The organism is Micromonospora sp. AP08, assembly GCF_008085935.1.
Taxonomy (GTDB): domain Bacteria; phylum Actinomycetota; class Actinomycetes; order Mycobacteriales; family Micromonosporaceae; genus Micromonospora; species Micromonospora chersina.
The window spans coordinates 1-112292 of the sequence record NZ_VSEZ01000009.1 but is presented as its reverse complement, the minus strand read 5'-3'; the positions used below and the strand labels follow the sequence as shown (position 1 = coordinate 112292).

Sequence of the window (112292 nt, the reverse complement as noted above, 5' to 3'; positions counted from 1 at the left end):
GGGTCGCGCCCGCCGGGTCGAACTCCGCCCAGACGCTCTGGCCCAGGCCGTCCCGCTCGACCCCCCAGCGGCTCGCCAGCCCGGAGATGATGTGCAGGCCGCGCCCGTCGGCGGCGTCCGGGGCGGCGATCCGCATCAGCGGGCCGGAGGCGCCGCCGCCGTCGGTGACGCGGAGCTGGACGGTCTGCCCACCGGCCGTCGGCCGCAGCCGCCAGGCCACCCGGACCACGCCCCCGGGCAGCGGGTCGGCGTGCCGCACGGCGTTGCCGACCAGCTCGGCGAGGACCGCGACCAGGTCGGCCAGCAGGGTCGGGGGTACGACGTCGGCCAGCTCGTCGGCGAGCCGGTGCCGGGCCAGGCGCGCGCCGGTGGCGTGGTGGGGCACCACCACGCACCACGATCGTTCGGCCGAACCCGTCGACACCGTCGTTCCTTCCCACCCCCGTGCGGGCCGGGTTCACCCCCGTGGCAGCCGCACCTCTGCGACGGTACCCCCACCGGCTCTCGGTCGGAGGGATACCCATCCATTCTGCTGTTCAACGATCTGCCGGACGAGATAGAGCCCCAGACCGGCCCCCGGGTAGCGCCGCCGGTCGCCGGACTCCCCCTGCCAGAACCGGTCGAACGCCCGCTCCACGTGCTCCGGCCGGATGCCGATGCCCCGGTCGGCGACCCGGAAGGAGACGGTCCGCTCGTTGGCCTCGGCGCAGACCTCGATCGGGGTGTCCGGCAGCGAGTACTTGCCGGCGTTGGTGCTCAGCTCGGTGAGCACGGTGGCCAGGCTGTGCCGGTCGCCGAGCGCCTTGGGCAGGTCGGCCGGCAGGTCGAGGACGATCCGGTGGCGGACGTCCGCCGGCAGGTCGGGCACCGCCGCCCGCAGCGCGTCGCCCAGGTCGAACGGGGCGGCCGGCTGGCCGCCGGGGCGGTTCTCGGTGGCGGCGGTGAGCAGCCGGTCGACCAGCCGGGCCAGCTCGTTGGCGCGCTGCCCGATGATCCGGGCGGCCTGCCGCCGGTCGTCGTCGCTGAGCGACTCCCAGTGGTCGGTGAGGGTGTCCGCGTACCCCTTGATCACGGTGACCGGGGTGCGCAGCTCGTGGCTGGTCACCGCCACGAAGAGGTCCCGGTCGTGGTCGCGCCGCTGCTGGTCGGTGATGTCGCGGAAGGTGACCACCCGCAGCGTGCCCGGCCCGGGCAGCTCGCCGGAGGTGATCCGCAGCCAGCGGCCGTCCGGCAGCCGGTGGTCGAGCACCTGCCCGGACGGGGGGAGCGGGAACGGCAGCGGCCGGCTCAGCGCCTCGCCGGCCGGCCGGCCGGTCACCTGGGCGGCTGCCGGGTTCCAGAGCCGGACGTGGTGGTCGCGGTCGACCACCGCCAGGCCGTCGGCGAGCGCGGCCACCACCGGGCCGTCGCCGTGCACCGGCAGGCCGGTCTGGTCGCCGTACATGTGGGCGATGCAGGCCGCCACGTAGCCCACCACGGCCCGCTGGGAGGCGTCCAGCGGCTCATCCCCCGGATAGAAGGCGTGCAGGCTGCCGACGGTCAGGCCGCCGATCTCGGCGCGCGCCAGGATCATCCGGCGCAGCCCGCGTGCGGTGAGCTCGTCGGCGATCGCGCCGGGGATCGCGTCGACCCCGACCTCGCGCACCGGCGGGCCGGAGAGCAGGCAGACGGTGGCCGGGTGGGTGGCCGGCAGCGGGCGGCCCGTGACGAAGTCGGCGCTGCCGGTCGCCGCGATCACCCGGCCGCCGGCGGGGGCGAACTCCACGAACACCAGGCCGGCCGCGCCGACGGCCGGCTCGACCTCGCGGAGCAGCCGGGTGAGCACGGCCAGCCCGGACTCACCCGAATTGATCATCTTGATCACGCTGGTGTGGCCGGCGATGAGGGCGGTGAAGTCGGTTCGCTCCGGCATGTCCCGAGTGTGCCGCGCCGCCCGTCCCGGGGACACCCCCGGCCGGGCTACCGCCCCCCCGGTCGGACCGGCCGGCCTCACCGGCCCAACCGGGCCAACGTCCGGGCGGGTCGGTCGGTGATCACCCCGTCCACCCCGGCGGTCAGCACCAGCTCCAGGTCCGCCGGCTCGTTCACGGTCCAGACGTAGACCTGGTTGCCGGCGGCCCGGAGCGCGGGGACGAGCTGCGGGCGGGCCCGGACCAGGCCGATCCCCGGCCCGGCGATCCGGGTGCCGAACGGCAGCCGGCCCAGCCGCAGCCAGCGCGGCAGCACCTCCAGCAGCAGCACCGTGGGCAGCGCCGGCGCCAGGTCGCGGATCCGGCGTACGGCCAGCGGGGAGAAGGACATCACGGTGACCCGGACCGGGTCGTCCGGGCCGGGCTCGGCCAGCCCGTACCGGCGCAGCACGGTGACCAGCCGGCGCTCGACGTCGCGGCCGTAGCGGGAGGGGTGCTTGGTCTCGATGAGCAGCCGGACCGGCCGCCCGGCGGCGAGCACCGCGTCGAGCAGCCGCTCCAGCGTGAGCAGCCGGGTGTGCGACTCGTCGAGCGGTTCGTCCCCGTCGCCCGCCGACCCGCCGGGGTGCCACGAGCCGAAGTCGAGCGCCTCCAGCTCGGCGAGCGTGCGCGCGCTGACCAGCCCGTGACCGTTGCTGGTCCGGTCCAGCCGGCGGTCGTGGACGCAGACCAGGTGCCCGTCGCGGGTCAGCCGGACGTCGCACTCCAGCCCGTCCGCACCCTCGTCGAGGGCGCGGAGGTAGGCGGCGAGCGTGTGCTCCGGCAGGTCGTGGGAGGCGCCGCGGTGCGCGAAGACCAGGGGGGTGGTCATGGCCGCGTCGCGCCTCAGGCGACCCGGCCCGGCTGCCCGTCGTCGGTGACCACGGGACGGCCGGCGGCGGCCCAGTCGCCCATCCCGCCCTCGACGTTGCGGACCTGGTCCCAGCCGTTGCGCATCAGGTACGCGACCACCTGCGCGGACCGCCCGCCCGAGCGGCAGATCACGGCCACCTCGCGGTCGTCCGGCACCTCGGCGATCCGGGCGGGCAGCTCGGTCATCGGCAGGTGGTGGGCGGTCGGCGCGTGGCCGGCGCCCCACTCGTCGTCCTCCCGGACGTCGAGGAGGTAGATGTCGTCGGGCACGGCCGACGCGGGCACGCTGGGAACCTGGGGTCCGAACACGGGTACCAAGCCTAGCGGCCCGGTCCGGTCAGAGCCGGTTGACCCAGCGGGGGTGGTCCCCGGCCCATTCCGGCATGCGCTTGCCGCGCAGCGCATCGAAGAGACCGCCGCCGCCGTTGTCGAGCACCACGTAGGAGACCTGGTCGATGGTCTGCGGGTAGGAGGGCACCTGGACCCCGTGCAGGGCGTCCGCGGGCAGCCCGCGCAGCGCGAGGAGCAGGTCCTCCAGGGGTACGCCGTTGCTGTCCAGGGTCAGCGCGCCGCCGACCGCCCGGAGCACCCGATCCAGCTTGACGGGGTCGCTGCGCAGGTGGGTCTCGCCGGCCTTGTCGAGCACCGCCCGGAGCATCTGCTGCTGGTGGCGCTGCCGGTCGTAGTCACCGTCGGGCAGGCCGTAGCGCTGCCGCACGTAGTCCAGCGTCCGGGCGCCGTTCATCTGCTGGCAGCCGGCGTCGAACAGGGTCTTCGTGTGGATCGACCGGACCGGGGTGTCGACGCACATCCGGATGCCGCCGAGCAGGTCGATGACCTGCTTGAAGCCGGAGAAGTCGACGAGCGCGGCGCCGTCGAAGCGCACCCCGGTGAGCCGGGTCAGGGTGGCGCTGAGCAGCCGGGCCCCGGCCTGGCCCCCGCCGCCGTGCTCGTACGCCGCGTTGACCTTGTCCTGGCCGCCGCCGAAGCCGGGCGCCGCCGGGATGGCGACCAGCAGGTCGCGCGGCACGGAGATCAGGTACGCCTGCCGCAGCCCGGCCGGCACGTGCACGATGAGGATGCTGTCCGAGCGCTGGTCCTCGGGGTTCGCGCCGGGCCGGTGGTCGGAGCCGATCAGCAGGTAGTTGAGCGGACCGGAGAGGTCGGTGCGCTTCTGCCGGGCGGACGCGTCGAGCAGTTGTTCCTTGGTGACCGTGCGGTCGTAGCGGTTGGTGAGCCAGTGCAGGCCGGCCACGCCGAGGGTGGCGAGCAGGAGCAGGGCGAGACCCGCGCCGAGCAGGAACCGGGACCAGCGGGCGGATCGGGTCCGCCCGCGTGCGTTCCGTGCTGGCCTGGACGTGACGTTCCCCCCGTAGCCGCGACATGAGACCCGCTCACGTCAGGCTACGGGGGGAACCGCCGGGCGGTGCCGCTTTCGCCGCGGCTACCGGCCGGTCACCAGGTCATTTGCGGGTGGACAGGACGCTCGGGTTCGACACCACGAAGTCCGCGAGCTTGTCCTTCTTCACCGCCTGGAACATCTCCATGGTCGTGTCGTTGAACTTCTCCCGGCCGTTGCCGGCGGTGCTGTAGGTGCCGCCGTTGGTCCGGAGGGTGACCAGGTCGTTCCCGCTGACGCCCTTGAGCGTGAAGATGAAGTCCGCGATCGGCACGCCGCCGGTGTCCAGGATGAAGGCCTTGCCCGCCGCCTTGATCAACGCGTTCAGCTTGATCGGGTTGGTCAGCATGCCCTTGTCGGTGGCCTTCTTCGCCATCGCCTTGATCAGCTGCTGCTGGTTCTGCTGGCGGTCGTAGTCGCTGTTCGGCAGGCCGTAGCGCTGGCGGGCGTAGTCGAGGGCCTCCCAGCCCTCCATCTCCTTGCAGCCCTTCTTGTGGAGCACCGGCTTGTAGGGCTTGCCGCTCTTCTTCGCGTCGGCGTTCCACATCGGCTTGCCCTCGACCATCGACATGTGGTGCGACGGCACCTCGTGGCTCACGCAGATCCGCACCGTGCCCAGGGCGTCGATCACGTTCTTGAAGCCGCCGAAGTTGATGATCGCGGCGCCGTCGAAGCTGATCCCGGTCATCGACTTGATCGTCTTGGCCATCAGCTGGGCGCCGCCCTCCCAGCCGCCACCGTTCTGCGCCCCGTGGAAGAAGGCGGCGTTGATCTTGTCGGTGCCGCCTCCGTAGCCGCTCTTCTCGAACGCCGGGATCTGCGCCTCGGTGTCCCGGGGGATGGAGATCAGGTAGGCCTGGTCGTGGCTGGCCGGGATGTGCAGGATGATGATCGTGTCCGAACGGACGTCGTCCGCGGCCCAGCGCTGCCGGGCGTCCACGCCGAGCAGCAGCATGTCGATCGGGCCGTCCAGGCTGTTGCCGCCCTCGGCGTCGCTCTTGCCCGCCTCACCGAGCAGGTTGCCCTGGTCGATGCTGTTGGTGGCCTGGCCGATCACCGCCTTGCTGCCGACGATCGCGAGGCCGCTGGTCATCATCAGGACGGCGCCGAAGATCACCGTGAGCTTGGCCCAGAGCGGGTCCTTGCGCTTGGTGCGCTTCTTCCCGCCGCCGGGGCCGCCGGGGCCGGGCTGCGTCGGGATGATCGGGGGAACCCGCCCGGGTGATCCGGGCTCCAGTGACTGAGGGCGACGGCTGGTCTGGACCGACATGCGTGCTCCAGCTCGGTGATCGGGGGCGGGACCACTGTACGTATCTGTTCCCGTTCTCGCGACCTCGTGCGAGGGCTAAGCCCGTCAATCTCGGCCAATGGCTCAGGGTTGTGGCCGAACGGCCAATTGAAATGATCCGGTCGGCGGTTGGCTCACTGTGGGACGAGCCTTGACCGCCGATCGGATGCGCCGCTATCGCGGGAGTGGCGTCAGCCGCCGCTCCCGTCGGTGTCCGTCTTCTGGTTGGCCTTCAGCCAGTCGGCCATGGTGTCCGCGGCGATGGCCTTGTACATCGCCAGCGCCTTCTCCCGGTCGGAGACCACCACCGACTGGCCGTCGATGGTCTGGCCGCCCAGGTTGGGGCTCGTGACGAAGGTCAGGTTCTCCCCACGCAGGCTCCGGAACTGCAGCGCCATGTCGCTCAACGAGAATCCCTGGTCGACCGTGACGGCGGCGGTGACCGCCTTGAGGAAATCGTTGAGCTTCCTGGGATTGGTCAATGTCCCGGTGCTGGCCGCCTTGTCCATGAGCGCCTTGAGGAACTCCTGCTGGTGACGCATCCGGGCGAAGTCGCCGTCCGGGAACTGCTTGCGCTGCCGGACCCAGTCCAGGGCCTCGGCGCCGTTCATGTGGTTCACGCCCTTGGTGAACGTCCGGTACGGCTTGTGGATCGAGGTGATGGTCCGCTCCACCTTGAGGTCCACGCCGCCCAGAGCGTCGGTGACCTCCTTGAAGCCGGCGAAGTCGATGGCCATCACGTGGTCGATCCGGACGTCGCTGAAGCACTCCACGGTCTTCACGGCGAGCGGCAGGCCACCGAAGGCGAAGGCGGCATTGATCTTGTTGCGGGAACCCGAGTCGCAGGACGCGCCGGCGTTCTCCGGGATCGGCACGTACAGGTCACGCGGAATGGAGACCAGGTAGGCGTGCTTGTGGTCGGCCGGGATGTGCATGACGATCAGCGTGTCCGCCCGCCACTTGCCGGCGGCGTCCACCTCGGCGTCGGGGTCCCGCGAGTCGCTGCCCACCAGCAGGATGTTCAACGCGCCCTCGACCTGCTTGGCCGGCCGGCCCCCGGTGATCTGGGAGAAGGGGTCGGTGCGGGCCAGGTCGCCGTTGAGGTTGCGGGCGTAGAGCCAGGCGCCGGCGCCGCCGAGCAGCGCCAGCACCAGCACGGCGACGCCGGCCACCAGGCCGATCCGTCCCCAGCGCGGACGGGGGCCGCGCCGGCCGGGACCGCCGGCGCCGCCACCCGGCCCGTCCGGGCCCGTCGGTCCACCCGGGCCGCCGGGCCCGCCGGAGCGCGGCTCCTCGTCGTACGAGGGGTACCAGCGGGCGTCGGTCGCGCGGGCACGCCCGCTGGTGCCCCGGCCGGAGCCGGGAACCTGGGCGCGGCCCGCGCTCCGGCTCAGGGGTGCGGGGAACGGGACGCCGGCAGACGAGGTCGCTGACATGTAACCGAGGGTAGGTCGGTCGAGCCACCCGTGCCCTGAGGCGCAGCCGGGTGTCAGCCTCCTCCCAGCGGGACTCAGTACCCTAGCCGGCCGCGGAAATACTCGATCGTGCGTCGGAGACCGTCTTCGGGCGCCACGGTGGGCTCGTATCCCAGCAGCTCACGGGCGAGGGTCAGATCGGGGCGGCGCATCTCCGGATCGTCGGCGGAGCGGGTGATGTAGCTCACCTCGGAGCTGCTTCCGGTGAGTGACACGATCGTCTCGGCCAGTTGCCGCATCGACATCTCGTGCTCGGTGCCGCAGTTGATCGGGCCGGTCTCGGTCGAGTCGAGCAGCAGCAGGATGCCCCGCACCAGGTCGTCGACGTAGCAGATGGACCGGGTCTGGTTGCCGGTGCCGTGCACGGTGATCGGCTCGCCGCGCAGCGCCTGGGAGATGAAGGTCGGGATGGCCCGGCCGTCGTCGGGCCGCATCCGCGGGCCGTAGGTGTTGAAGATCCGGACGATCGCGGTGTCGGTGCCCCGGCTGCGGTGGTAGGCCATGGTGGCCGCCTCCGAGAAGCGCTTCGCCTCGTCGTAGACGCTCCGGATGCCGATCGGGTTGACGTTGCCCCAGTACGTCTCGCGCTGCGGGTGCTCCTTCGGGTCCCCGTACGCCTCGGAGGTGGAGGCCATCAGGAACCGGGCGCCGTCGGCGGTGGCCCGCTCCAGCAGGTGCAGGGTGGCCACCGAGCCGACCCGCAGGATCTCCACCGGCAGCTTCTCGAAGTCGGTGGGGCTGGCCGGGGAGGCCATGTGCAGGATCGCGTCGAACCGCTCGGCCATCGCCGGGTGGTCGGTCGGCAGCCCCTCGGAGATGTCCGCCTCGACCAGCGAGAAGGTCGGCTTCTCGAGCAGGTGCGCGATGTTGTCCTTGGAGCCGGTGACGAAGTTGTCCAGCACCACGACCGTGCAGTCGCGCTCGATGAGCCGGTCGACCAGGTGCGACGGGACGAAGCCGGCGCCGCCGGTGACGAGGATGCGATGTCCGGAGCCGAAGCGGGGAGCGACCTTCATGCGGGCCAGCCTACTCAAACCGGTGGGCCGGAGCCGACGACGGCTCCGGCCCACCGGGGTGGGGGTGTGGTCAGTGCGCGCCCGCGCCGGTGAGCGAGCGCACCTCCAACTCGGCGTACTTCTCCTCGTCGTGCTCCTTCGACAGCAGCGTGCCGATCCAGCCGCAGAGGAAGCCGAACGGGATCGAGATGATGCCCGGGTTCGACAGCGGGAACCAGTGCCAGTCGTGGTCGGGGAACATGGCCGTCGGCGCCCCGGAGACGACCGGGGAGAAGAAGACCAGCACCACGGCGGCGAGCAGGCCGCCGTAGATGGCCCAGACCGCGCCGGAGGTGTTGAACCGCCGCCAGAACAGGCTGTAGAGGATCGCCGGCAGGTTGCCGGAGGCGGCGACCGCGAACGCGAGCGCCACCAGGAACGCCACGTTGAGCTTCTGCGCGAAGATCGACAGCACGATGGAGGCCAGGCCGATCACCAGGGCGGAGATCCGGGCGACGGTCACCTCCTGCCGCTCCGACGCCTGCCCGTTCTTCAGCACGTTGGCGTAGAAGTCGTGCGCCAGGCTCGACGACGACGCCAGGGTGAGCCCGGCGACCACCGCCAGGATCGTGGCGAAGGCCACCGCCGCGATGATCGCCAGCAGCGTCGCCCCGCCCAGGTTCCCGCCGAAGAAGTCCTTGCCGAGCGCCTCGGCGAGCTGCGGCGCGGCCGTGTTGCCGGCCTTGTCCTGCGCGGTGATCGCCTTGCCGCCGACCAGCGCCGCCGCGCCGAAGCCGAGGGCGAGGGTCAACAGGTAGAAGGTGCCGATGATCCCGATGGCCCAGAGCACGCTCTTCCGGGCCGCCTTCGCGGTCGGCACGGTGTAGAAGCGGATCAGGATGTGCGGCAGGCCGGCGGTGCCGAGCACCAGCGCGATACCCAGCGAGAGCAGGTCCATCTTGCTGTAGAAGGTCTTCAGCGCGTCGCCTTGTGTCTCGACGCCGTAGCGCAACCCGGGTTCGAGGAAGGCGGCTCCCTTGCCCGACGCGTCGGCCGCGTCGCCGAGCAGCGAGGACAGGTTGAACTTGTACTTGGCCAGCACCAGCAGGGTCATCACGATCGCGCCGGTCATCAGCAGGAACGCCTTGACGATCTGGACGTACGTGGTGCCCTTCATCCCGCCGACCGTGACGTAGATGATCATCAGGGCACCGACCAGGAAGATCGTCGCGGCCTTCGCGGTGTCGGCGTCCATGCCCAGGAACGTCGTGCCGGGCTTGATGCCGAGCAGCAGCGCGACCAGCGCGCCCGCACCGACCATCTGGGCCAGCAGGTAGAAGATCGACACCGTGATGGTGGAGACCGCGGCCGCGGTCCGGACCGGGCCCTGGCGCATCCGGAAGGCCAGCACGTCGGCCATCGTGTACCGGCCGGAGTTGCGCAGCAGTTCGGCGACGAGCAGCAGCGCCACCAGCCACGCGACCAGGAAGCCGATCGAGTAGAGGAAGCCGTCGTAGCCGTACAGGGCGATGATGCCGGCGATGCCCAGGAAGGACGCGGCCGACATGTAGTCGCCGCCGATCGCCATGCCGTTCTGGAAGCCGGAGAAGGACCGGCCACCCGCGTAGAAGTCGGTGGCGGTCTTGGTCTGCCGGCTGGCCCAGACGGTGATCGCCAGCGTGATAGCCACGAAGACCAGGAACAGCGTGATGGTCAGGTTCCGGGCCGTGGTGCCGCCCGCCTCAGCCGCGAGGACCGTGCTCATGGGTCACCTCCCCCATCTCGGCGCGGAGCCGGTCGGCGACCGGGTCGATCTTCCGGTCGGCGAACCGCGAGTAGAGCCAGGCGATGACGAACGTGGAGACGAACTGGAGCAGGCCGAAGACCAGGGCGACGTTGATGTTGCCGACCAGCTTCGTGCCCATGAAACCCCGCGCGTACGCGGAGAGGATGACGTAGAGCGCGTACCACAGGAAGAACGCGACGGTCATCGGGAAGACGAAGCCGCGCAGCGCGCGCCGCAACCCGGCGAACTCGTCCGACCGCTGGACGGCGAGGTACCGTTCCGCCGCCGACTCGGCGGGTGCGGACGCGGGTGTGTCCGTGGACATCTGTGGATCACCACCTTCGCAGGCGTGGGGAGTTTTCGCGCACGGTAGAGAGCGCGCTCCCCGCCGGGGAAGGCTCCGATCGGTGCCGGTCGACCGCTGCGCCGAACGGCGGTCCGGCTGCGCCGAGTGACCCAGGTCACTCCGCTCACCGGTCGGCGGTCAGTCGGTCAGCCCCCGGTAGCGGCCGCGGTAGTGCAGCAGCGGCGGGGTGTCCTCGGCCAGGTCGACCGCCTCGATGGTGGCCTCGACCAGCAGGCCCCAGCCGTACTCCCGGGTGGCGTCGAGGCGGCACCCGGCCCACCCGCCGGCGTCCGCGGGCACCGGCCCGTACGGCGTGTCGACCCAGGAGTCGAGGGCGAACAGGCCGCCCGGCGACGGGAAGAGGCCGGCGAACCGGTCAGCGAGCTGCCGGTGCTGCGGGCCGAGCGGCGCGACCGCGAACCGGCCCGCCTCCTCCACCGCCGCCCACAGGTCCGACTCCGGGTCGACCAGCCCGAGCAGCCGGTCCGGCTCCCCCTCGGCCACCAGGGTGGACGAGACGGTCAGCCCCGCCGGACCGGGCGCGGTCCAGAGCGTCACCGGAGCGGCCAGCCGGCCGCGCAGCCGGCGGACCGGCGAGCGCTGCCCGGCCGGCGCGGCGAACGGGTCGGTGTGGTGGATCTCGGCGCCCGGCTCATGATTCACGTGAAACATTGTGCCGCCCCGGCCCCGCGCCCAGCCCAGGAAGCGGCCCGGCCTCTTCCAGATCTTGGACGAATTGAGCCCCTCTGGGGGCCGTTTCCGTCCAAGATCTCGGCGGTCGTTCCCCATCAAGCGCCTCCCCGGATGAGGGTCGCCCCGGCCGGGGGATGGCCGGGGCGACCTGCCGCAGGACCGGCCGCCGGGTCGTCGCCTCCGCCAGCCGGGCCGCGTGTCTCCACCCTGGACTCCGCAGCGCGAGCAGGGGAGGATGCCAGGGCTTACTACCGAGCGCGACCACGTACTTACCGGGGACGTAAGGATGAACATCGAGGTATGGGTGCGGGCCCTGAAGGCCGCCCGGGCCGGGGCGGACGTGTCCCAGGAAGGGCTGGCGGCCGAGATCAGGTGGAGCCCGTCGACGGTCGCCGCCATCGAGACCGGGCGACGCCGGCCGACCATGGAGTTCGCCGTCGCCGCCGACCAGGCCCTCGGCACCGGCGGCCTCCTGGCCAGCCTGCTGACGGCGGGCGAGGAGAACAGCGGACCGGCCTGGTTCGAGTCGTGGCCCGGCCACGAGGAGCGGGCGATCCGGCTGTGTTATTTCGAGCCATGCCTGGTCCCTGGCCTTCTGCAAACCGAGGAGTATGCCCGCGCGGTCGCCTCGGCGGGTGGCCTGTACCGGAGCGATCGGGTCGAGGAGCTGGTCAGCCTCCGGATGAGTCGTCAGCGTCTGCTCTACCGGGACAATCCGCCCGAGTGCGTGTTCGTCATCGACGAGAGCGCTCTGCGCAGACCGGTGGGAGGACCGGCAGGCATGGATCGTCAGCTCGGTCGATTGCTCGAAGCGGCGGAGCTGCCCGATGTGCGGCTGCATGTCCTGCCGCTCGACGTCGGCGCACATGTCTCGATGGGTGGTGGCTTCGTGCTCGCGGAGCTACCCGGACACGACCGTCTGCTCTGCCTCGACAACGCGGCCCGTGGTCAGATCGCTGACTATCCCGACTGGATCGGCTTGGTGCAGCGCAAATGGGAGCATCTGCTTGGTGAGGCGCTCAGCGAAAGCGCCTCTCTCGATCTGATCAACAAGCTGAAGGTGACGCCATGACGAGTGTCGCGCCCCGCTGGCGCAAGTCGATCCGCTCCGCCAATGAGGGCAACTGCGTCGAGGTGGCGGACAACCTGCCCGGGGTGGTACTGGTGCGGGACAGCAAGGACCCGTCCGGGCCCACGCTCGCCTTCACCCTGGCCGCCTGGCGTTCCCTGGTCACGAGCCTGCGGCGGCCCGGGCTCGACTGAGGGCCCTACCCTCCCGGGCATGTCTCTCGTCTCACCGCAGCAGCTCGCCCAGGAGCGCGTCGTCAGCGCCGAGGCCGTCCTCGGCGGCCGGGTCGATCTCGACGCCTACCCGCACCGGCACCTCGTCGTCGCCGCCCGGCACCCGTGGGGAGGCAGCGGGTTCCGGCCGCTCATGGAGGCGGTCGAGCACCTCTCCCACTACGGCTGGGAACTGGTCAGCGTGACGAGCGTGGGCGACGGCCACAACCTCTACGCATTCCTGCGCCGGGTCACCGCCTCGACGACCGGCATCAGCGCCTGGGGGTGACGGCGGCCAGCAGCTCCGGCTGGCGGTGGTCCAGCACGTCCCCGGCCAGGTACGCGCCGAGCAGCGCCGCACCCAGCCCGTACGCCAGGCCGACCGGCAGGGCCAGCCAGAGCCAGACGTCGCCGAGCAGCGCGGCGGCCACCACCACGGGCAGGCCCGCCACCGCCGAGGCCACCATCGACACCAGGGCGTACAGGCTCTTCGCCATGCCGGCGCCGGTGTTCATGGCGAACGGGTTGCTGGTCTCCGGCAGCGCGTAGCCGCCGAGCACCGAGACCGTCGCGTTGATCGCCAGCCCGCAGCCGTACGCGGCGAACAGCCCGCCGGCCATCACGCCGAGCCAGCCGGGTCGCCCGAGCACGACGGCCAGCACCACGGCGACCGTGCCGAGGATCGGCACCACGTAGAGCGAGAACGCGACCATCCGCGCCCGCAGCTCCACCCGCCCCGGCACGCCCGCCACCACGTTGGCGGCGTACGCGCTGCCGTCGAAGCCGAACTGGTTGGCCAGGGTCACCGAGGCGAGCACCCCGACGAAGAGCATCGAGAGACTGACCAGCACGGGGGACGAGTTGGCGGTGGCCTGACCGAACGCGGCCCCGCCCTCGGTGGCGAACCGGGAGCCGCCCAGGTTGACCATCACCGGCACGAAGATGCCGACCACCGCCACGGTGATCAGGTTGGCCCGCCGCCGGGCGTCCCGCCACCAGTAGCGGCACTCCCGGGCGACCAGCGCGCCGAACCGGTCCCGACGGGCCCAGCCGACCGCCCGGGGGAAGAGCTGCCCGACCGCGCCGGCGGCCGCCGCGCCGCGCCGGTCCCGGGCCGGCCCGGCGCTCGCCGCGCCCACCATGGCCGACTCCAGCGACCGCGACCACCAGAGTAGGAGTACGCCGATCGCCGCCACGGTGATCAGCAGCTTCAGCACGGCCGCGACGGGGTGCCCCTCGGCCACCTCGACACCGGCCGTCCAGGGCGCCCCGAACGGGGTCCAGCCCACCACCCGGGCCACCCCGGTGAGCCGGTCCCAGTCGGCCTGCTGGACCGCGCCGACCACCAGCAACTGCAACGGGCCGAGCAGCGCGGCGAGGACCGCGAGCAGCACGGCGGCCAGGTCGCGCACCCGGCGGGAGCGGAGCATGGTGGCGAAGGCGCTGGTCACCGCGCGTGCGCCGGCCACGCAGAGCAGCAGGCCGAGGAGCACCCCGAGCACCGCGACCAGCGCGGCGAACCAGCCGCCCAGCGCGCCGGCGGTGACCACCAGCCCGGCGACCGTCACCAGCGTCGCCAGCACCGGGACGCTGACCAGGGCGGCCGCGAACAGGCCGGTGACCAGGGTGCTGCGGGAGAGCGGGAGCAGCGCGAACCGGGCCGGGTCCAGGGTCTCGTCCACGCCGAAGAACACCAGCGGCAGCAGCAGCCAGCCGAGGGCCAGCAGGCCGCCGCCGAACGCGGCGGTCATGAGCGCGTACCGGGACTCACCGGCCAGGCCGGGCGCGGCGAACAGGAAGAAGCCCCCGACGGCGAACCACAGCCCGAACAGCACGCCGCCCACGAACAGCGCGATCCGCCACGCCTGGCCGCGGAAGTTGTTGCGCAGCACCCGCAGCTTGAGGCGGACGAAGTGCCGGGGCGAGACGGCCCGGGCCGGCCGCTCGGACGCGGTCACCGGGACAGCCACGACAGCTCCTCGCCCGTCGCCGTACGCCCGCCGACCACCTCGACGAAGACCTCCTCCAGCGACCGGTCGCCGCGCACCTCGGTGAGCGTGCCGACCCGCTTGATCCGGCCGTCGGCCAGGATCGCCACGTGCGAGCAGAGCCGCTCGACCACCTCCATGACGTGGCTGGAGAAGATCACCGTGCCGCCGCCCACGACGTAGCGGTGCAGGATGTCCCGGATCAGGGCCGCGGACACCGGGTCGACGGCCTCGAACGGCTCGTCCAGCACCAGAAGGCGGGGGCCGTGCAGGAGCGCGCAGGCCAGGCCGATCTTCTTCTTCATGCCGGCCGAGTAGTCGACCACCAGGGTGCGGCCGGCGTCGGTGAGCGCCAGCACGTCGAGCAGCTCCGCCGCCCGCTGGTCGACCACCGCCGGGTCCATGCCGCGCAGCAGACCCTGGTACGCCAGCAGCTCCGCCCCGCTGAGCCGGTCGAAGAGGCGTACCCCGTCGGGCATCACGCCGAGCAGCCCCTTGGCGCGCACCGGGTCGGCCCAGACGTCGTACCCCAGCACCCGGGCCTGGCCGGCGTCGGGCCGCAGCAGGCCGACGGCCATGGAGAGGGTGGTCGTCTTGCCGGCCCCGTTCGGGCCGAGCAGCCCGTAGAACGAGCCGGTCGGCACGTCGAGGTCGACGCCGGCGACCGCCACCTTCGTGTCGAACCGCTTGGCCAGGCCACGGAGGGACAGTGCCGGGTGCTGATCGGTCATGCCCCCGACCGTAGCCCGCCGCCACCAGCGGTCGATCCGGCCGAAGGATGATCTTCCCGTCCTCCTTGAGCCGTACGCGTCAGAGCCCGTCCCACGGGTGGGGCCGACCGTTGTCGCTCTCCCACTCGGCGACGGCCCGGGCCCGGTCGGGATCGTCGGCCAGCAGCCGCCAGTACTGGGCCACCACCCGCCGGGTCTCCTGAAGCGGATAGTGGGCCTTGAGCACGTCACGCCAGAGGTTCTGCAGGTCCACGCCCTCCGCGCTGAGTTCGGCGGCCCAGGCGTTGCCCTCCCAGCTCTCGCCCTCCTTGCGGCCGGCGGCGATGTCCTCCAGGTCGGCCAGCAGGTCGAGGCACGTCTCGTGGACGCTCTGGATGTCGTCGGTCAGCCACATGCCCAGGCAGTCGAGCCGGCGGTCGGTGGTGCGGTACTCGGCGATCCCGCGGTCGTCTCGGTAGAACTCGATGCGGCTCAAGGCGTGCCTCCAGGCAGGACGGGATAGCCGTGGCTCAGGGTGTCCGTCTCGGGAGCGTAGAAGCCTTTCAGATCGACTCCCCAGGTCAGAGGCGTAGCGTCTCCGGGGTGTGCAGGCGGAGCATCGTGACGCCGACGTCGCGGGGCAGCCGCCGCCGGGTGGCCATCGACACCGCCACCATCACGGTGAACGCCAGCGGCACCGTCCACGCGGCCGGCTGGGTGGTGAGCGTGGCCGGCCAGCCGGACAGCGGCGGGCCGAGCACCGTGAGCAGCACCGCGCCGATCGCGGCGCCGCCGCCGACCAGCACCCCGGCGGCGGCGCCCAGGTCGGTCAGGCCGCGCCACCAGATGCCGAGGACCAGCAGCGGGCAGAAGCTCGACGCGGCCACCGCGAAGGCCAGCCCGACCACCTGGGAGACGTCCAGCCCGGAGACGTTGAGCGCGAGCACCGCCGGCACCCCGCCGGCGATCACCGTGGCCAGCCGGAAGCCGCGGACCGAGCCGCGGCCGAGGACGTCCGTGGAGATCACCCCGGCCACGCTGGTGAGCAGGCCGGACGAGGTGGAGAGGAACGCCGCGAACGCGCCCGCGGCCACCAGCGCGGCGAGCAGCCGGCCGGTGGTGCCGTCGCCCAGCGCCGCACCCGGCAGCAGCACCACCACGGCATCGGTCTGCCCGGTGACCAGCAGTTGCGGCGTGTAGATCCGGCCCAGCACGCCGTAGATCGTGGGCAGCAGGTAGAAGACGCCGACCAGGGCCAGCACCACCAGCGTGGTGCGCCGGGCCGCGGCGCCGTCGGGGTTCGTGTAGAAGCGCACCAGCACGTGCGGCAGGCCCATGGTGCCGAGGAAGGTGGCCAGGATCAGCGAGTACGTCCCGAACAGGCCCCGGTCGTCGTCGCCGGCCGTGTCCGGCAGCAGCCAGTCGCTGGCGTCGGTGGCCGTGCCGGAGACCTCCGGCACCGGGTCGCCGGCGGCGAAGTCGAGACGGTCGCCGGGGCGTACCTCCCGGATGTCGCCGTCGGGCAGGGTGAGCGTCGCGCGGTGCTCGACCACCACGGTGGTCGCGGTCCGGAACGCCGGCCCGTCGGGCGGGGTCACCGCCGGGCGGGCGTCCGCCTGCCACTGCAACGCCAGGAAGATCGCGGGTACGGCCAGCGCCGTGAGCTTCAACCAGTATTGGAAGGCCTGCACGAAGGTGATCGCCCGCATCCCGCCCAACGCCACGTTCGCGGTCACCACCACGGCGACCAGCAGCGCCCCCACCGGATAGGGCGAGCCGGCCACCGTGGCCAGGGTCAGCCCGGCGCCCTGGAGCTGTGGCACCAGGTAGAGCCAGCCGATGAAGATCACGAAGACGGTGGCCAGCTTCCGCAGCCGTCGCGAGCCCAGCCGCACCTCGCAGAAGTCGGGCAGGGTGAACGCACCGGAGCGGCGCAGCGGGGCGGCCACGAAGAGCAGCAGCGCCAGGTAGCCGGCGGCGAAGCCGACCGGGTACCAGAGCACGTCGACGCCGTACTTGAGGATCAGCCCCGCCACGCCCAGGAAGCTCGCCGCCGACAGGTACTCCCCGCCGATGGCGGCGGCGTTCCACGTCGGGCTGATCGCCCGGGAGGCGACCAGGAAGTCGGAGGTGGTCCGGGCCAGCCGCAGCCCGTAGAAGCCGATCCCGACGGTGACCAGGGTGACCGCCACGATCGCGGGGACCACGTAGCCGTTGGACATCAGCGCTCCGGCCGCTGGACCAGGTCGGTGAAGTCCTGCTCGTTCCGTTCCGCCAGCCGCACGTACGCCCAGCCGACCGCGATGAGGAACGGGAAGGCGACCACGCCGAGCAGGAGCCAGGGCAGGTTGACGCCCAGCAGGGTGACCCGGCCGACCGACGGCGCGATGGCGAAGAGCCACGGCAGGCCGCCCAGCCCGATCACCACCAGCAGGCTCAGCCGCAGGGCGAGCGAGAGCTGGGCCCGCATGAGGCCCCGCACCAGCGTCTCGCCGACCCGGGTCTGCTGGGTCAGCTCGGAGCGGGTGCGGTCGGCGCGGCTGGCCGGCCGGGAGACCTCGGCCAGCACGACGCGGGTCCGCGCCGGCTGCGGGGCACGCGGGACCGGCACCGGAGCCGCCTGCGCGCGCCGCCCCGGAACGTCCCGCTCCTCCGCTCCGGTCATCCCCGGCAGTCTCGCCTGCTCAGCGGGAATGTCAAGAGCGCCGGGACGGAGCTGTGCACAACTTGTGGATAACGCTTCACTCCTGTGGACAACCCGGTGGATGACGGCCGCCTCGTTGTGGACGACGGAGCGGGATGCCAGAGTGCTGCCCCTCGGCGACGACTGTGATCTTCTCTCCGGGAACCTTCCGCCCGCCCGACGAGTGGGAGAGGTGTGAAGGGAGGTGACGGTGTCCGACGGTGATCTGATCTCCGAGCTCTACGCCGGTGCTTTCCGGCGGTTGGTGGTCCAGCTCTATGCCGTGACCGGCGACCTCAGCGAGGCCCAGGAAGCGGTTCAGGAGGCATTCACCCGAGCCCTGGCCGCGCCCGGACGGTTCGCGCGGCTGGACAACCCGGAGGCGTGGCTGCGGCGGGTCGCGGTGAACGTCGCCCGCAGCCGGCACCGGCGGCGACGGGTCCTCGACCGGCTGCTGCTCCGGATCGGTCCGCCGCCCGCCGTCGCCGACCGCTCGCCGGATCACCTGGCCCTGCTGGCTGCCATGCGGGAGCTGCCCGAGGGGCAACGGACCGCGCTGGCGCTGCACTACCTGGTCGACCTTCCGGTGGACGAGATCGCGGCGACCCTCGGCGTGTCCGCCGGCACGGTGAAGTCCCGGCTCTCCCGTGGGCGGCAGGCCCTCGCGGCGCTGCTCACGGATTCCGACGTCAGCGGCAGCACCAGCACCGGGAGGATCCATGTCCGATCGTGAATTCTCCGGCTTCCAGGTCGACACGATCGCCGGCGCCGTCCGGCAGCCGCCGCTCGACGAGCTGCGGTCCGTGGCACGTTCCCGCCGACGCCGGTCCGGCGCGCTGGGCGCGACCGCGCTGGCGTTGCTGGCGACCCTGATCGTCGTGCCTCTGGTGGCCCAGCCGAAACGGTCCGGGTCGGCGGAGCCCCCCTTGCCGTCGCCCGGCCCGAGCCTGCCGGGAAAGCCCGGCGACTTCACGCTGACCGGCCCGGAGTCGGGGGTCGATGTGCGCGTCGACGGCTGCGTGTTGCGCTTCGCCCGCACCACCGACGGGGGCCGGACCTGGTCCGACTGGGACGACGCCCGGTACCAGGCCACCAGATGCGAGCCCGGACCGGCCGCGAGTAGGGCAAATCTGGAGTATTCCGTATTGGGGGACCGCACCTATCTGGTCTACGACGGCGGGTTGCGTCGCCTCTCCACCGACTATGGCCGCACCTGGCAGGACGCGCACGAGGCGATCACCGCGGTGCGGGCCTTCCCGCCGACCGCCCGGCCCGTCTTCTGTCAGTTCCCGTGCCAGGCTGTGGACCAACCGCTCGCGGTGGACCCGTCGACGGGAGGCGTCTACCGGCTCAGCGGACCGCCGCCGTCACTGCTTCCGTTCTTCAGCCTCTACCCCGCATCGGACGGCAGCATCTGGATCACGTACGGGGTCAACCAGGCCGAGGTCGGGGCCCGCAGCACCGATCGGGGCGTGACCTGGACGACCTGGACGCCACCGACGGGGAAGAGTCTTCTGGCGCTGGTGGCAGTTGACGAACGGAAGGGCTACCAGCTCGTCTCCGGCGCGGACGGGGCGGTGACGCTGGAGCGGACCCAGGACGGTGGGAGAAGCTGGTCGACAACCCTGACCGGTCTGCCGGAGGTGGCGCACTGGGACCTGACGGTGGGCTCGGACGGGTCCCTGCTGGCCATCACCCAGACCGGCCCGGACGATGCCCGCGCACAGGAAGTGCTGGTGAGCCGGGATGACGGTCGAAGTTTCACGGTGGCGCGAGGGGACGGGATGCCCGTCGCCTCGGTCTGCGTCGTGCCGGGCTACGCATGGCTCTTCGGCGGCGGCGGCGGTCCGGAGCCGGAGGCGGAGGCGGACCACCTGGTCCTGACACAGGACGGGCGCATCTGGAAACAGTTTCTCCTCGCCGCGCCCTGAGCGGTGCCGGGGGCGGGACCAGGCGGTCCCGCCCCCATGGCTCAGCCGAGCCCGACCCGCACCGGATCGGCGGTGGCCGAGCCGAGCCAGGTGTGCGGGTTGCCGAACCAGCACCAGCCGAGCTTCGGCGTGCCCTGGCTGATCCAGAGCGCCGGCACCCGCTTGTCGCCGCAGCGGGAGCCGACCAGCGAGAAGCACCGGTTGCTGGCCAGCGCCGGCGGGTGCAGGGTGACGAAGGCGAGGCCCTCGTCGATGGTGATCGGCAGCCGGCCCCGCTCGGTCATGTCGGCCAGCGCGGCCGAGGGCGGCAGGTTCCGGTACTCCTCGCCCCGATCGACGTCGAAGAGCAGGTACGCCGGCCCGGCCGGCACCTCCAGCTCCTTGATCGGGTCGAACGTCGGCAGGTCGTCGGCGGGGAAGTTCCGGTCGAGGATGCCGGGCTTCCGCTTGCCGGCGAGCGTGGTCAGCGCGATCCGCTCCTGGACAGGCACCAGCTCGCGGGTGGTCACCAGCAGGAAGGGCACCCGCCCGTCGGTGGGCGCGGGCAGGTCGGCCGCCCGGCCGACGGCGGCCCCGCGCAGGGGGGTGAGCAGGTCCCGGAAGGCGTCCTCGGTCAGCCCGGCCAGGGCCGGGTAGCCGAGTTGGACCAGGTGGTCGAGTTGACGGTCGAATTCGGTAGCGGCGTCGTAGCGGCTGTCGGGCATGCGGTCTCCACTGTGTCGTACGGCGTCCCGTACAGCGTACGACAACGGGGGCGTATTCCCGACCGGCGAAGAAATTCCGGGATCAGCGGTTCCAGTCCTGCTTGGCCGCGCGGACCAGCTTGTCCTTCAGCTCCCGGGTGTGCCGGCGGCTCACCGGCAGCTCGGTCCCGTCGATCACCACCACGTAGCCGGAGTTGACCAGCCGCAGCTCGGCGATCAGCTTGAGCTGCACCAGGTAGGACCGGTGGATCCGGACGAACCCCGCGTCGGCCCAGCGCTCGGCCAGGGTGGCCAGCGACACCCGGACCAGGTGGGAGCCGTCCGACGTGTGCAGCCGGGCGTAGTCGCCCTGCGCCTCCACCCAACGCACCGCCGAGCGGGGCAGCATCCGGGTGGTGCCGGCCAGCTCGATCGGGATGGTCGGATCCTCCTCGGCCCGGGCCAGCGCCGCCGGATGCGACGGGACCACCCGCGCGCCGATCACCCGGCGCAGCGACTCGGCCAGCCGCTCGGCGCGGACCGGCTTGCGCACGTAGTCCGTGGCGCCCAGGTCGAAGGCGTCCACCGCGCCGTCGTCGTACGCCGTCACGAAGACGATCGCCGGCGGCCGGGCGAAGCGCCGCAGCACCCGGGCCAGCTCCATGCCGTCCAGACCGGGCATCCGGATGTCCAGGAACACCACGTCCACGTCGCTGTCGCGCAGCACCCGCAGCGCCTCGGTGGCGTCGCCAGCCGTGTCCAGCCGAGCCACCCGGGGATCGGCCCGCAGGTGGTACGCCAGCTCGTCCAGCGCCGGCGGCTCGTCGTCGACCGCCAGCACGCGCAGAAACCCGGTCGCGGCGTTCATGACGTCGCCCGTACCCCGGGGTGGAACTTCGGCACCCGCATGCTGACCTTCGTACCCGAGCCCAGGCCGGTCTCGACGACCAGGCCGAACCGGTCCCCGAAGGCCGACCGGAGCCGCTCGTCGACGTTCGAGAGGCCGACGTGCTGGCCCGGGTCCTCGGCCGGGTCGCTGCCGGCGCCGGAGACCTCGGCGATGCCGGCGGTCAGCGTCGTCGGATCCATCCCCACCCCGTCGTCCTCCACCGTGATGTGGCATTCGGCGCCCGCGTCCCGGGCCTCGATGCTCACCATGCCGGTGCCCGGCTTGCGGGACAACCCGTGGCGGACCGCGTTCTCCACCAACGGCTGGAGGCAGAGGAACGGCAGGGTCACCGGCAGCACCTCCGGCGCGATCTGGAGGCGCACCTGGAGCCGCTCGCCGAAGCGGGCCCGCTCGATGGTCAGGTAGCGGTCGATCGAGCGCAGCTCCTCGGCGAGCGTGGTGAACTCCCCGTGCGCCCGGAACGAGTAGCGGGTGAACTCGGCGAACTCCAGGATCAGCTCGCGGGCCCGCTCCGGGTCGGTCCGGACGAACGAGCCGATCGCGGTCAGCGCGTTGTAGATGAAGTGCGGGCTGATCTGGGCGCGCAGCGCGCGTACCTCGGCCCGCGCCAGGCGCTCCCGCGAGGAGTCCAGCTCGGCCAGGGCGAGCTGGTCGCCGGCCCAGTGCGCGGTCTCCAGGGTCGCCTGCACGAGGCCCGGGGCCGGCTGCTCGTCGGCCACCGCCACCAGCGCCCCGACCACCCGGCCGTCGGCGCTCAGCGGGGCCACCACGGCGCCCCGGACCGGGCAGTCGACCAGGTCGCAGTGCAGCTCCGACTCGCGCAGCACGGTCGAGCGCCCGACGCCGACCGCCTTCCGGGCCGCCGCGAGCAGTTGGTCGCCGTGGTGCGCGCCCTGACCGTCGAGGGCGAGCAGGACCTCCCGGTCCGTCAGGGCGAGCCCGGCCGCACCCACCAGGGCCCGCAGATGGCGTACGGCCTTCGCCGCGCCCGCCGCGCTCAGGCCGCCCCGCAGCGGCTCGGCGGCGAGCCCGGCGGTGTGCAGCACCTCGTACGTGGCCCGCTGGGTGGCCGTGGCGATGCCCCGGCGGGCGCGCAGCCGCAGCACCGCCCAGAGCGCCGCGGCCAGCGCGGTGACCAGCGAGACGACGCCGAACACGGCCGAGAGGTTGCCACCCACGCCCGCGATCCTGACGGGTGGCGGCCCGAAGCGCTAGTACGCGCCCTTGCGGGCGAGCACCACCCCGACGGTCCGCCACAGGATGCTCAGGTCGTACGCCAGCGACCAGTTGTCGACGTAGTAGAGGTCGAGCCGGACCGCCTCGTCCCAGGAGAGGTCGGAGCGGCCGGAGACCTGCCACAGCCCGGTCATGCCCGGACGGACCAGCAGCCGGCGCCGGACGTCGCCCAGGAAGTCGCCGTCGTCGGCGGGGAGCGGGCGCGGGCCGACCAGCGACATCTCGCCCCAGAGCACGTTGATCAGCTGGGGCAGCTCGTCCAGCGAGGAGGCGCGCAGGAAGCGGCCCACCGGGAAGACCCGGGGGTCCTGCTTCATCTTGAACAGCATGCCGTCGGTCTCGTTCTGGTCGACCAGGCCGGCCAGCCGCTCCTCGGCGTCGACGTACATGGTGCGGAACTTCCAGACCCGGAAGGTGCGCCCCTCGTGCCCGACCCGGGGCTGCCGGAAGAAGACCGGCCCGGGGTCGGAGACTCGGATGGCGATGGCGATCGCGAGGAAGAGCGGGGTCAGCAGCAGCAGGCCCAGCCCGGCGGCGACCCGGTCCATGAGGCTCTTGGCGAGCAGCGCCGGCCCGGACAGGGTCGGCTCCTCGACGTGCAGCAGCGGCAGGCCCTCAATGGGGCGGATGTGCACCCGCGGGCCGGCGATGTCGGTGAGCTGGGGCGCGACCACCAGGTCGACCCCGGAGCCCTCCAGCTGCCAGGCCATCCGGCGCAGCTCGCCCGGCTCGGCGCTCGCCGAGCCGCAGACCGCGATGGTGTCCCCGCCGACCTCGCGCACCAGGGCGAGCACGTCCCGGCCGGCGTAGACCGGCACCGGGGTCTCGATGCCGCGGGCGGCGGCGTAGCCGTCGGTGAGGTGGATGGCCACCGGGACCAGGCCGGCCCCCGGGTTGCGGGTGACCGCCGTGTAGACCTCCAGGCACTCCGGCAGGGTGCCGACCAGCACCATCCGGTGCCCGGCCTGGCCGACCCGGCGGCGGACGGCGTGCAGCGTCATCCGGGCCAGCATCCGGACCAGCAGGATCAGCAGCATCGCGCCGAGCAGGGCGAAGCCGACCGTCCACCGCGAGAGCGAGTAGGTCTTCGTGGCGAACGCGATGAAGGAGACGGTGGCGGCGACCGCCACGCCGGCCCGGGTCACCCGCTTGAACTCGTCCGGCCCGAGGCCGAGGTAGCGCCGGTCGTACGCCCGGTTGCCCCACAGGATGAGCAGCCAGCCGAGCGGCAGCAGCACGAACGCGACCGTGTAGAACCACGACTGGGGCGCGTGCCGGAAGCCCGAGTCGGCCTGCTCGAAGATCTGGATGGCCAGCAGGCTGGCCAGCGCCGCCGCGCCGAAGTCGAGCAGCAGCAGGATCGCGATGTAGGGGCGATGCCAGCGGGACACCCGGCGCCGGGCACGGGCCCACGCCAACCGGGGTACGCCGTTGTGCGACGGCGGAGTCGGCGGCTGGATCTCGAAGCTGTCGACGTGCCGCACGCTCTTGCTCCGGCCTGTGTTGGTTACCGGGCGCTGGAGGCTTGTCGTCACCTCAACCAGTGTCCTCCCGCATGACACGCGCCCTCACTCGCCGTGAGGGCCCGGGTCGCCCACCGTCCCAGTCTCCCACGCGGGCCCGGCCCGGACCGCCCCCCGAGGGAGAAGCCGTCCGATGGTGCTCGCGGAGATCTGGCCGGCTTCGAGTCGGTTGTGAAGCCGGGGACCGAGCCACTATACCGATGGATGGCGGCCCCGGTAGAGGTGCGGAGTGGGACCTTCCGCGATCCCGGGACGATTCCTCTCCGTAATCGCGGAGTGCGATTACTCACCGTACGAGGCGGGACAACCGTCGGTCAGCCAGCGGCTTGCCGCCGGTCTGACAGGTGGGGCAGTACTGGAGGCTCGAATCGGCGAACGACACCTCCCGCACCAGATCGCCGCAGACCGGGCACGGGAGCCCCTTCCGGGCGTGGACCTTGAGCCCGGAGCGCTTCTCACCCTTGAGCTCCGCGGCCCGCTGCCCCATCGAGCGGCGGACCGCGTCGCCGAGCACCGCGCGGGTCGCCGCGTGCAGCGTGGCGAGCTGGTCGTCGGTCAGCCGGTCGGTGATCGCGAACGGGGAGAGCTTCGCGGCGTGCAGGATCTCGTCGGAGTAGGCGTTGCCGATCCCGGCCAGCACCGACTGGTCGGTCAGCACCCCCTTGACCTGCCCCCGGCGGCTGCGCAGCCGGGCGGCGAAGGTGGCCAGGTCGGCCTCCAGGGCGTCCGGGCCCAGCTTCCCCACCCCGGGCACCAGGGCCGGGTCCGTCACCAGGTACGCGGCCAGCTTCTTCTGCGTGCCCGCCTCGGTCAGGTCGAAGCCCGAGCCGTCGTCGAGGCGTAACCGCAGGGCGATCGGGCCCTTGCCGGGGCGCAGCGGGGCGGCCGACGGGAACGCCTCCCGGTAGTGCAGCCAGCCCGCCCGGGCCAGGTGCGCCACCAGGTGCAGGCCCTCGTCGAACCGGACATCCAGAAACTTCCCGTACCGGCCCGCGCCGGTGACCGTCCGGCCGGCGACCGCGCTCGGCGGCGGGTCGTACGTCTTCAGCGCGCTGATCGCGGCCACCTCGACCCGCTCGACGCGGCGGCCGACCGCCCGCTCGCGCAGGTAGCCGGCGAGCGCTTCCACCTCCGGTAGTTCAGGCACGCCACAACGGTAGCCTTCTTTCCCGTGAGAATCGTGGTGGCGCACAACCGGTACCGGGAAGCCCAGCCCTCCGGCGAGAACACCATCGTCGACGCGGAGATCGCCCAGCTCACCGCGGCCGGGGTGGAGGTGCTGCCGTTCCTGCGCAGCTCCGACGAGATCCCCGCGATGTCGAAGCCGGCCAAGGCGCTGCTGCCGATCTCGCCGATCTGGGCCCCGAAGGCCCAGCACGACCTGGACCGGCTGCTCACCGAGCACCGCCCGGACGTGCTGCACCTGCACAACCCGTACCCGTTGCTCTCGCCCTGGGTGGTGCGGACCGCGCACAAGCGGGGGGTGCCGGTGGTGCAGACGGTGCACAACTACCGCCAGGTCTGCTCCTCCGGGCTCTACTTCCGCGACGGGGTGATCTGCCAGGACTGCCGGGGCCGGGCGCTGGGCGTGCCGGCGATCGTGCACCGCTGCTACCGGGGCTCCCGGGCGCAGAGCGCCCTGATGGCCACCACGCTCGCCGTGCACCGCCCGACCTGGAAGTCGGTGGACCGGTACATCGCGCTCACCACGGCGGTCGCCGACCATCTGCGGGACTACGGCATCCCGGACGAGCGGATCGTGGTCAAGCCCAACGCGGTGCCCGACCCGGGGACCCCGGCACCGCCCGGGGACGGGTTCCTCTTCATGGGCCGGCTGAGCCCGGAGAAGGGGCTCGACCTGCTGCTGACGGCGTGGCGGCGGCATCCGGTGGGCTCGCTGGGCCCGCTGCGGATCGCCGGCGACGGCGAGCTGCGGCCGCTGGCCGAGGCGGCCGCCGCCGACCGGCCCGACGTGGTCTACCTGGGCCAGCTCGACCGGCCCGGGGTACGCGCCGCGCTGGCCGACAGCGCCGTGGTGCTGGCCACCTCCACCTGGCACGACGTGCTGCCCACCGTGATCATCGAGGCGCTGGCCAGCGGCCGCCCGGTGCTCGGCACCGCGCTGGGCGGCATCCCCTACCTGGTCGGGGCCGACGATCCCCGGGAACCCGCCGGGACCGGCCCGGCCGAGGTGGCCACCGCGGCACCCGGCGACGGACACGTCTCCCTGCCGCGGGGGGTGCAGCGCGGCGAGGCCGGCTGGGTGGTGGCACCCGACCCGGAGGCGCTGGCCGCCGCCCTCCCGGTGGCCCGCGCCGGCGCGGCGACACTCGCCCCGGCGGCCCGCACCCGCTACGAGCGCACCTTCCACCCCGACGTGGTGACAAAGCGCCTCATCGACATCTACGCCGACGTCACCCGCACGCCCCACCGCTGACCCGGGGGCGCGCCGCCTTCACGCGTCGATCATGAAGTTAGCGGGTCCGGAAAGCGCGTTCCCCGTCGGCCAACCTCATGATCAACGAGGTCGGGGCGGCGGGGAGGTGGGCGCGAGCGGACCGGGCGGGTGGTCAGCGGAGGGAGGCGCGGGCCGAGAAGGCGATGCTGGCCAGGAGGAAGCCGCCGTTGACGATCGTGAAGGCGACGATCACCCAGACGGTCAGGGCGGGGGCGAAGGTCAGCACCAGGCCGGCCAGGAAGATCACGGCGCCGTAGTCGCGGACGAGCTTTGCCAGGCGGACCGGGAGCTTGGTCGAGGTGACCATGCTGGCCGCGTTCGGGCCGGCCTGCATCACCGAGGTGACCAGGTTGACCATCCAGGTGCCGGCGAAGACCGCGATCAGCCAGGTGGGCGTCGAGGGGCGCTGCGCCACGGCGGTCGCGCCGAGTGCGGTGACCAGGGCGATCTGGGCGGCCACGTCGCAGAGCACGTCGACCCGCGCGCCGGCCGCGCTGCCCTGCCCGGTCACCCGGGCGAGTTGACCGTCGGCGCAGTCCAGCGCGTACGCGACCTGCCAGCCGACCAGGGCGACCAGCCCGACGGCCCAGGCCGGCACGGAGCCGGCGGCGACCTTCGGGGCGAGCGCGACCACGGTGACCGAGGCGGCCAGGCCGAGCACCAGGTTGGTGAGGGTCAGCGCGGTCGGGCGCAACCCCAGGCGCTGGGCCACCAGGGCGAAGACCGCGCCGATCCACTGGCTGATCGACTCGCTGAACAGGCCGCCGCCCCGGTTGACCCGGTGGAAGTCGGCGACGGAGGGGCGGGACGGCTCAGCCAAGGTCGCGGAGTGCACCGGCGTAGTCTGCCAGCCGCTCCCGCGTCTCGGTAGGCGACATCGCCAGGTGTTCGAGGATGGTGTAGCGGTCCGGCCGGGTGGCCGGCGCGAACTGCACCGCCTCCACGAACTGCTCGTCGGTCAGGCCCACGTCGGCGGGGAGCCGGGGCAGGCCGTGCCGGGCCAGGCAGGCCGACATCTCGGTGAGCCGGCGCTCGTCGCCGCGGAGGAAGGTGCAGAACAGCGCGCCGAGGCCGGCCAGCTCGCCGTGCGAGGCGGTGCCCGGGTAGAGCGAGTCGACGGCGTGCATGATCTCGTGGCAGCCGCCGCTGGCCGGGCGGCTGGTGCCGCAGACCGCCATGGCCAGACCGGTGGAGATCAGCGCCTCGGCCAGCACGGTGACGAAGGCGTCGTCGCTCATGTCGCCCCGGTGGGCGAGCACCGCCTCCGCGCCCATCCGGGCCAGCGAGGCGGCCAGGCCGTCCACCGGCTCCCCGCGTACCTGCCGGGCCAGCTCCCAGTCGGCCAGCGCGCTGATGTTGCTCACCACGTCGCCGATGCCGGCCCGGTTGTGGCGCTCCGGCCCCGCCTCGACGAAGTCCAGGTCCACGATCACGGCGATCGGGATGTGCACCCCGTAGGAGCCCTTGATGCCCTCGGTGACCAGGCTGGCCACCGGCGAGGCGATGCCGTCGTTGGCCAGCGCGGTAGCCACGGTGACCATGGGCAGGCCGCGCCGGGTGGCCGCGTACTTCGCCACGTCGATGGTCTTGCCGCCGCCGATGCCCACCACCGCGTCGTACGACCGGCTGCGCAGCTTGGCGCCCAGGTCGTCGGCGGCGTCCAGGGTGCCGCCGGCCACGGTGAACACGTCCGCCGACCGCAGTGAGGGGCGGATCAGCTCGGCGATCTGCTCGCCCTGCCCGGGGCCGACCACCACCGCCACGTCGCCGCCGGCGGAGATCCGCCCGTCGACCAGGATCGTGGCGAGGTCGGCCACCGCACCGCGCCGCACGTCGATGTGCAGCGGGGTGAGGATCGTCCGGGCTAGTAGCGGCACGCGATCTCCCGCGCCCGGGCCAGGTCGGCGTGGTTGTCGACCTCGACCCACGAGACGTCCCCGATCGGGGCGGCCCGCACCTCGCCGCCCCGATCGGCGAACTCCTGGTAGCCGTCCTCGTAGTAGAGGTTCGGGTCGCGCCGCCAGGTCGCCTCCAGGGCGTCGGCGAGCGCGTCGGCCACCTGCGGCTCGATCAGCGTCGCCCCGATGTACTCCCCGTACGCCTCGCCAGGGTCCATGATCTTGGTGATGCGGGTGAGCTGGCCGGCCGCGTCGAAGGTCGTCTTCATCTCCTCCTCGGCCAGCGCCTTGATGTTGTCGATGGCCAGCAGGATGCCCGGGCCGCGCTCGGCCAGCAGGGTCTTCTCCACGCTCACCGGGTGCACGGTGTCGCCGTTCACCAGCAGCACACCCCGGGAGAAGTGCTCACGGGCCAGCCAGAGCGAGTACGCGTTGTTCCACTCCTCGGCCTTGTCGTTGTGCACGAGGGTGATCGTGACGCCGTACTTCTCCTCCAGCGCGGCCTGCCGCTGCCGGACCGCGTCCGCCGCGTAGCCGACCACGATCACGACCTCGGTCAGCCCCACCTCGGCGAGGTTGCGCAGCGCGATGTCGAGGATGGTGGTCTCCCCGTCGACCGGCACCAGGGCCTTGGGCAGGGTGTCGGTGTACGGGCGCAGTCGGCGCCCCGCACCGGCCGCGAGCACCATCCCGATCATGCCGGCACCATCCTCTTCTCGACTCCGCTCCACCCGGGGAGGATATCGTCGCGCCGCCGCCGGCCGTGGTTCAGCCCGGCAGGGCGGCCAGGTCGGCGAGCAGCTCCAGGCGTTCCTCCGCGGCGAGCACCGCCCACGGGCCGGCCGCCCGGCGGTCCGTCTCCTGCTCGATCGCCAGGCGCTCCGGCCCGTCGGGCAGCTCGACGACGCTCGCCGCCGTGTGCCCCGCCGCCGTCCACGCGGCCGCGTGCGCGTCCGCGCGGTGGTAGCGCAGCGTGCCCAGCCGGTTGAGCAGCAGCACCCCAGGCGGGGTGCCGTCCGGCTCGTGCGGCGGGGCCATGGTCGCGAAGGCGCCGGGCTCCGCCGCCGCGAACGCGTACGCCAGCACCCGGCCCAGCGCCGGGACCAGCCGCGCCACCCGGTCGTCGTGCCCCGCCCAGAGCTCCTCGGTCACCTCGCCGTGCACGCCGAACAGCTCGGCCAGGAAGGCGAGCCCGCGCTCGGTGGCGCAGAAGCCGCCGTCCGGGAAGCGCTGGATCATCCCGTACGCGACCTGCTTGTCCAGCGCCCGCTGGCAGGCGGCCGGGTCCCGGTAGCGGGTCACCGCCGCGAAGCCCTCGGCGTCCACCGTGCCGCCCGGCACGGCCAGCCGGGTGCGGAACTCCACGAGGAAGCCGGTGGCCGCCGGTCCCCCGTACCGGGAACTCAGCTCCGCGCCGCCGCCGTCGCGGCCGGCGAGCATGCCGGCGACGAAGGCCCGGTCGACGGCCGGGGCGACCAGCCCCGCGAACCGGTGCGGCGGCAGCTCGACGGCGTCGCCCGCTTCGACCCGGTGCGTCGGAGACCGCGGCGCGCCGCGACCGGGAATCGTCGCGCTCACAGACCGATCGAACGCAGGGCGGCGAAGGCGTTCTCGGCGATCCGCCGGATCAGCCCGTCGTTGACGTCGCGGTGCTCGTCGAGCAGGTCGACGTCCTGCTCCGCCAGCCAGCGGAACTCGGTGTGCTTGCCCGCCTCGAGCCGGGGCCGGCTCAGGTCGCCGTCCACCCGGACCAGGAAGTCGGTCTCCACGCGGGTCAGCCCGTCGTCGCCGGTGTACCGGTATTCGCCGACCTGGCCGAGCACGTGCGAGACGGTCCAGCCGGTCTCCTCGGTGACCTCCCGGCGCAGCGCGTCCTCCACCTCCTCGCCCGGTTCGAGGTGGCCGCCGACGATGTCCCAGCAGTTGGGGAAGAGGCGCCGCTCGGGGGACCGGCGTTGGATGAAGATGCGGCCGTCGTCGTCGACGATCAGCGCGCCGGCGCAGCGGAGGGGCTCGGTGGGCACCTCACGACAGTAGCGATCCCGCGCTGTTCGTGGCGATGCCCGGTCTTGTCCCGTTCCGCATCGATGGCCCACCATGTCCGTACCGAGGCCGCCGTCCCACAGGAGTGATGTGATGCAGGTACGGGAAGCGATGTCCAGTGAGATTCTCGTGGTCGGCCCGGAGCACACGCTCCGCCAGGCGGCCCGGATGATGTCGGCCCGACGGGTCGGGTCGGCGGTCGTGATCGACCCGGACTCCGAGGGGGTCGGGATCATGACCGAACGCGACGTGCTCAACGCGATCGGGGCCGGGCTCGACCCGGACGTCGAACGCACGGGAGCCCATCTGACCTGGGACGTGGTCTACGCGGGCCCGGACTGGACGGTGGAGGAGGCGGCCGCGGCGATGGCCCGGGGCGGCTTCCGGCACCTGGTGGTGCTCGACGGTCGCGAGGTGGCCGGAGTCATCTCGGTACGCGACCTGATGCGGGTCTGGGCGCGGGAGCACACGGCGCCCCGCGTCTGAACCGACGACGGAAAAGGGCGATGGCCCGGCCGATACCGGCCGGGCCATCGTCGTGTCGTACCGCTTCGGCTCAGGGGCCGACGAAGACCGACGTGCCGCGCCAGTCCACGTTGTCGACGCCCGGGCCGCTGCGCACCGTGGCGGAGCCGGTCGGCGCGCCGTCCGACCACGCCATCGAGGAGAGGTTGCCGGTGGTCCGGGAGACGACGTAGAGGGTGCTGCCGTCCAGGAACAGGCCGCCCGCGTCGGCGAACGCCGTGGTGCCGGCGACCGTGGCCCGCTCGGCGCCGACGACGCCGGTGTCGGGCGTGAACCCGCGCCAGAACAGGGTGCTCTGGCCGGCCAGCGTGTAGTAGATGCGGCCGCCGCTGTAGAACATGGCGGTCACGTTCGGCAGTTCGGCGGAGAAGTTGACCGTCATGCCCGCGTAGGTCGAGCCCTCCGGCGCGGAGCCGGTGACGACGAGGTCCCACTTGGCGTCGTGGTACGGGTCGAGCTTCTTCGGGGTGCCGAACGTGGTGCCGTCGAACGAGCGCTTGTAGAGGTCGCCGTTGACGCCGTAGAACAGGTCACCGCCGACCCAGAAGGCGCCCTTGACCGTGGACCACTTGGTGTTGTCCGGGTTGGCCACCGAGCTGGCGTTGCCCACCGCGGTCGCGCCGTCGTACGACCGCTTGGTGATGCTGTCAAGCGTGGTGGCGGGCGGCACCGGCGGGAGCTTGACGATCTCGATGCCCTGGACGAGCGGGTTCTCCAGGACCCGACCGAAGTCGATGTCGATGTTGCCGTCGCTGGTGACCGCGAAGGCCCGCATGGTGCCCCGGTTGGTGCCGCCGGCACCGGCCACCGGGTCGAAGTCGTTCAGCTTGAGCACGCCGTCGACGCTGACGTCGAACTTGCGCGCGCCGACGACGCCGGTCTTGGCGTAGCGGTTGGCGAAGTAGAGCCGCACCTGCACCGGGGTGCCCGCGGGGACCGGGAAGTCCCACTGCATGTCCGGCGCGGTCGCCAGGTCCCAGCGCTCGCTGTCGAACAGCGTGGCCGGGGTGCCGGCCGGCACGGTGGCGTCGAGCGCCGCGCCGGTGGCGTACGTCTGCACGTTGCTACCGGTGTTGTGGTAGGCGCTCGGCGCCGTCGCGGTGTCGGTTGCCCAGGCCGGGCCGCTCGGCGCGGCCAGCTGGCCGCCACCGGCGTTGACCCGGTAGAGGACGTCCGCCGCGTCCGGCGTCGGCGCGGTCTTGACGATCTCGATGCCCTGGATGAGCGGGTTCTCCACGACCCGGCCGAAGTCGACGTCGACCACGCCGTCGCTGACCACGGAGAAGGACCGCATGGTGCCGCGGTCGGTGCCGCCCGCGCCGGCCACCGGGTCGAAGTCGTTCAGCTTGAGCACGCCGTCGACGCTGACGTCGAACTTGCGCGCGCCGACCACGCCGGTCTTCGCGTACCGGTTGGCGAAGTAGAGTCGCACGTCGACCCGGGTGCCCGCGGCGATCGGGATGTCCCACTGCATGTCCGGGGCGGTCGCCTGGTCCCACCGCTCGGCGTTGAACAACGTCGCCGGGGTGCTGGCCGGCACCGTCGCGTCGAACGTCGCGTTGGTGCCGTACGCCTGCGCGGTGTTGCCGCCGTTGTGGTACGGGCTGGGCTGGGTGGCCGTGTCGCCGGCCCAGTCCGGGCCGCCGTCGGTCGCCGGGATGGCCGGACCACCGGCGTTGACCCGGTAGAGGACCTCGGTCTGCGCCGCGCGGCCGGCCTGGTAGACGTCGCCCGGCAGGCCCTTGGTGCTGGTCGAGTGCGGGGCGTTGCCGCCGTCCAGCGGGAAGAACGCGAGCCGCTTCCGCTGGTAGTCGAAGTTGCCGATGTACTCCTGGTCGCTGCCCAGCCAGAGGCCCTCCGGGGTCACCAGCATCTCGGTGACGCCGTAGCCGCGCGGGTGGCGGCCCGGGTTCCAGGACAGCGGCAGGCCGCTGGCCGGGTCGAGGGCCGCGATGCTGGCCCGCGGCACCGCGCCGGGGCCTGCCTTGTCGAGCGCGAGCGGGTTGTTCGACCAGCGGAAGTGGCCGCCGACGTAGATGGCCTTCTCGCTGATCCCGGTGGAGAGGAAGGTGTCGCCGCCGCTGTAGTTGGCCCAGGTCGGCTGCTGGCCGCCACCGCTGGCGGTGGTCTCCCAGCGGGCCGCCGAGTCGCAGAGCGTCCCCGGGTACGACGCGCCGGTGGTCACCACGACGAAGTACTTGCCGTCCGGGGAGAACTGCACGTCCCGCACGTACGAGTCGAACGAGATGTACCGGCAGGCCGCCGAGTAGCGGTCGGTGTTCCAGTCGGCGATGGTGGCCGCGCTGTCGCCCAGGTCGATCCGGACGATCTGGTCGTGGACGACGCCGTTGGCCTTCTTGAAGTTGCCGATGACCACGAGGTGCTTGCCGTCCGGCGAGACGGTCAGCTTCTCCACACCGACGCCGGCCTTCGCGCCGCCGTTGGTGCTGGTCCAGTTGTGGTTCTCGGTCAGCGCCACGGTGAGGTAGTCGGTCACCGCGCCCGTGGTGGGGTTCAGCGACGCCAGCCCGTTACGGGTGGTCGTCGCGGTCACCGTGGTGAAGATGCCGCCGACCAGGAGCCGCCCGTCGACCAGGGCGATGTCGCTCACCGTGCCGTTGAACGCCGGGCCCTTGAAGCCGGCGACCGGCGTGCCGTCGGCGACGTTGAGCAGGGCGAGCTTCCGGAAGTTGGTGCCGTTCACCTGGTTGAAGGTGCCGGCCAGGTAGACGGTGCCCGGCGTCGGGCCGGCGATGATCGCCGTGACGTCGCCGTCGAGCACCGGGGCGAAGGACTCGTCGAGCTTGCCGGTCGCCTTGTCGAAGGCCAGCACGCCCTTCCGGGCGACCTCGGTGGTCGACGCGCCGCGGTTCTGCGCCTTGGTGAACGAGCCACCCACGATCACCTTGGTGCCGGCGTCGTAGATGGCGACGACGTTGCCGTCGTTGATGTTCGGCGTCTTGTCCGTCGGCACCTCGCTGACCATCGTGGTGTGGTCCGGCGCGGGCGCGGCGAGCGCGGGCACGGGGGTGAAAAGGGTGGCGATGCCGAGAACGGCGACGCCGAGTGCGGACACCGAGCGGTGTCTCAGGATCGAGGAAGCCACAGGCTACTCCGGAGGAAATGTCGGAGGCGCTGCGGTCATGGCCGTTGTCGGTGCGAGGTGGGGCGCCGCACGGCCGACCGCAGACGTGAGAGCAACACCTTCTCGCATCCGCCCGTCGCCCGTCCACCCGGGATCGGCCTTTTTGGCCGAGGAAACGCCCCAGGTCACACGAAAAGACGAGGGAAGATCATCGACTTGGTACGGAGGGTGGCGCCGAGGACACGCTGAGATCCGGCGGCGGGGGGTTGAAGTACGGATCGGTGGCCATCTCGCGGAACACCGCCGCGCTCTCCGGGTCGTTGCCGAACGTGCTGTCGTACAAGGGTTTCGTGGTCTGCCGGGCGGCGAAGTAGACGGCGGCCTTGATCTGCGGGTGCTTCTTCAGGTACGGGCCGACCTCGCGCATCCAGTTCGCCCGCTGGCCGGGCCCGCCCTCCTGGGTGAGCCCGAACTCGCCGATGACCACCGGCCGCGGGTGCTTCTGGGCGAAAGCCATGAAGTGGTCCATCCGGTCGGTGAAGCTGTTCCACTCCGGGCCGGGATAGACGTCGGCGCAGAGCCAGTCGACCTGGTCGTCGCCCGGGTAGTAGGCGGCGGCGTCCCGGTCGGGCTCGGCGAAGCCGTCCGCGTGCGGGCACCACACCCAGGCCGCGTTGGTGACGCCGACCTCGGTGAAGATGGCCCGGACGTGCTTCCAGGCGGCGACGTAGTCCTCCGGGGAGTGCATGCTGGCGGCCAGGTTCGGCCGGTCCATCTCCCACCGGTAGCGCAGCAGCACCGGCACCCCGAACTCCTTGACGTCCGCGGCCCGCTGCCGGATGAGCGAGTCGTACACGCCGCTGACCGTCGACCGGGTGTCGGTGCCCTGCCAGGAGATCATCTGGAGCTTCCCCTGGGACTGGAAGGCCCGCTCGGTGGCGCCCGGGAAGGCTTCGTTCCACTCGTGGAACATGTGCGCGATGGTCAGCTGGCCGCCGGCCGCGCGGTTGAAGTCGTCGAATGCGGCCGCCCGCCCGGTGGCGTTGTGGAACTGCGGCTTCACCCAGGCGCCCACCCAGGCGCCCTTCTCCGGCACTTCCGGCCCGCGCCCGGTGGTCCGGACCGGGCTGGTCCGCGGCGTCACCGTGGGCGGGGGCGCCACCGCCGTCGTGCCACCGCCCGGCTGGTCGGCCGAGCCGAAGTCACAGGCCGCCACCGCCGGAACGAGGCAGGCCAGGGCGAACACGGCCGCCATCGTCCGTCGTAACCGTCGTACCACCGCAACCTCTCCCCAGGATGGTCGCCGGCCCCACGGTCGTCGGCCCCGGCGGCCCCGCGTCAGCGGAGCGGCGTGCCGGGACGGGCGGGCGACCCCTGGCACTCTACCGGCGCGACGGCCCTTACGCGGTGTAGCCGAGTTCCCTGAGCAGCGGCCCCGCCTCGGCGAGCACGTCGGCGAGGTCCTGTTCCGCCAGTCGCTGACGCCAGCGACCGACCGAGTTCGGCCGGGCCTTGGCGAACCGGGCGTGCAGCGCCTCCCGGCCCGCCGGGTCGTCGACGGTCAGGAAGTCGGCGACCACCTCGGCCGCCTCGGCCGGCCGGCTGACGATGTCCTCGTAGCGGAGGTGCCGGACCCGGTCCGCCGGCAGGCCGGCGAGCTGGGCCAGCGCGCTGCTGGTGAAACGGCGCCACATCCAGGCCGAGCGGCGCAGGTCGGAGACCTGGCTGAACTCCTCGCGCCGCTCCGGCTCCACCCAGAACCGGGGCGCGGCGCCCCACGGCGTGCCGCCGCGGCCGCTCTTCCCGGTGCCCGTCGAGGCGGCGTTCAGCCACGGCTGCTCGGCGTGCGACACCGCCACGTCCCGGCCGTCCCGGTAGACGTGCAGGAAGACCGCGTCGGGGAAGACCTCGGTCAGGAAGGGCACGATGAAGCAGTTCTCCGGGTCCTTCTCGGCGAACCGCAGCCCGCCGTGCCCGGAGGCGGCGAGCAGCGCCCCGTAGTAGCCGCGGAAGTAGCGGGCCGCCCGCTGCGGGGTCCAGGTCCCCTCGTACACGCAGCGGGCCACCGCCTTCGTCAGCCGGGGCTCGAAGTGGTACGACACGTCCGGCAGCGCGCCCACGCAACTGCCCAGGAACGTGGTGCCGGAGCGGGGCGCGCCGAGGATGAAGATCGGCCGCTCGACCTTCAGGGTGAGCCTGCGGCCGGCGGCCTCCACCGGCCGCTCCAGCTCCCGGCGTTCCTTCCGGTCCGCCAGCAGGCCGACGGCGGCGAGCTTCGCGGCCTTCACGGTCGACAGGCCGGAGTGCGGGGCGAGGGGCGTGCTGCTGGTCATCGGGGTCCCATCGGTAGGCGGGAACAGGTCAGGACTGGGCGGCCGAGTTCGCGCCGGTGCGGTTCCGGCCCCGCCGCAGCGCGCGCAGCGCGTCGAGGTGCAGGGTGGTCCGCCAGCGCCAGGCGCCGGCCAGGTACGCCGCCGCGCCGCCGGCCGCCACCAGGGCGAGCACCGGCGCCGGGGCGTCGAGCAGGCTGGCCACCCCGAGCGGCACGCCGAACGCGGCGACCGCCAGCGCCATGGCGGCCCGGGTGCCGGCGCCGAACGGGTGCAGCCGCATCGACCACCAGAGCTGGCCCAGCGGCACCAGGTTGGTGACCAGGATGGAGACGGTCCAGGCCAGGGCCGCGCCGAGGATGCCGTACCGCGGGATGAGCAGGAGGTTGGCGACCACGTTGAGCACCGTGCCGGCCATGGCGTTGTAGAAGGTCCAGGCGGTCCGGCCGGCCATGTTCAGCACCATGTCGACCATGCCGCAGCCGGTGGCCACCAGCATGGTCAGCGCGAGCAGCAGCACCACCCGGTGACCGTCGCCGTAGCCGGAGCCGAACAGCGCCAGCATCGGCGTGGCGAACGCCGCGAAGAGCAGGTACGCCGGCCAGGAGAGCAGCACCAGCCACCCGGTCGCGGCCTGGTAGAGCTGCCGCGCCTCGGCCCGGTCGTCACGGGCGAAGGCGGCCGCCAGCCGGTGCTGCACGGAGCTGGAGAGCGCGACGCTGGAGAGCTGACCGAGCGCCAGGAACCGGGTCGCCGCCGTGTAGATCGCCGCGTCGGCCGGCCCGCGCAGGGCACTGAGCAGCACGATGTCCAGGCGCTGCACCACGATCGCGGCCAGGCTGCTGACCGCGCGCGGCCCGGTGAACCGCCAGAACGGCCCGACCAGCTCGCCCGTCGGCACCGGCCGGGTCACCTGCCGGCCGGCCCGGCGGACCAGCCGGCCCAGCCAGGCCAGCGCGACCGCGGCGGCGAGCAGGTAGGGCACCACCCAGGCCAGCGGCAGCGCCACGGTGGCGGAGAGCCCGAGCCAGGCGGCCACCGCCACGGCCAGGAACTGCACCAGGGTGCGGCCCAGCCGTTCCACGGTGAGCAGCGGCCGCATCTGGCCGAAGCCGCGGCAGGCGGCCAGCGCGTAGTCGTTCAGCGCGGCCAGCGGCACGAACGCCAGCAGGATGCGCAGCGCGGTCACCGCGCCGGGGCCGGCCTCCGGCATGGTCGCCTCGGCCAGGGCCGGGGCGACCAGCCAGCCGGCCAGGCCGAGCAGCGCACCGACCGCCAGCACCGGCACCAACCCGGCCAGGATCGTGCCGCGGATCCGGTCCCGCTGGTCGAGCGTCCGGTGCCGGCTGACGAAGTAGACGGTCCCCACGTCGGTGCCGAGCCGCGCCGCCGACGCCGCGATCATGAAGGCGCTGGTGGCCGCGAAGAACATGCCGGCCTCGCGGACCGACCAGCCGCGGGCGATGACGATGTTCAGCCCGAAGCCGGCCACCGCCGCCAGGCCCACCCCGACCAGGTTCGCGAAGCCCTGCCGGGCCGCGCCGCCCAGGCCCGCGCCGGGACCGCCGCCCGCGCCCGGTCCGCCGGCCGGTGCGGTGAGCGTCGGGGTGGCGCCGGCGTCCGCCCGGGTCACCGCCGCCACGACGGCACGCGTCCCCACCAGGTGGCCAGCCGCTCGTCGTACGGGGCGAAGTGGTTCTCCAGCCGCGCCCGCAGCTCGGCCGACATGGGCGAGCGGGACCGCGAGTTGTGCTTGCCGAAGGCGATGTCCGCCCACCGGGGCAGGCCGAGGAAGTCGCACACCGCGTCGAAGGAGGGCCGCGGGTCGGCGAAGAAGTCGTCGCTGTCGATCACGTGCAGCCGCTCCCGACCGACCAGCGCCTCCAGCCGCTCCACCTGCTCGATGTACCGCCCCCGGGCCAGGTACGCGTTGTGCTGGAGGTGGTGGCTCGCGTACGTCGGGTCGGCGGTCATCCGCTCCCGCTCGCCCGCCGTCCGCTCCTCCTCCAGCGCCAGCGCCCGCTCGAAGTCCGGCTCGGTCTCGTAGCCCCGGGCCAGCTCGTGGGAGTGCGCCGAGTAGGCCCGCTCCACCGGGTCGCGGAGCAGCACGAGCAGCTTCACCGAGGGCAGGTCCTCGGCGATCCGCTGCGCCGCCAGCGGGTGGAACATGTAGTACGGGCTCGACTCGCCGGTGATCCCGCGTACGCCGACCTGCTCCTTCACCGCCTCCGCCTTCGAGGTGGTGGGGAAGTGGCCGAGGTACCAGTTCATCCCCCGGTGGTAGTCCACGTCGAAGTAGTGCACGCCCTTGTGGTAGGCGGGCGGCAGCACCCCCGGGTGCTGGGACAGCGTCTTGAACAGCGAGGTGGTGCCGCAGCGCTGCGCCCCCACGATCAGGAATCCCGGCACCATCCGCGACCCGGCGGTCAGCCGACCGACCGTCCGGCTCACCGACTTCACCGCGCGGAGCGCCTGCTCCTTGGCCAGCGTCACGTCCCCACTCCTCACTCTCACCGGGCCCGACGGGCCAGGTGTTCCTCCACGGCGGGCAGCAGCCAGGTGTCGACGTGCCCCAGTCGCGCACCCGCCTCCGCCTGCCGGTCCCGCAGATAACGGGCCGCCAGCTCCACCAGGTAGAGCACGGCGACCAGGTCGGCGCCCCGCCCGTCGGGGTCGAACGGCGCGAGCGCGCGGTCCGCCCCGGCGATCAGCGCCCGAGCGGCCTCGACCGGCTCGACCCCGTCGTTGCCGATCGCGGTCTGCACCGCGCGGTGCAGCTCGTCGTAGCCGACCGGCACGTCCGCCTCGAACCGCTCCCAGTCCCAGACCAGCACCCGGCCGTCGGCCAGCACCGCGCTGTTGCCGCCGTTCCAGTCCCCGTGCCAGGCGCCGAAGGCCACCGTCGGGTCCAGGTCGGCGACCGTCTTGAGCGCCGCGCGCAGCCGCCCGGCCTCCGGTCGCGCGCCGAGCGCGTCCACCGCGTCGGCCAGCCGGGCCGCGTGGTCGCTCCCCGCCCACGACCGCCGGCGTACGCCCAGACAGCCGGCGACCGCCACCATGGCCGCCCGCTCGGCCGCCTCGGCGGCGGCCGGGGTGGCCCGGGGCAGCCGCACCGGCAGCGCCTCCTGCACCAGCAGCGCGTGCCCGTGCCAGTCGCCGTGGTGGCGTACCCCGGCCACGGTGACCGGGCCGAGCGGCAGGTCGGCCAGCCGGCGCAGCGCGGCCGCCTCCGCGTCGACCAGGGCACGGGTCAGCGGGTCGACGCCGAGCTTCGCGTAGCCGAGGGCCCGGCCGTCCGGGGCGAGCAGTTGCAGCACCGGCTTGCGGTTCGCCCGGGCCGGCCCGATGTGCAGGCTGACCAGCGCCCGCTCGCCCAGCACCTCGGCCAGGTACGCGTCCAGCCCACCGCCGGTCACCACCAGCCGGTCGCGGAACACCAGCGGCCCCAGCCCGAGCCGGAACGCGGTGGCCAGCCCCTGCCGGACCAGCCGGGCCTTGCGGCCGACCGCCTCGGTGGAGTGCCGGACCGCGCTCGCCGCGGCCCGGCCGGAGCCGGTGGGCACCAGCAGCCGGGGGCGGGACGCCGAGGGCACCACCACCCAGCCGGCGCCTCCCTTGCGCAGGGCGGGCTCGGCCGGCTCGGGCCAGATCAGCCCGGCCAGCTCACCGAGGTAGGCGGAGCGGCCGTCGCCGTCCGGTGGTACGCGGAACACCATCAGTGGTCACCGGCTGCTTCCAGTCGGGCCCGCAGCCCGGCCACGGTGCCCTGGGGTGGCGCCGGCGCGAGCGCCCGGCGGAGCCGGTCGTTGCGGGCGAGCAGGGCGACCGAGATCAGGCCGTAGGCGAGGGTGGCTTCCAGTGCCCCGTAGGTGAACTGGAAGAAGAGCATGAGGATGAGCACCAGGCTGCCGGCGATGCCGATCGCACTGTGGTCGCGGCGGTAGCGCCAGAGGCAGTAGAGGAAGAAGCCGTTGTAGCAGATGGCGCCCACATAGCCCTGGCCGACCAGCAGCGCCCAGAGCTGGCCGTTGCTGCCCAGCTCCCGGTTGCCGCACTGCTTGCAGTCGTCGGACTTGCCGATGGCGATCGACCGGTTGCTGCCGATCAGCGCCCGGTTGCCGCCGTAGCCCAGGATCGGTGAATGGTTGGCCGCGGTGACCGCACCCTCGGAGAGGGTGGTGCGGATGTCGTCGCTGTGCCCGTTCTGGAGTCGCTCGTCGAAGGTGCGGCCCAGTGGTGTGGCGACGATCAGCACCCCGATGAGCCCGACCGCCAGGGCGAGCCCGCCGAGCACCACCATCCGCCCGCGCAGGGCGAGCCGGACGGCCACGTAGACCGCGGAGATGCCGAGGCCGATCCAGAGGCCGCGGTTGAGCGAGTAGATGATCGGGAAGATCGCGGCCAGCGCGACCGCCACGCCGGCCACCCGGCGCAGCGGCCTGCCCAGCACCACCCAGCCGACGATCAGCCAGATGAGCAGGATCGCCGTGTTCTCGCCCCACGAGTTCGTGTAGGTGAACGGCGCGGACGGCCGGGGCGAGCTGGCCTCGCCCTCCAGCACCTGCTGGACCTGGGCGAACTTCACGTCCATGAGCGAGGCGACGAAGGGCTGGCTGGCGATCGAGTGCGGCAGGATGAACCGCAGCGGCGCGACGAAGCCGAGGGTCGGGAAGAGCGAGCCGAGCCAGCCGCCGATCACCACGACCACGCCCATGAACCCGAAGAGCCGGACCACCCGGCGTCGGGACAGCTCCCGCTCGCCCAGGTTGTAGACGTAGAGCATGACCACGGTCATGCCGACGAAGTTGGCCAGCCGGATGGCCCAGCCGATGTACCGGCCGCCGCCGCCCGGCGGCAGCGTGTTCGGCGCGGTGAGGCCGAGCATCGCGGCGGAGAGGACCAGCCAGAGCAGCAGGAGCAGCCAGATCCCGAAGCCGGGCGGCACCCGGACCGGGCCCCGGCGGACCATCTGCGCCAGCATCGGCACCGCGAAGATGACGAAGACGAAGCTGGACACCCCGAGCGCCCACCACAGCGGGTAGAGCACGAAGAGCGCGATCAGCGGCCACGCCGTGGGCAACCGCAGTGACCAGCCCTTCGGCCGCACCACGGCCGGCGCGAGCCGGGTCCCGGCGGGCGGCGGGACCGCCGCGCCGACCGGGGCCGACCCGCGCGCCGGGCGGGGCGGGGTGACGGTGCTCATTTCACGGTGACCTTGGCGGTGGTCGGCGCGTAGATCACCCAGGCGTTGCCCGGCTGCGGGTGCAGGAGGTCGCCGCCGCTGTCGGCGAGGGTGCAGACCATGCCCTGGCCCGGCTTGCGCCACCGGCCCTTCGCGCTGGACGGCCCGGAGACCGCGACCACCGCGCCCTCACCGAAGACGTTCGCCGACGGGAGCGATCGCGGCGACGGGTTCCGCACGTCGAGCGTCCGGTATTCCATCGTCAGCACGATCACCGACGCGGCGGTCACCGTGGCGCTGCCGACCTTGCCCACCCAGAGCGACTTCTGCTGGTCGTACCGCCAGACCATGGACGGGCCGCCGGAGACGGTGACCGACAGTTCGGTGGCCGGGACGAGGTCCCGTGCGGCCAGCGCGGCGCCGTCGGTGGCGTGGTCGAGGGGCGGCGTGGGCGGCTGGCCCCCCTTCGGCGCGGCCTTGAGCAGCGCCGCCGTCGAGGTGTAGCCGTCGTCGATGGCGTCGCCGTCGTCGGGCGTGACCCCGGCCAGGCCGGACTTCTCGAACTGGGTGAGGAAGCCGGTGGGGCCGCCGGCGTAGCCGACGACCGGGTGCAGCACGCCGACCGACCGGATGTCGACCGGACGGATCTCGGCGACCGGACCGATCTTGGCGGCGTCACGGGAGTGGAACACCGCGGTCAGGTGCAGCGTGTCCGACTCGGCGAACTCGGCGTAGACCAGGTCGGCCGCGTCCAGCCCGGCCGGCGTGGTCGAGGGGCTGACCCGCAGCGGCACGGCGACCGCCTGGCGGCCGGCCAGCGGCGCCGCGCTGACCGGCGCGCCGGTCAGCGGGCCGGCCGGCAGGCTCGGGGTCGGGCTCGGCGCGGGCGTCGCCGGGGCGCTGCCCGGGTCGACCACGTCGACGCTGCCCGCCTCGGGCTCGGGCTCGCTGCAGGCCGTGCCGAAGGCGACCACGACGGCCGGTGCGAGGGCGGCGCGGAGCATCTGCCGGCGGTTCACCCCAGGTCCTCGCCGGAGTCCAGCGCGTAGCTGCGGCCGTCGCCGTCACCCCGGGACCGGTAGGTGCCGCCGCTGCCGTTGAGCGGCAGCGGCTTGCCCGGCGCCGGCGGCTTGACGGGGGCCGACGCCTTGCCCGGTGCGGACGGCTTCGCCGACCCGGAGGCGCCCGACGCGGACGGGTGCATCCGGGGCAGCACCATCGTGGACTCGGCGGACGGGCCGGGGCCCGGCCGGGGCTTGGGCCGGTTGGCCGGGGCCGCCGGGCGGGTGGCGCCGGCCGCCGGCGCGGGCAGGCGCGGGGCCAGCACGGCGCCGATCACCGGGGCGTTGACCTGCTCGAACTGCCGGAGCGCGGCGGTGATCTCGCCGCTGCGGGTCCGCCCGCTCTCGGCCACCACGATCACCGCGTCGACGTGCCGGCCCAGCGCCTGGGCCTCCACGGCGAGGGTCGGCTGGGCGGTCTCGATGAGCACGTGGTCGAAGCGCGCGGACAGCTCGCGCAGGATCTCCAGCAGGCCGGAGACCGGCAGCTCGACCTCGGCGTCCAGGTCGCCCGGGACGAGCACCCGGAGCTGGCCGAGGCCGGGCAGCGGGGCCAGCGCCTTGAGCGCCGGCACGTCGCGGCGGAGCACCGAGGCGAGGTTGTGCCGGCCCTCGGCCACCCCGGTGATGGCGCTCAGCGCCGAGTCGGGCTTGGTGGTGATCAGCGCGACCTGCTGGCCGGTGCGGGCGTACGCGGCGGCCAGGTTGGCCGCCACGAACCCGGCGGCGGTGCCGGCCGAGCCGTCGCACAGCAGCAGTTGGCGCCCCCGACCGGCCTGCGCGGGCTCGGGCACCGCGGAGAGCAGCACGTTGCGCAGCCGGCCCAGCTCGCGGGAGATCTTGTGGGTGGCCGGCAGCACGGTCAGCGACGGGGTACGCGCCGGAAGCTCCAGCAGCAGCGGCAGGCCGACGCGGTCGGCGATGTCGCGGCCCCGGCGGATGCGGGTGTCGAGCCGGTCCAGCACCAGCGCCAGCACGATGCCGAGCAGCAGGCCGGCACCCATGCCGCTGGCCAGGTTCAGGGTCCGGTTCGGCGAGCTGGGGCTCTCCGGCAGCCGGGCGTCCGAGATGATCTCGCCCGGATCGTTCTCGGCGGAGAGCAGCGGGCTGAGCCGGTTGTTCAGCGACGTGAGCTGGTTGGTCAGCACGTTCCGGTCGGCCTCGGCGCGCTCCCGCTCCGGGCTGTTGGCCGGCGCCGCGGCGATCCGGCCGGCGACCGCGCTGAGCTGCTTGTTCACGTCGGCGATCTGCTGCTTGAGCGCGGTGGTCTCGTTCTCCAGCGCCTTCTGCGCGGTGGCCTTGCGCAGGTCGAGGTAGGCCTGCGCGAAGGCGTGCGACCCGGCCTGCGCCTGGGCGGGGCTGTCCGCCTCGTAGGCCACCTGGAGGATCTGGCTGTTCGGTGGGACGGTGACCGTCACCGACTTCACCAGCTGGTCGGCACCGGTGTCGACCTTCATGAGGCCCTTGGCCCGCTCGGCCACGACCAGCGAGCGGACCACCTGGGCCTCGGTGTCGAGGTTCACCTTGGCGTTGGGATTGCTCTCCGCGCCGGCGCTGAGCGGGCGGACCAGCAGCGACGTGCCCGACGTGTAGCGCGCGTGCTGGAGCTGGCTCACCGCCAGGCCGCCGGCCAGGCCGAGGACCGCGGCGAGCACGAGGATCCACCAACGGCGGCGCAGCCAGCCCAGGTAGGCCATCAGGGCAAGACCGTCGGAGTCGCTCTCGGCCAAATGGGGTGAGGGCATCAGAGTCTGTCGCTCCCTTTCGACCGAGCCGGGCAGTCCACGGCACAGCTGGACCTGACCGTGACCTTGAGTGTCCCCGATCCGAACGATGAGGGAAAGTCTGCACACGTTCCGGTAAGCCTGCCCAGGTGTAGGCAGCCCGCGTAGATATGGCCGATCGGCGCTGGCCATTCGGCGGGTTTCCCGGCATGGGGCCCGACCTGCCCCCGTGGCCGGCGTCGCCGCCGGCCCTGTGCGGAGCGGTGACGGAATCCTGACACATCCCGGCTCGCCTGGTTGGCCCGGCCCGTCGTGCCGGTCGTGACCCGGCTGACCTCGGCGGTCGCACGCCCGGCCGGATCCCGGCGACGGGATTCGCGGGGTGACCCGACCGGTGGGTGGGGATCCGTCCAATGGCCCCTTCAGTTGGCCACCCCCGCGCCAGTAGGTTGTCATGACGCGTCCAAGGGTCATTCACGAAGATCCGGACGTGGTCGCGGCCTACGGGGAGGAATGTTTTGGTGAGCGGGTCAACCGACGACTCGGGGCAGGTTCTGCTGGTCGGCTCCAGCGGCGGGCATCTGGCCCAGCTCCTGGCGCTGGAGCCCTGGTACCGGGAGCGGCGACGGGCGTGGGTCACCTTCGACACCCCGGACGCCCGCTCGCTGCTCGACGGCGAGGACGTGGTCTGGGCCCACCACCCCACCACCCGTAACGTCCCGAACCTCGTCCGCAACGCCTTCCTCGCGCTGAAGGTGATCCGCCGGCGCCGGGTCGACGCCGTGGTCACCACCGGCGCCGGCGTCGCCCTGCCGTTCGTGGTCGCGGCCCGGCTGCGCCGGATCCCGACGGTCTACATCGAGGTCTACGACCGGATCGACAGCGCGACCCTGACCGCCCGGCTCTGCCGTCCCTTCCTCTCCGCGATGCTCGTGCAGTGGGAGGAGCAGCGCCGCATGTACCCGGAGGCGACCGTCGTGGGGAACCTGCTGTGACCTTCGAACTCCCCCGGCAGCGTGACCGGCGGACCGTCCCCTACGTGCTGGTCGTCGTCGGGACCGACGTGCACCGGTTCGACCGCCTCGTGGGCTGGCTGGAGCGGTGGCACGCCGGGCGGCCCGGCGTGCGCCTCGTCCTCCAGTACGGCCACAGCCGCACCCCGGCGCTGCCCGAGGCCACCCCGTTCCTCGGCCACGAGGAACTTCAGCGGGCCATGGCCGAGGCGACGCTCGTGGTGAGCCACGGCGGCCCGGCCACCATCACGGAGGCCCGGCGCACCGGCCACCTGCCGATCGTGGTGCCCCGCGACCCGACCCACGACGAGCACGTCGACAACCACCAGCAGCTCTTCTCCCGGCGCCTGGGCGCGGCCGGCATGGTGCGGCTCTGCGAGACCGAGGCCGACCTGGTCGCCGCCCTCGACGAGGGCCTGGCCGAGCCGGCCCGGTTCGTCCTGGCCGCCGACCCGGGTCGGCCCGATCCGCGCGCCGAGGCCGTGGCCCGGGTCGGCGCGGTGATCGACGACCTGGTGGCCCGCCGGGTACGCCAGCGCGCCGGCGGGCGGCGCGGGTGAGCGCCGCGGAGACGGGTCAGCCTCGCGTCCTCTTCGTCGGCGGCCTCGGCCGCAGCGGCTCCACCCTGCTGGAGCTGCTGCTGGCGCAGAGTGCCGACGTGTGCGCGGTCGGTGAGGTGGTGCACCTGTGGGAGCGGGCGCTCGGCGCCGACGAGCGGTGCGGCTGCGGCGAACGCTTCACCGCCTGCCCGTTCTGGCGGCAGGTGGGTGAGCAGGCCTTCGGTGGCTGGTCCGCCGTCGACCGGGACGACGTGCTGGCGCTCAAGGACCGGGTCGACCGGACCCGGCACATCCCCCGCCTGGCGAAGAATTCGCTCTCCCCGGAGCAGCTCGCCGACGTCCGGCGCTACGCCGACCTCTACACCCGCATCTACCGGGCCGCCCTCGCGGCGACCGGCGCCCGGGTGGTGGTCGACTCCAGCAAGCACGCCTCGCTCGCCTTCGCGCTGAGCTGGGCCGAAGGGCTCGACCTGCGGGTGCTGCACCTGGTGCGGGACAGCCGGGCGGTGGCGTACTCGTGGGGCAAGCAGGTGCGCCGGCCCGAGGTGGTCGACGGCGAGGACTTCATGCCGACCTTCTCGCCGTTCGAGGTGAGCAAGCTGTGGACCGCGCAGAACGCCGCGTTCCACCTGCTCGCCGCGCGGGCGCAGGTGCTCCGGCTGCGCTACGAGGACTTCACCGCCGACCCGGCCGGCACGGTCCGCCGGCTGCGTGAGTTCGCCGGCCTGCCGGACGACCCGGAGGCGCTGCGCGTCCTCACGGATCCTCCGGCGGCCCCCTTCCGGGCGCACAGCATCGCCGGCAACCCGCTGCGGTTCAGTGGCGGGCCGCTGACCGTGCGGCGCGACGAGGCGTGGCGGAGCCGCCTGCCGCGCCGCAGCCGGGCCGTGGTCAGCCTGGCCACGCTCCCCTTCCGAGTCCGCTACGGCTACCTGGGCCAGCGGGGATCCGACGAGTCCGTGGAGAAAGCATGAGTGGGCCGAGCATCTCGGTCGTCGTACCGACGCGGGACCGTCCGGAGCTGCTGCGCGCGGCGCTCGACGCGATCCTCAGCCAGGCCCACCCCGGCCTGATCGAGGTCATCGTGGTCTACGACCAGTCCGAGCCGGACCGGTCGCTGGAGCTGGACCGTGGCGACCGGCGGGTCCGGGTCATCACCAACACCCGCAGCCCCGGGCTGGCCGGGGCCCGCAACACCGGCATCGAGGCGGCCACCGGCGACCTCGTGGCGTTCTGCGACGACGACGACGAGTGGCTGCCGGGCAAGCTCGCCGCCCAGCTCGGCGCGCTCGACGTGCACCCGGACGGCGCGCTGGTCAGCTGCGGCATCCGGGTCAGCTACGACGACCGCACGGTGGACCGCTCGCTGGACCGGTCCCGGGTGTCGTTGGAGGCGCTGCTCCGCGACCGGCTCACCGAGCTGCACCCGTCCACCTTCCTGATCCGCCGGGCCGCCCTGCTCGACGCGATCGGGCTGGTCGACGAGCAGATCCCGGGCAGCTACGCGGAGGACTACGAGTTCCTGCTCCGCGCCGCCCGGTACGCCCCGCTGGTCAACGTGGACAGCCCGTACGTGCTGGTCCGCTGGCACAAGCGGTCGTACTTCGCGCAGCGCTGGGAGACCATCTCGACCGCGTTGCAGTGGCTGCTGCGCCGCTACCCGGAGTTCGCCACGGTGCCGCACGGCGAGGCGCGGGTGGCCGGGCAGATCGCCTTCGCGCAGGCGGCCATGGGCAACCGGCGGGACGCCGTGCGCTGGGCCCGGCGCACCCTGGCCCGCAACCCGCGGGAGCCCCGCGCCTACCTGGCGCTGGCGGTGGCGAGCCGCGCCGTGCAGGCCGACCGCGTCCTGCGCACCCTGCACAAGCGCGGCCGGGGCATCTGAGCCGTACGCGGAACGGGCGGGCGACCAGCCGGTCGCCCGCCCGTTCCCGTGCGTGGGGTCAGGCCACGCAGAAGGACTTCCACGCCTGGATGCTCGGCTGGTCGAGCAGCCGGAAGTCGCCCTGGCTGACCACCTGGTTGTAGTAGGCCACGAACTCCGGCCGCTGGCCGTTCAGGAAGCCGGTCATCGAGCGGATCCACGTCGCCCGGCCGCTGCCCGAGTCGCCCGGCACCAGGTCACTGCCCGTCTCGGCGACGCCCCAGGGCTTGCCCAGCGCCTTGGACTTGCTGATCATCTCGCCGTAGATCTCCTGCGGCGAGGCGTACCGCTTCCACTTGGCGCCCCAGTTGTAGCAGTCCCAGCCGAGCGTCTCGATGACGTCGCCGCCCGGGTAGAAGGCGTCGAAGCTACGCCCGGACTTCGGGTCGAGCGTCCAGCACATCAGGATCAGCGTGTTGATCAGCTTCGGGTTGTTGGCCCGGTTGGCCAGACCGGCGACCCGCTTCCAGGCCGTCCGGTACGCCGCCGTGGTGAACGCGCCGCGCTCGACGTCGTCCTCCGGCTCGTGGAAGTACGACCAGTACACGTTGTGCTCGCGCGGGATCGAGGCGAACCAGGAGGCGAGCCGGGAGTCGTACTTGCCGGAGTTGATCTCCTGCGGGGACGCCTTGAAGGAGACCACCACGGTCCGGTCCACCACGTCGGCCCGGCTGCCGTTCCACGCCGGCGGCAGCCCGGGGAAGAAGACGCGGGCCATGCGCAGCCTGCCGAAGGTCCGGTCGGAGCGGCTCAGCGCCTGCCCGAAGGTCTCCCCGTTCTGCACGCCGATCGACGCCCCGGGCAGGGTCAGCCGGGTCCCGGCGAAGCCCGGGACGGCGGTGGAGGCCGAGGGCGACACGGCCGGCTTGCCACCGAGGCCCTGTTCGGCGCTCGGGCTCGGCGCGCCCGGCGTGGCCGCGCCGCTCGGGCCGGCCGACTGCGCCGGGGCGACGGTGCCGGGCGCCTCGCCGGCCTGCCGGGTCTCGTCGGGACGCATGGTCGCCACGGCGACGCCGCCGCCGGCGACGGCGAGCACGAGGGCCGCGGCGATGGCGACCCGCCAGCGGCGCCGGGAACCCCCGGGCGGCGTCGGGACCGGCGCGACGGGCGGAGGCGGCGGCTGGCCGGCGCCACCGGTTCCGGTACGCGGCTCGGCCCAGATGTCCTCGGGGGACGGCCCGGGCAGGGTGGCGGTGGCGGTGGGCGCGCCCTCGGCCCAACCGGCCTCCGGGCCGGGACCGGCCGCCGGCCCCCAGCCGCCCTGCCCGACCGGTGCGGTCTGCGGCGCCAGGCCCACCGGACCGGCGTGCAGGGTCCGCTCCGGGTCCCCGGCCTGCGGCGCCCAGCCGGCATCCCCGGCCTGCGGCGCCCGGTCGCCGGGCCCGTCGTGCGCGGCCCAGCCGGCGTCCTGTGGTGCCCAGTCGGGGTGCTCGGCCGGGCCGGCCTGCCGCGCCGGCCAGGCGTGTCCCCGGTCGGCGCCGGCCCACCGGGGGTCGGCGTGACCGTCGGCCGGCCCGGTCTCCGGCCAGGGCAGGCCGGACCGCGACTCGGCCGGCGGCACCGGCGGCGCGGCCTCGGGCCAGGGCAGGGACGGCGCGCCCTGCTGGCGCGGTACGTCCTGCCCCGGCCAGAGACCGGTCGGCTGTTCGAAGGCGTTGTGCTGGTCTCGCTCGGCCGGCATGACCCTCCCTGGCTGGCGGCGGCCCATCTCTCGGGGCTCAGGTCGGACGTGCATTCCGACCGACGATAGCCTCCGTTCACCTGGGCCGTGCGTACCCCAACACTCAGCCGAACGCCCCACCCGGGGTGTCGGTAACGGCCGAAGCGGGCATCTCGACCCCGGTGCGCGCGATCGCGTCGAGCAGTTGGTCGGCCAGCTCGGGGCGGCAGACCAGCAGGTCGGGCAGGCGCGGGTCGGCCCGGTTGTAGCGCAGCGGCGACCCGTCGATCCGGGACGCGTGCATCCCGGCGCCCAGGGCCACCGCCACCGGGGCGGCGCTGTCCCATTCGTACTGGCCGCCCGCGTGCACGTACGCGTCGACCTCACCGGTCACCACGGCACACACCTTGACCCCGGCGGAGCCCATGGGGACGGCCTGCGCGCCGAGCAGCTCGACCAGCTCACCGACGAAGGCCGGCGGGCGGCTGCGGCTCACCGCGATCCGGATCGGCCCCTCGACGGCCTTCGGGGTCGGGCAGCCGGTGCCGAGGATGAGCTGGTCACCGTCCACCGTGGTGCGGGCCGGCATGCCGACCGCGCCGGCGACCAGGGCGCCGTCCGGGGCGGCGGAGCGCTGCCAGAGCGCCACGTGCACCGCCCAGTCGTCCCGGCCGGCCTCGGAGAACTCCCGCGTGCCGTCCAGCGGGTCGATGATCCAGACCCGGTCGGCGTCGTGCCGGGGCGCCCGCTCGCCGTCCGCCCAGGCCCGGCGCGAGTCGGCCTCCTCCTCGGAGAGCACCGCGTCCGCGGGCCGCCAGCGGGCCAGCGCCGCGGTCATCAGTTCGTGCGACGCGCGGTCACCGGCGTCCTTGAGCGCCTTCGGGTCCGCGAAGCCCTGCCGGTCCCGCAGCGCGGTGAGCGCCTCGCCCGCCCGGCCGGCCAGCCACTGCGCGAACTGCTGGTCGTCGAGCCGTCCGGCCTCGTCCTCGGTCACGAGCCTCACCACCTGTCTCCCCGGGTCTGCCGCGACCCGCAATCCTTCGGCGGCCGGTGTTCCCGGCGCCAGCTTCCGGTCGGATGGTAGACAGCCGTGAAACCGGTTCGGATCTCCGTCGGCCCTGGTGGACGGAGCGGCCGCCCGCATGTTGAACTTCGCGTGTATGGCGGTCGGACCCGCCGGACCAGGCCCTAGGCTCGTGCGCATGACCGCCGAGCAGCTGATCTCCTTCGCCCGTGGCGCTCCCTCGCTGGACATCATCGATGTCGAGGGGCTCAAGGCCGCCGCCGTCCGCGCCTTCGACGCCGACCCCGCCGGGATCACGGCGTACGGCACCTCCGTCGGTTACCCGCCCCTGCGGAAGTGGGTCGCGGAGAAGCACGGCGTCGAGGCCGACCAGGTGCTGATCACCAACGGCTCGCTCCAGGCCGACGCGTTCCTCTTCGACCACCTGGTCCGGCGGGGTGACGCCGTGGTGGTCGAGCGCCCGACGTACGACCGGACGCTGCTCAACCTCCAGCAGATGGGCGGCGAGATCCACGGTGTGACGATCCAGCCGGACGGTCTGGACACCGCCGAGCTGCGCAAGCTGCTGGAGTCGGGGGTCCGGCCGCGGCTGGCCCACGTCATCCCGAACTACCAGAACCCGGCGGGCGTGACCCTCTCCCTGGAGAAGCGTCGCGAGCTGCTCGACCTGGCCGCCGAGTACGGCTTCACGATCTTCGAGGACGACCCGTACGCGGACATCCGGTTCCGGGGCGAGCCGCTGCCCTCGATGCTGTCGATGGACACCCGGGGCGTCGTGGTGCACGCCTCCAGCTTCACCAAGACGGTCTGCCCGGGCGTCCGGGTCGGCTACCTGGTGGGCCCGGCGGACGTGATCGCGACGATCGCCAAGCGGGCCACCAACCTCTACATCTCGCCGGGCATGGTCTCCGAGGCGATCGTGCACCAGTTCTGCGTGTCGGGGGAGATCGAGCGGTCGATCCACACCGTGCGGACGGCGCTCGGCGAGCGTGCCGTGGTGCTCGCCGAGTCGCTGCGCCGGCACATCCCCGAGGCCCGGTTCGTGGAGCCGGACGGCGGCTACTTCCTCTGGGTGGAGCTGCCCGAGGACGTGGAGGTCGACCGGCTCGCCCCGGCCGCGGCCGAGCGCGGCGTGGCGGTGGTGAAGGGCAGCGACTTCATGATCGACGGCGGCCGGCACGCGCTGCGGCTGGCCTTCTCCGCGGTGACCGCGGACCGGATCGACGAGGGCGTCCGGCGGCTGGCCGAGGCCATGGCGGCCGTCCGCGGCTGATTTTCTGTCGGGTTTCTGACAGAACGGCGATACCGGCCGGCCCGGGTCTCCCGCTGGGCCGGCCGGCGGCCCACAATGCTGCGAGCGCCGCTCAGGTCTCGCCGGTGACCGGCCCGCCGACCGGCAGCCGCCGGGCCGCCCCGGTCCGGACCGTCGGCGCTCGCAGCAGAACTCCCGCCCCCAATGGGTGCCGGGTGGGCCGTGTCGCCCCTCACCCCCCTGACGCGGCCGGCCCGCCCGGCGCCGTCACCGTCTCCTGCCCGGTGTGACGCGGGTCGCAGCCCGGTCGCCCGTGCCGCGTTCGCCCGCGCTGCGCCCCGCGCTGACCGGCGTAACCTGCAAGCCGCAGCTTCGTGGAGAGGGGGCGAGATGACGGACCGGGTGGCACGCGACCGCAGCGCCGGGCAGAACGGTGACCGGGCGCCCAGACCACGGGCCTGGGCGGCGCCGGTCCGCGCCATGTCGCGCATCCTCAACGCCGACGGCTCCCCCCGTACGCCCCGGCCGGCCGACCCCGGCCGCAGCGGGATCGTCGACTGCGGCCTCTACGTCGACGGCGAGCGCCAGCCGGGCGAGTGGCACTACGCCGACGCCCTTGCCGCCGCCCGTCAGGAGCGGAACGGCTTCGTCTGGCTCGGCCTGCACGAGCCGGAGCTGGAGGAGATGAGCGCGATCGCCGCCACCTTCGGCCTGCACGAGCTGGCCGTGGAGGACGCGGTCAAGGCCGAGCAGCGGCCCAAGCTGGAGCGCTTCGGCGAGGTGGTCTTCCTCGTGCTGCGCACCGCCCGCTACTGCGAGCACACCGAGCTGACCGAGAACTCCGAGGTGGTGGAGACCGGCCAGGTGATGCTCTTCATCGGGCCGAACTTCCTCATCAGCGTCCGGCACGGGGACGCCTGCCGGCTGTCGCCCGTCCGCGCCGACCTGGAGGCGAAGCGGGACCTGCTGGAGCACGGCCCGTGGGCCGTCGCGTACGCGGTCACCGACCGGGTGGTGGACCTCTACCTGGAGGTGGCCGACCGGCTTGAGGACGACCTCGACGTGCTGGAGGCGGACGTCTTCGACCGGCAGAGCAGCGGGCGGATCCAGCGGATCTACCAGATGAAGCGGGAGCTGGTGGAGTTCAAGCGGGCCGTGGTGCCGTTGCAGCGGCCGCTGCTCACCCTCACCTCGCAGGTCAACCGGGAGGTGCCGCAGGAGGTGCGGCGCTACTTCCGGGACGTGCAGGACCACCTCAGCCGCACCGTCGAGCAGGTGAACTCCTACGACGACCTGCTCAACTCGATCCTCCAGGCGCGGCTGGCCCAGGTCACCGTCGACCAGAACAACGACATGCGCAAGATCGCGGCCTGGGCGGCGATCGGCGCGGTGTGGACCGCCATCGCGGGCATCTACGGCATGAACTTCGAGAACATGCCAGAGCTGAAGTGGACGTACGGCTATCCGGGCATCTGGGCCGTGAACCTGGGCCTGTCGTTCGTCCTGTACCGCTGGTTCCGCCGCAACGGCTGGCTGTAGCCCGTCCGCAGACGGAAGCGCCGGCCGCGCGGGGCGTACCCGCGCGCGCCGGCGCTTTCCGTGACCGTGCGGGTCAGCGGCGGCCGCTGGCCTTGGCGGAGTTCTTCCCGTTCTGCATCGCCTTGGTGACGTCGTCGGCCGGGCGGCCGGAGACGTCGCGGGCGCCCTCGGCGACCGAGGGGACCTTGTCGTTCGGGTGGATCTTGGGCTGGGTGCCCGGGGTGGTGGTCGAGGCGCTGTCGCCCCCGGCCACCGCCGAGCTGCCGGCGCCGGTCGGGCCGCCGGCCACGCCCGACTTGCTGGACATGGTGGACGCGTCGGTCACCTTCGCGGTCGCGTCCGGGGTCTCCACCACGATGGTGTCCACGTCCTCGCGCATCGGCTCCAGCTTGCCGGCCGGGTCGTACTCGGCCCACTCCTGCTGCTCGCGGCGGCGCCGCATGGCCATCGCGCCGGCCAGGCCGGCGACCGTGCCGGCGAGCAGCAGGCCGGTCGTCATGCCGCGCGACTTCTTCTGCTTCTTCTTCGCGGCCTTCATGTTCTTCGCCTTCACCTTCTTGCTCATGGCGGCCTGCTTGGCGGTGGCGGCCTTCCGGCCGGTCAGGGCCTTGCCGGCGGCGTCGGCCTGCGCGTTGCGCATCGCCATGAGCAGCGGCGCGAGTGCGGCGGCCGTCGATGCGACACCGCTCGACGCCCGGTCCCGGACGACGATCGCGGTGGGCACGACGGCGCCCCGGGCTGCCTGGACGCGCGGGCCGACCGTGGCGCCGGCACCCTTCGCCGCGTGCGCGGCGGCCTGCCTCAGGTGACCGATGCCCTGGTTCAGCTCCGCCTTCGCGAGCTGGCCCTGGGTCCTACGCCGCCCGATTCCAAACACGGTCCCACCTCCTGGGAGTTGTTCCTCCGTCATCCTCCACCTTCGGATGCCTCCGCATGGCCAGATCGGGCACATGGGAGGATCCGCATGGAACTGACCAACGAGTGAGGAGTACCCGTGGCCGAGGCTGTCTACGCCACCTTGCACACCAACGCTGGCCCGATCCGGCTGGAGCTCTTCCCGAACCACGCGCCGAAGACCGTCCGCAACTTCGTCGAGCTGGCCGAGGGCACCCGCGAGTACATCGACCCGCGTACCGGCCAGCCGGGCAGCGGGCCGTACTACGACGGCACCATCTCGCACCGCGTGATCAGCGGATTCATGGTCCAGATGGGCGACCCGACCGGCACCGGTCGCGGTGGCCCGGGCTACAAGTTCGCCGACGAGTTCCACCCGGAGCTGCGCTTCGACCGGCCCTACCTGCTCGCGATGGCGAACGCCGGGCCGGGCACCAACGGCTCGCAGTTCTTCATCACGGTGAGCCCGACCCCGCACCTGAACAACCGGCACACCATCTTCGGTCAGGTCGCGGACGAGCAGTCGGCGAAGGTCGTCGACTCGATCGCGAACACCCCGACCGGCCCGAGCGACCGGCCGCTCCAGGACGTGGTCATCGAGCGCGTCGAGATCGAGCGCAAGCCGGCCTGAGCGTCACGCGGGTACCTTTGCTCGCATGACTGAGCGCTCCGGGCAGGCAGGTGACGCCACAGGCGGGCCGGCGCCGACCACTCCGGTCTGCTACCGGCACCCCGATCGGCAGACCTACGTCCGGTGCACCCGCTGTGACCGGCCGATCTGCCCGGAGTGCATGCGGGACGCGTCCGTCGGCCACCAGTGCCCGGAGTGCGTCAGCGAGGGACGCCGCAGCGTGCGGCCGGCGCGTACCGCCTTCGGAGGCGGTGCCGCCGGCCGCCAGGGCTACGTCACGAAGACCCTGATCGCCCTGAACGTGCTGGTCATGATTCTGTCCATCACCTCCGACCGGGGCGGGGACGCGGCCGCCGGCGGGTCCGGCTTCGGCGGCCTCATGGGCGGCTCGACGCCGCTGACCGACTGGGGTGCGGTGCTGGGCCTGGCGCGCTTCAGCGACGGCACCATCGGCGGCGTGGCCGAGGGCGAGTGGTACCGGCTGGTCACCGCGATGTTCCTGCACTACGGCGTGGTGCACCTGCTGCTCAACATGTGGGCGCTCTGGGTGCTGGGCCGCACCCTGGAGGCGGTGCTCGGCCCGCTGCGGTTCCTGGCGCTCTACCTGATCGCCGGGCTCGGCGGCAACGTCGCCGTCTACCTGTTCAGCGCCCCCAACTCGCCCGCCGTCGGGGCATCGACCGCCATCTTCGGCCTCTTCGCCGCGATCTTCGTGATCATGCGCCGGCTGGGCCGGGACACCTCGGCCATCGTGCCGATCCTCGTGATCAACCTGATCTTCACGTTCACCGTGCCGGGCATCTCGGTGGCCGGGCACCTCGGCGGGCTCGTGGTCGGCGCGCTGATGGCCCTGGTCCTGGCGTACGCCCCGCGGATGCGGCGGACCGCCTTCCAGGTCGCTGGCGGGGCGATCCTGCTGGTGGCGCTGCTCGGGCTGGTCCTCGTCCGCACCGCCGCGCTGACCGGCTGACCCGCCTCAGCGGGCGGCGGTGCGGGCGGTCTCCAGGGCGGCGGCGACCTCCTCGGGCGGCGCGTCCAGGTCGTAGCGGCCGAACAGGTGCAGGGACTCGCCCGCGTCGATCTCCAACGTCTCGGCGGTGATCCCGCGCCGGGTACGCCGGTCCACCCGGATCGCCTCCACGGCCGCCCAGGGCAGCCGCCGGCGACGGGCGAAGCCCTGGATCACGGTGATCCCCTCCGGGTCGGCGGCCAGCCGGACCGGCGCCACGAGGTCGCGCAGCGCCCAGGCGAGCAGCCCGGCGGCGGCCAGCCCGGCGAGCACCAGCTGGACCCGGTCCTGGCCCGCGAAGAGCAGGCCCAGCGCGACCAGGACGAGCGCGCCTAGCGCCTTGACCGCCGGCAGCACCGGCGGCACCCGCCACTGCCGGGCCGGGGACGACTGTGGAGTCACCGCCCCAGCATGCCAGCCGGGCGGCGCGGAACCGGGGGAGGACGACCGGTCGGGTCAGCACGTAGTATCGGGGCAAGCCAGGTTACCGGGGAGTAGACATGAGTGACGCGGTCATCGTCGGTGCGGTACGGACCCCGGTCGGGCGGCGCAAGGGCAGCCTCGCCGGCGTGCATCCGGTCGACCTCTCGGCGCACGTGCTGCGCGCCCTCGCCGAGCGGACCGGCATCGACCCCGTCGACGTCGACGACGTGGTCTGGGGCTGCGTGTCGCAGGTCGGCGAGCAGTCGTGGAACGTGGCGCGCAACGCCGTCCTCGCCGCCGGCTGGCCCGAGTCGGTCCCCGGCACCACGCTCGACCGGCAGTGCGGGTCCAGCCAGCAGGCGCTGCACTTCGCCGCCGCCACCGTGCTCTCCGGCCAGGCCGACCTGGTGGTCGCCGGCGGCGTCGAGTCGATGACCCGGGTGCCGATGGGCTCCAGCGTGGCCGGCGGGATGCCGTTCAGCCCGGCGATCCTGGAGCGCTACCGCGGCGTCGAGGGCGTCGCCGAGGACAGCGCGCTCCCGTTCAACCAGGGCGTCGGTGCCGAGCTGATCGCGCAGCGGTGGCGCTTCTCGCGCACGCAGCTCGACGAGTTCGCGCTGGCCAGCCACGAGAAGGCGGCCGCCGCGCAGGACGCCGGGGCGTTCGACCCCGAGCTGGCCCCGGTGGCGCTGGCCGACGGCGGCAAGTTCACCGCCGACGAGGGCATCCGGCGGGACACCTCGCTGGCCAAGCTCGGCGAGCTGGCCACCCCGTTCAAGGCCGACGGCGTGGTCACCGCCGGCTCGGCCTCGCAGATCTCCGACGGCGCGGCGGCGCTCGCGGTCACCACCAGCGAGTGGGCCAGCCGGCACGGCCTGCGCCCGCTGGCGCGGGTGCACACCGCCGTGGTCGCCGCCGACGACCCGGTCACCATGCTCACCGCCCCCATCCCGGCCACCGCGAAGGCGCTGCGCCGCGCGGGGCTGGGCATCGAGGAGATCGGGGTGTACGAGGTGAACGAGGCGTTCGCCCCGGTGCCGCTGGCCTGGCTGGCGGAGACCGAGGCGGACCCGGAGCGGCTGAACCCGCGCGGCGGGGCCATCGCGCTCGGCCACCCGCTCGGCGGGTCCGGCGCTCGGATCATGACCACGATGCTCCAGCACATGCGGGACAACGGGATCCGCTACGGCCTCCAGACCATGTGCGAGGGCGGCGGCATGGCCAACGCCACCATCGTCGAGCTGCTCTGAATTCGCTGGCTGACGTCAGGGCCAGCGCCTAGCCTGCGCACCGTGACGACACCCGAGTGGTCCGATCCGCAGTGGCGGGACGCCGCGCTGGCCTGGATCGGTGACGCCCTGGGCCGACACGGCCGGCGGGTGACCGGCCCGGTCGAGCCCCGGGTGCGCCCCTGGTCGCTGGTCTGGCGGGTGCCCACCGACGCCGGTCCGGTCTGGTTCAAGGCCAACAACCCGGGCACCCGCTACGAGGCGGGCCTCCTGGCCGAGCTGGCCCGGCTCGCCCCGGGGACCGTGCTCGACCCGCTCGCCGTCGACGCCGCGCGCGGCTGGTCGCTGCTGCCCGACGGCGGCCCGAGCCTGCGCGACGTGCTCGCCGGGGACCTCACGCACTGGGAACGGGTGCTGCCCGCGTACGCGGCGCTCCAGGTCGCGGTCGCGCCCCGGGTCGACCGGCTGCTGGCCGCGGGAGTGCCCGACCACCGCCCCGAGGTGATGCCGGAACTCCTCGACCGGCTGCTCGACGACTCCGACGCCCTGCTGCTCGGCGAGCCGGACGGGCTGACCCCGGAACTGCACGCGCGGCTGCGGGCGCACCGGCCGGAGTTCGCCGCGACCTGCCGCCGCCTGGCGGAGTTCGGCGTACCGGCCAGCGTGCAGCACGACGACCTGCACGACGGGAACGTCTTCGCCACCGACGCCGGCTACCGCTTCTTCGACTGGGGGGACGCCTCGGTGGCCCACCCGTTCGGCACCCTGCTGGTGACGCTCAACTCCGTGGCGTACGGCGCCGGTCTGAAGCCGGGCGACCCGGTGCTGGGCCGGCTTCGGGACGCCTACCTGGAGGCGTGGACCGACCGCCACGACCGGGCCGCCCTCCGGGAGGCCGCCGGCCTGGCCATGACGGTCACCACGGTGAGCCGGTCGCTGTCCTGGCGGCGCGCCCTGGCCACCCCGGACCCGGCCCGTGCCGAGTACGCCGCCGCCGTCCCCGGCTGGCTGGGCGAGGTGTTCGCCGACCCGCCGGCCTGACCGGCGCGGATGTCGCACCGCGGGTGCGATTTGCACGGGTGGAAGTTCCAGAAATCGGGAGTGACCCATATCACCCCCGCTCACCTGCTCGTTGCATCTTGCATGGACGTGTTCTCGCGAACGTTCCTTCCGGCCGCCGCCGACACCGGCCTGGCGACCCAGACCGTCAGCCGGCACATGCCGGTCTTCCGCCGGTGCGTCGGCTCCGGTGACGCCACCATCCTGGTCACCCGGTGCAGCCGTCCGGACCACCCGATCGGCGGCGACTACCTGATGCTCCTCACCCACCGCCGCCTGGTGGTCACCCGGCAGACGCGGGTGCTGCACCGGCTGCGCCTGCACCTCAACACCGAACTGCGCGAGCTGAGCAACGTCACCTGGAGCCCCGACCCCCGGGCGCACAGCCTGGAGCTGGCGGCCACGGCGATCGACGGGGTCCGGGAGCGGTTCCTCATCCGGACCCACCACCCGAAGCAGGTGTGGCAGCTCGACGCCCTGCTCAACCACGCCTTCCGGACCCGGCTCCGGACCCCCGCGGAGCGGCTGGTCGCCACCATCGGCGAGCCGCCGGCCGCTGCCCGCCCGGCCGTGTTCCGCCCCGCGCCGGTCCGCTGACCGGCTCCTTACCGAACCCGAACATTCCCCTGACCTTCCGGGCGGCCCCCCGTCGGTAATCATGGGCCGGTGACCGCCGACGACGCACCGCGCGGGCTCGTCCTCGTGGTGGAGGACGAGCCGGCCATCGCCGACCTCGTCCGGCTCTACCTGACCCGGGACGGCTTCGGCGTACACCTGGAACGGGACGGGACGGCCGGGCTGGCCGCCGCGCGGCGGCTGCGCCCGGTGGCCTGCGTGCTCGACATCGCGCTGCCCGGCCTGGCCGGCACCGAGATCTGCCGGCGGCTGCGCGAGGCCGGCGACTGGACGCCGGTCATCTTCCTCACCGCCCGGGACGACGAGGTGGACCGGGTCGTCGGCCTGGAACTGGGCGCGGACGACTACGTGACCAAGCCGTTCAGCCCGCGCGAGCTGGTGGCCCGGGTGCGGGCGGTGCTGCGCCGCACCGCTGGCGCGCCCGCCGTGGCCGAGCGGCCCCGGGTGGTCGGCCCGGTCACCCTCGACCCGGCCCGGCGCACGGTCACCGCCGCCGGCGCCCCGGTGCAGCTCACCTCCACCGAGTTCGACCTGCTCGCGCACCTCATGGCCCGGCCCGGCCGGGTCTTCACCCGGGAGGAGTTGCTGGCCGGCGTCTGGGGGTACGCGGCCCACGCGGGCACCCGGACGGTCGACGTGCACGTGGCGCAGGTCCGGGCGAAGCTCGGCCCGGCCAGCGTCATCCGCACCCACCGCGGCGTCGGGTACGCGGCCGATGCCTGAGCAGCCCACCATGGCGCTGCCGGTCGTCGGGCCCGGCCCGTCGGCCCCGCCCCGGCGGCGGTTCGCGCACACCCTGACCGCCCGCGCGGTGCTGGTCACCTGCGCCGTGGCGCTGGTGTCGGTGCTGGTCACCGCGCTGGTAGCGGTGCCCCTGGCGGTGCGCGGGGCGGAGCGGCGCGACCAGGAGGCGCTCGCCGCGCAGGCCCGGCTGGCCGCCGAGGTGCTCCGGGTCCGCGCCGTGCGCCAGCGGGACAACGCCGGGGACCGGCTCATCCGCCAGCTCCGACAGCAGCAGATCGAGGTGTATCTGGTCCGTGCCGGCCAGGCCGACCACGCCGGCCTGCCCCCGCAGGTGGTGAAGCGGGTGGCGGCCGGCCGGGACGTCTCGGGCCGGCGGCTGGTCGGCGGCGAACGGGCCCTGGTCGAGGGGCGGGCGCTGCCCGGCGGGGACGGCGTCGTGCTGGCCCGGCCGACCCGCAACGGGCCGTGGCGGCAGGTGCTGCTCAGTCTCTGGTTCCCGCTGCTCGCCGGGCTCGCCGCCGGGGCGGTCGCCGGCCTGTTCCTCGCGCGCCGGCTGGCCCGGCCGATCCGTACCGCGGCCACCGCCGCCGCCCGGCTGCGCGCCGGGGACCGGGCGGTCCGGGTGCCGGTCGAACCGCCCGACGAGGTGGCCGACCTGGCGTACGCGCTGAACGGGCTGGCCGCCGCGCTGGCCACCAGCGAGGGGCGGCAGCGCGAGTTCCTGCTCTCGGTCTCGCACGAGCTGCGCACCCCGCTCACCGCCATCAAGGGCTACGCCGAGGCGCTGGCCGACGGGGTGATCGAGCCCGACGCCGTGCCGGCCACCGGCCGGACCGTGCTCGCCGAGTCCGAGCACCTGGACCGGCTGGTCAGCGACCTGCTGGCGCTGGCCCGGCTGGAGGCCGCCGACTTCCCGCTGGAACCCGGTCCGGTCGACCTGACCCGGCTCGCCGCCGACGCGGCCCGCACCTGGACCGACCGGTGCGCGGCGGTCGGCGTGCCGTTCCGGGTGGAGGCGCCGGCCGCGCCGGTGCCCGCGTACACCGATCCGGGGCGGATCCGGCAGGTGGTGGACGGGCTGCTGGAGAACGCGCTGCGGGTCGTACCCCCGGGGGCGCCGGTGGTGCTCGCGGTCCGGCCGGCCGGCGCGGACCCGGCGGCGGGCGGCCTCGTCGAGGTCCGCGACGGCGGGCCCGGCTTCACCGACGACGACCTCGCGGTGGCCTTCGAGCGCGGGGCGCTGCACCAGCGGTACCGGGGGGTGCGCAAGGTGGGCAGCGGCCTGGGGCTGGCGCTCGCCGCGGGGCTGGTCCGCCGGCTGGGCGGCGAGATCACGGCCGGGCACGCCCCGGAGGGCGGCGCGGCCTTCACCGTCCTGCTGCCCGGAGATCCTTACCTGACCCGAACATCGGCCTGACGATCCGCTCGTGCGCGCGGGGGAGGCTGAGGGCACCACGGACGAGAGGAACACTGATGGCACGTCAGGGAATCGTCACCGGCGTCACCGCGCTGCTCGCGGCGGCCGCGCTCGGCCTCGCCGGCTGCGGCCCGGCCCAGGTCGCCCAGGACTCGGCGAAGGAGACCGCCGTCGAGGTGGCCGCCGCCATGGGCGCGGACGGCCAGGCGCTGGCCGCGCTCGGCGTCGACGCCGGCGACCTGGACGTCGACCCGGTCGCCGCCCCGGCTCCCTCGGCCTCCGGCGCACCGGGCGAGCAGGCCGGCCCGCGGGACAAGCGGGGCGAGCGGGCGCAGGAGTGGCGCAAGCGGCACCGCGCCCGGGTGCTGCTGCGCAAGAACACCCTGCACGGCGAGGTCGTGGTGCAGACCAAGGACGGCGGGACGAAGACCGTCGCCGTGCAGCGCGGCCAGGTGACCGCGATCGACGCGACGTCGATGACCGTGAAGTCCACCGACGGCTTCACCATGACCTGGACCTTCGACGAGAAGCTCCGGGTGGTCGAGCGGCGCACCACCGTGCAGTCGAGCGACATCAAGGTCGGCACGACCGTCGGCGTGGCCGGCGCCAAGGACGGCGACAACGGGGTGGCCCGGCTGATCGTGGTCCCGTTCACGCAGAAGTGAGCCGGAGGCACCGGGGCCGGCGCGGTCGCGCCGGCCCCGGCGCCTTTCCCAGTAGCTGCGGAAGCGCACTTCTCCGGCAGATCGGGCGGGCCGGTGCCGCGTGTCCGGCCAGGTCGGGGGCGGGCTGTGGTGACCCCGGCGACCTGCCGGGTTACGCTAGGCCCCGACTTGCCGTCGCCACCGTGGAGAACCCGTGAAGCTCTCGATCCTCATGCCGGTCTACAACGAGGAAGAACGCATTGCGGATGCCCTCAAGCAGGCCCTGGCGGTGGACTACCCCTGCGAGATCGAACTCGTCGTCGTGGACGACGGCAGCCGCGACGGCACCGGTGAGGTGCTGGGCCGGGTGGACGACGCCCGGCTGCGGGTGATCACCCACCAGCGCAACGCCGGCAAGGGCGCGGCCATCAAGACCGCCGTCGACAACGCCGAGGGTGAGTACATGGTCATCCTCGACGCCGACCTCGAGTACGACCCGCAGGACATCCCGCGGCTGCTCGAGCCGGTGCTCGACGGGCGGGCCACGGTGGTCTACGGCAACCGGACCTTCGGCAGCCACAGCTCCTACAGCTTCTGGTACGTGATGGGCAACAAGGGCGTGACCCTGGCCGCCAACGTGCTCTACAACTCCTACATCGGCGACCTGGAGACCTGCTTCAAGCTGATGCCGCTGGAGCTCTACCGCTCGCTCCAGGTGCGCTCGCGCGGGTTCGGCATGGAGGCCGAGGTCACCGGCAAGCTGCTCCGCCAGCGCATCCGCCCCTACGAGGTCCCGATCAGCTACCGCGCCCGGGGCCGCGAGGAGGGCAAGAAGATCACCTGGAAGGACGGCGTCGAGGCCATCTGGATCCTGGCCCGCGAGCGCGCCCGGCGTCGCCCGGTCGGTCCCGCCGCCCGCTGACGCCCCACCACGACACGGACCCCGCACCCCGGCCCAGGCCGGTGTCGCGGGGTCCGTCGTATCGCCGGTCAGGCGGCGGCCCGGGCCGGGGTGAGGAACGCGTCGACCGAGCGGCGCAGGCCGGCCGCGTCCAGGCCGTGCCAGCGGTCGTGGTCCTCGGGCGTGCCGTAGCGGCGCAGGTCCGACCGGCCCACCCCGAGGGCGAGCAGCCGGTGCGGCCGGTCCGCCAGCGCCGCGCCCACCACCCGGGCCGAGGTGCCCGCCAGGTACGGCTCGACCAGGATCACCTCGGTGCCGGCGAGCGCCCGCAGCCCGGCCGTGTCGAACGGGCGCGGCCGGTGGGTGTAGGCCACCGTGACCGGCCGGTCGGCCACCGCCGCGAGGGCCGCGTCCAGCACCGGCCCGACGGCCACCAGCAGCGGCGCGCCCGGCCCGGCGTCCCGCACCACCCGCAGCTCACCCGCCTCGGGGTACGCCCGCGCGTTGGCCTGCGTGGACAGCCGCAGGTACGCCGAGTCCCGCCCGCACACCAGGTCGCGCAGCAGCCCGGGCACCTCGTCCGGGTGGCCCGGCACGTGCACGGTCCAGTCGCGCAGGGTGTCGATCAGGGCCACGTCGGCCGGCGCGAGGTGGGTCCGGCCCGCCGCCGCCCGGTCGTACGACGCGCCGACGCTCACCAGCACCGCCCCGACCCCCTGGTGGTCGAGGTCCAGCTTGATCTGCTCGTACGCCCGCTCGACGAGGAACGGCGCGTAGCTGTGCACGATGGGCCGCTGGCCGGTCAGTGCCAGCCCGCCGGCCACGCCCACCATCAACTGCTCCCGGATGCCGACGTTGACCACCCGGCCCGGATACCGTGCGGCGGCCGGGGCGAATGCGGCCGCCGAGATGTCGGCCAGCACGACCGTGGTCCGGGGATCCGCCAGGACCTCCTCGGCGGCGGTCACGAAGGTTTCACGCATGTCCATGGTCACTCCCCGTCGGTGACGACCGCGACGACGACGTGCGGCCGGTGGTGGTCGTGCCCCGTCAGGGCGGTGTGCAGGGCCGCGTGGTCCCGGCCGTCGACGGTCGCGGCGGTCCACCCGTTCACGGTGAACCGGCTGGCCGCGCCGCCCGGCCACCCGTGGCTCGCCGAGCGGTTGTCCAGCACGATCGCGGTCAGGTTGCCGAGTCCGGTGGCGCCCGCGTACGCGATCGCCTCGTGGTTCGAGCCCTCGTCCAGTTCGGCGTCGCCCAGCAGCACGTACACCCGGGGGTCGGTGCGGCCCTGGGCCCGCAACCCCAGCGCGGTGCCCACGCCCAGGCCGAGCCCGTGGCCGAGCGACCCGGAACCGATCTCCACCCCGGGCACCAGCACCCGGTCCGGGTGGTCGCCGAGCCGGCTGTCCGGGCCGCCCTGGTCGTCCAGCCAGGTCACCGGGATGAAGCCCTTCGCGGCGAGCAGGGCGTAGTAGCCGGCGACCGCGTGCCCCTTGGAGAGCAGGAAGCGGTCCCGGTCCGGGTCGTCCACGGTCGCCGGGGTGATCCGGAGCACCCGGTCGTAGAGCACCTGGAGCACGTCCAGCGTCGAGTACACGTTGGCGCCGAACTCGCGGCCGGAGCGCACCCGGTCCAGCAGCGCCCCGAGCACCGCGGGGTCGGTGGCGGTCGTCGTCGTCATGCGGATAGCCTCGGAGTTGAAGCACACTTCAACTCAAGGCCCTGTGATGCACGAAGCAACATTGACCATCGGGCAGCTCTCCGAGCGCAGCGGGGTCGCACCCTCCGCGCTGCGCTACTACGAGCGGCTCGGGCTGATCCGCGCCGAGCGGACCGGCGGCAACCAGCGCCGGTACGCCCGCACCGAACTGCGCCGGGTGGCCTTCATCCGGATCTCCCAGCAGGTCGGCGTCTCGCTGGAGGAGATCCGGGAGGCGCTGGACTCGCTGCCGTCGGCGCGCACCCCCACACCGGACGACTGGGCCGCCCTGTCGAAGAGCTGGCGGGACCGGCTGGACGAGAAGATCCGGCTGCTCGGCAAGCTCCGCGACGACCTGGACGGCTGCATCGGCTGCGGCTGCCTCTCGTTGCAGCGCTGCACCCTCTACAACCCCGGCGACGCGCTCGCCACCGAGGGCCCCGGCGCCCGGCTCATGCTCCCCCGCGAGGGTTCCGGCGCGGCCTGACCGGTCAGCGGACCAGCAGCACCTTGCCCAGGTGGTCGCTGCTCTCCACCAGCCGGTGCGCGTCGGCGGCGTCGGCCATCTTCGCCCGCGCGTGCACCACCGGCCGGATCTTCCCCGACTCGACGAGCGGCCACACCTGCTCGCGGACGCCCCGGACGATCTCCGCCTTCTCGGCGACCGGGCGGGAACGCAGCGCCGTCGCGTGCACCGAGGCCCGCTTCGCCAGCAGCATCCCCAGGTCCAGCTCGCCCTTGCGGCCGCCCTGCATGCCGATCACCACGAGCCGCCCACCGGTGGCCAGCGCCGCCACGTTCCGCGGCAGGTACGCGGCACCCATGATGTCCAGGATCACGTCCGCGCCCCGGCCGTCGGTGACCCGGCGGACCTCCTCGACGAAGTCCTGCTCCCGGTAGTCGATGGCGTGCGCGGCGCCCAACTCGCGCAGCCGCTCGTGCTTCGTGGCCCGGGCGGTCACCACGACCGTCGCGCCGAGCGCCACACCGAGCTGGATGGCGAACGTGCCGATGCCGCTGCCACCGCCGTGCACCAGCAGCGTCTCGCCCTCGGCCAGGCGGGCCAACTGCACCACGTTCGAGAAGACCGTGCAGGCCACCTCGGGCAGCGCCGCCGCGTCGACCGGATCCACCCCCGCCGGCACCGGCAGCAGCTGGCCGGCCGGCACGGCGACCCGCTCCGCGTACCCGCCGCCGGCCAGCAGCGCGCAGACCTCGTCGCCGACCGCCCAACCGGTCACCCCCGGACCGAGCGCGGCCACCACCCCGGCACACTCCAGCCCCGGGTACGCGGGCGCGCCCGGCGGCGGCGGGTACTGCCCCTGCCGCTGGAGCAGGTCGGCCCGGTTCACGGCGCTGGCCCGCACCTCGACCACCACCTCGCCCGGGCCGGGCTCCGGGTCGGGCACCGCCGCCCAGACGAGCGCCTCGGGTCCACCGGGTTTCGGGATCGTGATCGCGTGCATGACCCAGTCTTACCCGATCCGACCGGCCGTCCACGCCCGGGCCAGGATCTCGTCCACCGTCTCCTCGGGCGTCTGCGCCGAGGTGTCCAGCCAGAGCCCGATCCGGGGCGTGCCGGCCCGGAACTCGGCGTCCAGGTCGGCGACCGGCCAGTCGTCGTACCCCCGCTTGAGCCGGTCCCGCTCGCGGGCGGCGACCACGTCGGCGCGGGGCGCGAGCACCACGACGGCGAGCGGCCGGTGCCGGATCCGGTCGACCACGGCCGGCAGCTCCGGACCGAGGACCACGTCCTGGAGCACCACGGTGAAGCCGGCGGCGGCGTAACGGTCCGCGGCCGACGCGGCGAGGTCGTAACGGAGCCGGAGCTGCCGCCACGCCTCGTCGCCGAACTCTGCGGTCATCTCGGCCCGCCCGCTGACGATCATGCGGCGGAACACGTCACCGCGCAGGTGCACGGCACGGGGCAGCCGCCGGGCCAGCAGCTCGGCCACAGTGGACTTGCCGGCCGCCATGATTCCGCTGATCAGCACCACCGCCGGGGCGTCCCACACGGGAGCATCCTGCCATCAGGGGTGGGACGGCGGCTCGCCCGTTCCGCCGTCCGTGGCAGACTAGGCACGGCCGCGCACCCCTCGGGGACGTGGCAGGGAGGGTTCGCCTAGTGGCCGATGGCGCTGGTCTTGAAAACCGGTAAGGCAGCGATGTCTTCGTGGGTTCGAATCCCACACCCTCCGCTTCTCACCGCCAGGCTGATCACCCCTCGGCGAGCCAGGTCACGCCGTCGGGCCCGGGCAACCGCTTCGCAGTCAGCATCGCGTCGAGCGCGGACGCCAGCCGGACCAGGCCGGCGCGGGTCCGGGGGAAGCGCCGTGCCGAGACGAACACGATTCCGGCATGTGGCGTCGACGGCGCGATCCGCGCGAAGTCGGCGACGTTCTCGGTGACGACGCACCGCTGGTGTCGGGCTGCCCAGGCCAGCACGTCCTCGTCCGAACGGGAGGAGAGGCCGACCTCCAGGTCCAGCGCGGCAAGCACGTCGTGGTCCCGTTCCCGCAGACGGCGGGCGAGCGCCGGTGGGTACATCTCGTCGAGTAGCAGACCGGTCATGCCGGGAGGCGCCCGAGCAGGCCCTGCTCCGCCTGCCAGAGTCGTTCCTCCCGCTCGGCGGCTTCGTGGTTCGCTCTGATGAGCAGGTCGATCTCCGCCGAGTAGGTGGCGTAGTAGCGGAGCGCGGTGGCGATCTGCTCGCGGCCCAGGCCGGTGACCTCCATCAGCTCCGCGGCCAGATCCTCACCCTCAAGGGCGGGCGACTCGGCGCGTACCGCGTGGAGGGCGCCGATCACCTCCCAGACGTCCGGACCGCCGTTCAGCGCGGCGCGGCGCCCGGCCGGCCCCGCTCGGAAGACCACCCCGGGATGCTCGTAGGTGCGGAGTGACTCGTCGACGAACATGTTCGCCACCGACGAGGACGAGGAACCGGGATGCTCGCGTACGTAGCGGTCCAGGCGGGCGAGCACGCCCTCGTCGAAGCGGACGGATCGCGGACTACCCATGACTACAGTGTAGTCGCCCGTCGCCGGCGCGCTGACCCGGACACGGGGCGCTTCGGGTTCGATCCGGGCCGCGGAGGGGGTATGAAGGGCGCAGGACATTCGCGTGCACCCGGAAGGACCGTTTCGATGAGCCTGGAACGACCGATCGCCCCGGACCCGTACGAACTGCTGCCGACGGTGCCGTCGTTTCACCTGACCAGTGACGACGTGCACAACGGCGAGCCGATGGACGCCCGGTACGCGCACGGCAGCACCGGTGGCGAGAACGTCTCACCGCACCTGGCCTGGTCGGGCTTCCCGGACGAGACCAAGAGCTTCGTGGTCACCTGCTTCGACCCGGACGCGCCGACCGGCAGCGGCTTCTGGCACTGGGTGCTGGTGGACGTGCCCACCTCGGTCACCGAGCTGCCCACGGGCGTCAAGGAGAGCGACCTGGGGGCCGCCTTCAGCATCCGCAACGACTACGGCGACACCGGCTACGGCGGCGCCGCCCCGCCGCCCGGCGACCGGCCGCACCGGTACGTCTTCGCGGTGCACGCCGTGGACGTGGAGCGGCTCGACGTGGGCAAGGGGGCCAGCCCGGCGTACGTCGGCTTCAACCTGGCGTTCCACACCCTGGCCCGGGCGGTGATCCGCCCGACGTACCAGGTCAAGGACTGACGCGACGGGGCCTCCGCGCGGGCGCGGAGGCCCCGTTCCGGTCAGCTCGGGACGCGGGCGACCGCGAAGACGGACTGGCCGAACGGCGGCCGGACCCGCTGCTCGGCGGCCTTGGTGGCCGGGAGGACCAGGGTGTCGTAGACCTTCACCATGGGGCCCTCCTTCGGCATCAGCCGGAAGACCTTGGTGGCCATGAAGTAGCCGATGAGGCCGAGCGCGTTCGCGTAGTGGATCTTCTCGACGGTGAGGCCGGCCTCGGTCATGGCGGCGGCCAGGGTCTTCTTCGTGTAGCGCCGGACGTGGCCGGTGGCGACGTCCGCCGGGCTCATCGCGAACTGGAACGCGGGCACGATGATGATCACGGCTCCGCCGGGGCGGACCAGGTCGCGCATGCTGCGCAGCGCGCTCACGTGGTCCTCGATGTGCTCCAGCACGTTGTACGACACGGCCGCGCTGTAGTCGCCGCGCTCGGAGTGCGGCAGCAGCATCTGCCGGACCTCGATGCCGGGGTGCTCGGCCAGCCGCTCCTTGAGCCGAACCAGGCGGTCCGGGTCCGCCTCGGTGGCGGTGATCCGGGGCAGGCGCTCGGACCACTCCAGGGCGTAGTCGCCCAGGCCGCTACCGATCTCGATGGGGTTGTCACCGAGGTAGGGCACGGCGAGCTCGACGAACCACCGGCGGTGGTTGACCGCCGTGGCGAGCCCCTCGAGCACCTCCGACTGAACGCGCTGATCCCCAGTGATATCTGCCATGCGTCGATTCCTCACGATATGACTGACCCGCGCCTGGACCGACAGAGTCAACCATCCGGAAGGACGGCGGGGGAATCGGGGCACCGGGGGTGGCCGAAATGCGGTCGGGGGTGGGCACGTGATCGGCGGTCGGCGAACCCGGCACATAGTACGCCAGTACCCAGAAACATGTCACGTCCCTGCCATACCCTGACTACGCTCTGAATTGCCATGACTACTCCTGAATCGGACGCCGCTCCGGTTGGTGCCGGCGATGACGGGCCCGACGAGGGCGGACGGCCGGTGCAGGACAGGCGGGTCGACGCGCTCGCCGTGCTCAGTTTCCTGCTGCTCGCCTTCTGGGTGACGGCCCGGATCTGGTGGGACCCGGCCAACGGCGTCCGGGACAACCGCACCGATCAGGCGCAGTTCGAGTGGATGATGGCGCACGGCGCGCGGGTGGTGACCGATTTTGCCTATCCGTTCACCTCGGACCGGATGAACGTGCCGGACGGCGTCAATTTGATGGCGAATACGTCCGTATTATCCATTTCATTACCAATGACGCCCGTCACCGTCCTGTTCGGGCCCCGCTGGTCATTCCTGCTCTTTCTCACCCTCGGAATGGCCGCCACGGGCGTGGCCTGGTATTTCGTCCTCTCCCGTGTGCTGATCGGATCCCGCGGGCCGGCCTGGCTGGGCGCCGCCTTCTGCGCTTTCGCGCCCGCCATGGTCTCGCACGCCAACGCTCATCCCAACATCGTCAGCCAGTTCGTGGTGCCGCTGCTCGTCTGGCGGACGCTGCGCCTGGCCGAGCCGGGCCGCTGGCTGCGCAACGGCGTGCTGCTGGGGCTGCTCATCGTCTGGCAGGCCTTTCTCAACCTGGAGATCCTGCTGATGACCGCGATCGGCCTCGGCGTCGTGGTGCTGGCGCTCGCCCTCGGCCGCCCCGAACTGCGTCCGGCCGCCCGGACCTTCGCCGCGGGGCTCGGGGTGGCCGCCGTGCTCTCCGGGGCGCTGCTGGCGTACCCGCTCTCCGTGCAGTTCTTCGGACCCGGGGCCTACCAGGGACTCTCCACGCTGATCCGGGGTTACCGCACCGACCTCGCCTCCTACGTCGCCTGGTCCCGGGAGTCCCTGGCCGGCGACGCGCGCGCCAGCGTCTGGCTGGCCAAGAACGCCACCGAGGAGAACGCCTTCTTCGGCTGGCCGCTCGCCGTGCTGGTGATAGCGCTGGTCTGGTGGCTGCGCCGCAACGCCGTGGTGCTCGGCCTGGCCGCCGTCGGCGCGGTGTTCGTGCTGTTCTCGCTCGGCCGTGAGATCCGCTTCGACGGGCGGGACACCGGCATCCCCGGCCCCTGGGCGGCGCTGGAGCACCTGCCGATCCTGCACTCGGTGGTGCCCACCCGGTGGTCCCTGGCGCTCACCCCGATCGTCGGAATTCTGCTCGCGCTCGGCGCCGAACACGTCCGGCGGCTGGCCCGGCGGCACCCGGCCGCCCGTGGGCGGATCCGGTTCGTCACCGCCACCGTGCTCACCATGGCGCTGCTGCCGCTCCTGCCCACCCCGCTGCCCGCGGTGCGCCTCGACCCGACCCCGGCCTTCGTCACCTCCGGCGCCTGGCGCCCGTACGTGGCCGGCGGGCACAGCATCGTGACGCTGCCGCTGCCTGACACCAACTACGCCGTCCCGCTGCGCTGGTCCGCCGAGACGCGGCTGGACATGCCGCTGGCCCGGGGCTACTTCCTCTATCCGGACACCCGGCCCGGCTCCGGCCGGGTCGCCCTCTTCACCGCCCCGCCCCGCCCCACCAGCACCTTCTTCACCACGATCCGGCAGACGGACGCCGTTCCGCCGATCACCCCGCAGGACCGGGTGGCCGCCGTCGACGACCTGCGGTACTGGCGGGCGGGCGCGGTGATCCTCGACCCCCGGGTGCGGCAGGCCGGATCACTGCACCGGGGGATGACCGAGCTGACCGGGATCAAGCCCACCTTCACCGGCGGCGTCTGGCTCTGGGACGTGCGGCCCCTGGTGGACTGAACGAACCCGGCCGGGTCAGGCCTGGCGGACGCAGCAACCCTGGCAGATCTTCGGCCGGGGCAGGGTGAAGGCCAGGCAGCAGGTGCGCCGCTGCACGGTCGGCTCGCCGGCCGGGCCCGGCACCAGTTCCACCAGGTCGCTCACGTCGAGCGCGTCGAGCAGTGTGCGGATGGTCGCGGTCGAGGAGCCGGGGAGCGCGTCCGAGGCCCGCAGGATGCCGTGCGCGATGCCGGAGGCGACCGAGCCGAGCAGCGTACGGGTGCCGATCCGCACCTCGCCCTGGATGGCCGCGATCAGCGGGGCGAAGTGGGCGTCGAGCAGGGAGGCGCGCAGCGCGTCGAGCAGCGCGGCCTCGTCGGCGACCACCCGGACCCCCGGCACGCCGGACAGCGCCAGCGGGTCGCCGGGCAGCACCGCGACCGTGGTCGAGCTGCGCAGGCCGAGGGTGAGCAGCTGGTGGTGGTCCTCGAAGTGGACCAGCACGTCGGCCGGGTCGAGCAGCGGCACCCGCCGGGCCGAGGCCCAGCCGAGCACCGCCGGCAACGCCGTCCAGTAGCTGTAGGACTTCCAGGCCAGCGCGGCGCAGGCGTGCGGGGGGCCGCCCCAGCGCCGGCCCGCCGCCCGCAGGAACTCGGGGAGCAGGGTGCCGTCGACCAGCCGGGTGGCCGGGGTCCAGTGGGGCGCGCCGTCGGTGACCAGCAGGCCGGGCGCGAGCCCAGGCAGGTCGTCGGTGCCGAACATGGCCCGCAGGGTCGCGGTGACGGGGGCGAACGGGGTGGCGACGTCGCACCCCGGCATCACCGCAGTCACCTGGCCGTCCCCTGTCTGGTCGCCCCACCGGCCGCCGTCTGTCGTCGACCCGGACTAAGGCTAGCCTAACCACAGCTTCCCTTCGAGGGGAAGTCGTCCCGAGGGCTCCGGGGAGAGGTCCCGGTCACTCCGTCGCCCGTCGCGTACTACCCGGCGACGTGGGCGGAAAACGCCGCCCAGCGGGGCGGCGGACCGCGCAAGCATCGACGGACGCCGTTGAATTGTCAAGGTGAGTGTCGAATACGAGGCAGTTTCCGTACACGTTCGGCCACCGAACGTGAAAATGGTCTTCCCGCGTACGAGGAAGCCGATGACGACCTCACCGATCGAGCGTGCCGCCGACTCGTTCGCGGCCGAACTCGCCCGGCACCGCACCGGCCGAGGGCTGTCCAAGAAGCAGTTGGCCACGCTGATGGGCTTCGACCCGTCGTACGTCAGCCACGTCGAGGGGCGCCGGCACCGGCCCACCGAGGACTTCGCCCGCCGCGCCGAGGCCGTGCTGGAGGCCAGCGGCGCGATCTGGCAGCGCTTCCGGGAGTACGACGAGCTGCGGCACGGCCGCCCCGGCGGGACGCACCGGGACCCACCCGTGCCCGGCCAGTGGCTGCCACCCGGCACCGGGCTGGTGGTCGAACGCGAGACGGCCACCCTCACCCACATCGACGACGGCTACCACTGCGCGATCCGGCGCGAGCTGTACAACGCCGGCACCGAGCCGGTCACCCGCTACCTGGTCCGGGTCGCCGTCGACCGCTACCCCAACGACCCGGGCCGCTCCAACCGGCACCACCGGGAGCACCCGCTCACCTTCGCCGAGCTGCAACTGGCGGCCTACCGGGACGACGGGGGCGCCCGGGAGCCCATGCACTGGCGGGCCAAGCACGACCGGGACGCGTTCAAGGAGATCTGGCTGCTCTTCGAGAACGACGAGGGGCGCTTCCCGCTCTACCCCGGCGACCGGGCCACCATCGAGTACGCCTACCGCGTCGGGCGGGACAAGTGGGGCCCCTGGTTCCAGCGCGCCGTACGCCTGCCCACCCGGCACCTCGCCGTCCGGCTCGACCTCCCCGCCGACCTGGACCCCAAGGTGTGGGGTGCGGAGACCTCCCTCTCCGCGGAGGAGGGGCCGCTGCGTACCCCGATCCAGCGCAGCGACGACGGCGGCCGGGCGATCTTCGACTGGGCGACCGACGACCCCCCGCTCAACGCCAGATACCGGATGCAGTGGCGCTTCCGCAGCCAGCCCCCCGACGTCGAACCCGAGGGCCCCGCCCCCGGCACCCGGGTCCGGGCCAGCGACCGGATGCGGGCGATCGGCATCCTCCAGCGCGGCGACGACCTGCTCCGGCAGCCCGCCCGCCAGTTCCACCTGCCGCGCGAGGAACAGCTCGCCCGGGACGTGGTCGACCGGCTCGCCGGCCTGCTGGTCCGCCTCGACGAGCTGCACCCGTTCAGCAAGGGCGTCGGCATCGCCGCGCCGCAACTCGGGCTCGGCTGGGCCGCCGCTCTCGTCCGCCCCGCCGACCGGCTCGCCGAACCGGTCGTCCTGCTCAACCCCCGGGTGGTCGACAGCGCCTCCGACACCGACGAGCAGTACGAGGGCTGCCTCTCCTTCTTCGACCACCGCGGCCTGGTGCCCCGGCCCCTGCGGATCGACGTCGAGCACGCCCTGTGGGACGGCAGCCGGGTCATCACGTCCTTCGAGTACGCGATGGCGCGGCTGGTCGCCCACGAGATCGACCACCTGGAGGGCCGCCTCTACGTCGACCGGATGGCCCCCGGCGTGCCGCTGGTGCCGGTCGAGGAGTACCGGGAGACCGGCAACCCCTGGCGCTACTGACGCCGGAACTCCGGTACGCGGGCCGGTTGCCGGCCCGGCCCGCGCACCGGCGAACGGGGAGCCGGGTCGCGTGCCCCAGGGGGCAGGGGCACGCGACCCGGCTCGGGGGGAGCAAGGTCTACAGGTTGCCGAAGGTGTCGTAACGGATGTTGGCCGGCGGCACGCCGTCGGCGGCCAGCACGCGCAGGGTCGCCCGGACCATCGCCGCCGAGCCGGAGACGTAGCAGTCGTGCGTGGTCCACGGGCCGTACCGGGTGACCACCTCGGAGATGTCGCCGAGTTCGCCGTCGAAGTCCGGGTCCTCGCTGCAGGCGGGCGTCACCGACAGCCACGGGTGGGCGGCCACCAACTGCTCCAGGCCGGGCAGCCCGTAGAGCTCTGTGGGCCGGCGGGCGCCGTAGAAGACGTGCACCCAGCGGGTCCGGTTGACCCGGGTCAGCTCCTCCACCAGCGCCTTGATCGGGGCCAGTCCCACCCCGCCCGCCACGCAGAGGATGTCGCGGGTCGAGGCGCGGTCCAGGGTCATCGAACCCATCGGCGCGGCCACCCGCAGCAGGTCGCCCGGCCTGGTCCGGCGGACCAGCGCCCCGGAGACCCAGCCCGCCGCCCCGGCCGGCGTCCGCACGTGGAACTCCAGCACGTTCTCCTCGTTGGGGGCGTTCGCCACCGAGTACGTCCGCCACACCCGCGGGTGGTGCCGGGGCGCCTCGACGCTCACGTACTGGCCCGCCTGCCAGGTCATCGGATGCTGGAGGGCGCGCACGGTCAGCACGGCGGTGTCCGGGCCGTGCCGCTCGTGGGTGAGCACCTCGGCGTGCCAGAACGGCGGGTTCTCGTCCGCCGCCGCGCCGGCCAGCATCCGCGCGCTGATGCTGGCGTACGCCTCTCGCCACGCCTGGTCGTACTCCAGGTTCCAGCCGTCCCCGGCGGTGCTGCGCAGCGCGTCCAGCAGGGCGACGCCCATCGTCTCGTAGTGGCTCGCCTCGACGTGGAACTTCCGGTGGTCCCGGCCCAGCGCGCGCAGGTACTCGTCGAAGCTCTCCGGGTCGTCCACCGTCTGGGTGGCGGTGACGATCGCCTCCAGGATCCGGTCGCCCTGGCCGGTCATCTGCACCGGGAAGAGACCCCGCAGCGCCGGGTCGAGGAGGAACAGCCGGGCGTAGAAGTGACCGCTGAGCCCCTCCCGGTCCTCCTCGACAAGGGTCCAGCTCTCCTTCAGCAGCCGCGCGAAGTTCTCCACGAGGGCACGCTCCTTCTCCTGACGGGCGGATCGGCCCCCATAGAATCTCCACGGAGCGTGCGCACCGGTCGCACACAATGTGCGATCGGCTCACCTGGCCGCCGGGACGTGCCGACCGGCCCCGGAGTGCGGCACAGTGGTCCGGTGACGGTTGACGAGCTGACCCGCCCGGTCTCCCGCCGGACCCTGGGCACCGAGACGCTGCTCGTGCTCGGCCTCTCGCTCGGCCAGTCGGCCGTGTACGCCCTCGTCTCCCTGGTCGCCAAGCTGACCGCCACGGGCGGGCTGTCCAAGCAGACCGCCTCGCTGAACACCTCCGTGTCGGCCCGGCCCTACCTCGACCTGACGTACCAACTCCTCGGGATCGTCTTCGCGCTGCTGCCGGTGCTGCTCGCCGTACACCTGCTGGCGCGCGACCCCGGCGACCCGGCGCGGGCGCTCGGCGCCGACCTCACCCGCCCCGGGTCGGACCTGGCCCGGGGCGCGGGCCTGGCGGCGCTCATCGGCCTGCCCGGGCTGGCCCTGTTCTGGGCCGCGGCCCAGCTCGGCATCAACGCCACCCTGGTCCCGGCCGCCCTGCCGCACCTCTGGTGGGCGGTGCCCGTGCTGATCCTGGCCGCCGTGCAGAACGCCGTGCTGGAGGAGGTGATCGTGGTCGGCTACCTGTTCACCCGGCTGCGGCAACTCCAGTGGCGGCTCGGCGCGGTGCTCGCGGCGAGCGCCCTGCTGCGCGGCTCCTACCACCTCTACCAGGGGTTCGGCGCGTTCCTCGGCAACGCCGTGATGGGCGTGATCTTCGGGCTGTTCTACCTGCGCACCCGCCGGGTGGGGCCGCTCATCGTCGCGCACACCGTCCTCGACGTGGTCGCCTTCGTCGGCTACGCCCTCCTACCCAAGTCCTGGTTCGGCTGGCTCTGACCCGCCGAGCCCCCGCGATCTTGCACTTGGTGCCCCGACCAAAGGGACCAAAGGCACAGAACGCGGGCCCGAACTGCAAGATCGCGGCGCGGGCTCAGCGGCGGGGCGGGCGGTAGAGGGTGACCGCGCGGGCGGCCAGGCGCTCGGCGGAGGCTCTGTCGCCGGTCGCCGCGGCCAGCGCCGCCGCCCCCGGAAGCAGCCGTGCCGCCAGCCGCAGGCCCAGCCAGCCGACGGCCTGCGCCGCCAGCGGGGTGGCCAGCCGCCAGGCCGCCTCGGCCGCCCGCGACCAGGACCCCTCCGCCGGCGCCCCGGCCGAACGGGCCGCGTCCAGCGCGGCGCGGGCCGTGCCGCGGTCCGGGTGCACCTGGGTCAGCACCAGCAGCTCGGCCACCCGGTCCGGGTGCGCCGGATCCCGGCCGTAGACGGCGGCCAGGTGCAACACCAGGTTGGCCTGGGTCCAGAGCACCGCCGAGAGCTCCGCCACCGGCGCGAACAGCCCGGCGCCCGCCGCGAGCGCACCGCCCGTACCCGCCAGCCGGACGAAGCGCCGCGTCACCAGCCGGGCCAGCCCGTCGGCGTCCGCGTCCGGATAGGCGTCGCGGGTCCGCTGCACCCAGTCGGCGGCGCGCGGGCCGAGGGCGTCCACCGCGGCGAGGGCCAGCAGCTCCGGCGCGAAGCCCGGATGATCGAGTACGCGCACGGCGACCATCCGCCAGCCCGGCCCGGCCTCGCGGGCCTCCGCCTGCGGGATGACCTGGGCGGGCTCGACCGGAACGACGTTGCCTGGGGCGCCGGACGGCGTTGCGGCCGGCTGGGCTTCGGCCTGCGGGTCCCGCTGGCCGACCTGTTCCGCAGCGGGTTCGATCGGGGTCTGGGGGGCCGTGGGCTCCGACGGGATCTGTGCCGCGGACGACCGGCGAGAGGGTGTCCGCTTCGTCGGTGCGCCCTTCTTCACCGGGGCCTTGGTGCTCTTCCGCCCCTGCCCGGTCGGCGTCGATACGGCGGCTTCCGCCGCTGGGTCGGCAGGTTCCGCCGCCGGTTCGGATGCGGCTCTCCCGGACGCCTCGCTCTCCACGGGCGCAGCGATCTCGGGAACCTTCATCTCGGGCGGCTTGATGTCGGCTGCCGCCGGGGCCGCGAGCGTCGTGATCTCGGGCACCGCCGGCGCAGCGGGCGCGGCCGTGGACTTCCGCGCCGCGGAGGTGTTCTTCTTCGGCGAGGTGGCCTTCTTCGCCGGTGTGGTCTTCTTCGCGGCCGGCGCGCGGCGGGGTCGCTTCGGGGCCTCCTCAAGCACCGGCTCGTCGATCACCGGCTCAGCGGCGGAGGGGGCGGCCGGTGGCGGCGGGCCGGCCGGCGTACCCGGATCGGCGCCGGCCGTGACCTCGGCGGACGGCCGCGGGCGTGGGGCTGCCGGCACCTCGGCGGCGGGTGGCGTGGCCTGCGTGGGGTCGGGTGGCTGGAAGAGGACGGTCGGCGCGGCCTTGGCCCGCCGGGGGCGCGGCGGTGTGTCGCCCGTCACCTCGGCGCGAGCGGGCTCGGGCTCGGCCGCTGGCGGCGGGGTGAAGGTCGGCTTGGTGGAGCGGCTCCGCCGGGTCTGAGCGGCGGGCTCGCGACGGGGTGGATCGCTCGGCGGCTGCTCCTGCATATCGATGGAGCGTAGACCCGAGCGTGACGTGGCACACGATGAAAACGCAGGGGGCGGGCCCTTCCTCGGTAGTCGCTTTGCTCCGGGTGGGTACCGACCTGTATCCTCGGGCGCGGTGGTCTCCGGGCCACCAGGGAGACTTCGCCTAGTCTGGTCTATGGCGCCGCACTGCTAATGCGGTTGGGGTCTTAAAGCCCCTCCCGGGTTCGAATCCCGGAGTCTCCGCGCGAAAGCCGGTGTGTAGACTGGCCGAGCAGCAAGCGCCCGTAGCTCAATGGATAGAGCATCTGACTACGGATCAGAAGGTTAGGGGTTCGAGTCCCTTCGGGCGCACATAGTTTGACCTGCGAAAACGCCCCTTTGGCGATCGAAAACGATCGACCTCAGGGGCGTTTTTCGTGCCCCCCAGGGGGCACGGTACGCCGCCGATTCCGGTCGATCGTCACGGAGAGTTGACAGAGGCGACTTCTGGTGATGCTTGACCGCGTGCCGGTCGGCCAGGTGCGCCATTCCGCTGCGACACAGACACGCGCCCCGCACCGTCGAGCCGGAGGCGCGTTTCGACCGAACGCCCCCGGCCGCAACGCATGCTGCCGCACCGGCATGCGGAGTCTTCGCCCAACGCCCGATCCCGTCCGGCGCCCAAGCGGGACTAACCTAGGTCGACTTGGCGGTACGACGGGGTGGGGACCGAAGCTACGTGATCACCGGTGAATTGAAGAGCAAGATCGACCGCGTCTGGGATGCCTTCTGGTCGGGTGGGATCTCGAACCCGTTGGAGGTGATCGAGCAGATCACCTACCTGCTCTTCATCAAGCGGCTCGATGACCTGCACACGCTGGAGGAGAACAAGGCGAACCGGTTGGGCAAGCCGATGGAGCGCCGGATCTTCCCGGAGGGCTGCGACGACCAGGGGCGCAAGTATGACGACCTGCGCTGGTCGCACTTCAAGAGCGCCGCGCCGGCCGACATGTTCGAGATCGTCAGCGAGCGGGTGTTTCCGTTCCTGCGGACACTCGGCGGTGACGGGTCGACGTACTCGCACCACATGAAGGATGCCCGGTTTACCATCCCCAACCCGGCGCTGCTCGCCCGCGTGGTCGACATGCTCGACCACATACCGATGGAGGACCGGGACACCAAGGGCGACCTCTACGAGTACATGCTCAGCAAGATCGCCACGGCCGGGCACAACGGACAGTTCCGCACGTCGCGGCACATCATCCAGCTGATGGTCGAGATGATGGCGCCGACACCGACCGACGAGATCTGCGATCCAGCCTGCGGCACCGCGGGCTTCCTGGTCGAGGCTGGTGAGTACATCCGTCGCACGCATCCGAACGCGCTGTTCGACGCGGTGCAGCGGGAGCACTTCCACAAGAGCATGTTCCACGGCTTCGACTTCGACAGCACGATGCTGCGGATCGGCAGCATGAACATGCTCCTGCACGGCGTAGAGAGCCCAGACATCCGGTACCGCGACTCGCTAGCCGAGAACGTCAGCGGCGAGTCGGAAAAGTACTCGCTGATCCTGGCCAACCCGCCGTTCGCCGGGAGCCTCGACTACGAGAGCACCTCGAAGGACCTTCAGCGGATCGTCAAGACCAGGAAGACCGAGCTGCTGTTCCTTGCGCTGTTCCTGCGGCTGCTCAAGCCAGGCGGACGGGCGGCAGTGATCGTGCCGGAGGGCGTACTTTTCGGCGGGAGCAAGGCTCACAAGGAGCTACGCCGAATTCTAATCGAGGACCAGAAACTCGACGGTGTGGTCAAGCTGCCAAGCGGCACCTTCAAGCCCTACTCCGGCGTCTCCACGGCAATCCTGCTCTTCACGAAGACGAACAGCGGCGGTACGGACAACGTCTGGTTCTACGAGGTGACGGCCGACGGCTGGAGCCTCGACGACAAGCGGACCCCGCTGCTGCCGGCCGAGAAGCTCGGTCCGGTGCGGGATGTGGCGTTGGCCGAGGACGAGCGCTCCAGGAACAACCTGCCGGACGTGCTGGCGCGGTGGTTCAGGCGGGACGGTGACGAACTGCAGCGGGCGCGGACCGAGCAGAGCTTCTGCGTGCCCAGGGCCGACATCGTCGAACAGGGCTACGATCTCAGCCTCAACCGCTACAAAGAGGTCATCCACGAGGATGTCGTGCACCGTCCGCCGCTTGACATCCTGACGGACCTGGAACACCTGGAGTCCGAGATCCAGCAGGGCATGTCCGACCTGAAGGCGATGCTGTCGTGAGTGGCACGAACGCCAGACTGGGCGACCTCGTGACCTTCCTGTCGGGCTTCGCCTTCAAATCGCAGGCGTTTAACTCCGACGGCGATGGTCTACCGCTCGTCCGCATCCGGGATGTTGTCGCGGGGCGATCAAATACCTTCTACAGTGGCCCTTTCGACACCCGTTTCCTCGTCGAGGACGGCGATTACCTGATCGGCATGGACGGCGAGTTCAACCTGGCTCGCTGGCACGGCGGACGGGCCCTACTCAACCAACGAGTATGCAAGGTCGACAAGGTTTCGCCCGTGCTTGACAGGCATTACCTCGCCCGCTTCCTGCCCAAGGCCCTGAAGGCGATCGAGGACGAGACGCCCTTCGTCACGGTGAAGCACCTGTCGGTGAAAGACCTCAACCACGTCACCATTCCAGTGCCGCCCCTCGGTGAGCAGCGGAGGATCGCGGAGGTGCTGGATCGGGCGGACGATCTACGCGCCAAGCGCCGGGAAGCCCTTACCCACCTCGATGATCTCACCCAATCCATCTTCCTCGACATGTTCGGCAACCCAGCAGTCAACCCCATGGGATTGCCGCGCATGCCACTCGGCGAGCTGATCGTCCTCGGACCCCAGAATGGGCTCTACAAGCCGAGCAGTGAGTACGGGGAAGGAACACCGATCGTCCGGATCGACGCGTTTTACGGTGGGGTCATGACCGGTTTGGCGAAGCTGAAGCGACTGCGGACGGATCAGGCCGAGATCGAACGGTACGGGCTAACCGAGCGGGACATCCTGATCAACAGGGTGAACAGCTTGGAGTATCTGGGAAAGAGTGCCGTCGTCCCCCGGCTCGAAGAGCCGACGGTATTCGAGTCCAACATGGTGCGCCTGAGGCTCGACCCGAGCCGGGCGGAAGCGAACTACATGATCCATCTACTTCAGTCCGGACACATCAAGTCGCAGATACGGGCAGCCGCCAAGAACGCCGTCAACCAGTCCAGCATCAACCAGGCAGACGTCAAAGCACTCGACATTATTTTGCCGCCACTGGCTGCGCAACGGGAGTTTGTCCGACGAGCGGATGCGGTTCAGCAACACAGGCGAAGACTTCGAGCAGGCCTGGCGGAACTCGACGCACTGTTTGCGTCGCTGCAGGATCGGGCCTTCCGAGGGTTGCTCTGACGTGAGAAGATCGAGGGCTGTCGACTGTGGGGGGTTGGCGCTCGGATGAGCAACTTCGCGTTCCTGCGGGCTGAGTGGCCCGTGCTGTTTGGGGAGGCCCTGCGGGCCGAGCGGTTGGCCGTCGCCGACCCGCGGGCTTCATGCTTTTACGCCCGGCGGACGCTCGAACTCGCCCTTACCTGGCTTTTCGAGGCTGACAGCACGCTCACCAGGCCGTACAAGGACGACCTGTCGGCGATGATTCACGAGCCGTCGCTGCGGAACCTGGTGGGCAACAGCCTGCAGGCGAAGATGAACATCATCCGCAAGCAGGGCAACACGGCCGTTCACAAGAGCACGCCGGTGACGCCGAAGGAAGCGGTGCCGGTCGTCCGGGAACTGTTCCACGTCATGTACTGGATCGCCCGGCACTACACCCGCGACCAGGCCAAGGTCCCGGCGAGTGCCCTGGTCTTCAACCCGGACCTGATCCCCCGGCCGATCCCCTCGCAGGTCCGGCAGCAGAGCCAGGCCGAGCTGAAGGCGCTGGCCGACAAGCTCGCCGCCCAGGACGCGGCGCTGGCGGCCGAACGCGAGAAGTCGGCCACCCTCGACGCCGAGTTGGCGAAGCTGCGGGCCGAGATCGCCGCCGCGAAGGCCGCCAACGAGGCTCGCCCCGACGACCACGACTACGACGAGGCGCAGACGCGGGATCTCTACATCGACCTCATGCTGCGGGAGGCCGGCTGGCGGCTCGACCGCCCGGAGGACCGCGAGTTCGAGGTCACCGGCATGCCCAACACCACGAGCACCGGCTACGTCGACTACGTCCTGTGGGGTGACGACGGCAAGCCGCTCGCGGTGGTCGAAGCCAAGCGCACCCGCCGGGACGCCACCGTCGGCCAGCAGCAGGCCAAGCTGTACGCCGACTGCCTGGAGCAGCGGTACGGCCAGCGGCCGGTCATCTTCTACACCAACGGCTACGAGACCTGGCTCTGGGATGACACCGCCTACCCGCCGCGCCCGGTGCAGGGCTTCTACACGAAGGAGGAGCTCCAGCTCCTGGTCCAGCGCCGCGACACCCGCAAGCCGCTGGCGGACGTGCCGATCAAGCAGGAGATCGTCGAGCGGTACTACCAGCACCGGGCGATCCGGGCGATCGGTGAGGCGTTCGAGACGCAGCGGCAGCGCCAGGCGCTTGTTGTGATGGCCACCGGCGCCGGCAAGACCCGCACGGTGATCGCCTTGGTCGACCTGCTGATGCGCGCGAACTGGGTCAAGCGGGTGCTGTTCCTCGCCGACCGCAACGCGCTGGTAAGCCAGGCGGTCAATGCGTTCAAGGCGCACCTGCCGGACGCGGCGACGGTCAACCTGGTGACCGAGAAGAACACCGAGGGTCGGGTGTACGTCTCGACGTACCCGACGATGATGGGTCTGATCAACGAGACCGCGAGCGGCGAGCGTCGCTTTGGGCCCGGCTACTTCGACCTGGTCATCATCGACGAGGCGCACCGCTCGGTTTACCAGAAGTACCGGGCGATCTTTTCCTGGTTCGACAGCCTCCTGGTCGGGCTCACCGCGACGCCGCGCAACGAGATCGACCGCAACACCTACAGCCTGTTCAACCTTGAAGACGGCGTACCCACCGACCACTACGACCTCGACGACGCGGTCAACGAGGGGTTCCTCGTCCCGCCGCGGGCGGTCTCCGTACCGCTGAGGTTCCAGCGCGACGGCATCCGGTACGACGACCTCACCGAGGAGGAGAAGGACGCCTGGGACGCCCTCGACTGGGGTGACGACGGGCCGCCAGACAGCGTCGACCCTGACGCGGTCAACAAGTGGCTGTTCAACGCCGACACCGTGGACAAGGTGCTGGAGACGTTGATGACCCACGGCCATCACGTCGCGGGCGGCGACCGCATTGGCAAGACCATCATCTTCGCCAAGAACAACGCCCACGCCGACTTCATCCAGAAGCGGTTCGACCTCGCGTACCCGATGCACCGCGGCCACCTGGCCCGGGTCATCACCCACAAGACCGAGTACGCCCAGAGCCTCATCGACGACTTCTCCGAGAAGGAGAAGAACCCGCACATCGCGATCTCGGTGGACATGCTCGACACCGGCATCGACGTACCCGAGGTCGTCAATCTGGTCTTCTTCAAGATCGTGCGGTCGAAGTCGAAGTTCTGGCAGATGATCGGCCGCGGCACCCGGCTCTGCAACGACCTCTACGGCCCAGGGCAGGAAAAGCAGGACTTCTTCATCTTCGACTTCTGTCAGAACTTCGAGTTCTTCAACCACAACCTGAAGGCGGCGGAGGGCAAGCTGGGCGAGTCGCTGACCGAGCGGCTGTTCAAGGCCCGGCTCGAACTGATCTACCGCCTCGACCAGCGCCTCCCGGCCGATACCGGCGTCGAGGCGGAGACCGACGGAACGCAGAACGAGGCAGCGCTGCGCTGGGACCTCGCCCGCAACCTCCACCAGCGGGTGGAGAACATCCACCTCGACAACTTCGTCGTCCGTCCGAAGCGGCGCCTGGTGGAGTACTACGTCGACTTCGAGCACTGGCACCGGCTCACCCCGGAGGCCGTGGACGAGATCGGCGGCAACCTCGCCGGTCTGCCGACCGCCGTGAAGGACGAGGACGAGGCGGCCAAGCGGTTCGACCTGATGGTGCTGCGCCTGCAGCTCGGCCAGCTCGACGTGGAACCAGCCTACGACCGGCTGCGTCGCCAGGTGCAGGACATCGCCTCGACGCTGCTGGAGCAGACCAGCATCCCGGCGGTCCGCGAGCAGCAGCAGCTCCTCGACGAGGTGGCCGGCGACGAGTGGTGGCAGGACGTCACCCTGCCGATGCTGGAGCTGATGCGCCGGCGCCTGCGCGGGCTGGTCAAGTTGATCGAGCGGTCCAAGCGGGCCATCGTCTACACCGACTTCACCGACGAGCTGGGCGAGATCTCCGTCGTCACGCTGAACGACATCAAGATCGGCACCGACTTCGAGCGGTTCCGAGCGAAGGCGCGGGTGTACCTGCACGCCCATGAGGACCACCTGGCGTTGCAGAAGCTGCGCCGCAACAAGCAGCTCTCCCCGACCGACCTCGATGAGCTGGAACGGATGCTCGCGGCCAGCGGCGGCGGCACCGAGGACATCGACGAGGCCCGCCGCTCGGCCCACGGGCTCGGGCTGTTCATCCGCTCGCTGGTAGGCATGGACCGGGAAGCCGCAACGGAGGCGTTTGGCGAGTTCCTCGCCGGCCGCACCCTCACCGCGAACCAGATCAACTTCGTCAACCTGATCATCACCCACCTGACCCAGAACGGCGTCATGGAGCCCGCGCGGCTCTACGAATCCCCGTTCAGCGACATCGCCCCGCACGGGCCGGACTCGATCTTCCCGTCCGCCGACGTCGACCGCCTGATCACGATCCTCAACTCCGTCCGAGACACCGCCGCTCCCGCAGCCGAGGTGGCTTAGCCAGTCGAAGAGATGCCGCCGCTTACCTTGGCCGAGCGAGCTCTCGGAGGATCAACGTGGCCCGCAAGCGGGTGGTGTCGGCGCGATCCCGGTCCTGCTGGCGGCCTTTCGGCCGGCATCGGCCGGGTTGCCCGGCAACGCTGACGGCTGGCGGGGGTTTTGTTCTTCTCAGCGGTAGGCAGCTGCACAAGAATGAGACTGAGTGGGCCGGAAGTTGTTCGGAGGTGGCCATGAGCATGAGTGATGAAGAGGCGCTGCGGTTGGCGGACGAGCCGGTGACCGCCTGGACCAACGTCGAGGTGGTGTACGAGTCCCGCCCGGCGGTGTCTGTGTTCCCGGTGCGGCTCGGCCCCGCCGATGGCATGTGGGTGGCCAAGGAGGCCGACCGCCGCGGCGTCAACCCGTCGGAGATGATCGAGTCGCTGGTGAGTCAGGCGCGCCGAACGGCAGAAAGCTCGCCAACAGATCGAGGTGTGGGCGACGGACCTGGACCGCAGGAGCCGTGCCCCCCAGGGGGCACCTTGGGGGACGGAACTGCGGTCTAGCGTCACGTTCCGTCGACAATGCAACATAGTGAACCCGGGCAAAATGACATAAGTGCAGGTCAGGGGCACCGTTCCCTTCTGGCTACGGATCAGAAGGTTAGGGGTTCGAGTCCCTTCGGGCGCACAGCACAGGGAGAAGCCCCCGACCAGCCAGAACGGCAGGGTCGGGGGCTTTTTCATTTCCGTCCGGCACGCGTTCTGAGCGGCTGTGGGAGCCACGCTGGGAGCCACCGGCCGCCTCACTGCCCGAACAGTGCCCGGGACATGGCCTCCGCAGCCGAGCGGCGGGCGCCCTCCATCAAATGCCCGTACACATCCTTCGTGATCGCAATTGACGCCTGCACAGCGCCGAAAGCCGATGCGAGAAGTTGTCCTGATCCAGCGGAGTGCCGACCGCGCTCGGAAAGATCAGGCCGTGATCCTGCCATGCCTCGCCGGCCACCAGCCGTTCCTCAGCCTGCCGAGCGTGATGCCGGCGCAGCAGGTCGACCAACTGGGGCGTGAGGTACAGGGTTCACCGGGAGCGTCGCGTCTTGACTTCGCTGACCACCAGGCAGGTTCGCCGGCCAGCCGCCGGGTCGCGCTCCTTGATCCGCTTGACGCTGTGCGACACCAGCAGCGTGCCTGCCGTCCACCCGCCGCGTCCTGACCCAGATGGTCGAGCTGCACAACCTTGACATCGCTGATGTGGATGCCGCCGTAGCCACCCGGATGCAGCGCCAGCAGCTCCTCTACGACACCACCAAGCGGTTCGAATTCCCGCTCGCCACCACTCCGCAGAACTCCTTCCAGATGTACGACGACGTCGCCGTCGTGGAAACCTTCGTCGGCGAGACCACCTACCGCGACGACGAAGCCGCCACCTACACCAGGGCCATCGAACGACTCTGGGAGGAAGCCGTCACCGGAGAAGACGCCCGCCGACTGATCGTCCGTGCCGCCCAAGAGCTCCGGAGCTAGGCACGTCCGGCGGCACCGGACGGGGCACTGGCTACTGCGTGATGTTTGTCGATCCTGCGTTGAAGGCTGCCCTGCGCTACCTCCGCACCGTGCGGTCGCAGCGCCCCGCTGATGCTGCATGATCCATGCGCGTTCGCTGGTTGGCGGGAAGCTATGGCTGGGGCCCTGGATGAGCTGGCCGAGGTCTTGCCCGTCGAGGAAGACAGAGCCCGTGCTCGGACGGAAGCAGGGGCTGCCCGTGGCGAGGCAGCAGAGCTGCGTGCGTCGGCCAGACCGCCGCATGGCAGTTGATTGAGGGCGCTGGCTGCGCTGTCCTCGGTCGACTGATGCGGACAGTCGTCCGCCAACTGATTTGCGACATCCCGACCGGCTGCCCTCCATGCAGGGCCGAGCCACGTTCACCGCCGAGGTCCGCGACGCCCTCGGAGGGCGCGACAAGGTCACCGAGCGGATCCGCGTCTGGCTGCAGTTCGGCACGCCCGATTGAGAGCCGCGCCTCTCGCAACTACAGCCTTCGCACCCCCACTGCCCTCGTCGTTCCACTCGTCCAAGGACCTCACCAGTCAGGTTGAAAACAGCTCACTGGAAGAATCGGACATCTTTCCCGAAGTGCATAGGGAAACCTCGACAAACCAAGAACCGAACCAGCTTCAAATTCCGGCCAACGTCAGCACGTGATCGAATCCGCGAAGCTGGGCTGGCGAACTCACCATCGGCAGTACCAGGGCCGGTATCCCGGCGGTCACGGAACCGCCGTCGCCGCTGGGATGGTCACCGACCATCAGCGTTCGATCTGGCTGTGCCGCCAGGGCGTCGAGTGCGGTGCGCCAGATCCGTACATCGGGTTTGACGAAGCCGACCTCGTAGGAAAGAACGAATGCATCGATGTAGCGGTCAAGCCCGTGCCTCGCAAAGCATTTGCGAATGTCCCAGCCGACGTTACTGACCACGCCAAGGCGAATATCGCGGGCACTCAGCGCGGCGAGAGTGGACGACGTGTCCGCGTACGGCTCGAGCGCTTCGGCGTGCGTTTCGTGCAGCGCTCGCGCAAACGGCAAGTCCACCCCACGGATTTGCTGCAGGACAGCCAGAATCGTCCGGTCCCACACCTGTGGGTCCAAGTCCCGGGCGATGTGAGCAGGGTCCATAGCCGTCGTCCGCAACAACTCAGCGAAATCCGAGGCAATGCGCTGCGCCTCACCGACGGCCACCTCCCGGCCGACCAAGGCCGCCGCGCTGCCGACCCAGCGGTTGGGTTCCCTGGCGAACAGGGTCCAAGCGAAATCGAACAGGACGGTTGTCACGGGCTTCGAAGGCACCAGGTCACCCTAGATCAGCGGGACCATTGACGTCGACCATGATGCTCCTGACTGCGCTCGACGCAGAACAGGTTGCCCTCCGGGTCGGCCCTGGTCACCCAGCCGGGGCCGTTGGGGCTTGCGATGATCCTCGTACTCGGGTCGCGCCCGAGCCCCTTCAGCCGCACGACCTCCTCATCGCGTGTCCCGTCGGTCGGCATGACATCGATATGCATTCGGCGACCGGTTATTGGTTCAGCGGCTTTCCCCTCGGGCACCTTCAGGAAACTAATGGCGGGGCCCGGCCATCCGGGTCGACGATCGACGCGTTATCGGGCTCGTCGAAGCCAGATTCCTTGACATAGCCGAGGGCCAGCGCCCAGAAAGCGGCGATCCGCTGCGGATGGTCGGCATCGCATCCCAAGGTCCAAAAAGTCGCCATGACGCCAACGTACGGGGGCTGCGACCCGCTGTCATCGGCAGATCCGTGCGCCGACGGCCTGCTGTCTAGTTCCCTGGCACATGTCGCACGTCAACTGACGGAGAGCTGTCGCGCATCTCTTGTCGGACGACAAGGGCGCTGGCTACGCGCATTGCCGAATTCCGCTCTATCAGATCAAGGCGGCCCGCAAGCGGGCCGCGCCGGCCGGCCCCGGCCTGCTGGCGACCTCCGGCCGGCATCGGCCGGGCCGGCCGGCCACACTGAATGACAACCAGGACCCGAAGACCTCGGGGCTCCGCCCCGAACCCCGACCCTCCTCAGAGATCAGCCGCGGCTCACCTCGCCGGGCACCACAAGGGCTACCAGCCTCCCCGGACGGGGCCAAGGTCGTTCGGACGTAGGGCGCTCCACCTTGTCCCCGTCCGGGGAGGCTGGACGGTCTGGCGACTGCCCGACGAGGAGATCCGCTAAGTTAACCCGCCGTCCTTCCCCACCATTCATGGTGCGGGCAGGTCGCGGGCCAGCGGTGCTCATCTGGCCTCAGCCGATGTGCAGCAGCAATACCTGGTCATCGCGGAGTTCGGAGATGCTGTCGCGCAACAGCCTCAGCCCATCCAAACCGGCCATGCCGCTCTCCTCAAAGTCCAGCCCCATTTCTTCGAAGTGGGCGGCCAACTCCTCCTCGCGGTGCCCCGCGGGGTCGAGCTGATCTAGGAACCGCTTGTGTGCTGGAGTGATGAGCACGGCCAGGTCGTCCACCTTGTTGATGGCCGCCGACTCGGCATCGAACTCCGACTGCTCCAGGTCTACGTCGCGCTCCTCCAGATAGCTCAAGACGTGCAGCATGCAGTACCCGGACCAGTCGTAATCTTCCCGCGGCTTGCGTCCGTGTTCGGCTAGGTAGGAGCGGAGTGACGATGACGATGTGCGGGCGAGGCGGGCCAGCTCGGGGACGCTGCTCCTGGGGACCAAGGTCAGTGACGCGATTGCAGACAACGCACCCTCCGTCGTACGGACTCTGCCGCTCGCCGTCGAGGACAGATCTCAGTCAGCCTGCCGGGCAGGCTACTGGGAGGGAGCGGCAACGTGTCAGCGGAATAGCTGCGGCGGCCGATGGCTGTCCAGCCATCCATACAGCCAAGACCACCCGCTGGCACCGACGCCGGCCGACAACGCCAGACCGGCTGACCAGGAGCGCGAGCACCTGACCAGCCATCCGCGATCTTCTTCTAATCCCAAGGCCGGCGCGCATACGGCACCCCGATACGGTGCGGCCATGCTCAGGGAGTTTGCGCGGCGGAAGTTCTCCAGGCTGACCGCATGGACTGGTGACGACGGTCCGGTGCCGGCTGAGGCTGACGTGGTCGGTGTTGAGTACCGGGGCCGCCTCGGGCATCCGTCCTCGTACGGCTTGCTCATGGCGCGTGCTGCCGACTCTCCAGGGCTGCAGATCGACCTCAGCCCGATGCCCGTCGCGCTGTCCGTTCCAGGTGACGAAGTCACGCTCGGGCTGACCGAGCCGGAGTACGCCGGCGCCCTTCATACCGCGGGCCGCTCGCTCTGTAGAGGCTTGGTCATCACGGGCGTAGGCGAGGGTCTGTATGGCTCCTCGGTCGTGGTCTTCACCCGTCTGGTGGCTGTCGTATCCCTGCTGTTGGCAGCAGGCCTCATGCCGGTCGACGAAGCTGACCTCTGGGCAACCTGGGACGATGCTTGGCCTGACTAGCCGGCAGTGTGGCGTTAGGACGAGGCGCGCCAGTGCGTCGTGGCTTGCTGCTTGGTTGCCGTGGGGCGTCGGGCCATCCACGGGCCACAAGGTGGTGTCAGCAGAGGCCAAACAAGGCCGTCGACGGCCAGGCCGACGAGGTGAAGCACCGTACGCCGCACCGATCCTGTGCGATTCCCAAGCTGACAGTGATGGCGGCGACGGTTCCAGCGCAGCAAGATCAGCACGTGGGCCAGCTGCCGGAAGATGTCAGGTCGTGTTACCGGTTCTTCGCGTTCTACCTCGCCAACGGCACGCTGTGCCTGGACCTCCTGGACGGGATCGACTACCGGCCTGCCCTGATGCAGTTCGGCTCGACGCTCGAACAGGTCATGGCGATCTTCTCCAACGTGCTCGACGTCGACGAGCACGGCCGGGTGACGAACGCAGGCGATGCCGAGTGGCGCGCCGCGCAGTACATCCGGCGCTACTCCGACCGGGAGTACACGGTTGAGCCGCCGTTCGAGGCTTGGGAGCTGGAACTGCCGTGAGGACGGACGGGGCCGGTAATGACAGCAACGGATGACAGCAACGGCGCTGGACAGACCGACGCCGCAGCGGACGAGTAGTGCGCTGCGACCAGTAGTTGCAGACCCCTCCGCACCGAGCCGGACAGTCCGGCCAAGGCTACGGATCAGAAGGTTAGGGGTTCGAGTCCCTTCGGGCGTGCAGAGCAGGGAAGCCTCCGACCAGCCGAAACGGCGAGGTCGGGGCTTTCTCGTATCCGTCCTCGGCGGCGCGGGTGCAGCTGTGGGAGCCACGCTGAGAGCCGCTGGCCGCTTCACTGCCCGAACAGCGCACGGGATCTGGCCTCCGCAGCCGAACGGCGGTCGCCTTCGTCGCCACGAATCCCTACGGTGGTGTGATGAAAGACGAGGCTGACGCTGGTCGGCGAGCAGGGTCGGCCAAGGTTGCGGTGGGATTCGCAATCATCCTTGTCGTCTGCGCTGTCGGTGGCTACCTCGTGTGGCCCGTCTTGGCCGAGCCGGTCTACATGGTGCGCTCATTCTTCAACCGTGACTGCTTCGCCGCACCGGACGAGCCGGCGAAGCTGGCTGGCGAGGCGATCTTTCAACAGCTGCCGGCAGGCGCGTCGCCCGTTGGAGGGCCAGCCACGCTACCTCCCTGCACCGAAACTGGTCCCGGCAGTGAGAGCCAGATCTACGGCGTGGTGACGGTCGAGTATCGCAGCGGACTGTCGGACAAAGACATCCAAAGCCACTACGAGACGGTCGCCCGCGAGTCGGGGTGGGCACCCGAAGCCTCAAACGTCCGGCTGCTATTCGCCAAGAAAATGGTCCGGGATCGTTGCCTGTGGCTGCACGTCTTTCACGACCCCACTCATCGGCCCGGCTCCTACAGGGTGACGATCGACTTCTGGCCCAAGTACCAAGACCACTTCTGCAATGAGTCTGACCCGGTGCTGCTGAACGAACCGACTACTACACCGCCGCCGCGATGACAGCAACGGCGCTGGACGGACTGACGCAGCAGCGGACGAGTAGAGCGCTCCGACCAGCCGCTGTCGATCCTCCTGCACGAAGCCAGACACCCCGGCCGAAGCTACCGATCAGAGGGTTTCGCTTGGGAGCCACGCGTGGGAGCCACCCGGGCGAACAGAGCCGGACGAGCCCGGACCGTTCCGGTTGCCGAGAGCGCGGCGACCAAGGCGACGCGGACGTTGCCGAACGGCTGCGGAGTGGTCTTGGGAATCTACGGATCAGAAGGTTAGGGGTTCGAGTCCCTTCGGGCGCACAACAGGTGAGGGGCCGTCTCGGGAGACCGAGACGGCCCCTCTTTCGTGCGGTACAGCAGCAAAGAACAGCAGCGGTCGTGCCGACTGCGTGTCGTTCAGGCGACCACGATCGGAACTGACGCGGCAGCCAGCTTCCCGCGCGATCAGCCACAGCGATCCCGAGGCGACGACGGCCGGGAGGGGCTGTGTCCATGCCGGCTAGCTCGACTCGGACGCAGCGTGACCTGTTGCCGAATGAGCCTGTACTAGATCAAGGCGGCCCGCAAAGCGGGCCGCGCTGGCCCGGCCCCGGCCTGCTGGCGACCTCCGGCCGGCATCGGCCGGCCACGCTTGGGATGACCAAGACCCGAAGTGCTCGGGGCGCTGCCCCGAACCCCGGCCCTCCTCAGAGATCCGCCTCAGCTTCGGTCCGTCTAGCCAACGCTAGAAGAATCAAAGCCACGCAGCGTAGGAATCTCGCCGCTGCGGCGGCATCACGACCGGTTGAGCGCGCTCTTCCAAACTGACGCTCGCTGACCCCAGCCTGACCCCAGTGCAACGCCAACGGCCGCCACCGGATGAACGCTGGCGACGAGTGAGCAGAGAGGCGACGCGGGTGACGGCGGATGCGGGACGCTCCTACGGACCAGCTCGTTGCTCCTAATCGGCCGGGCGTGATGACATCCTGAGCGAAGCCGTTGAAGGAGATCTGATGTCTGAGGCCCGTCCCGTAGATCTCATCCGACTTGCGGACGAGGAGAACAGCGTCATCGTCCGTGTCCTGGGCCGCCTTGAACCCGGCATCCTCGCGCATCACGATCACCTTCGCGCGGAAATCGTCGTGCACAGCGGATTCGCCCGGGGGCAACTCGCGGCGCCCCTGGCTCGCCATGACCTTGACGACTGGGAGCGTGCGTTGGACGCGCTGGAGGCCGGGCAAAGCGTCCGATGGATGGACGATGGCCGTAACCCGGAGATCCAGGTCGAGCGGACGGACAACTCTCAGTATGTAGAGGTCCTCGTGATCGATCCCGTGATGTCGATGACCTCCGTTCGCGTCGCTGTGTGCCTGTCCGATGGGTGGCTCGCCGATCTGCGCGACCGGCTGCAACTGGTACGCCGAACCTGGCCGACCGAAGTGATTGAGACGCCGTACGGCGCACTGGCTTGGCGGACGTGACCCGCTGGGGACGTCATTGCTACGGATCAGAGGGTCTGGCTTGGGAGCCACGCGTGGGAGCCACCGGGGCGAACGGAGCCGGACGAGCCCGGACCGATCCAGTTGCCGAGAGCGCGGCGACCATGGCGAGGCGGAGGTTGCGGAATGGCTGCGCAGTGGTCTTGGGGATCTACGGATCAGAAGGTTAGGGGTTCGATTCCCTTCGGGTGCGCAGGGTTCAACAGCGTTTGACCAGGGAAAACGCCTCTCCACCCATTGAGGTCCATCGACTGGAGGGGCGCTTTTTCGTGCATCCATGGATGCACGCTCAGCGCAAAAACAGGCCGATCGTGGCCAAGGGTCACCAAGCGCAGCGTTCCTGCAGCGTGCGAAAGCGGTCGGACGTGGTGGCGAGGCCTGTCGACGAGTCAGGTGCTCGGGTGGTCGCACCCGCTACCTCATGCCGGGCGCGATCCTGCTGAGCCTCCCGCACGTGGGGCACCGGCTCGGCACCGCCCAGACGACGGAAGAACGGTCGTCGGTCGGCGGCTACCTGGCGGTGCTGCGGGACCGTCCGTTCCGGCGGCTCGTCATCTTCGGCCTGGTGCTCACCACCTGCGGGTACGCGCAGATCGAGGTGGGGTTCACGGCGTACGCGATCCGGGTCGCCGAGGTGACGCCGCGGGTGGTGGCGTGGGCCCTCGCGGGCAACACCGTGATGATCGTGCTCTCCCAGCTGGTGGTGATCCGGCGCACGGAGGGGCGCAGCCGGACCGCTGCCCTCGCCGCGGTGGGCGCCGTCTTCGCGACCGCCTGGCTGGTCCTGGGCGCGGCCGGCCTGATCGGCACCGGCAACGCCCTGGTTGCCGCGCTGGGCGTGGTGGCCTGCGCGGCGATCTTCGGCTTCGGCGAGACGATGCTGTCGCCGGTCATGCCGGCCCTGACCAACGCGCTCGCCACCGAGCTGCCCGGCCGGTACAACGCGATGAGCTCGATGATCTTCGGGGTGAGCGGGATCATCGGCCCGGTCACCGCCGGCCCGCTGATCGGCGCGGCGGACGGGAAGATCTGGGTCGCCGTCGTGGTCGGCGGCTGCCTGACCGCGTCCCTGGTGGCCCTCTCCCTGCGGCCGTTGCTGTCCGCCACTCAGGACGGGCGCTCCGCCCCCGCCCCGGCCCGGGAACCCGCTCCCGTCCCCTGCTGAGAGCGGCCCGACCCGACGTCGGGCAGCGGCGGGCCGAGGTCACGTCGCACCGCAACGCGTACCGGGTGAAGCAGGCGGGCGGGGCCCTGCGGACGCGGGCCCAGGTGGATCTCACCTGGGCCCGTGCCGCAAGAGCCCCGCCCGAAGTCGCCGCTACGCCACCGCGCGCGGGCGATCCTGACTCAGCTGCTGACCTTGACCGGGTTCGAGAGCAGTTCGTTGTCCGCCGGGAGGGCGTCCGTGTGCTCCGTCAGCCACGCCGTGGCCTTGAACGTGATCTTTCCGGTGGCCAGGTCGTCGCTGGTCACCGTGTAGTTGAACGAGTAGCGGGTGGTCTGGCCGGTGGTGGACACCTTCACCAGCTGGCTGGAGGACCCGACCTCGACGAAGCCGGACGGGCCGCTCTTGTAGAGGGTCACCCGGACGGTGTCGGGGTACCGGGTGTTCTTGAGGTAGACGCTGACCCCGATGGTCTGACCCACCTTCGCCGTCGCCGGCACGTTCATCCGGTCGATCGAGATGTCGTGGGTGCGTACCTGCACGGTGTGGGAGATGGAGTCACTCCGCCCGTCGGGCGTGCGCACCGTCAGCTGAACGGTGTAGTCGCCGTCGGCGGCGTACCGGTGGCTGGGGTACTGGCTCGTCGAGGTCGTTCCGTCGCCGAAGTCCCAGGCGAAGGAGAGCTGTCCGCCCGCCGGGTCGTAGGAGTTGCTGTAGAAGCTGATGGTGTCGTACGAGCTGGGATCGCTCGAGTAGTAGGAGAACTGCGCGTCGGGGTTGGGCGCGACGTTCAGCGTGAAGGTGAACTCACCTGGGGTTCCGTTCGCCTCGACCTGGAAGAAGTAGGTCGTTCCCTCTTCGGCCAGGAAGGTCAGTGGCTGCGAGTTGTAGTTGCCGCGGCACCCCACCTGGGACAGGTTGTTGAGCGAGGTGCCGGTGTAGGCGGCAATGCCGCCGTAGTACGAGGTCGTGCTGGCGGTGATCGACCGGGTGGCCGTGGCGGTGTACGAGTACCACACCGTGTTGACCGGGTTGAAGCAGGACGAGGGCTCCCCCGCCTCGGCACCGGCGGTGCTGTAGTCCTGCGTGTTCGAGTAGGGCAGCGCGCCGATGCTGATGCGGTTGGCGAAGTTGTCGTTCGCCGCCGCCTGGATCTCCTCCACGGAGAACACCAGCGACCCGCCACCGTTGCTGCCACCGCCGCAGCAGCGGCCGAGCAGGAAGTAGTACGTGGTGCCTGCCGTCGCGGTGAAGGTGATCTGCGACTGCACTCCGTTGTAGTCGTCGTTGCACGCCACGAGGCTCAGCGAGCCCTCGCTGCCCGTCCATGCGCCGATCGTGGTGTCGTAGCTGCTGCCGAACGTGTTGGCCTTGACTCGCATGTCCGACGTCGGAGTGAAGGAGTACCAGACCGAGCCGTTGCTGTGGCAGTCCGAGGGGTCGCTGGGATCCCACGTGGCGTCGCTCGTGTCAAGCGTCGTGCTGAACGGAAGACTGTCGATCGCGGCAGCGGCGCTGAAGTCGTCGTTCGTCGGTGCAGCGAAGGCCGCGGTCGGTCCCGCGGCGACCAAAGCCATCACCCCCGTCAGCGCAACCACAAGCCGTGCAAGATGGCGTCTGACCACTTTTCCTCCTGGTCCCCGTGTGCCAATGACTGGCTGTCATGGGGCAAGGCGGCACGCGAACCGAAACCGTTACATGCGTCCATACGCCGGCGACTTCGCGGTCAGGTACGCGGTGAAGGCGTCTTGAAGCGCAGCCCGCAGGAGCCGATGCGCGTAGCGGATCGAGCCATCGGGCAGGACCCCTCACAGCACTGCCGAGGCGACCCCTGTACGTGCGAGCAAGCCACTGGTAGCTGGCGAGGGTCGAGGGCCGCACGCGCTCAGCCGCGATCTCCGTGAGCCAGTAGGTCAGGTACTCCCCGCCGTCGCACCCGTTGCCGGAAGGCGGACACCCGCAAGCGCATCGACTTGAGCTTCACCAGCGCGGCATGAGCCTCATCCCAGGTTGCGCCGTAGACGCTCTTGCGGATCTTCCGCCCGTCCGTGGTGAACACCCAGACGCGCGCCTCGAAAAGCCCGTCCTTCCGTTGCCGAATGTTTCCCTCGCCATTGCGGCGAACGCGACGACCCCCACCGTTCGGTGCAGTCATCCTCGCCGGGCACCACAAGGGCTACCAGCCCCCGGACGGGGCCAAGGTCATTCGTCCGGTAGGGCGCTCCACCTTGTCCCCGTCCGGGGAGGCTGGACGGTCGGAGACTGCCCGACGAGGAGATCCGCTTCCTAGCCTTGGAGCCGTTGCGCCCAGTACACCTGCCCATCGGATCCCATGTAGACCAAGGCCAACAGCAGGTCCGAAATCGCAACCGGTGCAGTGGCCGCCCTGACCGCCTCCCGTTGCGGTCCCTCCAGATACGGGAAGCGCGCGACGAACGTTAGCGGCGAAGCGTCCCCGTCGAACACGGCCAGTCTGGAGCCGTAGCTCCACCAGGTGTTTCCCTCTTTGACGTCGCCTGCGCCCTGTAGCCAGGGATAGCGCTCCGGGATCTTGTTCTCCACCCCGGCGTTCCCGACGCTGATGGCCTCCTGCCGTGGCGACGACGCGCTCTGCCGTGGCGACGACGCGATGAAGCTTCCCACCTTGCGGTTGACGCGCTTGTCAATGAGAAAGATCGCGAAGTATCCGCCATCGAGTGGCTTGGGCGGAGTCCGCCAAGATATCCGGCCCAGCACCAGCTGATCGCGTCCGTTGGACGCCGGCGCGTTCTCGCCGAGCGCAGCCTGAGCCTCCTCTTGGCTGACGAACGTGAGTGAAGACTTGATGGCCAGCGCCTCCGGACCGTAGGGCGGGTGGTTGTGCCACCAGCGCCAGCCGACGAAGACCACCACCGCCAGGATGACCGCCAACACCAGCCCGGTCCTTCGCCACGTCATGCGCGACAGTGAACCATGCGATCATCAGGCGATCAGCCATCCGTGATCTTCTTCTAATCCGAAATCCGGCATGGGTCATCCGTGGGCCAGTAACCGTGGCGCGCAGCGGGCACGAGCGGGCACGAGACGCGACCGGGCCGACCGCTGCCCAAAGGTGTTTCGGACATCACGACCGCTTGAGCACGCTCTTCCAAACTCACATTCCCGGCCGCCCGACCCCGCAGTCCGCATCTAGTCCGCAAGAGGCCGACCGACAGCGGGGGAGTGGTGTGAGATGTCAATGCCGGTGGCCTGCGGGAGATCGAAAACTCCCAAGCTGCCAGCCTCTGACCCCAGCCTGACCCCAGCACGACGCCAACAGCCGCCACCGGATGAACGTCGGCCACGAGCCAGCGGGGAGGCGAGGCGGGTGACTGCGGATGCGGGATGCTCCTACGGATCAGAAGGTTAAGGGTTCGCGTCCCTTCGGGCGCGCAGTAGGTGAAGGGCCGGCTTCCCGTGACGGGAGACCGGCCCTTGATCATGTTGACCCCCACGGCGCTGCCCCGACGCCTACCCGTCGAACAGGAAGCCGAGCCGTTCCGCCGTATCCTGCTGCACCCTCCGGGTGGCCTCCACCAGATCGGCTCGGTGACGTTCGGGAAGCTGTGCCGAGCACATCCTGGATCCGTTCGAGTGGCACGCCCTGGTCGTAAAGCAGCGTCGCTCACCAGGGGCGTGGGTCTTACGACGTATCGCCGGCCGCTAGCCCCGCTTCGAGGGCGGACAGGAAGTCCAGCAACTGACGCCGTCCCGTGTAGTCGCGCGTGCGGTGGTTCAGGAAGGTCGACGTGACGCGGTGCGAGCGGTCCTCGACCACGTCGATCAGCTGGGCGAGTTGACGCCGAGCCTTGGCCACGGCGATCGGCCCCACCTGACGGCACCACGCCTCGATGACGGTGGGATCGGTGGAGACGGCGTCGATCCCGCAGCACTCGCGGACGCACACGAGCTCGCAGAAGACGATGCAATTGCTCAGCGGCGATGGTATTTCGACCGACACGTCCGCCATTGCCGCTCCTTCCGCTGAGCCCGCCGCAAAGGTGACGGATAGGCGGCGCTGGCTCGCCCCCGTTGGGATCAGCCGGCCGTCGCCCTGAGGGAAGCCCCAGGACGCCGGCTTGTTGTTGTAGTTCGAATCCGTCTCGGCCGACATCGGTCGGCCGGACACGATCACGTGATGTGGTCAACGCGGCATGGCTGCGGCGTGCTTCCTGGCGAGTTCGTGCAGGCCCGCGGGGTCGCCCAGCGGGCGGATCCCATCGGGGCCGACGGAGACGTCCCTCGGGTCCAGCCTGGCAGTGGCCTGGAGCGAGGGCACGGTTCGGCCGGCGCGGTCAACCATGACGAGCGCGGTGGCGGTGAAGCCTTCCAGCAACGACCTGAGGATCGCGTGGCTTGAGGACAGGTACTGCGCCACCAGCGCGTCCACGAAGCCGACGAACACGTCGAGGTCGATCTCGTAGTCGTCGGCGCGCATGGGGCCGATCCCGGTCGGTACGTCAACCAGTTCAGCGACCGCCTCGCTGGTACGGACGAACAACTCCGCGACTCGGTTGGAAGGGTTCCACAGGACGAGGTCGCCCGCCTGAAAGTACTGGCTCATATTCTGATGATCACGGATCGGCGATCAGACGGCCGAAGCGCCCCGGCGGCGTCTGCGCTCCATGTGTTCCTGGACCTCTGGATCCAGAGGGAAGCATTCCAGTCCTCGTGCTGCGGCTCCGAAGATGGCGGCATTCCGACGATCTGCGTCCCGCTCCACGGCTGCTCGTGAGGGCTGCCGGGATTGCGGTGGCGGCTGCCGGTGCGGCGACACAAATGTTCACGGCGCTGGGGTTCCTCGCCCCGCTGCGGTCCCCGATGGCGAAGACCGAACGACGCCTGCCAGCATGCCGGGGATGAACTCACCGGTGGTCACCCTGCGCGGGATGCGTCAGGACGAGTACGAGAACTACACGGCACGACGGGACCTGGAGTACGTCCGGGCGCTCGCCGAGACGATGCCGGCCGAGGCCGCGACGGAGAAGGCGCGAGAGGATCGAGCCCGGTTCCTGCCCCAGGGACTGGCGACGGAACGCCATCACCTGCTGGTGGCCGAGAACACCGCAGGCCAGGTCGTCGGCCACGCGTGGGTCGGCTTGGAGGAGCCACGCACCAGGACGACGGACACCGCGTGGCTCCACGACATCAGTGTGGAGGAGCCCTACCGGCGATCCGGCTACGGGCAAGCGATCCTCGCGGCCGTGGAGGCGTTGGCACGGGAAGCGGGGGCGCTTCGGCTGGGGCTCAACGTGTTCGGCGACAACGCGTCCGCGATCTCGCTGTACCAGAGGTGCGGCTACGAGGTCACGACCCAGCAGATGGCGAAACGCCTGTAACGGAGAGAGCGTGCGGACAGGGCCTCCCGTTCGGGAGACCGGCCCTCTGGTTCGCAGGGTCAGAAGGTGCGGGTCGGGTCCCACTGCCGGTTGGCCTCCTCGGCCGCCCGGCGGCGCTCGACCGCGGCGCGCTTGCTCGCGTCCGCCCCGCGCATCGACGCGCCGACCGCGACGGCGCCCAGCCACGCCACGGTGCCCATCACGGCGACGGCCCGGAAGCCGCCGGTGATCCAGCAGGCGAGGATGACGGCGAGGCCGCCGGCGGCGATGCCCCAGCCCCACTGGGTGGGCAGGTGCCGCAGCGCCGAGGCGACCAGCACGGCCAGCGCCAGCGAGGCGATGGGGCTGGGCTCCTGCGGCAGGTCGGCGACCTGCGAGACGAGGATCGCCACGGCGACCACGACCAGGCCGGCGACGGCCGTCCAGGTGCGGTTGATCCGGCGATCCAGCGCGAGCAGGGACACCACCGCGGCCACGGCGGTGTCGAAGACCGCGTAGCTGCCGCCCCAGCTGTCGCTGATCATGTAGGCGGTGAAGGCCATGCCCAGCACGGCTGCCAGGGCGAAGGCGGTGTCGAAGGCGATTCCGGCCCCGCGGGCCGACCGGTCCGAAGTGTCCATGCGACCCACGCTAGGTATTCGCCGGGTCGACCGAACCGGTCAAAAGTACGGTCCGGGGCGCGGTGAACCGTGCTCTGGGCCGATGTTGGGCGGCGCCCGCCTCTCCAGGATGTGGTCATGCCTATTGATGAGTCGTGTCCGTTGCCGCGGGTCGAGGTGCCGCGATGATCTGGATGAGTTGGCGGCAGTTCCGCACCCAGGCCCTCGTCGGCGTCGTCGCGATGGCGCCGCTGGCGGCCTACCTCCTGTTCACCGGTCTGGACATCCGGCAGGCGTACGACCGCCACCAGGACCGGTGCGCGGTCGCCGACCGGTGCCTGGACGCGATGAGCCAGTTCCAGGACGACTACCGCACCCGGCTGCTCTTCCTCGCCCTGCTGCTGGCGATCATCCCGGCGGTGCTGGGCGTGTTCTGGGGTGCGCCGCTGATCGCCCGGGAGTTGGAGTCGGGCACGCAGCGGCTGGTCTGGAACCAGAGCGTCACCCGGCGCCGCTGGCTGGCGGTCAAGCTGCTCTTCGTCGGCCTGGCCAGCATGGCGGTCGCGGCCCTGGCCAGCCTGCTGCTGACCTGGGCGGCGAGCCCCTACGACAAGGTGTCCGGGGAGCGGTTCGCGGCGCTGGCGTTCGGCGCCCGCAACCTGACGCCGATCGCGTACGCGGCACTGGCCTTCGTGCTGGGCACGGTCATCGGGCTGCTGATGCGCAAGACGGTGCCGGCCATGGCGGTGACCATCCTGGCCTTCACGTTGCTCCAGTTCCTGATACCGAACATGGTGCGGCCGCACCTCATGGAGCCGGTCAGCGCGACGAAGGCGATGCCCGCCGACGCGCTCCGCGAGCTGCGTGGGGTGGGCACCGACGCCACGGTGAAGGGCCTGAGCATCCCGAACGCCTGGGTCACCGGCACCAGCAAGCTGCTCACCGCCGGCGGGCAGCCGGTCGACGCCCGGACCATCGACACCTGTCTGACCAGGCCGCAGTCGGGCGGCGCCGCCGACACCGCGGCCTGCCTCGGCGACCGGAACCCGCACGTCACGGTCGACTACCAGCCCAACAGCCGCTACTGGTCGTTCCAGTGGATCGAGTCGGCGCTCTACCTCGCGCTCGCGGGGCTGCTGGCCGGCTTCGGCCTGTGGCGGATCCAGCGCCACGTGAGCTGAGCGCCCGTTCGTCACGGCGGCGCCGGGGAACCCGTTTCCCCGGCGCCGCCGCGCGTGCTTTTCCGCCGTCGGGGGCGGGCGGTGGGAAACCAGTCAAAAGTACGGTAGCCAGAAGCGCCGACCCTACTTTGGACCGATGCTGCGGCAGAGCGCGATCCGCAGGATTGACGCTATGCCGCAGGAGAATTCCTATCCCGCACTCCAGGCCGAGGGTCTGACGAAGCAATACGGCAAGCGGCTGGCGCTGGCCGACTGCACCCTCAACGTCCCCCGCGGACGGGTGGTCGGCTTGGTCGGGCCGAACGGCGCCGGCAAGTCCACGCTGCTGAACCTCGCCTGCGGGCTGATCACGCCGACGGCGGGGACCCTGCGGGTGCTCGGTTCGCCTCCGGCGGCGAACGCGGCGCACCTGGCCAAGGTCGGGTTCGTCGCGCAGGACACCCCGGTCTACGGCACGTTCACCGTGGCTGACCACCTGCGGATGGGCGCGAAGCTGAACCCGTCCTGGGACCAGTCCCTGGCCGACCGGCGGATCGCGCAGGTCGGGCTCAACCTCAAGCAGAAGGCGGGCCGGCTCTCCGGCGGCCAGCGCGCCCAGCTGGCGCTGACCATCGCCGCCGCGAAGCGCCCGGAGCTGCTGATCTTCGACGAGCCGGCCGCCGCGCTGGACCCGCTGGCCCGGGACGGGTTCATGCAGAACCTGATGGGGTTCGTCGCCGAGCTGGGCGCCAGCGCGATCCTCTCCTCGCACCTGCTCAGCGACGTGGAGCGGGTCTGCGACTACCTCATCGTGCTCTGCGCCTCCCGGGTGCAGGTCGCCGGCGAGGTGAAGGACCTGCTGGCTCAGCACCACCGGCTGGTCGCCCCGTGCGGCGAGCTGGACCGGCTGCCGGCGGAGGTCGAGGTCATCCGCATGCAGCACACCGACCAGTACAGCCGCGCGGTGGTGCGGGTGGCCGGCGCGCTGCCGCGTACGCCGTGGAGCGTCGAGCCGGTCTCGCTGGAGGAGATGGTCCTCAGCTACATGACCCGGGCGGCGGGCGTCTCCACCGGCCTGGCGGGGGAGGCCGTACGGTGATCTGGACGACCTGGCGGCAGTTCCGCGGGCAGGCCCTGGTCGGCGTCATCGGCCTGGCCCTGATCGCCGCGTACTTCCTCTATCTCGGGTTCGACATCCGGGACTCCTACGACAACTACCGGGCGCAGTGCGCCAGCCTGGCCGACTGCGGCCCGCAGCTGAGCCAGTACAGCGCCGACTACGAGAACACCCTGCTCTACCTGGCGGCGCTGCTCGGGCTCATCCCGGGTCTGCTCGGCATGTTCTGGGGCGCGCCCCTGGTGGCGCGAGAGCTGGAGGCCGGCACCCAGCGGCTGGCCTGGAGCCAGAGCGTGACCCGCCGGCACTGGCTGGCGGTGAAGCTGGCCCTGGTGGGGCTGGCCAGCATGATGGTGGCGGGCGCGGCCAGCCTGCTGCTGACCTGGGCGGCCAGCCCGGTCGACCAGGTGGCCGGCAACCGGTTCAGCACGATCCTGTTCGGCGCCCGGAACATCGCGCCGATCGCGTACGCGGCGTTCGCCTTCGTGCTCGGGACGCTCATCGGGCTGCTGGTGCGCCGGACCGTGCCGGCCATGGCGCTGACCATCCTGGCCTTCGTGGTCTTCCAGTTCCTGGTGCCCAACGTGATCCGGCCGCACTTCCTGCCGGCGGAGCACCTCACCATGCCGATGACCGTGCAGGCCATCAACCGGGCCCGCAGCCTGGGCAGCATCACCGGCGCACCGGTGGTCAAGGGCCTGACCGTGCCGGACGCCTGGGTCACCGACGTCAGCGAGCTGCTCACGAAGACGGGTGAGCCGCTGGACGAGGGGATCTTCAACGAGTGCTTCACCAACGCCCCGGAGACCGGCACGGCCGCGGGCCCGTACGGGGACACGGCCGTCTGCCTGGCGAAGCACGACGTGCACGTGGAGATCGCGTACCAGCCGACCAGCCGGTACTGGTCGTTCCAGTGGCTGGAGTCGGCGTTCTACCTGGTGCTGGCCGGGCTGCTGGCCGGTTTCGGGTTCTGGCGGCTCCAGCGCCGCCCGAGCTGAGCCCCGCCGCTGTCGGCGGCAGTTCCTTGACAGGTAGGAATTTCCCTACCTATTGTCGTCGACATGAGCATCAAGGGAGTCAAGCTGATCACCGTGCCCGTCTCCGACCAGGACGCCGCGAAGCGGTTCTACGTCGAGCAGCTCGGCTTCGAGGTGTCGCAGGACTCCCAGATGGGGCCCATGCGCTGGCTCGAGGTGGCGCCCAAGGGATCGCCGGTGAGCTTCGCGCTGCTGCCGAGCGTGCTGGGTGTGCCAGTGGGCGGCCTCAAGGGCGTCCAGCTCTTCACCGACGACCTCGACGGCGACTGCGAGAGCCTGCGCGCCGCCGGCGTCAAGGTGGACGGGCCGAACGCCCGCCCGTGGGGTCGTGACGCGAACTTCTCCGACCCGGACGGCAACGGCTTCGTCCTCATGTCGGCGCACGCCGACCAGTAGGTCGACGCGCCCCGGCTCGGCCGCCCCGACCTTTCCCCCCGGGGTCGGGGCCCCGAGCCGGCACAGCCCGACGGACTCCCGGTCCTCAGTTGAGAGAGTGCCATGTCATTGATGATCGAGGCCGTGGGCCTCCGCAAGTCCTTCGGGAAGGTCGTCGCCCTCGACGGGCTCGACGTGCGCCTGGAGTCCGGCCAGGTCGCCGCGATCCTCGGCCCCAACGGGGCCGGTAAGACCACCTTCCTGCGCATGATCTCCACGCTCACCCGGCCGGACGCCGGCACGCTGCGGGTCTGCGGCATCGACGTGACGGCCGAGCCGACCCGGGTCCGCCAGCTCATCGGCCTCGCCGGACAGCACGCCACGGTCGAGCCCGCGCTGACCGGGCGGGAGAACCTCCAGATGATCGCGCGACTGTTCGGCCAGGACCGGCGCACCGCCCGGGCCAGCGCCGAGGAGACGCTGGAGCGGCTGCGCCTCGGCGAGGCCGGCGACCGGCTGGTCCGCACCTACTCCGGCGGCATGCGGCGCCGGCTCGACCTGGGCGCCAGCCTGGTCGGCCGCCCGCAGGTGCTGCTACTCGACGAGCCCGCCACCGGGCTAGACCCGCAGAGCCGGATCGAGCTGTGGGACACCATCCGGGCGCTCACCACCGAGGGCACCGACGTGCTGCTCACCACGCAGTACCTGGAGGAGGCGGACCGGCTCGCCAACACCATCCTGATCATCGACCACGGGCAGGTGATCGCCTCCGGCACGGCCAAGGAGCTGAAGAGCCGGGCCGGCCGCGACATCGTGGAGATCCACGTCCGCGACCGGGAGGACCTCGACCCGGCCGTGCGGGCGCTGACCCGGATCGGCGCCGAGACGCCGGTCGTCGACCACGGCTCGCTGATGGCCTCGGTGGCGGTCGATTCCGGCCCGGAGCGGCTCCGCGAGGCGTTGCACGAGGTCAGCGAGCTGGGCGTGCACGTCGAGGACGTGGCCCTGCGCCGGCCCACGCTCGACGAGGTGTTCCTGTCCCTGACCGGGTCTACCCCGGCGGGCGAGCCCCGTGGCGCCGAGCCGCGGTCACCCGAGTCCCCCGCGGGCATCGAGCCCGAGACCGTGTCGAGGAGTTCCCGATGACCGCCGTGGCCGCGCCGCACCCGGCCAGCAACGCCCGCCTGCTGCCCAGCGTCGGCGTGCTCACCGGTCGTGCCCTGCGCATCTACCGGCGTACGCCCCAGTTGCTGATCCTGCGCATCGTGCAGTCGGTGGCGTTCCTGCTGATCTTCCGGTACGTGTTCGGCGGCGCGATCGGCACCGGCACGATGCGCTACGTCGACTTCATGGCGCCCGGCCTGCTCACCGTGGGGATCATGTTCGCCACGATCGGCACCGCGCTCGGCGTGGCCGAGGACCACGTCGGCGGCCTCTTCGACCGGCTGCGGTCGCTGCCCATGCCGCGCAGCGCCGTGCTCACCGGCCGGGTCCTCGCCGACCTGGCCATGACCGTCGCGGTGCTCATCCCGACCATCGCCATCGCCCTCGCGGTGGGGATGCGGTTGCACACCGACTGGGGCTCCGCGCTCGGCGCGGTGGGCATCCTGGTGCTCTTCGGGTTCGCCTTCGTCTGGATCTTCGTGGCGGTCGGGCTGCTGGCCGGCAGTGTCCAGGCGGCGCAGGGCATGTCGTTCATCGTGATGCCGGTCAGCTTCGCGTCCAGCGCCTTCGTGCCCACCTCCAGCATGCCGGGCTGGCTCCAGGCGTTCACCGCGCACCAGCCCGTGACGGTGGTGGTCAACGCGGTCCGCACCCTCACCCAGGGCGCGCCCGCCGAGGCGCTGCTCGGACACAGCACCGGCTACTACGTCACCCGGGCGCTGATCTGGATCATCGCCCTGACCGTGGTCTTCGCGGGCCTGGCCATCGCCCGCTACCGGAGCCGCTGACCGTCATCACGGTCTCCGTGTTGGACCAGGACCGGGCGAGATTCCCGCCGACGTGCGGGACCTGACCATGCGGCCGACGCGCTGGTTGCAGGTGGGTTCGGAAAGGGCGCCACGGTATCGTTCTGGTGCCGGGTCGCACCGGTTTCTGGCCAGGTGACCTCCAGGGAGTCCAGTTGGAGACCAACGACCTCGACGCCGACCGCGCGCCCATGCGCGCTTCGGGCGGGACGGTGGACGGCCCGCACGGTCGGCCGTGCGGGCGCGACGGCACCTTCGTCGACCCCGACGGCAACGGCGTCGTCCTCGTCACCCGCGAATCCGGCGACTGAGCCATGTCCCCGGCCACCGGAGTGGACGTCTTCGCGGCGCTGGCCAGCCCCGTGCGTCGCGACCTCATCCGGCTGCTTCGCGATGGTGGTCCGCAGTCGGTGCAGGATCTGGCCGCCTCGTTCGACATGCGCCGGCCCAGCGTGTCCGAGCACCTCAAGGTGCTCCGCGACGCCGGCCTGGTGACCGAGCGCCGCAGCGGCCGCAAGCGGCTCTACCGGCTGGAGCCGGAGCCGCTCATGGACCTGCGCGACTGGCTCACCCCCTACGAGCGGTTCTGGCGTGAGCGGATGAGCGACTTCGCCGCGCTGGTCGCCGAGGAGTCCGCGATCGAGGGGAAGTCGGCGTGACCGAACGCGGCAAGATCGAAGTCGACCAGTTCCTGCCGTACCCGCCGGCACAGGTGTGGCGGATCCTGGTCGATCCCGATCTGATGGCCCGCTGGCTGATGCCCAACGACTTCAAGCCGGTCGTCGGTCACCAGTTCACCTTCCAGGCCAAGCCCATGCCGGCGCTGCACTTCGCCGGCACCATCCACTGCGAGGTGCTCGCCGTCGAGCCGGAACGGCTGCTCCGGATCACCTGGGCGGACCGCAGCGGCAGCGGCCTCGACTCGGTCGTCACCTGGCGGCTGCAGCCCGAGGGCCGGGGCACCCGGATGCTGATGGAGCACACCGGATTCGACCTCGACAGCCCGTTCCAGGCGATCGCCCACCGCACCATGGGCAGCGGTTGGCGCTCCTCCGTGGTGCGCTCCATGCTCAACGTGCTGGAGCAGGTGCCCTGACCCACCTCGACGGGTGCTGCCGGTCGGCCGGGGGGGACGGCGGCGTGCTCGTGGTGGTCCCGGTGCCGGACGTCGACGCCACCGTCGCCGCCCTCCCCGCCGGCACGGTCGTCGCCGCCCCGGCCGACCGCCCCGGCTGGGGCGTCCGCCCGGCCTACCTGCGCGATCCGGAGGGCAACCTGGCCGAGGTGCAGACCTGGCTGCCGCGCTGAACGACCCGGCGCCGCCGCCCGGCGTGGTCCGTCCGGTCGGCCGCCGGGCCTCGGCGGATCACAGCCGCTCCGGGGTGCGGATGCCGAGCAGGTGGAGGCCCTGCCGGAGCACCCGCGCGGTCAGGTCGCAGAGCACCAGCCGGCTCTCCCGGACCGGCTCGTCGGCCCGCAGCACCGGGCACCGCTCGTAGAACGCGCTGAACGCGGCGGCGAGCCGGGACAGGTAACCGGTCAGGTGGTGGAACTCCAGGCTCTCCGCCACCGCGCCGACCACCGCCCCGAAGCCGACCAGCTCGAAGGCGAGCGCCCGCTCGGCCGGCTCGGCCAGCGAGATCCCCGCCTCTGGCTTGGCCGCCACCCCGGCCCGCCGGAAGATCGACCGGATCCGGGAGTGCGCGTACTGGAGGTAGGGCGCGCTGTTGCCGTCCAGGGACAGCATCCGCTCCCAGTCGAGCACGTAGTCCTTGTGCCGGTCGCTGGAGAGGTCGGCGTACTTGACCGCGCCGATGCCGACCGCGCGGCCCACCTCGGCCGCCTCGGCCTCGCCCAGCTCCGGGTTCCGCTCCCGGGCCAGCGCGGCGGCCCGGGCCACCGCCTCCTCCAGCAGCCCGACGAGCTTCACCGACCCGCCGGCCCGGCTGCGCAGCATCCGTCCGTCCGGCCCGAGGATCGAGCCGAACCCGACGTGCTCGGCCCGGGCCGGCGGGGCCAGCCAACCGGCCTCCGCGGCGGCGGCGTAGACCATCTCGAAGTGCCGCCGCTGCGGCAGCCCGACCACGTAGAGCAGCCGGGTCGCGCCCAGCGTCCCGGTCCGGTGCCGGATCGCGGCCAGGTCGGTCGCCGGATAGCCGTACCCGCCGTCGGACTTGCGCACGATCAGCGGCAGCGGTTCCCCGTCCCGGCCCACCGAGCCGGGCGGGAACACGCAGGCCGCGCCGTCGCTGGACCGCAGCAGCCCGAGCCGGTCCAACTCCTCGACCACCGGGCCGAGCAGGTCGTTGTAGCTGCTCTCGCCGTGGAAGTCCCGCTCGGTGAGGGTCACGTCGAGCAGGTCGTACACGGTCAGGAAGTAGCGCTCGGACTGCTCCACCAGCAGCCGCCAGAGGCGCAGGGTGGTCGCGTCGCCGCCCTGCAACGCCACCACCCGCTGCCGGGCCCGCTCGCGGAACGCCTCGTCGGCGTCGAACTTGGCCCGGGCCGCCTTGTAGAACGAGTCCAGGTCGCCCATGGACAGCTCCTGCGCGGCCTCGGCCTCGCCCAGGTCGACCAGGTGCTCGATCAGCATGCCGAACGGCGTGCCCCAGTCGCCCAGGTGGTTGGCGCGCAGCACCCGGTGCCCCAGCCACTCCAGCAGCCGGGCCGCCGCGTCGCCGATCACCGTCGAACGCAGGTGCCCGACGTGCATCTCCTTCGCCACGTTCGGCGCCGAGTAGTCGACCACCACGGTCTCCGGTGCGGCGGCCTCCGGCACCCCGAGCCGTGGGTCGGCGGCCAGCGCGGAGACCAGCCCGGCCAGGGCGTCGTCGGCCACGGTCAGGTTGAGGAAGCCCGGTCCGGAGACCTCCGCGGTGCTGCACAGGCCGGCCAGCTCCGCGCGCTCCAGCACCTCGGTGGCGATGGCGCGCGGCGGCCGGCCGAGCCGCCGCGCCAGCGCCAGCGCCGCGTCGGACTGGAAGTCCGCACGCTGGGAGCGCCGCACGACGGGGTCCACCGGCCCGCCGGCCACCGTCGCGAACGCCGGCGCCAGCCGGTCGGTCAGCAGTTTCTCCAGATCCATGGGTACGCCGATCTCGCTCGGATCCGCCGCTCGCGGATCACCGGATGAGGATGCGGGCGGACCGAGGACGATCGGCGATGACCGGCGGCTCGATCCGCCGGTCGCAGTGAGGAATGCTCAGCGCAGGCGGTCGCGGGACCGCCGGCGTCGCAGCGCGCCGACCAGGACGTCGAAGGACGCCGTCGGGTACGCGTGCGAGCTGGTCATGCGAGCAGCCTAACCGGCCGGCCCGGGGGCGGCGCAAGGCCGTACCCGGGCCGGCCGGCCGGCGTACCGACATCTCAGGCCGGCGTGCCGACAGCCTTGCGGTAGCGCTCGGCCCGCCGCCGCACCTGGGTGTACGCGCTGGTCAGGCCCATCGCCCGGCGCACCTCGACCAGGGTGCGGCGCACCTCGGCCCGGGTCCGCTCGGTGCCCTCGACGATCAACTCGTCGACCAGGCCGCGCTGCCCCTCGAACCGGGCCCGCCGCTCCCGGACGGGGTCGAGGAACCGGTTGAGCGCGCCGGCCAGTTCCTCCTTGACCTCGACGTCGCCGACCCGGCCGGCCCGGTACCGCGCCTTCAACTCCTCGACCGTCGCCCGGTCCGGATGGAACACGTCGAGGTACGCGAAGACCGGGTTCCCCTCGACCGTTCCCGGCACGTCGGCCCGGACCCGGTTCGGGTCGGTGTACATCCCCATCACCTTGCGGCGCACCGTGGCCGGGTCGTCGGAGAGCGCGATGGCGTTCCCCTTGCTCTTGCTCATCTTCCCCGCGCCGTCGGTGCCGACCAGGGCGGGCGTCTCCGACATGATCATCTCCGGGACGGGGAAGACCTCGCCGTAGAGGTGGTTGAAGCGCCGGGCGATCTCCCGGGTCACCTCCACGTGCGCGGCGTTGTCCTTCCCGACGGGGACGACCTGCCCCTTCACGCAGAGGATGTCGGCGGCCTGGAGGACGGGATAGCCGAGCAGCCCGTACGGCATCTCCTCCTTGCCGGCGTCCCGGCTCATCTCCTTGAGCGACGGGACCCGTTCCAGCCGGGGCACGGTGACCAGGTTCTGGAACAGGGTGTTCAGTTCGCCGACCTCGGGGATCGCCGACTGGAGGTAGAAGGTGGCCCGGTCCGGCTCGACACCGGCGGCGAGGATGTCGGTGACCATCTCGCGGGCGTTGTGGGAGACCTGCTCGATGTCCTCGCGGCTGTTGCGCGTGGTGAGCATGTGCAGGTCGGCGATGATGAAGAAGCTCTCGTAGCGCTGGTGCAGCTTCACCCGGTTGGCGATGCTGCCGACGTAGTGGCCGAGGTGCAGCCGCCCGGTCGGGCGGTCACCGGTGAGCATCCGTGCTGCGGACATGGTCGTACGCCTCTCATTGCTGGTCGGTGGAGGACGCGCGGGCGCGCGGAGGAGACCCGGGGTGTGCCCGGATCAGTGGAGGTGGCTCGTCAGTGCGAGCGCCGCCATCGCCCGCCGGCGCGGAACCGCAGCCCACCGGCACGGAGGACGTCGAGGATCTGCTCCCGACCGTCGTCGACACGGGCCGGGAGAACCGGAGCGGCAGCCGCCGGGAGACCGTCGAGGGTCTCCGGGGCGCAGGTGCTCGGCCGGACCATGCCTGACACGGTAGCCGGTCCACCGCTTCCCGCGCAGACCGGAACGCGCGACGGCCCGACCGGCCGCCGCGCGTCTCCCGCCCTGGTCAGCCCCGCCGGTAGCTCTCGGTGTAGTAGTTGCCGACCTGCTCGCGGTACTCGGTACGACCGAAGTCGTCCGGGTCGAACGCCGGCGACTCCTTGACCTGCTCCCGCGTCCGGTCCACGTGCACGACCCGCTCCAGGTGGTCGACCCGGGCCACCGTGCCGACCGGCAGCAGCACCTTCCGGCCGAAGATCCACGGCCCGGTGTCCACCACCAGGTAGCCGGCTCCGGCGTCGTCGCTCGCCCCGTCGATCGCGCCGATCCGGCCGTCGGTCGCCTCCACGCGGTAGCCGGTGAGGTCGATCGGGGTGCCCGGGCCGGGCGCGTCGGGGCCGTCGGCGCCACCCTCAGACCGCTGCCTCGGCACGTCGTCCGGGCGCGTCTGCTCGTAGCCGCCGGCGAGGGCGGACGGGTCCCGCCAGATCCACGGATTGAACGGCTGCATCCTGGCCACCTCCGGGTGTCGTCGTGTCGCCACCGAACAGTGCCCGAACGTCGAATGCGGGAAACACGAAAGCAATTCCAAATTCATCGGGGTGCGTTTATGCGAGATACCTCATAATCGGTGCCCACCGATCGGTCCCACTGCTGCCTTCCTGGTGGCGGGCCGCGCACCGGCCGCCCGACACACCCGGAAACGGGCCGGAGTGGCCACCGCGCACATTCGTCCGGCTGCGGTGCCGACACCATTCTGGTCCCGCATCCGTACGCACCAGGGAAAGGGAAAGCAGATGCAGCGACTCATTCGACGAATCGGGATCGCGGGGGCCGTGACGGCCGTCCTCGTCGGGGTGGCGGGCACCGGCGCGCAGGCCGCGGTGGTCAACCCGTACACCCCGGAGGCGCTCTGCGGCCTCGGCTTCGTCGCCGTCGACCAGGACCCGATCCACGACACCGCCACCGGCGCACGGCTCGGCACCGTCCACCTGCTGCGCAACCCCCTCACCGGGTACGGCTGCACGGTCACCCTCAAGTCCGCGTACGTCGGCACACTCACCGGGACCCGCGTCTACCTGGACCCGGAGTGGACGACCTTCGGCATCGACGAGGGCAGCCGCCGCTACGCCGCCGGCCCGGTCCACCGCTACCTCGGCGCGGGCTGCGCCATCTGGGGCGGCTCGATGACCGATCCCACCGGCGCCGTCCACCACCACGACCGCGCGAACCCGGCCATCGGCGGGGCGGTCACCTGCTTCTGACCCACCGGGCGGCGGGCCGGTTTCGCGCGGCGCGCGGGCCGGCCCGCCGATACGTTCGCCTCATGGGTCGGATGCGAGGCACTCACGAGCGGCCGGTGGGGCTCACCTACCAGCCGGACCTGGTCGACGACGACGAGGAGCGTTCCCTGCTCGCCACCCTCGACGCGCTCGACTTCCACGAGGTCCGCATGCACGGGCAGATCGCCCGGCGCACGGTCCGGCAGTTCGGCTTCACCTACGACTACGGCTCGTTCCAGCTCACCGCCGCCGAGGCGCTGCCGGTGGCGCTGTGCGGGGTGCGCGAACGGTGCGCCGCGCTCGCCGGTGTCGACCCCGAGGCGCTCGCCCAGACCCTGGTCACCCGCTATCCGCCGGACTCCGTCATCGGCTGGCACCGTGACGCGCCCGCCTTCGGGCCGACCGTCGTCGGTCTCTCGCTGGGCTCCGCGTGCCTGTTGCGCTTCCAGCGCGGCACCGGGGAGAACCGCCGGGTGTACGAGCTGGAGCTGGCACCCCGCTCCGGGTACGTGCTCACCGGGGCGGCCCGGTCGGCGTGGCAGCACAGCATCCCGCCGGTCCCGGCGCTGCGCTACTCGCTGACCTTCCGCATGCTCCGGCCCACGCGCTCATGACCTGCGCCGACGGGCCGCTGGCATACTGGCCAGCCATGGTGTTGTCGCGCGGCTGGTCGCTGTTCCTGGTCGGGGTCGGAGTCTGGACCTGGGTGATCTGGCCGAGGTTCGCGGTCGCCATCTGGAACGACCCGCGGGCGTGGTCGGCCGGCACGGTCGGCGAGGGCAGCCCCACCGGCTTCCTCTGGGTGCACGCCCTGCTCATCGCGGCCTCCCTGGCGATCGGCACGACGGTCGGGGTGCTCGGTGTCCGGGGCTGGCTCGCCTGGCGCCGCCGGCCGAGCGCCTGAGCTCGTGGGCACTCCGTTTCGACAACGCATTTGAGCAGGGGAAATAGCTCCGGGGTGATGGTGTGACGCGGGACGCTACCCCTGGATTTGACGATCAAACCCGAATCCGCGTAACTTTCTCTCTGCCAGCGCGGAACGGGGCAAACGGGACGAAGGTCCCGAGGGCCACGGACCGGGCTCGGCGCCCGGAACCACCGAGGCTGTGCCTCCACGGATCCGGGCCGGGCGGGGCTCGCCGAAACGCCGCAGGGCGGATTTGGCGGAGCGGAACCGACCGGGTAAGGTTGACGACCGGCAGGGCACCGGGCGAGCTAGCGGGAGACCGCAGCGGCCGGCCTGCCAAATCCGATGACCAAACGCAGCGGTCCGCCGCTGCGCGAAGTCGCGGGCGCCAACCCGTACGAAGCATGACAGACCGGGACACACGGTTTGACACGGCGGAGACGGTGAGGTAACATAGTAAAAGTGCCCGGCGCGAGAGCGGCGGGTGCGGGATGAACGAAATGCCCCGGACGGGGCTCCACGGTGTGGGGTTCCGGATGGTGTGTGGTTGTTCTTTGAGAACTCAACAGGGTGCTTGATAAGCCAGTGCCAAATTGATTT

115 protein-coding genes and 3 tRNA genes (1 of these 118 running past the window's edge) are annotated in these 112292 nt (G+C 71.8%); 55 read left to right on the top strand and 63 right to left on the bottom strand.

What is annotated here, in order from left to right; all coding sequences use genetic code 11:
* The 11 genes from FXF50_RS17330 to FXF50_RS17280 all read right to left on the bottom strand — a co-directional run.
* Positions 1–391, bottom strand: partial view of an ATP-binding protein gene (locus FXF50_RS17330; RefSeq protein WP_187399716.1) — the 5' portion only. Its footprint begins 26 nt before the window's first position; only the first 391 of its 417 coding nucleotides appear in the window; the start codon lies at positions 389–391; its stop codon lies off the left edge, out of view.
* A 66-nt stretch (positions 392–457) separates the two neighbouring features.
* Positions 458–1912, bottom strand: a complete 1455-nt coding sequence (locus FXF50_RS17325; RefSeq protein ID WP_148429053.1) for a PAS domain-containing sensor histidine kinase — start codon at positions 1910–1912, stop codon at positions 458–460.
* A gap of 77 nt (positions 1913–1989) precedes the next feature.
* Positions 1990–2781: a glycerophosphodiester phosphodiesterase family protein gene (locus FXF50_RS17320; RefSeq protein ID WP_148429051.1), complete on the bottom strand. Its 792-nt coding sequence runs from the start codon at positions 2779–2781 to the stop codon at positions 1990–1992.
* A 14-nt stretch (positions 2782–2795) separates the two neighbouring features.
* Positions 2796–3131 (bottom strand): rhodanese-like domain-containing protein, encoded by a 336-nt coding sequence (locus tag FXF50_RS17315; protein WP_091316463.1) that lies wholly within the window; start codon positions 3129–3131, stop codon positions 2796–2798.
* Positions 3132–3159: 28 nt separating this feature from the next.
* On the bottom strand, positions 3160–4077 hold the full coding sequence (locus FXF50_RS17310) for an LCP family protein (protein WP_255510085.1): 918 nt from the start codon (positions 4075–4077) through the stop codon (positions 3160–3162).
* Between the two features lie 208 nt (positions 4078–4285).
* A complete protein-coding gene (locus FXF50_RS17305; RefSeq protein WP_148429047.1) occupies positions 4286–5491 on the bottom strand; it encodes an LCP family protein in 1206 nt (401 codons plus the stop codon).
* 209 nt (positions 5492–5700) lie between these two features.
* Complete coding sequence (locus FXF50_RS17300) at positions 5701–6945, bottom strand: LCP family protein (protein WP_148429045.1); 1245 nt, start codon at positions 6943–6945, stop codon at positions 5701–5703.
* Positions 6946–7019: 74 nt separating this feature from the next.
* Entirely contained in the window at positions 7020–8000 is a 981-nt protein-coding gene (locus tag FXF50_RS17295) for an NAD-dependent epimerase/dehydratase family protein (protein WP_091316474.1), read from the bottom strand.
* 70 nt (positions 8001–8070) lie between these two features.
* Positions 8071–9744 carry a cation acetate symporter gene (locus tag FXF50_RS17290; protein WP_148429043.1) on the bottom strand — a complete coding sequence of 558 codons (1674 nt, stop codon included), beginning with the start codon at positions 9742–9744 and terminating at the stop codon, positions 8071–8073.
* Complete coding sequence (locus FXF50_RS17285) at positions 9722–10090, bottom strand: DUF485 domain-containing protein (RefSeq protein ID WP_148429042.1); 369 nt, start codon at positions 10088–10090, stop codon at positions 9722–9724. The genes FXF50_RS17290 and FXF50_RS17285 overlap by 23 nt, the downstream gene beginning before the upstream one ends.
* Before the next feature lie 159 nt (positions 10091–10249).
* The gene (locus tag FXF50_RS17280; protein WP_255510090.1) at positions 10250–10837 is read right to left on the bottom strand and encodes a flavin reductase family protein; all 588 of its coding nucleotides are present in this window, start codon (positions 10835–10837) and stop codon (positions 10250–10252) included.
* A 253-nt stretch (positions 10838–11090) separates the two neighbouring features.
* Between FXF50_RS17280 and FXF50_RS17275 the strand changes: the two genes are divergently transcribed.
* Genes FXF50_RS17275 through FXF50_RS17265 form a run of 3 tightly spaced genes read left to right on the top strand, consistent with a single transcriptional unit; the run spans position 11091 to position 12374 of the window.
* Positions 11091–11876 carry a helix-turn-helix transcriptional regulator gene (locus tag FXF50_RS17275; protein ID WP_148429038.1) on the top strand — a complete coding sequence of 262 codons (786 nt, stop codon included), beginning with the start codon at positions 11091–11093 and terminating at the stop codon, positions 11874–11876.
* A complete protein-coding gene (locus tag FXF50_RS17270; RefSeq protein ID WP_148429036.1) occupies positions 11873–12067 on the top strand; it encodes a DUF397 domain-containing protein in 195 nt (64 codons plus the stop codon). Before FXF50_RS17275 ends, FXF50_RS17270 begins: the two co-directional genes overlap by 4 nt.
* Before the next feature lie 19 nt (positions 12068–12086).
* Positions 12087–12374 carry a hypothetical protein gene (locus FXF50_RS17265; protein WP_148429034.1) on the top strand — a complete coding sequence of 96 codons (288 nt, stop codon included), beginning with the start codon at positions 12087–12089 and terminating at the stop codon, positions 12372–12374.
* Here the strand turns inward: FXF50_RS17265 and FXF50_RS17260 are convergent.
* The 5 genes from FXF50_RS17260 to FXF50_RS17240 all read right to left on the bottom strand — a co-directional run bounded on the left by FXF50_RS17260 (position 12358) and on the right by FXF50_RS17240 (position 17448).
* The gene (locus FXF50_RS17260) at positions 12358–14055 is read right to left on the bottom strand and encodes an ABC transporter permease (protein WP_148429032.1); all 1698 of its coding nucleotides are present in this window, start codon (positions 14053–14055) and stop codon (positions 12358–12360) included. The two genes, FXF50_RS17265 and FXF50_RS17260, sit on opposite strands and share 17 nt — an antisense overlap.
* The gene (locus tag FXF50_RS17255) at positions 14040–14804 is read right to left on the bottom strand and encodes an ABC transporter ATP-binding protein (RefSeq protein ID WP_091316495.1); all 765 of its coding nucleotides are present in this window, start codon (positions 14802–14804) and stop codon (positions 14040–14042) included. The genes FXF50_RS17260 and FXF50_RS17255 overlap by 16 nt, the downstream gene beginning before the upstream one ends.
* A gap of 79 nt (positions 14805–14883) precedes the next feature.
* On the bottom strand, positions 14884–15279 hold the full coding sequence (locus tag FXF50_RS17250; protein ID WP_148429030.1) for a hypothetical protein: 396 nt from the start codon (positions 15277–15279) through the stop codon (positions 14884–14886).
* Positions 15280–15364: 85 nt separating this feature from the next.
* The gene (locus FXF50_RS17245) at positions 15365–17005 is read right to left on the bottom strand and encodes a cation acetate symporter (RefSeq protein ID WP_148429028.1); all 1641 of its coding nucleotides are present in this window, start codon (positions 17003–17005) and stop codon (positions 15365–15367) included.
* Entirely contained in the window at positions 17005–17448 is a 444-nt protein-coding gene (locus tag FXF50_RS17240) for a hypothetical protein (protein ID WP_255510084.1), read from the bottom strand. The genes FXF50_RS17245 and FXF50_RS17240 overlap by 1 nt, the downstream gene beginning before the upstream one ends.
* Before the next feature lie 229 nt (positions 17449–17677).
* Here FXF50_RS17240 and FXF50_RS17235 point away from each other — a divergent pair, with 229 nt between their 5' ends.
* Together FXF50_RS17235 and FXF50_RS17230 are read left to right on the top strand one after the other, a co-directional pair.
* Positions 17678–18199 (top strand): RNA polymerase sigma factor, encoded by a 522-nt coding sequence (locus tag FXF50_RS17235; protein WP_148429026.1) that lies wholly within the window; start codon positions 17678–17680, stop codon positions 18197–18199.
* Between the two features lie 70 nt (positions 18200–18269).
* Positions 18270–19397, top strand: coding sequence for a hypothetical protein (locus FXF50_RS17230; RefSeq protein ID WP_148429024.1), 1128 nt, complete (start codon positions 18270–18272; stop codon positions 19395–19397).
* A gap of 41 nt (positions 19398–19438) precedes the next feature.
* Here the strand turns inward: FXF50_RS17230 and FXF50_RS17225 are convergent, their stop codons facing one another.
* The 5 genes from FXF50_RS17225 to FXF50_RS17205 form a co-directional block, all read right to left on the bottom strand.
* Positions 19439–20101 (bottom strand): DUF5701 family protein, encoded by a 663-nt coding sequence (locus FXF50_RS17225; RefSeq protein WP_148429022.1) that lies wholly within the window; start codon positions 20099–20101, stop codon positions 19439–19441.
* An 82-nt stretch (positions 20102–20183) separates the two neighbouring features.
* The gene (locus FXF50_RS17220) at positions 20184–20948 is read right to left on the bottom strand and encodes a LytTR family DNA-binding domain-containing protein (RefSeq protein WP_091316510.1); all 765 of its coding nucleotides are present in this window, start codon (positions 20946–20948) and stop codon (positions 20184–20186) included.
* Entirely contained in the window at positions 20945–22168 is a 1224-nt protein-coding gene (locus tag FXF50_RS17215) for a sensor histidine kinase (RefSeq protein WP_148429020.1), read from the bottom strand. The genes FXF50_RS17220 and FXF50_RS17215 overlap by 4 nt, the downstream gene beginning before the upstream one ends.
* Before the next feature lie 33 nt (positions 22169–22201).
* Positions 22202–23710, bottom strand: a complete 1509-nt coding sequence (locus tag FXF50_RS17210) for a sugar transferase (RefSeq protein ID WP_148429018.1) — start codon at positions 23708–23710, stop codon at positions 22202–22204.
* Positions 23711–24035: 325 nt separating this feature from the next.
* Positions 24036–24896 carry an Fpg/Nei family DNA glycosylase gene (locus FXF50_RS17205; RefSeq protein WP_148429016.1) on the bottom strand — a complete coding sequence of 287 codons (861 nt, stop codon included), beginning with the start codon at positions 24894–24896 and terminating at the stop codon, positions 24036–24038.
* 24 nt (positions 24897–24920) lie between these two features.
* Between FXF50_RS17205 and FXF50_RS17200 the strand changes: the two genes are divergently transcribed.
* A complete protein-coding gene (locus FXF50_RS17200) occupies positions 24921–26186 on the top strand; it encodes a glycosyltransferase family 4 protein (RefSeq protein WP_148429014.1) in 1266 nt (421 codons plus the stop codon).
* A 133-nt stretch (positions 26187–26319) separates the two neighbouring features.
* On the opposite strand, the gene FXF50_RS17195 is transcribed toward FXF50_RS17200, so the two are convergent.
* The 5 genes from FXF50_RS17195 to FXF50_RS17175 form a co-directional block, all read right to left on the bottom strand.
* A complete protein-coding gene (locus tag FXF50_RS17195) occupies positions 26320–27042 on the bottom strand; it encodes a CDP-alcohol phosphatidyltransferase family protein (protein WP_148429012.1) in 723 nt (240 codons plus the stop codon).
* Positions 27020–28084: an iron-containing alcohol dehydrogenase family protein gene (locus FXF50_RS17190; RefSeq protein ID WP_148429010.1), complete on the bottom strand. Its 1065-nt coding sequence runs from the start codon at positions 28082–28084 to the stop codon at positions 27020–27022. The genes FXF50_RS17195 and FXF50_RS17190 overlap by 23 nt, the downstream gene beginning before the upstream one ends.
* A complete protein-coding gene (locus tag FXF50_RS17185; protein ID WP_148429008.1) occupies positions 28072–28803 on the bottom strand; it encodes a sugar phosphate nucleotidyltransferase in 732 nt (243 codons plus the stop codon). The genes FXF50_RS17190 and FXF50_RS17185 overlap by 13 nt, the downstream gene beginning before the upstream one ends.
* Before the next feature lie 70 nt (positions 28804–28873).
* On the bottom strand, positions 28874–29683 hold the full coding sequence (locus FXF50_RS17180; RefSeq protein WP_255510083.1) for a hypothetical protein: 810 nt from the start codon (positions 29681–29683) through the stop codon (positions 28874–28876).
* Complete coding sequence (locus tag FXF50_RS17175) at positions 29680–30129, bottom strand: NUDIX hydrolase (protein ID WP_187399707.1); 450 nt, start codon at positions 30127–30129, stop codon at positions 29680–29682. Before FXF50_RS17175 ends, FXF50_RS17180 begins: the two co-directional genes overlap by 4 nt.
* 112 nt (positions 30130–30241) lie before the next feature.
* On the opposite strand from FXF50_RS17175, the gene FXF50_RS17170 reads away from it, so the two are divergent.
* A complete protein-coding gene (locus FXF50_RS17170; RefSeq protein WP_148429006.1) occupies positions 30242–30634 on the top strand; it encodes a cyclic nucleotide-binding/CBS domain-containing protein in 393 nt (130 codons plus the stop codon).
* Between the two features lie 70 nt (positions 30635–30704).
* Here the strand turns inward: FXF50_RS17170 and FXF50_RS17165 are convergent, their stop codons facing one another.
* The 9 genes from FXF50_RS17165 to FXF50_RS17125 all read right to left on the bottom strand — a co-directional run bounded on the left by FXF50_RS17165 (position 30705) and on the right by FXF50_RS17125 (position 44076).
* Entirely contained in the window at positions 30705–33749 is a 3045-nt protein-coding gene (locus tag FXF50_RS17165; protein WP_255510082.1) for a malectin domain-containing carbohydrate-binding protein, read from the bottom strand.
* Between the two features lie 217 nt (positions 33750–33966).
* A complete protein-coding gene (locus FXF50_RS17160; RefSeq protein ID WP_148429002.1) occupies positions 33967–35013 on the bottom strand; it encodes a glycoside hydrolase family 26 protein in 1047 nt (348 codons plus the stop codon).
* A gap of 145 nt (positions 35014–35158) precedes the next feature.
* Entirely contained in the window at positions 35159–36091 is a 933-nt protein-coding gene (locus FXF50_RS17155; RefSeq protein ID WP_148429000.1) for a sulfotransferase, read from the bottom strand.
* Positions 36092–36119: 28 nt separating this feature from the next.
* Positions 36120–37748, bottom strand: a complete 1629-nt coding sequence (locus tag FXF50_RS17150) for a lipopolysaccharide biosynthesis protein (protein WP_255510081.1) — start codon at positions 37746–37748, stop codon at positions 36120–36122.
* Positions 37718–38581 (bottom strand): sulfotransferase, encoded by an 864-nt coding sequence (locus FXF50_RS17145; protein ID WP_148428998.1) that lies wholly within the window; start codon positions 38579–38581, stop codon positions 37718–37720. The genes FXF50_RS17150 and FXF50_RS17145 overlap by 31 nt, the downstream gene beginning before the upstream one ends.
* Positions 38582–38598: 17 nt before the next feature.
* Complete coding sequence (locus tag FXF50_RS17140) at positions 38599–39804, bottom strand: hypothetical protein (protein ID WP_148428996.1); 1206 nt, start codon at positions 39802–39804, stop codon at positions 38599–38601.
* The gene (locus FXF50_RS17135) at positions 39804–41291 is read right to left on the bottom strand and encodes an O-antigen ligase (RefSeq protein ID WP_148428994.1); all 1488 of its coding nucleotides are present in this window, start codon (positions 41289–41291) and stop codon (positions 39804–39806) included. The genes FXF50_RS17140 and FXF50_RS17135 overlap by 1 nt, the downstream gene beginning before the upstream one ends.
* Positions 41288–42289 (bottom strand): DUF3048 domain-containing protein, encoded by a 1002-nt coding sequence (locus FXF50_RS17130; RefSeq protein ID WP_148428992.1) that lies wholly within the window; start codon positions 42287–42289, stop codon positions 41288–41290. Before FXF50_RS17130 ends, FXF50_RS17135 begins: the two co-directional genes overlap by 4 nt.
* Positions 42286–44076 (bottom strand): Wzz/FepE/Etk N-terminal domain-containing protein, encoded by a 1791-nt coding sequence (locus tag FXF50_RS17125; RefSeq protein WP_148428990.1) that lies wholly within the window; start codon positions 44074–44076, stop codon positions 42286–42288. Before FXF50_RS17125 ends, FXF50_RS17130 begins: the two co-directional genes overlap by 4 nt.
* A 497-nt stretch (positions 44077–44573) precedes the next feature.
* On the opposite strand from FXF50_RS17125, the gene FXF50_RS17120 reads away from it, so the two are divergent.
* Genes FXF50_RS17120 through FXF50_RS17105 form a run of 4 tightly spaced genes read left to right on the top strand, consistent with a single transcriptional unit; the run spans position 44574 to position 47513 of the window.
* Positions 44574–45050 carry a UDP-N-acetylglucosamine--LPS N-acetylglucosamine transferase gene (locus tag FXF50_RS17120; protein ID WP_148428988.1) on the top strand — a complete coding sequence of 159 codons (477 nt, stop codon included), beginning with the start codon at positions 44574–44576 and terminating at the stop codon, positions 45048–45050.
* Positions 45047–45628 carry a glycosyltransferase gene (locus FXF50_RS17115; protein WP_148428986.1) on the top strand — a complete coding sequence of 194 codons (582 nt, stop codon included), beginning with the start codon at positions 45047–45049 and terminating at the stop codon, positions 45626–45628. Before FXF50_RS17120 ends, FXF50_RS17115 begins: the two co-directional genes overlap by 4 nt.
* Complete coding sequence (locus tag FXF50_RS17110; RefSeq protein ID WP_148428984.1) at positions 45625–46602, top strand: sulfotransferase; 978 nt, start codon at positions 45625–45627, stop codon at positions 46600–46602. The genes FXF50_RS17115 and FXF50_RS17110 overlap by 4 nt, the downstream gene beginning before the upstream one ends.
* Entirely contained in the window at positions 46599–47513 is a 915-nt protein-coding gene (locus FXF50_RS17105) for a glycosyltransferase family 2 protein (RefSeq protein ID WP_148428982.1), read from the top strand. Before FXF50_RS17110 ends, FXF50_RS17105 begins: the two co-directional genes overlap by 4 nt.
* 58 nt (positions 47514–47571) lie before the next feature.
* Here FXF50_RS17105 and FXF50_RS17100 read toward each other — a convergent pair whose 3' ends face one another.
* Both FXF50_RS17100 and FXF50_RS17095 read right to left on the bottom strand, forming a co-directional pair.
* Positions 47572–49233: a hypothetical protein gene (locus FXF50_RS17100; RefSeq protein WP_148428979.1), complete on the bottom strand. Its 1662-nt coding sequence runs from the start codon at positions 49231–49233 to the stop codon at positions 47572–47574.
* A 103-nt stretch (positions 49234–49336) separates the two neighbouring features.
* On the bottom strand, positions 49337–50215 hold the full coding sequence (locus tag FXF50_RS17095) for a 3'(2'),5'-bisphosphate nucleotidase CysQ (RefSeq protein ID WP_148428977.1): 879 nt from the start codon (positions 50213–50215) through the stop codon (positions 49337–49339).
* A 199-nt stretch (positions 50216–50414) separates the two neighbouring features.
* Between FXF50_RS17095 and FXF50_RS17090 the strand changes: the two genes are divergently transcribed.
* Positions 50415–51509 carry a PLP-dependent aminotransferase family protein gene (locus FXF50_RS17090; RefSeq protein WP_148428975.1) on the top strand — a complete coding sequence of 365 codons (1095 nt, stop codon included), beginning with the start codon at positions 50415–50417 and terminating at the stop codon, positions 51507–51509.
* Positions 51510–51878: 369 nt separating this feature from the next.
* Positions 51879–53027 (top strand): magnesium/cobalt transporter CorA, encoded by a 1149-nt coding sequence (gene corA, locus FXF50_RS17085; protein ID WP_148428973.1) that lies wholly within the window; start codon positions 51879–51881, stop codon positions 53025–53027.
* A gap of 73 nt (positions 53028–53100) precedes the next feature.
* On the opposite strand, the gene FXF50_RS17080 is transcribed toward corA, so the two are convergent.
* Positions 53101–53937: a hypothetical protein gene (locus tag FXF50_RS17080; protein WP_148428971.1), complete on the bottom strand. Its 837-nt coding sequence runs from the start codon at positions 53935–53937 to the stop codon at positions 53101–53103.
* 84 nt (positions 53938–54021) lie between these two features.
* Between FXF50_RS17080 and FXF50_RS17075 the strand changes: the two genes are divergently transcribed.
* On the top strand, positions 54022–54552 hold the full coding sequence (locus tag FXF50_RS17075; RefSeq protein ID WP_148428969.1) for a peptidylprolyl isomerase: 531 nt from the start codon (positions 54022–54024) through the stop codon (positions 54550–54552).
* Between the two features lie 25 nt (positions 54553–54577).
* The gene (locus FXF50_RS17070) at positions 54578–55522 is read left to right on the top strand and encodes a rhomboid family intramembrane serine protease (protein ID WP_148428967.1); all 945 of its coding nucleotides are present in this window, start codon (positions 54578–54580) and stop codon (positions 55520–55522) included.
* A gap of 6 nt (positions 55523–55528) precedes the next feature.
* Here the strand turns inward: FXF50_RS17070 and FXF50_RS17065 are convergent, their stop codons facing one another.
* Positions 55529–55963 (bottom strand): PH domain-containing protein, encoded by a 435-nt coding sequence (locus FXF50_RS17065; RefSeq protein ID WP_255510080.1) that lies wholly within the window; start codon positions 55961–55963, stop codon positions 55529–55531.
* A 98-nt stretch (positions 55964–56061) separates the two neighbouring features.
* Here FXF50_RS17065 and FXF50_RS17060 point away from each other — a divergent pair, with 98 nt between their 5' ends.
* The 7 genes from FXF50_RS17060 (at position 56062) to FXF50_RS17030 (ending at position 62635) form a co-directional block, all read left to right on the top strand.
* Entirely contained in the window at positions 56062–57234 is a 1173-nt protein-coding gene (locus tag FXF50_RS17060) for an acetyl-CoA C-acyltransferase (protein WP_148428965.1), read from the top strand.
* A 42-nt stretch (positions 57235–57276) separates the two neighbouring features.
* Positions 57277–58254, top strand: coding sequence for a phosphotransferase (locus FXF50_RS17055; RefSeq protein WP_255510079.1), 978 nt, complete (start codon positions 57277–57279; stop codon positions 58252–58254).
* A gap of 102 nt (positions 58255–58356) precedes the next feature.
* Positions 58357–58869 carry a hypothetical protein gene (locus FXF50_RS17050; protein ID WP_148428961.1) on the top strand — a complete coding sequence of 171 codons (513 nt, stop codon included), beginning with the start codon at positions 58357–58359 and terminating at the stop codon, positions 58867–58869.
* A gap of 69 nt (positions 58870–58938) precedes the next feature.
* Entirely contained in the window at positions 58939–59631 is a 693-nt protein-coding gene (locus FXF50_RS17045) for a response regulator transcription factor (RefSeq protein WP_148428959.1), read from the top strand.
* The gene (locus tag FXF50_RS17040; protein ID WP_148428957.1) at positions 59624–61069 is read left to right on the top strand and encodes a HAMP domain-containing sensor histidine kinase; all 1446 of its coding nucleotides are present in this window, start codon (positions 59624–59626) and stop codon (positions 61067–61069) included. Before FXF50_RS17045 ends, FXF50_RS17040 begins: the two co-directional genes overlap by 8 nt.
* A gap of 56 nt (positions 61070–61125) precedes the next feature.
* The gene (locus FXF50_RS17035) at positions 61126–61734 is read left to right on the top strand and encodes a hypothetical protein (protein ID WP_148428955.1); all 609 of its coding nucleotides are present in this window, start codon (positions 61126–61128) and stop codon (positions 61732–61734) included.
* A 193-nt stretch (positions 61735–61927) separates the two neighbouring features.
* Entirely contained in the window at positions 61928–62635 is a 708-nt protein-coding gene (locus FXF50_RS17030; RefSeq protein ID WP_091316602.1) for a glycosyltransferase family 2 protein, read from the top strand.
* 68 nt (positions 62636–62703) lie between these two features.
* On the opposite strand, the gene FXF50_RS17025 is transcribed toward FXF50_RS17030, so the two are convergent.
* Together FXF50_RS17025 and FXF50_RS17020 are read right to left on the bottom strand one after the other, a co-directional pair.
* The gene (locus FXF50_RS17025; RefSeq protein ID WP_255510088.1) at positions 62704–63597 is read right to left on the bottom strand and encodes a transketolase family protein; all 894 of its coding nucleotides are present in this window, start codon (positions 63595–63597) and stop codon (positions 62704–62706) included.
* An 8-nt stretch (positions 63598–63605) separates the two neighbouring features.
* A complete protein-coding gene (locus FXF50_RS17020) occupies positions 63606–64298 on the bottom strand; it encodes a transketolase (protein ID WP_148428951.1) in 693 nt (230 codons plus the stop codon).
* 46 nt (positions 64299–64344) lie between these two features.
* Here FXF50_RS17020 and soxR point away from each other — a divergent pair, with 46 nt between their 5' ends.
* Positions 64345–64803, top strand: coding sequence for a redox-sensitive transcriptional activator SoxR (gene soxR, locus FXF50_RS17015; RefSeq protein ID WP_148428948.1), 459 nt, complete (start codon positions 64345–64347; stop codon positions 64801–64803).
* Positions 64804–64807: 4 nt separating this feature from the next.
* Here the strand turns inward: soxR and FXF50_RS17010 are convergent, their stop codons facing one another.
* Together FXF50_RS17010 and FXF50_RS17005 are read right to left on the bottom strand one after the other, a co-directional pair.
* Positions 64808–65782 (bottom strand): NAD(P)H-quinone oxidoreductase, encoded by a 975-nt coding sequence (locus FXF50_RS17010; RefSeq protein ID WP_148428946.1) that lies wholly within the window; start codon positions 65780–65782, stop codon positions 64808–64810.
* Positions 65783–65791: 9 nt separating this feature from the next.
* The gene (locus tag FXF50_RS17005; RefSeq protein WP_255510078.1) at positions 65792–66331 is read right to left on the bottom strand and encodes an AAA family ATPase; all 540 of its coding nucleotides are present in this window, start codon (positions 66329–66331) and stop codon (positions 65792–65794) included.
* 96 nt (positions 66332–66427) lie between these two features.
* On the opposite strand from FXF50_RS17005, the gene FXF50_RS17000 reads away from it, so the two are divergent.
* Positions 66428–66514 (top strand) — tRNA-Ser (locus tag FXF50_RS17000).
* 19 nt (positions 66515–66533) lie between these two features.
* On the opposite strand, the gene FXF50_RS16995 is transcribed toward FXF50_RS17000, so the two are convergent.
* Complete coding sequence (locus FXF50_RS16995; RefSeq protein ID WP_148428944.1) at positions 66534–66887, bottom strand: DUF5615 family PIN-like protein; 354 nt, start codon at positions 66885–66887, stop codon at positions 66534–66536.
* Positions 66884–67333 (bottom strand): hypothetical protein, encoded by a 450-nt coding sequence (locus FXF50_RS16990; RefSeq protein WP_148428942.1) that lies wholly within the window; start codon positions 67331–67333, stop codon positions 66884–66886. The genes FXF50_RS16995 and FXF50_RS16990 overlap by 4 nt, the downstream gene beginning before the upstream one ends.
* A 126-nt stretch (positions 67334–67459) precedes the next feature.
* Here FXF50_RS16990 and FXF50_RS16985 point away from each other — a divergent pair, with 126 nt between their 5' ends.
* Positions 67460–67993 (top strand): YbhB/YbcL family Raf kinase inhibitor-like protein, encoded by a 534-nt coding sequence (locus FXF50_RS16985; RefSeq protein WP_091316617.1) that lies wholly within the window; start codon positions 67460–67462, stop codon positions 67991–67993.
* 41 nt (positions 67994–68034) lie between these two features.
* Here FXF50_RS16985 and FXF50_RS16980 read toward each other — a convergent pair whose 3' ends face one another.
* On the bottom strand, positions 68035–68745 hold the full coding sequence (locus FXF50_RS16980; RefSeq protein ID WP_148428940.1) for a bifunctional 2-polyprenyl-6-hydroxyphenol methylase/3-demethylubiquinol 3-O-methyltransferase UbiG: 711 nt from the start codon (positions 68743–68745) through the stop codon (positions 68035–68037).
* 210 nt (positions 68746–68955) lie between these two features.
* On the opposite strand from FXF50_RS16980, the gene FXF50_RS16975 reads away from it, so the two are divergent.
* Positions 68956–70767, top strand: a complete 1812-nt coding sequence (locus FXF50_RS16975) for a hypothetical protein (protein WP_187399705.1) — start codon at positions 68956–68958, stop codon at positions 70765–70767.
* A 15-nt stretch (positions 70768–70782) separates the two neighbouring features.
* Here FXF50_RS16975 and FXF50_RS16970 read toward each other — a convergent pair whose 3' ends face one another.
* Positions 70783–71565, bottom strand: coding sequence for an IucA/IucC family C-terminal-domain containing protein (locus FXF50_RS16970; RefSeq protein WP_148429321.1), 783 nt, complete (start codon positions 71563–71565; stop codon positions 70783–70785).
* Between the two features lie 322 nt (positions 71566–71887).
* Here FXF50_RS16970 and FXF50_RS16965 point away from each other — a divergent pair, with 322 nt between their 5' ends.
* Positions 71888–73417: a peptide deformylase gene (locus FXF50_RS16965; RefSeq protein ID WP_148428936.1), complete on the top strand. Its 1530-nt coding sequence runs from the start codon at positions 71888–71890 to the stop codon at positions 73415–73417.
* Between the two features lie 118 nt (positions 73418–73535).
* Here FXF50_RS16965 and FXF50_RS16960 read toward each other — a convergent pair whose 3' ends face one another.
* The gene (locus FXF50_RS16960; RefSeq protein ID WP_148428934.1) at positions 73536–74657 is read right to left on the bottom strand and encodes a globin domain-containing protein; all 1122 of its coding nucleotides are present in this window, start codon (positions 74655–74657) and stop codon (positions 73536–73538) included.
* Positions 74658–74801: 144 nt separating this feature from the next.
* Between FXF50_RS16960 and FXF50_RS16955 the strand changes: the two genes are divergently transcribed.
* Positions 74802–75575: a CPBP family intramembrane glutamic endopeptidase gene (locus tag FXF50_RS16955; protein WP_148428932.1), complete on the top strand. Its 774-nt coding sequence runs from the start codon at positions 74802–74804 to the stop codon at positions 75573–75575.
* 94 nt (positions 75576–75669) lie between these two features.
* Here FXF50_RS16955 and FXF50_RS29915 read toward each other — a convergent pair whose 3' ends face one another.
* Positions 75670–76275: a hypothetical protein gene (locus FXF50_RS29915; protein ID WP_255510077.1), complete on the bottom strand. Its 606-nt coding sequence runs from the start codon at positions 76273–76275 to the stop codon at positions 75670–75672.
* Positions 76276–76456: 181 nt separating this feature from the next.
* Between FXF50_RS29915 and FXF50_RS29910 the strand changes: the two genes are divergently transcribed.
* The 7 genes from FXF50_RS29910 to FXF50_RS16920 all read left to right on the top strand — a co-directional run bounded on the left by FXF50_RS29910 (position 76457) and on the right by FXF50_RS16920 (position 84623).
* Positions 76457–77173, top strand: coding sequence for a hypothetical protein (locus FXF50_RS29910; protein WP_255510076.1), 717 nt, complete (start codon positions 76457–76459; stop codon positions 77171–77173).
* Positions 77174–77354: 181 nt separating this feature from the next.
* Positions 77355–77445, top strand: a tRNA-Ser gene (locus FXF50_RS16945).
* A gap of 35 nt (positions 77446–77480) precedes the next feature.
* Positions 77481–77553: transfer RNA gene (locus FXF50_RS16940), tRNA-Arg, on the top strand.
* Positions 77554–77920: 367 nt separating this feature from the next.
* Positions 77921–79459 (top strand): class I SAM-dependent DNA methyltransferase, encoded by a 1539-nt coding sequence (locus FXF50_RS16935; protein WP_148428930.1) that lies wholly within the window; start codon positions 77921–77923, stop codon positions 79457–79459.
* The gene (locus FXF50_RS16930; RefSeq protein WP_148428928.1) at positions 79456–80616 is read left to right on the top strand and encodes a restriction endonuclease subunit S; all 1161 of its coding nucleotides are present in this window, start codon (positions 79456–79458) and stop codon (positions 80614–80616) included. Before FXF50_RS16935 ends, FXF50_RS16930 begins: the two co-directional genes overlap by 4 nt.
* Positions 80617–80661: 45 nt before the next feature.
* On the top strand, positions 80662–84078 hold the full coding sequence (locus tag FXF50_RS16925) for a DEAD/DEAH box helicase family protein (RefSeq protein WP_148428926.1): 3417 nt from the start codon (positions 80662–80664) through the stop codon (positions 84076–84078).
* A gap of 236 nt (positions 84079–84314) precedes the next feature.
* On the top strand, positions 84315–84623 hold the full coding sequence (locus FXF50_RS16920) for a hypothetical protein (protein WP_148428924.1): 309 nt from the start codon (positions 84315–84317) through the stop codon (positions 84621–84623).
* Positions 84624–84921: 298 nt separating this feature from the next.
* Here FXF50_RS16920 and FXF50_RS16915 read toward each other — a convergent pair whose 3' ends face one another.
* Positions 84922–85116, bottom strand: coding sequence for a hypothetical protein (locus FXF50_RS16915; RefSeq protein ID WP_148428922.1), 195 nt, complete (start codon positions 85114–85116; stop codon positions 84922–84924).
* A 161-nt stretch (positions 85117–85277) separates the two neighbouring features.
* On the opposite strand from FXF50_RS16915, the gene FXF50_RS16910 reads away from it, so the two are divergent.
* Positions 85278–85583, top strand: a complete 306-nt coding sequence (locus tag FXF50_RS16910) for a Scr1 family TA system antitoxin-like transcriptional regulator (protein WP_148428920.1) — start codon at positions 85278–85280, stop codon at positions 85581–85583.
* 650 nt (positions 85584–86233) lie between these two features.
* On the opposite strand, the gene FXF50_RS16895 is transcribed toward FXF50_RS16910, so the two are convergent.
* The 4 genes from FXF50_RS16895 to FXF50_RS16885 form a co-directional block, all read right to left on the bottom strand.
* Positions 86234–86902 carry an HAD family hydrolase gene (locus FXF50_RS16895; protein WP_255510075.1) on the bottom strand — a complete coding sequence of 223 codons (669 nt, stop codon included), beginning with the start codon at positions 86900–86902 and terminating at the stop codon, positions 86234–86236.
* A gap of 14 nt (positions 86903–86916) precedes the next feature.
* Positions 86917–87159, bottom strand: coding sequence for a VOC family protein (locus FXF50_RS29350; protein WP_255510074.1), 243 nt, complete (start codon positions 87157–87159; stop codon positions 86917–86919).
* A gap of 2 nt (positions 87160–87161) precedes the next feature.
* Positions 87162–87323: a VOC family protein gene (locus FXF50_RS29345; protein WP_187399704.1), complete on the bottom strand. Its 162-nt coding sequence runs from the start codon at positions 87321–87323 to the stop codon at positions 87162–87164.
* Between the two features lie 540 nt (positions 87324–87863).
* Complete coding sequence (locus tag FXF50_RS16885) at positions 87864–88157, bottom strand: hypothetical protein (RefSeq protein ID WP_148428918.1); 294 nt, start codon at positions 88155–88157, stop codon at positions 87864–87866.
* A 442-nt stretch (positions 88158–88599) separates the two neighbouring features.
* Between FXF50_RS16885 and FXF50_RS16880 the strand changes: the two genes are divergently transcribed.
* The 5 genes from FXF50_RS16880 to FXF50_RS16860 all read left to right on the top strand — a co-directional run bounded on the left by FXF50_RS16880 (position 88600) and on the right by FXF50_RS16860 (position 93186).
* Positions 88600–89049, top strand: a complete 450-nt coding sequence (locus FXF50_RS16880; RefSeq protein ID WP_148428917.1) for a hypothetical protein — start codon at positions 88600–88602, stop codon at positions 89047–89049.
* 227 nt (positions 89050–89276) lie between these two features.
* The gene (locus tag FXF50_RS16875; protein ID WP_148428915.1) at positions 89277–89579 is read left to right on the top strand and encodes a hypothetical protein; all 303 of its coding nucleotides are present in this window, start codon (positions 89277–89279) and stop codon (positions 89577–89579) included.
* Positions 89580–89953: 374 nt separating this feature from the next.
* Positions 89954–90550, top strand: coding sequence for a hypothetical protein (locus FXF50_RS16870; RefSeq protein WP_148428913.1), 597 nt, complete (start codon positions 89954–89956; stop codon positions 90548–90550).
* 985 nt (positions 90551–91535) lie between these two features.
* A complete protein-coding gene (locus tag FXF50_RS16865; RefSeq protein WP_148428911.1) occupies positions 91536–92003 on the top strand; it encodes a DUF5959 family protein in 468 nt (155 codons plus the stop codon).
* Positions 92004–92442: 439 nt separating this feature from the next.
* The gene (locus FXF50_RS16860; RefSeq protein WP_255510073.1) at positions 92443–93186 is read left to right on the top strand and encodes a hypothetical protein; all 744 of its coding nucleotides are present in this window, start codon (positions 92443–92445) and stop codon (positions 93184–93186) included.
* A gap of 182 nt (positions 93187–93368) precedes the next feature.
* Here FXF50_RS16860 and FXF50_RS16855 read toward each other — a convergent pair whose 3' ends face one another.
* From FXF50_RS16855 to FXF50_RS16840, 4 genes are all read right to left on the bottom strand, one after another.
* Positions 93369–94568: a PKD domain-containing protein gene (locus FXF50_RS16855; RefSeq protein WP_222866067.1), complete on the bottom strand. Its 1200-nt coding sequence runs from the start codon at positions 94566–94568 to the stop codon at positions 93369–93371.
* Between the two features lie 904 nt (positions 94569–95472).
* Entirely contained in the window at positions 95473–96099 is a 627-nt protein-coding gene (locus FXF50_RS16850; RefSeq protein ID WP_255510072.1) for a hypothetical protein, read from the bottom strand.
* A 748-nt stretch (positions 96100–96847) separates the two neighbouring features.
* On the bottom strand, positions 96848–97318 hold the full coding sequence (locus FXF50_RS16845) for a DUF6331 family protein (RefSeq protein ID WP_255510071.1): 471 nt from the start codon (positions 97316–97318) through the stop codon (positions 96848–96850).
* Positions 97319–97348: 30 nt separating this feature from the next.
* Complete coding sequence (locus tag FXF50_RS16840; protein ID WP_148428907.1) at positions 97349–97768, bottom strand: DUF6086 family protein; 420 nt, start codon at positions 97766–97768, stop codon at positions 97349–97351.
* Positions 97769–98063: 295 nt separating this feature from the next.
* Here FXF50_RS16840 and FXF50_RS16835 point away from each other — a divergent pair, with 295 nt between their 5' ends.
* Entirely contained in the window at positions 98064–98543 is a 480-nt protein-coding gene (locus FXF50_RS16835) for an N-acetyltransferase family protein (protein WP_370464122.1), read from the top strand.
* 59 nt (positions 98544–98602) lie between these two features.
* On the opposite strand, the gene FXF50_RS16830 is transcribed toward FXF50_RS16835, so the two are convergent.
* A complete protein-coding gene (locus FXF50_RS16830) occupies positions 98603–99163 on the bottom strand; it encodes a metal transporter (protein WP_148428905.1) in 561 nt (186 codons plus the stop codon).
* Between the two features lie 164 nt (positions 99164–99327).
* Here FXF50_RS16830 and FXF50_RS16825 point away from each other — a divergent pair, with 164 nt between their 5' ends.
* The 10 genes from FXF50_RS16825 (at position 99328) to FXF50_RS29335 (ending at position 106109) form a co-directional block, all read left to right on the top strand.
* Positions 99328–100323, top strand: coding sequence for an ABC transporter permease subunit (locus FXF50_RS16825; protein ID WP_148428903.1), 996 nt, complete (start codon positions 99328–99330; stop codon positions 100321–100323).
* Between the two features lie 172 nt (positions 100324–100495).
* The gene (locus FXF50_RS16820; RefSeq protein ID WP_148428901.1) at positions 100496–101401 is read left to right on the top strand and encodes an ABC transporter ATP-binding protein; all 906 of its coding nucleotides are present in this window, start codon (positions 100496–100498) and stop codon (positions 101399–101401) included.
* Entirely contained in the window at positions 101398–102417 is a 1020-nt protein-coding gene (locus FXF50_RS16815; protein ID WP_148428899.1) for an ABC transporter permease subunit, read from the top strand. Before FXF50_RS16820 ends, FXF50_RS16815 begins: the two co-directional genes overlap by 4 nt.
* Positions 102418–102480: 63 nt before the next feature.
* Complete coding sequence (locus tag FXF50_RS16810) at positions 102481–102852, top strand: VOC family protein (protein ID WP_148428897.1); 372 nt, start codon at positions 102481–102483, stop codon at positions 102850–102852.
* A gap of 102 nt (positions 102853–102954) precedes the next feature.
* Positions 102955–103977, top strand: coding sequence for an ATP-binding cassette domain-containing protein (locus FXF50_RS16805; protein ID WP_148428895.1), 1023 nt, complete (start codon positions 102955–102957; stop codon positions 103975–103977).
* The gene (locus tag FXF50_RS16800; RefSeq protein WP_148428893.1) at positions 103974–104783 is read left to right on the top strand and encodes an ABC transporter permease; all 810 of its coding nucleotides are present in this window, start codon (positions 103974–103976) and stop codon (positions 104781–104783) included. Before FXF50_RS16805 ends, FXF50_RS16800 begins: the two co-directional genes overlap by 4 nt.
* A 173-nt stretch (positions 104784–104956) precedes the next feature.
* The gene (locus FXF50_RS29340; RefSeq protein WP_187399703.1) at positions 104957–105112 is read left to right on the top strand and encodes a hypothetical protein; all 156 of its coding nucleotides are present in this window, start codon (positions 104957–104959) and stop codon (positions 105110–105112) included.
* A 3-nt stretch (positions 105113–105115) separates the two neighbouring features.
* Complete coding sequence (locus FXF50_RS16795; RefSeq protein ID WP_148428891.1) at positions 105116–105460, top strand: helix-turn-helix transcriptional regulator; 345 nt, start codon at positions 105116–105118, stop codon at positions 105458–105460.
* Positions 105457–105897 (top strand): SRPBCC domain-containing protein, encoded by a 441-nt coding sequence (locus FXF50_RS16790; protein WP_148428889.1) that lies wholly within the window; start codon positions 105457–105459, stop codon positions 105895–105897. Before FXF50_RS16795 ends, FXF50_RS16790 begins: the two co-directional genes overlap by 4 nt.
* 44 nt (positions 105898–105941) lie before the next feature.
* Positions 105942–106109 (top strand): hypothetical protein, encoded by a 168-nt coding sequence (locus FXF50_RS29335; protein WP_187399702.1) that lies wholly within the window; start codon positions 105942–105944, stop codon positions 106107–106109.
* A gap of 58 nt (positions 106110–106167) precedes the next feature.
* Here FXF50_RS29335 and argS read toward each other — a convergent pair whose 3' ends face one another.
* The 4 genes from argS to FXF50_RS16775 form a co-directional block, all read right to left on the bottom strand.
* Positions 106168–107886 carry an arginine--tRNA ligase gene (gene argS, locus FXF50_RS16785; RefSeq protein WP_148428887.1) on the bottom strand — a complete coding sequence of 573 codons (1719 nt, stop codon included), beginning with the start codon at positions 107884–107886 and terminating at the stop codon, positions 106168–106170.
* A gap of 281 nt (positions 107887–108167) precedes the next feature.
* Positions 108168–109226 (bottom strand): tryptophan--tRNA ligase, encoded by a 1059-nt coding sequence (gene trpS / locus FXF50_RS16780; RefSeq protein WP_148428885.1) that lies wholly within the window; start codon positions 109224–109226, stop codon positions 108168–108170.
* A gap of 89 nt (positions 109227–109315) precedes the next feature.
* Positions 109316–109483 carry a hypothetical protein gene (locus tag FXF50_RS29330; protein WP_167364291.1) on the bottom strand — a complete coding sequence of 56 codons (168 nt, stop codon included), beginning with the start codon at positions 109481–109483 and terminating at the stop codon, positions 109316–109318.
* Positions 109484–109569: 86 nt separating this feature from the next.
* The gene (locus FXF50_RS16775) at positions 109570–110013 is read right to left on the bottom strand and encodes a PRC-barrel domain-containing protein (protein WP_148428883.1); all 444 of its coding nucleotides are present in this window, start codon (positions 110011–110013) and stop codon (positions 109570–109572) included.
* 325 nt (positions 110014–110338) lie between these two features.
* Here FXF50_RS16775 and FXF50_RS16770 point away from each other — a divergent pair, with 325 nt between their 5' ends.
* From FXF50_RS16770 to FXF50_RS16760, 3 genes are all read left to right on the top strand, one after another.
* Entirely contained in the window at positions 110339–110767 is a 429-nt protein-coding gene (locus FXF50_RS16770; RefSeq protein ID WP_148428881.1) for a hypothetical protein, read from the top strand.
* A 62-nt stretch (positions 110768–110829) separates the two neighbouring features.
* On the top strand, positions 110830–111399 hold the full coding sequence (locus FXF50_RS16765; protein ID WP_148428879.1) for an alpha-ketoglutarate-dependent dioxygenase AlkB: 570 nt from the start codon (positions 110830–110832) through the stop codon (positions 111397–111399).
* A gap of 35 nt (positions 111400–111434) precedes the next feature.
* Positions 111435–111689 carry an SCO4848 family membrane protein gene (locus tag FXF50_RS16760; protein WP_148428877.1) on the top strand — a complete coding sequence of 85 codons (255 nt, stop codon included), beginning with the start codon at positions 111435–111437 and terminating at the stop codon, positions 111687–111689.
* Positions 111690–112292: the final 603 nt, after the last annotated feature.

Bases quoted from the DNA above. Each gene is read 5' to 3' on its own strand.
- FXF50_RS17325 (WP_148429053.1), bottom strand. From the start codon at position 1,912: ATGCCGGAGCGAACCGACTTCACCGCCCTCATCGCCGGCCACACCAGC.
- FXF50_RS17320 (WP_148429051.1), bottom strand. From the start codon at position 2,781: ATGACCACCCCCCTGGTCTTCGCGCACCGCGGCGCCTCCCACGACCTG.
- FXF50_RS17305 (WP_148429047.1), bottom strand. From the start codon at position 5,491: ATGTCGGTCCAGACCAGCCGTCGCCCTCAGTCACTGGAGCCCGGATCA.
- FXF50_RS17300 (WP_148429045.1), bottom strand. From the start codon at position 6,945: ATGTCAGCGACCTCGTCTGCCGGCGTCCCGTTCCCCGCACCCCTGAGC.
- FXF50_RS17295 (WP_091316474.1), bottom strand. From the start codon at position 8,000: ATGAAGGTCGCTCCCCGCTTCGGCTCCGGACATCGCATCCTCGTCACC.
- FXF50_RS17290 (WP_148429043.1), bottom strand. From the start codon at position 9,744: ATGAGCACGGTCCTCGCGGCTGAGGCGGGCGGCACCACGGCCCGGAAC.
- FXF50_RS17285 (WP_148429042.1), bottom strand. From the start codon at position 10,090: ATGTCCACGGACACACCCGCGTCCGCACCCGCCGAGTCGGCGGCGGAA.
- FXF50_RS17275 (WP_148429038.1), top strand. From the start codon at position 11,091: ATGAACATCGAGGTATGGGTGCGGGCCCTGAAGGCCGCCCGGGCCGGG.
- FXF50_RS17270 (WP_148429036.1), top strand. From the start codon at position 11,873: ATGACGAGTGTCGCGCCCCGCTGGCGCAAGTCGATCCGCTCCGCCAAT.
- FXF50_RS17265 (WP_148429034.1), top strand. From the start codon at position 12,087: ATGTCTCTCGTCTCACCGCAGCAGCTCGCCCAGGAGCGCGTCGTCAGC.
- FXF50_RS17255 (WP_091316495.1), bottom strand. From the start codon at position 14,804: ATGACCGATCAGCACCCGGCACTGTCCCTCCGTGGCCTGGCCAAGCGG.
- FXF50_RS17245 (WP_148429028.1), bottom strand. From the start codon at position 17,005: ATGTCCAACGGCTACGTGGTCCCCGCGATCGTGGCGGTCACCCTGGTC.
- FXF50_RS17240 (WP_255510084.1), bottom strand. From the start codon at position 17,448: ATGACCGGAGCGGAGGAGCGGGACGTTCCGGGGCGGCGCGCGCAGGCG.
- FXF50_RS17225 (WP_148429022.1), bottom strand. From the start codon at position 20,101: ATGCCCGACAGCCGCTACGACGCCGCTACCGAATTCGACCGTCAACTC.
- FXF50_RS17220 (WP_091316510.1), bottom strand. From the start codon at position 20,948: ATGAACGCCGCGACCGGGTTTCTGCGCGTGCTGGCGGTCGACGACGAG.
- FXF50_RS17185 (WP_148429008.1), bottom strand. From the start codon at position 28,803: ATGATCGGGATGGTGCTCGCGGCCGGTGCGGGGCGCCGACTGCGCCCG.
- FXF50_RS17170 (WP_148429006.1), top strand. From the start codon at position 30,242: ATGCAGGTACGGGAAGCGATGTCCAGTGAGATTCTCGTGGTCGGCCCG.
- FXF50_RS17160 (WP_148429002.1), bottom strand. From the start codon at position 35,013: ATGGCGGCCGTGTTCGCCCTGGCCTGCCTCGTTCCGGCGGTGGCGGCC.
- FXF50_RS17155 (WP_148429000.1), bottom strand. From the start codon at position 36,091: ATGACCAGCAGCACGCCCCTCGCCCCGCACTCCGGCCTGTCGACCGTG.
- FXF50_RS17140 (WP_148428996.1), bottom strand. From the start codon at position 39,804: ATGGTGTTCCGCGTACCACCGGACGGCGACGGCCGCTCCGCCTACCTC.
- FXF50_RS17135 (WP_148428994.1), bottom strand. From the start codon at position 41,291: ATGAGCACCGTCACCCCGCCCCGCCCGGCGCGCGGGTCGGCCCCGGTC.
- FXF50_RS17125 (WP_148428990.1), bottom strand. From the start codon at position 44,076: ATGCCCTCACCCCATTTGGCCGAGAGCGACTCCGACGGTCTTGCCCTG.
- FXF50_RS17105 (WP_148428982.1), top strand. From the start codon at position 46,599: ATGAGTGGGCCGAGCATCTCGGTCGTCGTACCGACGCGGGACCGTCCG.
- FXF50_RS17100 (WP_148428979.1), bottom strand. From the start codon at position 49,233: ATGCCGGCCGAGCGAGACCAGCACAACGCCTTCGAACAGCCGACCGGT.
- FXF50_RS17090 (WP_148428975.1), top strand. From the start codon at position 50,415: ATGACCGCCGAGCAGCTGATCTCCTTCGCCCGTGGCGCTCCCTCGCTG.
- corA (WP_148428973.1), top strand. From the start codon at position 51,879: ATGACGGACCGGGTGGCACGCGACCGCAGCGCCGGGCAGAACGGTGAC.
- FXF50_RS17080 (WP_148428971.1), bottom strand. From the start codon at position 53,937: ATGACGGAGGAACAACTCCCAGGAGGTGGGACCGTGTTTGGAATCGGG.
- FXF50_RS17070 (WP_148428967.1), top strand. From the start codon at position 54,578: ATGACTGAGCGCTCCGGGCAGGCAGGTGACGCCACAGGCGGGCCGGCG.
- FXF50_RS17060 (WP_148428965.1), top strand. From the start codon at position 56,062: ATGAGTGACGCGGTCATCGTCGGTGCGGTACGGACCCCGGTCGGGCGG.
- FXF50_RS17050 (WP_148428961.1), top strand. From the start codon at position 58,357: ATGGACGTGTTCTCGCGAACGTTCCTTCCGGCCGCCGCCGACACCGGC.
- FXF50_RS17040 (WP_148428957.1), top strand. From the start codon at position 59,624: ATGCCTGAGCAGCCCACCATGGCGCTGCCGGTCGTCGGGCCCGGCCCG.
- FXF50_RS17035 (WP_148428955.1), top strand. From the start codon at position 61,126: ATGGCACGTCAGGGAATCGTCACCGGCGTCACCGCGCTGCTCGCGGCG.
- FXF50_RS17025 (WP_255510088.1), bottom strand. From the start codon at position 63,597: ATGCGTGAAACCTTCGTGACCGCCGCCGAGGAGGTCCTGGCGGATCCC.
- FXF50_RS17020 (WP_148428951.1), bottom strand. From the start codon at position 64,298: ATGACGACGACGACCGCCACCGACCCCGCGGTGCTCGGGGCGCTGCTG.
- soxR (WP_148428948.1), top strand. From the start codon at position 64,345: ATGCACGAAGCAACATTGACCATCGGGCAGCTCTCCGAGCGCAGCGGG.
- FXF50_RS17010 (WP_148428946.1), bottom strand. From the start codon at position 65,782: ATGCACGCGATCACGATCCCGAAACCCGGTGGACCCGAGGCGCTCGTC.
- FXF50_RS16995 (WP_148428944.1), bottom strand. From the start codon at position 66,887: ATGACCGGTCTGCTACTCGACGAGATGTACCCACCGGCGCTCGCCCGC.
- FXF50_RS16990 (WP_148428942.1), bottom strand. From the start codon at position 67,333: ATGGGTAGTCCGCGATCCGTCCGCTTCGACGAGGGCGTGCTCGCCCGC.
- FXF50_RS16985 (WP_091316617.1), top strand. From the start codon at position 67,460: ATGAGCCTGGAACGACCGATCGCCCCGGACCCGTACGAACTGCTGCCG.
- FXF50_RS16980 (WP_148428940.1), bottom strand. From the start codon at position 68,745: ATGGCAGATATCACTGGGGATCAGCGCGTTCAGTCGGAGGTGCTCGAG.
- FXF50_RS16975 (WP_187399705.1), top strand. From the start codon at position 68,956: ATGACTACTCCTGAATCGGACGCCGCTCCGGTTGGTGCCGGCGATGAC.
- FXF50_RS16970 (WP_148429321.1), bottom strand. From the start codon at position 71,565: ATGCCGGGGTGCGACGTCGCCACCCCGTTCGCCCCCGTCACCGCGACC.
- FXF50_RS16965 (WP_148428936.1), top strand. From the start codon at position 71,888: ATGACGACCTCACCGATCGAGCGTGCCGCCGACTCGTTCGCGGCCGAA.
- FXF50_RS16925 (WP_148428926.1), top strand. From the start codon at position 80,662: ATGAGCAACTTCGCGTTCCTGCGGGCTGAGTGGCCCGTGCTGTTTGGG.
- FXF50_RS16920 (WP_148428924.1), top strand. From the start codon at position 84,315: ATGAGTGATGAAGAGGCGCTGCGGTTGGCGGACGAGCCGGTGACCGCC.
- FXF50_RS16910 (WP_148428920.1), top strand. From the start codon at position 85,278: ATGGTCGAGCTGCACAACCTTGACATCGCTGATGTGGATGCCGCCGTA.
- FXF50_RS29345 (WP_187399704.1), bottom strand. From the start codon at position 87,323: ATGGCGACTTTTTGGACCTTGGGATGCGATGCCGACCATCCGCAGCGG.
- FXF50_RS16880 (WP_148428917.1), top strand. From the start codon at position 88,600: ATGCTCAGGGAGTTTGCGCGGCGGAAGTTCTCCAGGCTGACCGCATGG.
- FXF50_RS16870 (WP_148428913.1), top strand. From the start codon at position 89,954: ATGAAAGACGAGGCTGACGCTGGTCGGCGAGCAGGGTCGGCCAAGGTT.
- FXF50_RS16865 (WP_148428911.1), top strand. From the start codon at position 91,536: ATGTCTGAGGCCCGTCCCGTAGATCTCATCCGACTTGCGGACGAGGAG.
- FXF50_RS16860 (WP_255510073.1), top strand. From the start codon at position 92,443: ATGCCGGGCGCGATCCTGCTGAGCCTCCCGCACGTGGGGCACCGGCTC.
- FXF50_RS16855 (WP_222866067.1), bottom strand. From the start codon at position 94,568: ATGCGAGTCAAGGCCAACACGTTCGGCAGCAGCTACGACACCACGATC.
- FXF50_RS16845 (WP_255510071.1), bottom strand. From the start codon at position 97,318: ATGTCGGCCGAGACGGATTCGAACTACAACAACAAGCCGGCGTCCTGG.
- FXF50_RS16840 (WP_148428907.1), bottom strand. From the start codon at position 97,768: ATGAGCCAGTACTTTCAGGCGGGCGACCTCGTCCTGTGGAACCCTTCC.
- FXF50_RS16835 (WP_370464122.1), top strand. From the start codon at position 98,064: ATGAACTCACCGGTGGTCACCCTGCGCGGGATGCGTCAGGACGAGTAC.
- FXF50_RS16830 (WP_148428905.1), bottom strand. From the start codon at position 99,163: ATGGACACTTCGGACCGGTCGGCCCGCGGGGCCGGAATCGCCTTCGAC.
- FXF50_RS16825 (WP_148428903.1), top strand. From the start codon at position 99,328: ATGATCTGGATGAGTTGGCGGCAGTTCCGCACCCAGGCCCTCGTCGGC.
- FXF50_RS16820 (WP_148428901.1), top strand. From the start codon at position 100,496: ATGCCGCAGGAGAATTCCTATCCCGCACTCCAGGCCGAGGGTCTGACG.
- FXF50_RS16810 (WP_148428897.1), top strand. From the start codon at position 102,481: ATGAGCATCAAGGGAGTCAAGCTGATCACCGTGCCCGTCTCCGACCAG.
- FXF50_RS16805 (WP_148428895.1), top strand. From the start codon at position 102,955: ATGTCATTGATGATCGAGGCCGTGGGCCTCCGCAAGTCCTTCGGGAAG.
- FXF50_RS16800 (WP_148428893.1), top strand. From the start codon at position 103,974: ATGACCGCCGTGGCCGCGCCGCACCCGGCCAGCAACGCCCGCCTGCTG.
- FXF50_RS16795 (WP_148428891.1), top strand. From the start codon at position 105,116: ATGTCCCCGGCCACCGGAGTGGACGTCTTCGCGGCGCTGGCCAGCCCC.
- argS (WP_148428887.1), bottom strand. From the start codon at position 107,886: ATGGATCTGGAGAAACTGCTGACCGACCGGCTGGCGCCGGCGTTCGCG.
- trpS (WP_148428885.1), bottom strand. From the start codon at position 109,226: ATGTCCGCAGCACGGATGCTCACCGGTGACCGCCCGACCGGGCGGCTG.
- FXF50_RS29330 (WP_167364291.1), bottom strand. From the start codon at position 109,483: ATGGTCCGGCCGAGCACCTGCGCCCCGGAGACCCTCGACGGTCTCCCG.
- FXF50_RS16775 (WP_148428883.1), bottom strand. From the start codon at position 110,013: ATGCAGCCGTTCAATCCGTGGATCTGGCGGGACCCGTCCGCCCTCGCC.
- FXF50_RS16765 (WP_148428879.1), top strand. From the start codon at position 110,830: ATGGGTCGGATGCGAGGCACTCACGAGCGGCCGGTGGGGCTCACCTAC.
- FXF50_RS16760 (WP_148428877.1), top strand. From the start codon at position 111,435: ATGGTGTTGTCGCGCGGCTGGTCGCTGTTCCTGGTCGGGGTCGGAGTC.